Below are 111,972 nucleotides of genomic sequence, written 5' to 3' on the forward strand. Positions count from 1 at the left end.
CGCCGCGGGAGGCGTCGGCCACGTCGCCGTACAGATCGCCAAGTCCCGCGGCGCGTACGTCATCGGCACCGCGAGCGCCGCCAAGCACGACTTCCTGCGCGGCCTCGGCGCCGACGAACTGATCGACTACCGCACGGCCGACTACGCCGAGGCCGTCCGCGACGTGGACGTCGTCCTCGACCCCCTCGGCGGTGCCGAGTCCCTCCGCTCCCTGCTCACCCTGCGCGAGGGCGGGCTGCTCGTCACCATCCTCCCGATCGGCCTGTCCGAACTCCTTGCGGAGGCCGGCCGCCTGGGCGTGCGTGCCACCGGCATGATCGTCGAGGCCGACCACGCCGGCATGACCGCGATCGCCCGCCTGGTCGAGGAGGGCGCCCTGCGCGTCACGGTCGCCGACACCTTCCCCCTGTCCGAGGCCGCGAAGGCCCACGCCGCCCTGGAGACGGGACGTACGACCGGGAAGCTGGTCCTCACGGTGCGCTGACGTTCCCGGGCCCGCGAGCCGTACGGGCACCGGGGCAGGGCTCGAACCTGCGTCCACCCGGTCCCGAGCCGGGCGCTCCACCGCTGAGCTTCCCGGTGCCCGTACGGCCCCCGACGAGGGCAGGGCTCGAACCTGCGTCCAACCGGTTAAGAGCCGGCCGCTCCACCGCTGAGCTTCCCCGTCGGTGCCCCGATCCTGGCCGCCACGGCGGCCGGGCGTCAACGCAATTGGGCGTCGAGGTCCGCCGCCGCCGGGCGGAGCGGACGTCCGGAGAAGAAGCCCGCCGACCGCAGCACGCCGGCCAGTACCGGGTCGCCGATCTCCACCCCGTGCACGAGCTCCGGCGTGGGCCGGAAGGGCACCGGGGCGGCCGCCGGCCGCGGTTGCGTCCAGCCGCCCGCGACGGGATCGACGCCGTGCCGCCGGCACACCTCCTCCACCAGCGACCGCGGGCACTCCGCCTCGCCGCGCAGCACCTGCCAGGGCAGCGGCAGTTCGGCCCACACGCCGGTGTCCGGGTGCAGTCCCCCACCGGTCTGCCGGTGCCAGGCGGCCACGTCGGCGGCGACCAGGAGCAGGACCTTGCCGGGGCAGAACCGGTCGGCGACCTCCTCGGCGGCCATGGCCCGCAGGAGCGAGAACCAGTGGGCCCGGGCCTTGGTCCAGGCCCGGGCGGTCTGGTTCCAGGTGGTCGAGTCGTCGCCGCGGCGCACGACCATCGTCGTCCGGTCCAGGGGCTGCCGCCGCCATGCGGCCTCGAGCAGCTCGGCCACGTCCAGCAGGAAGCGGTACCAGATCCCGAGCAGCCGTCCCCGCTGCCCGTCGTCGAGGTGGCCGAGCACCTCTGCGGTGGGGTGGACGTGCGCGACGGCGTACCAGTTGGTGCGGTGCGGCCGTCGGCGCAGCTCCTCGAACAGGGCGTCCGCCACCTCGTCGTACGGGGGCTGCTGGCCCGAGACCGTGAACTCGCTGCGCAGGTTGGCGCGGGCGGTGAGGTAGGCCACGAAGGCCGCGGTCGGGGTGTCGGCCGCGAACTCCTCGTAGCCCAGCCGGGAGGCGAGTCCGCTCCTGCCGACCAGCGTCACCTCCCGCTTGCGCTGCTCGACCAGGATGCGCGCCAGCTTGGCCTCCATACGGCGCAGCAGCCGGAACCGCTTGTTGTACTGCCGCTTTGACATCTCCCCGAGCCCCGCGTCCGCGCGCCCGGCCCGGTCGAGGCGGTCGGTGAGGAAGTCGTTCGCCCCGAACCGCTTGGCGATCCGCTGGCCGGCCGCCCGGATCGCCGTCTCCACCTGCGCCGGATCGTCCCCGGACGCCCCGGCCGGCTCCGGCAGCCCCGGGAACAGCTCCGCGGCACGGGCCAGCTGGCGCTGGGCCCCGACGGGCCGGGCGAAGTCCTCCAGCATCGAGGTGTAGCCGTGCCACAACGTGTTCAGCGAGCCGCTCGCCGCCTTCTCCAGCGCGCGCCGGGTACGGCGAGCGGGCCGTCGGCCGTCGCCGTCGAGCAGCCGGAGGGCGAGATGGGCGATGTCCTCGGGGCGCTTGCGCCGGTCGAGGGACGCATACAACTCCCGCAGGACCGAGGTGTTCTGGGACATGTGCCCAGGCTGGCGCACGCGGCGGGGAGGGCACCACCGGTTAATGCCGACGATCGTCAACTTTCGGTTGACGATGAACCATCGTCAACCTATCGTTGACGCATGACGCAGCAGATCCGGCTCGACGATCTGATCGCAGCCATCAAGAAGACCCACCCCGACGCCCTCGACCAGCTCTCGGACGCCGTCATCGCCGCCGAGCACCTGGGGGAGGTCGCCGACCACCTCATCGGGCACTTCGTCGACCAGGCCCGGCGGTCCGGCGCCTCCTGGACCGACATCGGCAAGAGCATGGGCGTGACCAAGCAGGCCGCCCAGAAGCGCTTCGTCCCCAAGGACCTCGGCTTCCCCGACCTGGACCCCTCGCAGGGCTTCTCGCGCTTCACCCCGCGCGCCCGCAAGGTCGTCATGGCCGCCCACACCGAGGCCAAGACCGCCCACAACCCCGAGGTCCGCCCCGAGCACCTCGCCCTCGGGCTGCTGAGCGAGCCCCAGGCCCTCGCCGCACTCGCCATGGCGGCCCAGGGGGTCACCCCCGACGCCGCCCGCACCACCCTCACCGCGGCCCTCCCCCCGGCCGTGGACGAGGTCCCCGAGCTCGTCCCGTACGACCTCGCCTCCCGCAAGGTCCTCGAACTCACCTTCCGCGAGGCCCTCCGCCTGGGCCACAACTACATCGGCACCGAGCACCTCCTGCTCGCCCTCCTCGAACTCGAGGCGGGCGACGGCCCGCTGACCTCCCTCGGCCTCGACAAGGCCACCACCGAGCGCCACGTCGTCGCGGCACTGGCCGAGATCGTGGGCGGCACGCAGCAGGAGGGCTGAGCGGTGTCCCGGGCGGGGCGTGGTTCCATGAGGGGCCATCACGGTCCCACCCGGGAGGAACGGAACCCTGAACACCACGATCGCGGAGGCGCTGTCCGTCGCGCTGCTGCTCCTCGTGCTCGCCGGGGCGGTGATCCGGCCGTTCGGTCTTCCGGAGGCGGTGATCGCCGTCCCGGCCGCGGCGGTGGCCGTGGGGAGCGGGGCGATCCCGCTGGAGCACGCGCGGGAGGAGGCGGCGCGGCTGGGGCCGGTGATCGGGTTCCTGGCGGCGGTGCTGGTGCTGGCGAGGCTCTGCGACGAGGAGGGGCTGTTCCGGGCCGGCGGGGCGTGGATGGCCCGGGTGGCCGCGGGGCGGCCGCGGCGGTTGCTCGGGGCGGTGTTCGCGCTGGCGTCGGCGGTGACGGCGGCGCTGAGCCTGGACGCCACCGTGGTGCTGCTGACCCCGGTGGTGTTCGCGACCGCCGCCCGGCTGGAGGTACGGCCGAAGCCGCACGTGTACGCGTGCACCCACCTGTCCAACACCGCCTCGCTGCTGCTGCCGGTCTCGAACCTGACGAACCTGCTGGCGTTCGCGGCCAGCGGGCTGAGCTTCACCCGCTTCGCCGCGCTGATGGTGCTGCCGTGGCTGGTGGCGATCGCCGTGGAGTACGTCGTCTTCCGTCGCTGGTTCCGCGCCGACCTGGAGGCCGCCGTCGCGGTCCCGGACGGCGCCGAGGTGCCTCCGCTGCCGGTGTTCGCGCTGGTCACGGTGGTCTGCACACTGGCGGGGTTCGTGATCACCCCGGCGCTCGGCATCGATCCGGCGTGGGCGGCCGCGGCCGGGGCGCTGGTGCTGGCCGTACGGGCGGTGGCGCGGCGGCGGATGACGGTGCGCGCCGTGGCGGGGGCGGCCGGGGTGCCGTTCCTGGCGTTCGTGCTGGCGCTGGGCGTGGTGGTGCGGGCGGTGGTCGACAACGGGCTCGCCGGCGCGCTGGGCCGGATCGTGCCCGGGGGCACCGGGCTGGCGGCCCTGCTCGGCGTCGCGGCGCTGGCCGCCGTCCTGGCCAACGTGATCAACAACCTGCCCGCCGTGCTGGTCCTGCTGCCGCTGACCGCGCCCGCCGGGCCCGGCGCGGTCCTCGCCGTCCTGCTCGGGGTGAACATCGGCCCCAACCTGACCTATGCGGGATCCCTGGCGACCCTGCTGTGGCGGCGTATCGTGCACCAGCACGAACATGACGTGGACCTGAAGGAGTTCACCGTCCTCGGCCTGCTCACCGTGCCTGCGGCGCTGGGCCTTGCGGTGGTGGCACTGTGGGGTTCGCTGCACGTCCTCGGAGGCTGATGTCCGTGATCGTGACCGCCTGGATCGCCGAAGGAACCTGGCCCGCCTGCGTCGACGCCGTCCGCGTCCACGCGCCGGAGGCCGCCGACGTCGTCCTGCTGCACGTCAGCGGCCCCGACGTCCCCGGTCTGGCGCATGCCGCCTACGCCGGGCTGCTGGGCCGCGGGCACCCGGAGAACGATCCGGGCACCCGGCTGGAGGGCCTCGGCGCCGACTCCGCGGGACGGCTGCTGGACGCCGCCGCCCGGCGCCTGGGCCGTCCGTGCCGCCGGGAGGAGCGGTCGGGGCGGGTGGAGCGGGAGGTGGTCGCCGCCGCGGCCGGGACCGATCTGCTGGTGATGGCCCGTGACGGCGACCTCGTACGGCTCGGGCCGCGGAGCCTGGGCCCGGCGGCGCGCTTCGTTGTGGACCACGCGCCCTGCCCGGTCCTGCTGGTGTGGCCCGCGGCCGCGCCGGACGTGGCGACCCTTCCCCCGCCCCCGCCCCACTGACCCGGGCTCAGCCCGTGGCGCCGGGCAGCTGCTTGATGCCGTCGACGACGGAGCGGGTCAGCACCGCGGTGGTGAAGACGACCGTGCCGCGCGGCATGACCGCGTCCGGGTCCCGCTCGGCCTGGACGGTGCGCTCGCCGAGGAAGACGTGGGTCTTCGGGTCGAAGATCCACTCGGTGCGCTGGCCGCTGGTCTCGTCCAGCCGGGCCACCGCGACCCCGTGCCGCCCGGTGGCGTCCACGGCGTCGTCCACGGCGACCACGCCGGGGATCTTGGCGGCGGCCTTGTAGAGCGCGGTGGTCAGCCCGGCCGGCGGGTAGCTCTCGCCCAGCAGGTCGCCGATGGTGGTGAAGGCCTCCTGGTCGGGGCCGTTGCCCATGCCCTTCGTCTCCTTGTAGATCTTGGCCAGGAGCACGTCGGGGTCGGTGGGCAGGGTGGTGAGGTAGTCGTAGCTCGGCGCGTTCAGGGTCGGCTCGGGCACGTTGCCCTGCTCGTCGGTGCCCGCCAGGGTGATGCCCTCCGGGCCGGTGGTGCCGGGCTCGATCAGCCAGCCGTCCCGGCCGTCGCGGGACTCCCAGACCTGGCGCTGGTGCAGCGGGGTGCCGGCCAGGCTCGTCGTGCCGTGCACGTGCCGCACGACGGTGCCGGCCGACTTCGACTCGATGTAGACGTACTGGCCGTCCCCCACCGGCGCGGCGGGCGACTCGGCGGCGGCCAGCGAGACGGTGTCCAGCAGGCGGGCGGCGCCCTCGGGGTCCGCGGCGCCGAGGCGGGTGGTCAGGGCGGGGCCCGCGGCGGAGGTGCCGGAGCCGCCGCCCGGGCCGCTGCCCTCAGCACCGCCGAACACGAACAGGCCGGTCGCCAGGGCCCCGGCCAGCACGCCGGCGGTCAGCGGGACGAGGACCATGCGGCGCAGGAAGGGGTTGCGGCGCGCGGCCGGACGGGCGGCGGTGGCGGTGTCGGCGGTCGTGGCGGTGGACGGCTCGGTGCCCGTGCCGAGGTCCTCGTGGATCCGGGTCATCAGACGCTCCTTGTGCAACTGGTGACGGTCCGCCGGCAGGTCCCGCTCCACGCGCGGCAGGAGACGGGCGGTCTCCTCCCATTCCGAGGGATGGGCGTTCATCGGATTCCTTCCTGTGCGGGCCGGACCGCGTTCGCGCGGTCCCCTTCTGTCTGTCTGCGGCGGGCGGCGGGTTCCATCTCCGCGTCGGCGAGCTTGCGCAGTCTCGTGCGGGCCCGGGACAGCCGGGACCGCACGGTGCCGACCGGGATGCCGAGGGCCTCGGCGGCCTCGGCGTACTCCAGGCCCTCCCACAGGCACAGCGTCAGCACCTCGCGCTCGGGACGGCGCAGCCGGGCGAGGGCGGTGAGGACGGCGGAGATGCGGCGCCGGTCGTCGACCCGGCCTGCCACGAGGTCGGCGTGGTCGGGCACTTCGAGCGCGGCGGTCCCGGCCTGGGCGCCGGCGGCGACCACGGCCCGGTAACGGCGGTTGCTGCGGCAGTGGTTGCGCGCGACGTTCGTGGCGACGCCCAGCAGCCACGGCCGCAGCGAATCCCCTTCGGGGTCGACGCGCCCACGCAGCCGCCAGGCCTCCAGGAAGGTGGCCGACATCACGTCCTCGGCGACCGACCAGTCGGCGGTCAGCCGGAAGGCGTGGTTGTAGACGGTACGGGCGTACGCGTCGAACAGTTCCGCGAAGGCGGCGGGGTCCCCGTCCCGTACCCGGGTCCGTACATGAGTGGTCACTTCTGTCGGCTGTCCGTCCGTCCGCCGCGGGTTCCCGTGACCTGCGTCACGCGGCGACGCCGTCGGGTGCCGCGGGCGCGAAGGGCATGAGCTCGTCCTGGCCGGGCCGCACCACCCCGAAGGTGCTCTCGGGGACCTCGTGCCACGCGTCCGGCACGTCGCCCAGGGGCTCGGACACCACGAGCCGGGTCTGCGCCGACACGCCCTGCAGGAACCACAGGTCCGGGTGGAGCTCCCGCAGCGTGTCCACCTTGCTGCTGTAGAACAGCGAACGCGACGCGTGCTCGCTGGAGTAGCGGAAGGCCCACAGGCTCTCCCCGTCGCTGACCGCCAGCGTCATCTGGACGGGGAACTCGACCCCGTGCTCATGACCGGTCCGCTCCACCAGCCCGGCCATCCGCGACACGGCGCCGGGCACGTCCTGGTCGAGACCGAAGGTGAGCGCGAGGAAGAACATCACCTCGGAGTCCGTCGAGCCCTCGATGGAGGAGAACAGCGCCGGGTCGACGGCGAGCGAGAGGTCGCGGCGCAGCCGGTGGAAGTCGGTGATCGCGCCGTTGTGCATCCACAGCCAGCGGCCGTGCCGGAAGGGGTGGCAGTTGGTCTGCTGGATCGCGGTGCCGGTGGAGGCCCGTACGTGGGCGAAGAACAGCGGCGAGGTGACGTGGCGCGAGATCTCCCGCAGGTTGCGGTTGTTCCACGCGGGCCCGATGTCCCGGATGACCGCCGGGGTCTCCAGGTCCGTGGCGTACCAGCCGATGCCGAAGCCGTCCCCGTTGGTCGTCTCGACCCCCATCCGGGAGTGCAGGCTCTGGTCGATCAGCGAGTGCCGCGGTTTGTAGAGGATGTTGTCGAGCAGCATGGGCGTGCCCGAGTAGGCGAGCCACCGGCACATGGTGCACCCTTCCCTTCCTCGTCTCCTCGTCCGCCGTCCCCGGGCCTCCGCCGTCCCCGGGCGTCCGGCCGTCCTCAGGCGTCGGCCAGGGCGACCTCCGCCCAGATCGTCTTGCCCTCCTGGGTGTGACGCGTCCCCCAGCGTTCGGTGACCTGCGCCACCAGCAGCAGTCCGCGGCCGCCCTCGTCGAAGACCCGGGCCCGGCGCAGGTGCGGCGCGGTGCCGCTGCCGTCGGAGACCTCGACGATGAGCGTGGAGTTGTGGATGACGCGCAGCCCGATGGGCGGGGTTCCGTACCGGATGGCGTTGGTGACGAGTTCGCTGACCACCAGCTCCGCGGTGTACGTGATGTCCTCCATCCCCCACTCGGCCAGCCGGCGGGTGACCTCGGCGCGGACGCCGGCCACCGCAGCGGGCTCGGCGGGCACCTCCCAGCTGACGACCTGGGAGGCGTCCAGCACCTTGGTGCGGGCGACGACCAGGGCGACGTCGTCGTCCGGGGGTTCGGGGACGAGGGTCACCAGGCTCTCGCAGACGGACTCCAGGGAGCGGGCGGGCCGGGTGAGCGCGTGGCGGAGCCCGGCCATGCCCGTGTCGACGTCCCGGTCGGCGGTGGCGATGAGGCCGTTGGTGTAGAGCACGAGGAGGCTGTCCGGGTCGAGTGCGCACTCGACGGTCTCGAAGGGCAGCCCGCCCAGCCCGAGCGGTGGTCCGGGCGGCAGGTCGAGGAAGTGCGCGCCGCCGTCCGGCGCGGTCAGCACCGGCGGGGGGTGGCCCGCGCTGGCGGCGGTGCACATCCGTGAGACCGGGTCGTAGACCAGGTACAGGCAGGTGGCGACGAGGTCGGTGACGAGGTTCTCGCCGTCGCCCTCGGTGACCTCCTCCCCGGCGAGGTGGGCGACCAGGTCGTCGAGGTGCACGAGCAGCTCGTCGGGCGGCAGGTCGACGTCGGCGAGGGTCCGCACGGCCGTCCGCAGCCGTCCCATGGTGGCGGAGGCGCGCAGCCCGTGGCCGACCACGTCGCCCACCACGAGCGCGACCCGGGCCCCGGACAGCGGGATCACGTCGAACCAGTCGCCGCCCACGCCCGCGCCGCTGCCCGCGGGCAGGTAGCGCGAGGCGACCTCCACCGCCTCCTGCCGGCCGAGCCGCTGCGGCAGCAGGCTGCGCTGGAGGGCCAGGGCGGTGGTGCGTTCGCGGGTGTAGCGGCGGGCGTTGTCGACGGCGACCGCCGCCCGGGCGCCGATCTCCTCGGCGACCTGCAGGTCGTCCTCGTCGAAGGGGTCGGGTCTGCGGTGCCGGGCGAGCACGGCGACACCGAGCGTGATGCCGCGGGCCCGCAGCGGGATGACCATCACCGAGTGGATCCCGTGCCGCCGCAGCATCCGGGCGCGCCCCGGATCGCCCGCGGCCCAGACGTCGATGGCCCGGTCCACGGTGCCGTGCAGCGAGGCGCGGCCGGTGACGAGGGAGCGGGCGGGCGGGGAGTCCGCAGGGTAGTGGTCCAGTTCCCCGGTCGCGGTCACCGACTCGGGCATGCCGGGCAGGACGGACTGCTGGGCGGCGCGGCGGAGGGCGACGCCGGGGTCGCCGGCCTTCGGCTCCACCCCGTGGAACAGCGGGTCGAGCAGGTCGACGGTCGCGAAGTCGGCGAGGTTGCCCACCACGACGTCGGCCATCTCCTGGGCGGTGCGGCCCACGTCCAGCGTGCTGCCGATCCGGGTGCTGACCTCGTTGAGCAGGGCCAGCCGCTCCCGCGCCAGGTACTGCTCGGTGGTGTCGACGCCGGTGAGCTGGACGCGGGGGGTGCGCCGCAGTGGATCGGCGAGCGGGGAGAGCGTGACCGACCAGGTGCGCGGCGCCGGTGCCGTCCGTGAGCGGATGCGCAGGTGCAGGTCGTGGGACTCACCGGTGGCCAGGACGTGCCGCACGCCCTCCTCGACGGCCTCGCCCGCGCTGCCGGGCAGGAACTCCGAGGGGCGTCTGCCCCGCATCTGCTCCTCGGTGCGTCCGGTCTCGCGCTGCATGCCCTTGCTGGTGCGCAGGGTCCGCAGCTCGTTGTCGAAGATCGCCATGGGCAGGGTGGACTGGTCGAAGGCCTCCTCGACCACGCTGTCCACCACTCCCCAGTGCCGCCGGTCCACCGGGGAGACCACGACGAGCCGCTGCGGCCGGCCGCGCCCGTCCAGCGACGGGTAGACCCGCACGGAAACGTCCAGGTGGCGCCCGTCCCGGCGGCGCAGCACCGATCTGCCGCCCCAGCCGAAGGGCATCGCGAGGAACCACTCGGTGGACCGGGCGGCGTCCGAGCCGAGCAGCCGGGCCGCGGGCTGCCCCACGACCTCGTCGTGTCCGTACCCGAGCAGCCGCTCGGCCTCGCTGCTCCAGCCGGTGACGATGCCGTGGGCGTCCACGACGGCCGTGGCGGGTACGGCCGGTTCGGGCCGGGGAGGGAGGCCGCCGTCGAAGTCGTCGTCGAGGCTGGAATCTCGCATCGCCATCCGTCGCCGTTCTCGCCCGTCCTCTCCCGGCCCCCTCCGGGAGGCGGCTGCCTGGGCCCTCCTCCACTTCTACCGCTCCTGGGGCGTGCCCGCAGGTCGGCGCCGGCCGGGTTCAGCGCGAGGCCGCGCCGGGCACGACGCCGCCGCAGCGTACGGGCGGGAGGGCGCCGTCGCCGCCGGCGAGGACGACCTCGGCGGTGCCCTCGTGGCCCTCGGCGTAGACGGCGGTGCAGACCACCTGGCGCACGGCGCCGTCCTTCAGGCGCCGCACGGGGAACGGCAGCGTGACCCGGACGGTGCCCCGGGACGACGTGACGTCCACCGGCCCGGCGGAGGCGGGCAGCCCGGTGCCGAGTCCCGCCGCGCGCTCCTCGGGGGCGGGGCCGTCCAGCAGCACCGTGAGGACCTTCGCGGCCGCCACCGGCGGGGCCTGCGCGTCGTCCTCGGTCGCGCGCAGGACGGGCGTCAGGTGTCCCTCGGGGGACAGGAAGAAGAGCGTCAGCCGGTCCGGTGTCCCGGGGAAGGCGTCGACGGTGGCCGGGCCTCCCGCCTCGACGACCCCGGACCCCGGGACCCCGCAGCCGGCCAGCAGGGCCGCCGCGGTGAGGAGCAGGACCGGGACGGGCCGGCGTCTCACGGTGCCGCCTCCGCGGCCGTACGGGGAGTGCCCAGCGGCATCCGCACGGTGAGGACGGCGCCGCCGTGCGGGCCGTTGGCGGCGCGGACCGTGCCGCCGTGCAGGCGGACGTTCTCCAGGGTGATGGCCAGGCCCAGTCCGCTGCCCGAGGAGCGGGTGCGGGCCGCGTCGGCCTTGTAGAAGCGGTCGAAGATGTGCGGCAGGACGTCCGGGGCGATGCCGGGACCGCTGTCGGAGACCTCGACGGCGAACCGCGCCTGCCCGCCGTCGGGTGCCTCGGTGTGCAGCCGCACCTGGACGGGGGCGCCGCCGTGGCGCAGCGCGTTCCCGACGAGGTTGGCGACCACGACGTCGAAGCGCCGCGGGTCGAGCCGGGCCCGGATGCCCGGGGGCAGTTCGGTGGCGACCTGCGCGGGATCCGTCCAGTGCCGGGTCGCCAGGGTCTTGCGGATGGTCTCGGCGACGTCGACCTCGTCGGCGTTGAGCTCGGCGGCCTTCGCGTCGAAGCGGGAGATCTCGATCAGGTCCTCGACCAGGGCGGCGAGCTTGCCGGTCTCGGCGCTGACGAGGCGGACGGCGGCGGCGGTGTCCGGCGCGAGCCGGTCGGCGTCCTCGTCGAGCACCTCGGTGACGGCGAGCATCCCGGCCAGCGGGGTGCGCAGTTCGTGCGAGACGTCGGAGGCGAAACGGCGGGCCCGGGCCTCGGCGCGGCGCAACTCGTCCACCGTCCGCTCCAGTTGCAGCGCCGAGTCGTTGAAGGTGTACGCGAGGTCGGCGAGTTCGTCGCTGCCCTTGACGGGGATGCGGGTGTCGAGCTCGCCGCGGCCCATGCGCTGCGCCGCCGTGCGCAGGTCGCGGACCGGGCGGAGCACGCTGCGGGCGGCGAGCAGGGCGGGGACGAGGGCGATGAGCAGCGCGGGCAGGGATCCGTCGCGGGCGGCGGTGAGCATCGCCCGGATGTCGTCCTCCTCCGTGGTCAGCGGCATCACGGCGTAGAGCACGAGCCCGCTGGCGCGGGCGGACAGCCCGGTCTTGAAGACGGTCGGCACGGCCATCGTCAGCCAGGGGGTGCCGTCCTTGTCGACCCGCTGGAAGACGCCCCGGGGACTGGCCAGCGCGGCGCGGCGCAGCTCGGGCGTGATGACGGTGGAGACGGGGCTGGTGCCGGAGGAGACCCGCATCGAGCCGTACTCGGCGAACACCACCCAGGTGTGCGGCTTGCCCTTGCGGGCGATGTCGCGCAGCACCTCCTGGAGGGCCAGGCGGTCCATCGGGAGGGTGGTGCCGACGGTGCCCGCCTGCTCGCGGAAGGAGGAGACGGCGGTGTCCTGGGCCTGTTCGAGGATGGCGTTGCGCGCCTCGCGGTACGTGAGGGCGGCGGTGGTGCCCGCGCTGACGGCCGCGACGAGCAGGAAGGCCAGCACCAGCCGGGTGCGCAGCCCGATCCGGGCCCTCCAGCGGATCACCGGCGGCTCACAGCGGCCCGAAGCGGTAGCCGAAGCCGCGCAGCGTCTGTATGTAGCGGGGGTCGCCGGGCACGTCCTCGATCTTGTTGCGCAGCCGCCGGACGCAGGCGTCGACCAGCCGGGCGTCCGCGTGGTAGCTGTGCTCCCACACGTGCTCCAGCAACTGCTGTCGGCTGAAGACCTGTTCGGGCGCGGCGGTCAGGAACAGCAGCAGCTTCAGCTCGGAGGGTGCGAGCGCCAGCCGCTGCCCGGACTTGGCGACGCCGAGTCCGGCCCGGTCGACGGCGAGGTCGCCGTGGAACTCGACGGCCGGGCGGCCCCCCGGCTCCTCGATGCGGCGCAGCACGGCGCGGATGCGGGCCTCGATCACCTCGGTGCGGGCGGGTTTGACGATGTAGTCGTCGGCCCCGGCCTCCAGCCCGACGACGACGTCGAAGTCGTCGCCGCGGGCGGTGAGCATGATGATCGGCAACTGGCTCGTCTCGCGCACCTGGCGGCAGACCTGGACGCCGTTCATGCCGGGCAGCATCAGGTCCAGCAGCAGCAGATCGGGCTGGAACTCGCCGACGGCGGCGAGCCCGGCCTCGCCGGTCGCGGCCGTCCGTACCTCGTGACCGCGACGGCGCAGGCCCAGTTCGACGCCTTCGCGCACGGAGGGGTCGTCTTCGATCAGAAGAACGCGTGGCATGACCGGAGTATCGCAACTCATCGTGCACCGCGCCGCAGTTTGCCGAGCAGGGTCCGCCGGGCGGCCTCGACCTCGGTCAGCCGCAGCGGGCGGGCCGCGGCCGCGAAGACCAGCACGACGGCGGCCGTGCCGGCCGCCACGGCGGCGAGCGGCCCCGGTGGCGCGGCGAGGCCGGCCGCGAGCCGGCCCAGGGCGGCGGCGGGCACCGCGACGAGCAGCAGCCGGGCCAGCGAGCCCGCGGTCGGCGACCGCCACGGCCCTGGGCCGCCCTCCGGCGCCGCCAGCCTGCGGTCCAGCACGGACGCGGTGACCGCCCATCCCGCGAAGAGCGCCACCGAGTACGCCGCCGCCATGCCGGTGACCGCCCAGCGCGCGGGCAGCAGCAGGTAGGCGGTGACGGACAGCCCCGCGTTGAGCCCGGAGATCACCAGGTTGAGCAGGAAGGGGGTACGGGTGTCGCCGAGCGCGTAGAAGGTGCGCGACAGCACGTACTGCCCGGAGAAGGCGACGAGGCCGGGGGCGAAGGCCACCAGCGCGTTCGCCATGACCGCGACGTCGGCGGCGTCGGTCCTGCCGTGCTCGAAGACCAGGGCCATCGCCGGTCCCGCGAGCGCCAGCAGCGCGCATGCGGCGGGCACCACCATCGCGGAGCTGCTGCGCAGCGCGTACGCGACGTCGCGGCGCACCCGCGCCGGGTCGCCGTCGGCCGCCGCCGCGCTCATCCGCGGCAGCAGGGCGGTGACCAGCGAGACCGTCACGATGCCGTGCGGCACGGCCCACAGCAGGTAGGCGTTGTTGTACGCGGTGAAGCCGGCGCCGCCGTCGATGCCGAGGGCCGCGGCGCGCTGTCCCGCGGACGTGGCGAGCCGGGTCACCACCCAGTAGGCGACCTGGTTGGTGAGCACCAGCAGCACCAGCCACCCGGCGGAACGCAGCGGCCGGGCCAGCCCGCTGCCCCGCCAGTCGAACCGCGGCCGCCAGCGGAAGCGTGCCGCCCGCAGCGAGGGCACCAGCGCCAGCGCCTGCACCGCGATGCCGGCCGTGGTGCCCCAGCCGAGCAGCGCGGTCTCACCGGCGGTCAGCCCGCCGCCGGTGCCGGCGGTGACCAGGTAGAGGCCGAAGACGGCGATGACGACGAGGTTGTTGAGGACGGGCGTCCACATCATCGCGCCGAACCGGCCCCGGGCGTTGAGCACTTGGCCGAGCAGCGTGAACAGGCCGAGGAAGAGGATCTGCGGCAGGCAGGAGCGCGCGAAGGCCACCGTGGTCGCCGCCTGCGCCCCGGTGTAGCCGGTGTACGCGGCCACGATCGCGGGCGCGGCGAGCACGGCCGCCGTCGTGATCAGCAGGAGTGCGACGGTGCACACGGTCAGCAGCCGGTCGGTGTAGGCGGCCCCGCCGTCCTCGTGTTCCTTGGCGGCCCTGACCAGTTCGGGCACGAACACCGCGTTGAGGGCGCCGCCCAGCAGCAGCATGTAGACGATCGTGGGCACCGAGTTGCCGACGGAGTAGCCGTCGGCGGCCAGGCCGACGCCGAGCGCCGCGGCGACGGTCGCGGACCGTACGAAGCCGGTCGCCCGCGAGACCACCGAACCCGCCGCCATGACGGCGCCGCTGCGCAGGACCGAGCCGGCGGCGGGAGCACCGGCCGGGGCGGCCGGCCCGTCGGCCGGGCGGGCCGCCGCGGGGGCGCTCACCGGCGCGCCATGTAGGCCTGGAACGCCCGGTAGAGCGTGTGGTTGGCGGTGCCGTCCAAGGCCGTCTCCCATTCCCCCAGGGTCTCGACGACCTGCCCGCCGGTGCCGAGCTTCCATCGGGTGAGGCCGAACGCCCGGTCCTCCGGGTCGAGTGTGGAGGGTACCCCGCGCATGTCGTACTCCAGTGCGCCCTGTTCGTGGGCGTCCCGCAGCATCCGCCACTGCAGGGCGTTGGAGGGGCGGACCTCGCGGCGGTGGTCCGCCGAGGCCCCCGTCTGGTACCAGACCCGCCGGCCCACGGTGATCATGGTGTGGGCGGCGAGCACCTCGCCCTGGTGGCGGGCGAGGTAGAGCTTCATCCGGCCCGGCTGCTCGGCGTTGAGGGCCGCGTACTGGCGCTGGTAGTACTCCAGCGAGCGGCCCAGCCGGAAGCCGTCGCGCTCCTCGGTGATCCGCAGCAGCCGGAAGAACTCGGGGAGGTCCGCCGCGCCGCCCACGGTCACCTCGACGCCCGACCTCCCCGCCCGCCGTATGTTGCGGCGCCACTCCTGGTTGAGTCCCGACCACAGGTCGTCGGCGCTGCGGCCGGCCAGCGGGACCCGGAAGACGTGGCGGGGCTGGGCGTCCGCGTCCCCGCCGCCGTCCGGGCCGTCGCCGCCGCAGCGCCGCCAGCCGCGGGCCCGCAGCCGCTCGGCCACGACCGTGCCGAGCGGGTCGACCTCGCACGCCAGGACGTCGGACAGGCGGCGGCCGAGGCCGGTCGCGGCCTTCAGCGCGGCGGCGTCCCAGCGGCGGTGGGCGGGCGAGGGGCCGATGCGCACGGCGAAGGCCCCGAGTCCGCGCAGGTGGCGCAGGAGCGGCGTCAGCCAGGCGTCGACGTCCGGGTCGGCCCAGTCGGCGACCGGCCCCTCGGGCAGGTAGGCGAAGGACTTCCGCGTCCCGGGTAACTGCCGCAGCAGCACCAGCGCGCCCCCGCGCAGTTCGCCGCGCCCGGCGCCGTCCCCGGCGCCCCAGCCGAGGAACCGGGGCCGCCATCCCGGCTTCACCAGCGCCCACGACGGGTACTGGAGGAAGCTCGGACCGAGCGCCGACCCGGTCCGGGACGCCAGGAACGAGCGGTACGTCTCCGCGCTGACCGGTCCGAGCCAGGCCTGCCGGGGGCCGCAGCCCGCCGTCACGAGCAGTGCCGACACTGCGCCTCCCTGAGGTGTGGTCGGGTGGGAACACAGGAAGGCTCACAGCCCTTCGTGACCGCCCCGAGCGGCGAATGTGACCGGACCATGACCGTTTCTCACCAGCTGCCGTCATACGGCTCCCAGGCGCTCCACCAGTGCTTTCCGCGGCCTAGAGTCCCCGGGGTCCGGCCGTTTCCCGGCCGTGCTCTCCCCGTCCTTCCCGGAGGTCTCCGTTGTCCCGGAAACGTGTGGGCCCGATACGCCGGCCCCGCCTGCGCACCGCCGCCGTCGCGGCCGCCCTGCTGTCCGCCGTGCTGACCGCCTGTTCGGGCAGTGCCCCGGCGGTGACTCACGCGGCCGGCGACGCGGGGCCGCCGAAGGAACGGGCGGCGACCGTCACCGTCACCCCGCACGGGGGGCGGGTCCGGGCCGGCGAGCCCGTCCGGGTCACCGCCGAGGGCGGCACCCTCACGACGGTCACCGTCGCCGGGCCGCACGGCAAGGGCGTGACCGGCACCCTGTCCGCGGACCACCGCACCTGGACCTCGGACCGCAACGTCGTGCCCGGCGCCTCGTACACCGTCGAGGCCGTGACCCGCACCCCGGGCGGGACCACCGGCACCAGCGAGTCCAGCTTCACCACGGCCGCCGCGGGAAAGGTCAACAAGGTGGACTGGCGGCCCGGCGACGGCACCACGGTCGGCGTGGCCCAGCCGGTCTCCCTCGTCTTCGACAACCCGGTGACCGACAAGGCCGCCGTGGAGAAGCAGCTCAAGGTGACCACCTCCGACGGCACCGAGGGCTCCTGGGGCTGGCTGAAGGACTACTCCGGCCGGGACCGCGTGGACTGGCGGCCCAGGCAGTACTGGCGGCCGGGCACCGAGGTCACCCTGGACGCCCGCCTGGACGGCACCGACTCCGGACCGGGCGGCGGCTGGTTCGTCCGCGACTACCGGGCCTCCTTCACCGTCGGCGCCCGGCAGGTGGTCAAGGTCGACCTCGACCGCAAGCGGCTCACCCTGCAGCGCGACGGCCGGACGGTCCGCACGGTCCCGGTCTCCGGCGGTACCCCCGGCCCGGACACGGGTTCGTGGCGCGGTACGGCGGTGGTGCTGGCGAAGGAGGGCACGGTCCGGATGAACTCCGAGACCGTCGGCCTCGGCGACGCCTACGACGAGACGGTCGAGGACTCGATCCGGCTGACCTGGTCCGGGATGTACGCGCACGCCGCCCCCTGGAACGCCGCGTTCTTCGGCCGGGCCAACCGCAGCCACGGCTGCGTCGGGATGAGCGACGCCGACGCGGACTGGCTGTACTCCCAGGTCCGGGTCGGCGACCCCTTCGAGATCACGGGGTCGGAGGCCAAGGGCACGGTCGCGCCGAACAACGGCTTCGGCGACTGGAACGTGGACTGGGAGCGGTGGCAGGAGAAGAGCGCGCTGCACTGACCCGCGTCCGGGGGCGCCGGGGACGGCCCGCGGTGGTTGCCTGGAAGGGGTGGCACCACCGCACCGCCGAGAGGAAGGCAGCGCCATGACCGGCTCCGGCTTCACCGCACAGTCCACCGCCGCCGAGGTCGCCGGCGGCATCGACCTCACCGGCCGCCGCGCCGTCGTCACCGGCGCGGCCTCCGGCATCGGCCTGGAGACCGCCCGTGCCCTGGCCGGCGCCGGTGCCGAGGTCACCCTCGCGGTACGGGACACCGCCGCCGGCGAACGGGCGGCCGCGGAGGTCGCGGGCGGCGGCGGGCGGGTCCTGGTCGCCCCCCTCGACCTCGCGGACCAGCGCTCGGTGGCGGCCTTCGCCGCCGCCTGGCACGGCCCCCTGGACGTCCTCGTCAACAACGCCGGGGTGATGATGACCCCGCAGACGCGCACGCCCGAGGGCTGGGAGCTGCAGTTCGCGACCAACCACCTCGGGCACTTCGCGCTCACCGTCCGCCTGCGCCCTGCCCTGGCCGCCGCGGGCCGCGCCCGCGTGGTCTCCCTCAGTTCGGTCGCCCACCTGCGCAGCCCCGTGCACTTCGACGACCTCCACTTCCGGGTCCGCCCGTACGACGCCGGCCTCGCCTACGCCCAGTCCAAGACGGCCAACGTCCTCTTCGCGGTGGAGGCCAGCCGGCGCTGGGCCGCGGACGGTGTGACCGTCAACGCCGTCCACCCGGGGGCGGTCCTGGGCACCAACCTGTCGCGGCACCTCACCCGCGAGGCCCTGGACGCCGCCGCCGCGTCCGGCGGTCACACCTTCAAGACCCCGCAACAGGGGGCCGCAACCGTCGTGTTCGTCGCCACCGCGCCCCGGCTGGAGTGCGTCGGGGGGCGTTACTTCGAGGACTGCGCCGAGGCGCACCGCCACATCCCCGGGACCTCGGGCGGAGTCGCCGACCACGCGCTGGACCCGGACGCGGCCGCGCTGCTGTGGCAGGTGTCCCTGGACGCCCTCGCGGCGGACGTGCGCGGCTGACCGCCACCGGCGAGGCGGGGACGGTCAGTGCGGGAAGGTCCGCGGCGGCCGTTGGCGCGGCAGTTCGTCGCGGAACTCCTCGACGACCGAGCTGATCTGCCGGGTGAGCTGCGTCCCCTCCAGCCGGTCGAGGTAGAGGTTGCGGGCGGCCAGGCCGACCGCGTCCACGCAGAAGTAGACCGCCATCAGCGGGTTGACGAACAGTTCGCTGTGCCGGGTGCGCTCGGTGAACCGCACGTTCCCGAAGTCGCCGCGCACCGCGGCCGCGACCGAACCGTGGACGATGCTCGGGTGGTCCGGGGGCGCCTCCTGGGCGTGCGCGACCGCCGCGAGGTAGAGCCGCCCCTCACGGCTGTCGCGGGGCAGTGAGAACGCGCCGAGGTACGCCCCGTCCCGCTCCAGGGCCGCCAGGTTCTCCAGCACCAGGGAGTGGTTCACCCCGTGGTACGCGTCGACGCCGAAGCCGAGGCAGGCCACCAGCCGCTGCGGGACGCCGGTGAGCCCGCCCACCGCGGCGGGGCTGGCCATGTCCTCCTCCGGCGTGCCGAGTCCGCTCTCGTCGCCGCGCATGAGGATGTCGGTGCCGCCGTCCACCAGCACGATCGCGTCGACCCCGCCGAGGTGGCCGATCAGCGCCCGGTACGCGGCGCGCAGCGGTTCGACGCCCGCGCGGCACAGCGCGTACACGGTCGAGGGCAGGCCCTGCGACTCCAGCCAGCGGGCGAGGGTCCGTTCGGGGAAGTAGTCGCCGCGCGCGGCCGTCGAGGGGCGCACGGCGGCGACGTCGTGGTCCAGCCAGACGCCCGGGTCCAGGCCGTACAGGTCCGCGAAGGAGAGGTTGGCCAGGTGCACCTCCTTGCCCGCCTCGCGCAGCGCGAGCGCGATCGGCAGCCCGGCGTAGACGTCGAAGCCGCCGCCGGCCCCGGCGACGAGGACCCGCCGCGCGTCGCGCAGCCGGGTGAACAGGGCGGGTTCGAGGAGGGAGAACACCGGGGGTGGTAGCAGCGGGCCGTGCGCCGGGACAGTGGGTTTCCGCTCCCGGGGCGGGCGTTGGCCCGCCGATCCCGGGGCCGTGTCGGTGCCCGCCCCTAGACTCGGCCGGATGGTGACGGAGACGGATATCGCACTCGCCGACGGGCGGACGCTGCACGTGTACGACACCGGGCCGGTCGGACCGGGCGGCGGGGAGGACGGCGCGGAGCTCGCCGTCCTGTGGCATCACGGCACGCCCAACATCGGCACGCCCCCCGAGCCGCTCTTCGCGGCGGCCGCCGGGCACGGCATCCGGTGGGTGGGCTACGACCGCCCGGGATACGGAGGTTCGACGCGCCGCCCGGGCCGGGACGTCGCCTCGGGCGCCGGTGACGCGGCGACCGTCGCCGACGCCCTGGGCATCGGCCGCTTCGCGGTCATGGGCCACTCCGGCGGCGGCCCGCACGCGCTGGCCTGCGCGGCCCTGCTGCCGGACCGCGTCCTGGCGGTGGTCAGCGGGTCCGGCCTGGCGCCGTTCGGTGCGGAGGGGCTCGACTGGTTCGCCGGGATGGGGCCGTCCGGCGCGGCGGAACTCGGCGCGGCGGTCCGGGGGCGGGCGGCGCTCGAGGCGCAGCTGGCCTCCGGCGACTTCGACCCCGAGCTGTTCACCCCCGGGGACCACGCCGCGCTGGCGGGTGCGTGGGGATGGCTGGGTGACGTCGCGGGCAAGGGGATCGAGAGCGACCAGGGCGGCATGGTCGACGACGACCTCGCCTATGTGGCGCCGTGGGGCTTCGACCCGGCGCGGGCCGCCGCGCCCGTCCTGGTCCTGCACGGCGAGGCGGACCGCATGGTGCCCGCCGGGCACGGCGTGTGGCTGTCCCGGCGGTGCCCGGACGCGGAGCTGTGGCTGCGGCCCGGCGAGGGGCACATCTCGGTGCTCGGCTCCGCCGCCGCCGCGCTGGACTGGCTCGCCGAGCGGTCCCGGCGCGGCTGAGCGCGCACCGGCGCCGTCCACAGGCTGTGGACGGCGCCGGGTGCGTACGGGAGGGCGGTCAGGGGGAGGGCCGGGACCCGTACGCGGTGAGGAAGCGGTCGCGGAAGGTGTCCATCCGCCAGACCGGGGCGTCGCGCGCGGGCTGCAGCCCGTCGGACCAGCCCCAGCCGTCCGTCCGGTCCAGCACGGCCTTGTCGTGCGCGACGATCGCGACGGGAACGTCGCTGGTCGCGTCGCTGCCGGTGACGACGGGGGAGGGCTGGTGGTCGCCGAGGAAGACGAGCACGGTGTCCTTGGTGCCGTACTTCGCCACGTACTGGACCAGGCTGTTCACGGAGTACTGGATGGAGTTGCCGTACTCGGTGCGGATGCTGGAGCGGTCCTTCCACACCTCGGCCGGGTCCTTGCCCTGCTCGCTGATCCCGTCGTAGACCGAGCCGTCGCCCACCCGGTCCCAGTCGATCATCTCGGGGATGGGCGCCCAGGGGCGGTGGCTCGACACCAGGATGATCTCCGTCATCAGCGGCTTGTCGTGCGGCTCGCCGTGCTCCAGCCGCTGGAAGGCCGACAGGCTGTACTGGTCGGGTACCGGCGCCCAGCTGAACTTCGGGCCCTGGTAGCCGAGGTCCCGGGAGTCGTAGACGTGGTCCAGGCCGTAGAACGCCCCCTCCGGCCAGGAGGCCGTGACCCCCGGCATGATGCCGACCGTGCGCCAGGCGCCGGTGCGCTTGAAGGCGTCCGTCAGCGTCAGCCGGTCGCTCGTGACGACCGAGCGGTAGCGCTGCTGGTTGGGCACCCACAGGCCGGACAGGAAGGTGGAGTGGGCGAACCAGCTCCCGCCGCCGTACGTGGGTGAGGTCAGCCAGCCGCTCCGGGAGGAGAACCCGGCGGCCTGCAGCCTGCGGGTCCCGTCCGCCAGCGCCGCGTCGACCCCGGGCGCGATCCTGGGGTCCTCGACAGCGCTGCGGCCGTAGCTCTCGACGAAGGCGAAGATGACGTCCTTGCCGCGGAGCGCGGTCAGCATCCGGTCACCGGGGGTGCCGGCGAAGGCGTCGTGCGCCGCCGCCTCGGCGAACTCCTCGCGGTCCCGCAGCGAGGCCCGGACGTCGTCCGCGCGTTCCCGGACGAAGGCCGACGACTCCCGCGAGGCGACCGGCGCGTCGCCCGTCTCCAGCCCCAGCGCCGCGCAGAGCACCCAGACGGTGCCGAGCACGAGGGCGGCCCGGGCCGCCCCCCGGCCGTCGCGGTCCACGAGCCGGCCCAGCCGGACCGCCGACAGGATCGTCAGGGCCGGTACCAGGAGGACGAGGAACGCCACCCCGACCGCCGCTGCGACGGCGTACGCCCGGCCGGAGGTGGCCGTCAGGTACCCCTCGCCGTCGGCGAGCAGGCTCCAGTCGAAGACCGGGTCGAAGCGCCGGGCGAACACCTCGTAGAAGCCCATGTCGAGGAACTTCAGCAGGAGCAGCAGGCCCAGGCCCAGGCCGATGAGCACGGCCACCGGTCTTCGGGCGCGTCGCGGCAGGGCGATCAGCAGCACCGCCCCGAGCAGCCCCTCCACGGGCAGCCGGACGAAGTGGCCCGGGCCCATGGAGGAGAGCCGGTCCGGCAGGACGAGCGCGGCCAGGACGACCACCGCGGCCAGCGCCGTCGTCCCCGCGCGCAGCGCCCGGGCCGCCGCGGGACGTCGCTCCCGCCATCCGGTGCGCGCGGGGGTGCCGCCGCCGGGGGCGCCGCCCCCGTCCGCGGGTGGTCCGTCGTCCGGCGGGTCGCCCTCCACCGCCGGTCCGTCGTCCGTCGTGCCCGGCCGGTGAGAGCGCGTGAAGAGCGACACCCCGAAGGTCCTTCCCTGTGAAGTGCGGTGACGGCACGGCGGGCCAGGCGCGGGTGTCGGGACCGCCGCCACTGGTACGGCCCGGCGGCGGCACGGGTTCAACCCCCACGGAAGTCCCTTGGTCCCCCGTCCCGCAGCGGGAGTTGACCGCCCCGGGGGCAACCATGTGCGGCATTCGTATGTCTGAACGGATGCCCCGGGCCGGCCGGGGTGTGGACGGAGGCCCCGTACGACCGTGGACAGGCACGACGGCAGCGACATCGACCCCGCGGACCAGTGGGTCCTCGACCCGGAGACCGGTTCCTACCGGCTGCGGCTGGATTCCGACGCCCCACCGGCGCCCACGGTGCCCCGGCAGGGCGGGCGGCGGGCACGCCGCGAGGAGCAGCGGCCCGTCCCGGCACCGCGCGGCGGCCGCCGCGCGGGGACCGCGACGTCCCGCAAGGCCAAGCGGTCCACGAAGCGCAAGGTGCTGATGTGGACCGCGGGCACGCTCGGTTTCCTGGTGCTCGCGGGCAGCGCGGGGGCCTACCTCCTGTACCGGCATCTCGACGGCAACATCGCCACCGTGGACGTCGGCACGGCGGGCAGCAAGCAAGCGACCAGCAAGGACGCGGTGAACATCCTGGTCATCGGCACCGACAGCCGCGAAGGCCTGGGCGCGAAGTACGGGGACGCCGGCAGCGTCGGCCACGCGGACACCACGATCCTCTTCCACGTGGCGAAGGACCGGTCGAACGCGACCGCGATGAGCATCCCGCGCGACATGGTCACCGGCATCCCGGACTGCCCGACCAAGCAGAAGGACGGCTCCACCAAGACCATCCCCGGCACCCCCAAGGCCGGGACCAAGCCGCGCTTCAACCAGAGCCTGGGCCAGGACGGCCGCGACCCGGGCTGCACCATGCGGACCGTCACGAAGATCACCGGCCTGCCGATCGACCACTTCGTGCTGGTCAACTTCGAGGCCGTGAAGACCCTGTCCACCGCGGTCGGCGGGGTGCCGGTCTGTCTCACCCACCCCATCCACGACACGACCGACGAGGGGGAGGGCTCGCACCTGAACCTGTCCGCGGGACCGCACAAGGTCCAGGGCGAGCAGGCCCTGGCCTTCGTCAGGACCCGGCACTCGCTGAAGAACGGCAGCGACCTGGACCGCATCGACCTGCAGAAGCAGTTCCTGGCGTCGATGATCCGTCAGATGAAGTCCGGTGACACCCTCACCGACCCCGGCAAGCTCTTCCAGCTGGCGAACGCCGCCACCAAGTCGCTCACGGTGGACACCGGCATCGGCGGCGTCGGGAAGCTCACCGACCTCGCCAAGGACCTCAACCGGGTCGACCCCGAACACATCACCTTCACCACGCTCCCGGTCGTCGACAACCCGGCCGAGGTGGGTTTCCACGCGACGGTCGTCGTGGACGACACGAAGGCGCCCGCGCTCTTCAAGGCGATCAAGAACGACGTCTCGCTGACCGCCGCGAAGAAGAAGCCCGCGGCCGCCGACTCCAAACTCCGCGGCGCCAAGGCGGACCCGTCGCAGGTCCGCGTCGTCGTCTACAACGCGGGCGGCCCCCAGGGCGCGGCGCAGGACACCCTGGAGTGGCTGCAGAACACCGAGGGCGTCTCCCACTCCACCAACGGCGGCAACGCGCCCGGGGGGAAGCAGGACCGCACGACCCTGGCCTACGGTCCCGACCAGGCGGACCAGGCCCGGGCCCTGGCCGCGATGATGGGCCTGCCGTCCGGCGCCCTGCACCCCGCGACGGCCGACGCCGGACCCCGCGCGGACATGACCCTCACCCTCGGCGGTGACTACCTGGGCGCCGGGAAACCGCTCGCCGACCCGGACGCGGTCCCGGACGACATCCCGCAGTCGCACGCCGACAAGAAGGCGTGCGTCGGCTGATCCGCGGCGGTGCCGGCGGCCTGCCGGCACCGCCGGCAGGCCGCCCGGGCGGGCCGCGCCTACGGTGGAAGGAAGGGGCGCCCCGGCGCCCGAGATCGCGACCGCAAGGAGCGCGGCATGTCCCGCAGCGACAACCTCTCCGTCCTGGAGGGCTTCGGCACGGCGGTGAACAGCGGCCACCTCGGCGAGATCGGCGAGTACGTCGCGTCCGCCTCGGTGGACCACGACCCCGCTCCGGGGCAGGGCCCCGGGCCGGAGGGGTACGAGGAGATGTTCGGCGCGATGCGGCGGGCCTTCCCCGATCTGCACGTCGAGGTCGAGCACGTCATGGCCACCGACGACGAGATCGCCTTCGCGTACACCATCACCGGCACGCACCTCGGTGAGCTGATGGGCCACGCCCCCACGGGGCGGACCGTCAGCTACCGGGGCATGCAGATCAGCCGGTTCGAGGACGGGAAGATGGTCGAGCGCTGGGGGAGCAGCGACGAACTCGGCATGCTGCGCCAGCTCGGCGTCGTCACCTGACCCCTCGCCCGGCGCAAGCCCCGCCCCTCCCGGAGCCGGTCAGTCCGCGGCCGCCGCCGGCAGGCGGAGTTCGAAGAGGGCACCGCCCGCCGGGGCGGTGCCGACGGTGAGTGAGCCGTCGTGGCGGTGGGCGACGTCGCGGGCGATGGCCAGGCCGAGACCCGCACCGCCCTCGTCGCGGCTGCGGGCGTCGTCGAGCCGGACGAAGCGCTCGAAGATCCGCTCGCGCTCGGCGGGCGGGACGCCGTCGCCGTCGTCGCCCACCGCGAGGACGACCAGGCCGTCCCGCAGGCGTACGGTCACGGTCACCTCGGCGCGCGCGTGGCGCTGGGCGTTGTCCACGAGGTTGCCGACGACCCGGGCCAACTGGCCGCGCGAGCCCGCCACGTCCCGCCGCGGTTCGACGTCGACGGTCACCGGGACCCGGTCGGCGGGCCGCCTGCGGACCTCCTCGCCGACGAGTTCGCCCAGGTCGACCCGCCGCCGCGCGGGCCGTTCGCCCGCGTCGAGCCGGGCGAGCAGCAGCAGGTCCCCCGCCAGTTGCTGCAGCCGCTCGGTGTCCTTGACGGCGCCCGGTACGTCGAGCAGGTGCGGATGGGCCGAGCCGACCTCCAGCTGCGTGCGCAACGAGGCGATCGGGCTGCGCAGTTCGTGCGAGGCGTCGGCGACGAAGCGGCGCTGCCGCTCGACCGCGGCCTCCAGCGCGGTGAGGGTCTCGTTGGTGGTGCGCGCCAGCCGGGCCACCTCGTCGCGGGCGGCCGGCTCCGGCACACGCCGCGAGAGGTCCTCGGAGGCCGTGATCGCGGCCATCTCGCGCCGGATGCCCTCCACCGGAGCGAGCGCGCGGCGGGTGACCCGCCAGGTCGCGCCGCCGACCACCAGCAGCAGCAGGGGCAGTCCCGCCAGCATGGCCGCCGCCGCGGTGTTCACGGCGCTCTCGCGGGCCGCCAGCGAGGTGCCCGCGTGGATGAGGACGGTCTGCCCGGCGAGGTCGGTGGCCTTGATCGTCGCGAACCGGTAGCCGGCGGTCCGGCCGTCCAGCGTGGCCCGTCCCGTGCCGTGCACGACCGTCCGGCCGATGTGGCCGACCACCGGGTCGTCGCCCGCGGCGGGCGAGGGTGTGGCGCTGCCGCCGTGCCGGTCGTCGTCCTCGCCGCCGCGCGTCGCGTCGTCCCGGCCGCCCCGGCCCCGGCCGCGCCCGTGGCCGCCGTCGTCCTCGCCGCCGCCCCCGTGGTCGTCGCCGCTCTCCGCGGTGCGGTTCGGCACCGCGGAAGGGGTGGGCGCGGGGGTGGGCGAGGGTGTGGGTGTGGCGGCGGCCCCGCGGATGGCCCGGACGGCGCCGACCCCGGTGCCGCTGATCCGCTCCAGGCCCCTGCTCACCGCCAGCAGCCGCCCGTCCTCGGTGGTCACCTGCACCGGCACGCCCTCGGGGAGCTGGAGCCGGGCGTAGCGGTCCGTGCCCGCCCCGCGGCTGGCGACGTCGAGGGCGATCCTGCGGGCCGTGTCGTCGGCCTGGCTCTGCGCCTGGCCCGTGAGGTTGGCGCGCAGCGAGAGCAGCACGGCCACCCCGGCGGCCACCAGCGCGACCGCGACCACGAGCGTGGCACCGAGCGACATCTTGGCCTGGACGGTGCCGAGGGGGCGGGGGCGTCTCATGCCGAGGCCAGCCGGTAACCGGCGCCGCGCACCGTCTGGATGAGGTCCGCGCCGAGCTTGCGGCGCAGGGTGCTGATGTACACCTCGACGATGTTGGGGTCGCCGTCGTACGCGAAGTCCCAGACGTGCTCCAGGATGCGGGACTTGCCGACCACCTGCCCGGCCCGCACCGCGAGCTGCTCCAGCACGGCGAACTCCTTCGCGGTCAGCGTCACTTCGCTGTCGTTGCGGAAGACCCGGCGGGCGGCGGTGTCCAGCACGAGGGTGCCCAGCCGCAGCACGGGCGAGGCCCCCGCCGAACCTCGGCGCCGCAGCAGCGCCTTGACCCGGGCCACCAGCACGACGTACGAGAACGGCTTGGTCAGGTAGTCGTCGGCGCCGGTGTCGAGGCCCTCCGCCTCGTCGTACTCGCCGTCCTTGGCCGTGAGCATCAGGATGGGGACCTCGTTGCCCGCCTCGCGCAGTGCGGCGCAGACGCGGTAGCCGTTCATGCCGGGCAGCATGATGTCCAGCACGACGAGGTCGTGGACGCCCTCCCCCGCCCGGTGCAGGCCTTCGAGCCCGTCGTGCACGACGTCCACGGCGAAGCCCTCGGCCGTCAGCCCCCTGGCCAGCGAGACCGCGAGCCGTCTCTCGTCCTCCACGATGAGCACACGCATGGGGTCCAGCCTCCCAAATCAACCTGAAGAGATCTTCAGGTGGTTTCAGGCTGCCTTCAGCCTGTACCGCCGACATTGAGGTCACGGAACAGACCTGACACAGACCGGGTACGGCCCGGTCGGAAGGGCTCCTCATGAAGCGCAACACGACCGTCGCGGCCATCGCGGCCGCGGTCCTCGTCGCCGGGGGCTACACGGCGTTCGCCACCGGCGGCCACGACGGCGGGCGCGACGACGCGCGCGGCACGGTGTCCTCGACCGCCACGCCCGGGGCGACCCCGGGACACGACGCGGGCGACGACCACGGCTCCCCGGGCATCACGGCGAGCCGGGCCGCGGCCGCCGCGGTCGCCCACACGCCGGGCACCGTCACGAAGATCGAGCCGGACGACCGTCACCGCGGCTACTGGGAGGTGTACGTGACGGACGCGGCCGGGGTCGTGCACGAGCTGCACGTGGACGCGCAGACGGGCCGGGTCACGGAGGACGACCGTCACCGCGGCCGGACACGCTCCGGTGACGCGTCCCGCACCGCCTCGCCCGCACCGGCGACGACGCGGCCCGGGTACGACGACCACGGTGGCGACCGCGCCGGCAGCGACGACCCCCCGGGAGACGACCACGGCGGCGACCGCGTGCGGGACGGCGACCGCTCCGGTGACGACCACGGCGGGGGCCACGGCCGGGGCCGCGGCCGCGGCGGCGACGACCACTGACGTCCCCCGCGTGGCCGGGCCCCCCGCGCCCGGCCACAGGCGCCCCCCGGACCCCTCAGAGCCGCCCGACGTCCACCACGGCCTGGGCGAAGGCCGCGGGTGCCTCCTGCGGCACGTTGTGCCCGATGCCCTGCAGCGTGCGGTGCGCGTACTTCCCGGTGAACTTGGCCCGGTAGGAGGCGCCGTTGCCCGGCGGCGTGAACGGATCGACCGCCCCGTCGAGGGTGATCGTGGGCACGGTGACGACGGGCCCGCGGGCGAGCCGCGCCTCGATGTCGTCGTACCGCGGGTCGCCCTCGGTCAGCCCGAGCCGCCAGCGGTAGTTGCCGATGACGATGGGGACGTAGTCCGGGTTGTCGAAGGCCGCCGCGGTGCGGTCGAACGTGGCGTCGTCGAAGCCCCAGGTCGGGGAGTTGAACTTCCAGACGAGCCGGCCCAGGTCGTGCCGGTAGCGCTCCAGCCCCTTACGGCCCCGCTCCGTGGCGAAGTAGTACTGGTACCACCAGGCCCATTCCGACTTCGGCGGCAGCGGCTGCTTGTTCGCCTCGCGGTTGGTGATCAGGTAGCCGGTCACCGAGACCAGCCCCTCGACCCGCTCCGGCCACAGCGCCGCGATGATGTCCGCGGTCCGCGACCCCCAGTCGAAGCCGGCCAGGACCGCCTTCTTGATCCCCAGCGCGTCCATGAGCGCCACGATGTCCAGGGCGAACACCGCCTGCTGGGCGTCCCGCGGGGTCGAGCGGGACAGGAAGCGGGTCGTCCCGTGGCCGCGCAGGTAGGGGACGACCACCCGGTAGCCCTTCGCCGCCAGCAGCGGTGCGACGGCGACGTAGCTGTGGATGTCGTACGGCCAGCCGTGGAGCAGGATCACGGGGGGACCGTCGGCCGGTCCCGCCTCGGCGTAGCCGACGTCCAGCACCCCGGCCTCCACCTGCTTCAGCGGGCCGAACGCCGGGGCGTCGCCGGGCCGTTCCTTGCCGGGGGCCCTGGGCGGCGCCGGCTTGTTCTCGTCCGGTCCGGTCGTCGCGCACCCCGAGGCGAGCCCGGCCAGTGTGGCCGCGACCGCTCCCGTGCCGACGATCGTGCCGAAGGTCCGCCTGTCGATCATCCGAGGCCTTCCGTGGGATGCGGGCGCGGGCACTGAGGTAGCCCATGCCCCGTGCGCCGCCGTCCGCGTCACCGGACCGGCAAATGTCATCCCCATGGCACAGGTCCCGGCGGCCGCGGTGAGGGCCGGACGGGTGAAGTCGGGGGCAGGGCGCAACCGGTGGGGGGAGCGGGGCTGTCCTGCACGGCGAGTCCGGTCGACACCGTCCGAGATCCGAGAGGAAACACCATGAACCTTCTCGATACTCCGCAGCAGTCACTGGGTGGCGTCCCGGTGGGGGCCCACCTGGCCGCCGTCGACGCGCGCTGGGTCGAGCTCCACGCCGCGCTCATCGCGGCCGGGGTGCCCCCGCTCCCGGGCGACAGCGACGCGGTGCACACCCTCGCCCGGCAGCTCGACGACGCCACGGTCAGCGCCGTCGTCGCCTGGATCGACAGCGCCGCCTCCCGCTGAGCCCGGCCCGGGCACCGCGCCTTGTGACGGTCGTGTGACGGGAATTGTGGCCTGCGCCATGGCCGGGAGCGGCAGGGTCCTGATGGGGTCGCCGGATGCGCACCCCCGCCCTCCTCCTCCCGGCCGTGCTCGCCGGTGCCCTGCTCCTGGTCACGGCCTGCGACGTCCCGCACCGGGACGACCGTGCCTCCTGCGCCGCCTCTGCCGTCCCGGTCGCCCCGGCGCCCGCGGGCGGTGCCGCCGGTGTCGAGGGGGACGGCGACGTCGAGATCACCGCCGTGAGCGCACCGCCCGCCCACTGCTCCGGCGTCCGCTTCCACGTCGCGTTCCGCGTCACCAACCACGCCGACGAACCCCTCACCTACACCGTCACGTTCGGGCTCACCTCAGGTGCCGGAGAGGCCCTGGGGAACGTGCCGCACACGGTGTCCGCGGTCCCGCCCGGCCGGACCGTGGAGGGCGAGGCCGACCTCGGCGCACCCCTCGCGCCGCGGTACGCCGCGGAACGGGTGCGCATCGTCAAGGTCAGGAGCGTCCCGGCGGACGAGGTGCCCGCTGCGGGAGGCGCCTGCCCGCCCTCCGGCCTGCGCCTCACCGCCGACGACGGCGACGCCGCCATGGGGCTGCGCCTGGTGGGACTCCGCCTGGAGAACTGCTCCTCCCGCGTCCGGCGCGTCGAGGGCTATCCGTCGGTCCAGCTCCTCGACGAGCAGCGCAAGCCCGTCACGGGGGTCGAGGTCTCCCGGGGCAGCGGGGGCGTCGCCCTCGTGCCCGGCTTCGACGACCCGCCCCGTCCGGTCACCCTGGAGCCGGGCGGGAGCGCGACCGCGGGCCTGATGTGGCGCAACACCGTCACCGACGGCACGTCCGTCAACGCGCCCTACGCGAGGGTGCGGGCGACACCCGGCGCTCCTGCGGTGACGGTGACCCCCGAACTCGACCTCGGCACGACGGGGAAGCTCGGCGTCAGCGCATGGAAGGCCGACCCGGCGGCCGCGGCCCGGCCGTGACACCTGGGGCACGCTCCCCGTCGAACCCGGTCCTCGACGTCCTCCCCCCCATCCGCACGAAGGCCCCGGGCTGCCCGCCCGGGGCCTTCGTGCTGCGCGGGCCACGCCGTTCCTCGCCTCACGAATGTCACGGTTGTGTCCCGAGGGGTGCCGGTGAGGCCGCTTCGTTTGACACGGCTCAGCTCCCCCTCTCATCATCATTCCACTAATCGAGTAGCTAAAGGGTGTTGAAGCACGTGGACTTCCGCATCGACCGGCGGAGCGGGATCGCCGCCTACCAGCAGATCGTGCAGCAGACCAAGCAGGCCCTACGGCTGGGCGTCCTGATGCCGGGGGACCGGCTGCCCACCGCCAAGGAGGTCGCGGAGACCAGCGCCGTCAACCCGAACACCACGCTCAAGGCCTACCGCGAGCTGGAACGCGAGGGGCTGGTCGAGCCGAGGCCCGGCCTCGGCACCTTCATCCGCCGCTCACTGGCCCGTCCTCAGGCGGGTGCCGACTCCCCGTTGCGCGGGGAACTGGAGGCGTGGATGACCCGGGCCCACGAGGCGGGCCTGGAGCGCGAGGACGTGGCCGCGCTGGTCGCGGCGGTCCTGGAGGAGCGGTACGCCGGGACCACGGCGGCCGACGGAACACCGGAGGACGGGGAAATGAGGATGACCAGTGCGTGACGCCATGAATGCCATGGACATGGGTGGCCCGGTGGAGGAGTCGGCGATGGAGGCCCGCGGGGTCGGCCGGAAGTACCGCCGGGGCTGGGCCCTGCGGGACTGCTCGTTCCGCCTGCCGGCCGGCCGGATCTGCGGGCTGGTGGGCCCCAACGGCGCGGGCAAGACGACGCTGATGTCCATCGCCGCCAACCTGCTGGAGCCGTCGGAGGGCACCCTCACGGTGTTCGGCGCGGCGCCCCAGTCCGCGGAGGCCGGACGCCGTACGGCGTTCCTCGCCCAGGAGAAGCCGCTGTTCCGCCGCTTCACCGTGGCCGAGACGCTGCGCATGGGCCGCGAGCTCAACCCCGGCTGGGACCAGCAGGCCGCCGAGCAGATCGTCCGCGCGGGCAACGTGCCCCTGCACGCGAAGGTCGGCACCCTCTCCGGCGGACAGCGCACCCGCGTCGCCTTCGCCCTCGCCTTCGGCAAGCGGCCCGACCTGCTGCTGCTCGACGAGCCGATGTCCGACCTCGACCCGCTGGTGCGCCACGAACTCATGGGCACCCTGCTGGCCGAGGCCGCCGAGCACGGCACCACGGTGCTGATGTCCTCCCACATGCTCAGCGAGCTGGAGAGCGTCTGCGACTTCCTCCTGGTCATCTCCACGGGCGGTCTGCGCATCGCCGGTGACGTGGACGAGATCCGCAGCGCCCACGTGCTGCTGCAGGGCGTGGCCGGCGACGAGGGCCCGGGCGTCCCCGCGGAACTCGCCCGCCACACCGTCGTCGAGTACCGCACCAGCGGGCGCCAGGCCACCGCCCTCATCCGCCCCGACGGCCCGGTGAGCGGCCAGTGGCAGTCCCACACCCCGCAACTGGAGGAACTCCTGCTCGCCTACCTGCGCTCCCCCGAAGCGCCACCACTGATCAGTCCCGTGGCCCAGGTCCCGGGGCAGCCGTACGGCGTGAACGGCCCGCGGGGGGCGGCGGCATGAGCAACCTGACCGCGAACCCGTCCGCGCCGTCCGCGGCCCCGGTCGCCGACAGCGGCGTCCGCCGCCCCAGGCTCAGCGGCATGACCTGGCTCATCTGGCGCCAGCACCGCGCCGCCTACTGGACCATCCTGGCCGCGACGGCCCTGTCCGTGGGGTGGATGCTCTACCAGCGCGCCGGCCTGCTGGATTACCTCACCGCCCACGGCTGGCCCGAGGCGAGCTCCGACAAGTGGACGGAGGACATCAACCCGCACAGCGCCCCGCTTCTGAAGGCCGCCTTCGGCCTCGGCTTCGTCCCCATACTCCTCGGCGTCTTCCTCGGCGCCCCGCTGCTCGCCGGCGACCTGGAGAGCGGCACGGCCAAGCTGGTCACCTCCCAGGCCGCCGGCCCCGCCCGCTGGCTCGCCGCCAAGCTCGGCATCAGCGCGCTGGTGGTCGTGGTCTGCACCGTGGCCCTCTCCTTCACCTTCGGCCGGTGGTGGGCACCGGTCAGCAAGGAGAACACGGTCATGGACTGGACCTCCGGCCAGGCCTTCGACAACACCGGGCCCGTGCCCGTCGCGCTCACGCTCTTCACCGTGGTGGGCGGCATCGCGATCGGCATGCTCCTGCGCCGCACCCTGCTCGCGATGGTCGTGACCTTCTTCTTCGCGGCGGCCGTCCAGGTGGTCTGGGCGTACAGCCGGCTCGACCTCGGCAACGTCATCAGGCTCACCACCGACTCGGGGGTGACCCCCGGCAGCAGCCCCCGTCTTCCCACCGCCGCCTACGAGGTCGACCAGTCGTTCATCACCTCGTCCGGGCACACCATCGGCTGGAGCACCTGCACGGACGCGGGGTCGGAACAGGCGGTCGACGCCTGCCTGAAGCAGAAGGGCGTCGTGGGCTGGGCGCTGGACTACATCCCCATGTCCCAGATGAGCGGCATGCAGTGGCTCGGCGCCTCGATCCTGTTCGCCCTTGCCGCCGCCATCACGGCCTTCGTCTTCCTCTGGGGCCGCAAGCGCGTCGTCTGACATGACGCCGTCGGGCCACGACGACACGACCCCGGGGAGACGCGCCGAGCGTCACCCGGGGTCGTGTCGTCGGTGCCGGCGGTCCCCGGCTGATGGGCCCGCAGGCCACCGGGAGCACATCCGGCGCTCGGTGGAAGCGGCGCTCGGCGCCCGCGCCGGGACCACGGACCGCCGGCGCGCGACACGCGACGTCTGGCAGCTCCTGCTCGACCTGGCCACCGCCGACCTCCCCGGGCACCGGGCCGCGCGGGGCGCGGCGCTGCGGTCCGAACTCGCCGCCGTCGAACCGCCCGCCGGGCGCCGCAGGTTCGCCCTCGGCGGGGTGTGGACGACGGCCACGGCCGGCGGCGCCGCCCTCGGCGCGGTGCTCCGGCCCCCGCGGGGCGTCAACTGACGTGCATTCGGGGCCGTATGCCGTCGACGCTCATGCCACGGGTGCGGGGCTGTGAGCTCCGGTAGCGCCCCGGGTGAGTGCCTCCTCCGCCTGTGCGAGTCCGCGGACCGCCTGGGTCAGCCGACTCGGAGGAAGCGTGTACGGCAGCCGGATGTTGCGTTCGAACGCGCCTCCGATCCCGAACCGCGGTCCGGCTGCGATGGTCACTCCGTAGTCGGGCGCGATCGCGGCCAGCCGCGAGCTGATGGGCTGGGGGAACGTCGCCCAGAGCGTCATGCCGCCGGCGGGTCGCGGGGTGTGGAGGCCGGGCAGGTGCTCGCTGAGCGCTCGGAGCAGTACGTCGCGTTGCGACCTCAGTTGCCCGAGCGTGCCGGGGCGCCGGGTCCGGTCCTCGTTCAGGAGGACGGCCGTGGCGAGTTGTTCGACGACGGGGGTGCCGAGATCCGTGGCGTGACGGGTCTGCTGGACGCGTTCCAGGAGAGCGGGCGTCGCGCGGATCCAGCCGATGCGCAGGCCGCCCCAGATGCTCTTGGAGACCGAGCCGATGCTGATGGCGGTCGGCATGTGGAGCGCGAAGGGTTCCGGGCTTTCCCCGTCCAGGGCCAGGTCGGTCATGGTCTCGTCGATGACCGTGGGACACGCGAGCCCAAGGCCTTGGCGGACGCTCGTGGGCATGCACAGCCCTGTCGGATTGTGGAAGTCGGGGATCAGGTAGGCCAGGTTCGCGATGCGGCCCGCCGCCTGGAGCTGCGCGGTGTCCCAGCCCGAGGACGCCACGGCCACGGGGAGGAGCCGAGCCCGCACCTCGGTGAACGTGGTGATCGCGTGCGGGTAGGTCGGGTGGTCGATCAGGACCTGGTCGCGTGGCGCCAGGAGCGTTCGCGCCAGGAGGGCAAGCGCGTGCTGCGCGCCGTTGGTGATCAGGATGTGATCGGGCGGCGTCGGCAGTCCGCGCCGCTCGTACCAGTGGGCCACCGCTTCGCGCAGCTCCGCGGTGCCGCTGCGGTCGTAGCCGTGCCGCTCGTAGTGCCGTGGCAGCTGTTCGAGGGCGGCCGCGAACGCGGCGTGGAGGATCTCGACGGGCGCGGGGGGCGCGGCGAAGGACAGGTCGATGGCCGCCGCGTTCGTGCCGGCCCGGCGCTCGGGTGGCGTGTCGTCGGGGAGCCGCACGGTCGCCCTGGCGCGCGCCCGTGTGGCGAGGTATCCGTGCTCGACCAGAGTGCGGTAGGCGGCGCCGACGGTGGTCCTGCTGGTGGACAGTGCGGTGGCCAGGTCACGCTCGCTCGGCAGGGTGGAGCCGAGCGAGAGACGCCCGTCCAGGACCAGCAGCCGCAGCCTGTCGGAGAGGCGCTGATGCGCCGGCCCGGGCCCCTCCTGCCAGGTCCCCAGCATGCCTGCGACCACGTGCGACGTAACTTTCACCCGGCCAGCCTAACCAATCTGGCTATGGAATCCAGGTCCAGATGCCTCGCAGGCTTGCGGCATGGCACCTCCTGTTACCGCTGCACGCACGTCCGTCCCGCCCGGCCACGACCAGCCCGCCCTGACCCGTGTGAACGCCTTCGCCCAAGTCCGAGCGGGCCGAAAGGCGCGCCGCATCCCCCAGCTCCTGCTCGGCTTGGTGGGGTACGGGGCCGCCGTGATGACGCTCGTCCAGTCCGGGCTGGGAGCAGCCAGCTGGAACGTGCTCACCGAGGGCACCGCCAAGGTCCTCGGCATCTCTTTCGGCTGGACGACGAACCTGATCTCGCTGCTGGTGCTCCTCCTGTGGATTCCCCTGCGGGAACTGCCCGGCCTCGGCACACTCCTCAACGTCGCCATCGTCGGCTTCGCCGCGGACGCCACCGCCACCGTCCTCCCCCACCCCCAGGGGACACCTGCCGCGATCGGGTACCTCGTCGTCGGCCTGGTCGCCCTGGCCTTCTTCGACGCGCTCTACCTCGGTGCCCAGTTCGGATCGGGCCCCCGCGACGGCATCATGACCGGACTCGTCCGGCTCACCCGCCTACCCATCGCCGCGGTGCGCACCGGCATCGAAATCACCGTCGCCACCGCCGGCTGGCTCCTGGGCGGAACCGTCGGCCCCGGAACCGTGCTCATCGCCCTGTGCATGGGGCCCCTCGTCGGCTACTTCCTGCCACGCGTGGCAGTTCGCCTCCCCGCCGTCGTCGCGGACGAACGGCACGACCGGTGAGCACGAATGCCGTGATCGGGCGGGCGACTTCGAAGGCGCGCCATGCGGAGGCCAGGTCTGCAGCGCCGAGCCGACGTGTGAGGCCGTGGTGGCGCAGTCGTTCCCGACGACGGCTTCTCGGCCACGCAACGGGCACGCGAGGGATGGACAGGTCCGGACGACGAAGAAGCCCCGGGCGGCTTGCCTGGGGCTTTCTGCCGGCGCTTGCCGGGCAATAGCCGAGACCTGTCGATCAAGGATGTCCGTCGAGGCCGAGCTTCCTCTTGCCATAGGGGGAGAAGATCGCCCCCCAGCCGGTCCAGCCGGCGTGAACCTGGGCGATCTGCGAGGGCAGGGGCATGACCGGCAGCAGGTTTCTGCCCTTCGCCCAGTTGGTGAGGAGGCCCTCGGTCGTGTCCACGGCGGAGACGACCATGGTGACCTTCGCGTTGCCGTCGACCCAGGTGTCCCACAGCGCCCACCCTTCGGGTCGTGCCTCGACTCCCAGTCGGGCACAGGCGCGTGGGTAGGTCTCATTGCTGCCGATGGGCATGGCCTCGGGGCGGATGATGGCAACGGCAGCGAGAGGTACTTGCGGGCGCTCTGCCTCTTCCTCCAGGCACCCGTCCAAGGGGAAGTGGTACTGCAACAGTGCCCGGCCCAGGGCGTTGACAGTGCGTTGGACCGGGCCGTCATCCTCGGCGTCGCCAGGATGCGACCGCTCGCCGGCGGCTGCGGAGACGACCGCCTTGGCGAGCCGTTCGATCTCCCGCAGATAGTCGAGTTCGGAGAGCTCCGGGCTGGTCATGGGGGCAGTGTCGCATCGCACCGCCGGATGTATGCACCCGTTTTTCACGTGGTCAGGCGGCCAATGTGGGATATGGGGAGGCACACATGCCTGCGACTGACCTCAATGGCCCCGGATCCGAGAGGAGAGGCTCGCTGTTCCGTGGCGTCCGCCGCCGTTGCCGCCAGACGGCATGGCAGCCACTGGAGCGGGTGACGGGAATCGAACCCGCGCTCTGAGCTTGGGAATCACCGGTCCCTGCGGCCCCGGTCATGCTCTGACCAGCGTCAACGGCGGTCTGGGCGAACCAACGAGCTCGCCCCAGCACCCGCCATTGACCGTGGTTTACCGACCTGTCGGGCACGGATCGGGCACGAGTGTGCGCCCAGGGATTCAGGCACCTTCCTCGCGGTCGGCCCGCTTCAACGCCGCGTTCTGAGCGTGCGCCTCGCGTCGCAAACGGCGCTCGTAGTCGGCGATCTGTTGGCGGACGGGTCGGCTGGTAGCTATCCGGTACAGCCGCTGGTTCTCACGGTCTACGAGGAACGGGCCGTTGCCGCCGAGACGAGCGGGTTGACCGTTCGACAATGGACTGACGGCACCCCAGTAGACGACCCAGCCGAACGACACCGCCTGGACGCGAAGGATTCCCAGCTCGCAGTCGACGTCGCCGCGCGAGTCTTCGATCTCGGCCAGCACGAGTCGGCGGGCATCGTCTTCAGTCAGCATCGCCCGATGATGACACGCAAGCGGACCACCGCTTTAGGAGCGAGGTGGGGCAATCACCGGCCTGACCTTTTGATTCCCGGCCTTGGACGGAGTGGGTGGCGCCTCCCCCTGCGTACCGGGAGTCCCCCAGACTCCCCGCCTGTTCTGGCACGGTTGTGGCACGGAAGGGCGGGGCCGGTCTGCCGCCGAATAGGCGTGACAGTATGCGGTCATGCCTATCCCGCACCCCGACGGTGTATATGCGATCACCACGATGTACTCCGTACCCGATGACGCCTGGTACTTGGAACTTGACCTCGTCGCCGGTCAACGAGCCCTTGTGACTGCGATCGTCCCCGACGAAGATCCGGCGCGGGAGCCGACAGTGTGTTTCAACCCCCACGCGGGGCATCTGGACATCCCGTACGGAGTCATGCACTGGTTCATGGGCCAGGTCGAGGAGGATATCCGCACGTCTCGCGCCTGGATGCGCCTGCGGCCCGACCTTGTCGAGGCCATTCACCAACTGCGCCAGGAGCATCTGGGCGTTATCGGTGATGACGACTTTCCCCATGTCCTGGCGGAGGTGCGTTCCATAGTCCCCGAGGCCGACCTCCCCGCCGTTCTTGCAGCCGCTTTCGGGCGGAAGCCTGATGGCACCACCATGGACCACGTGCAAACGCTCCGACCCGCAGACGACCCGTAGGTTGGTGTAGCGGCTTTGGGCTGGAGCTGGCATGGGGCGAGAGATCGGGGCCCTTAAGCTTGCGGCGACTCGGGCGGTCTGTGGACCTGCCCGCAATGGCCCGATGTGGGCCCCGATCTTCGAGGCTCGCCCCATGGTGGCTGCGTAAAGCCGCGGAGCCGACCGCCCCAGCCACAACGGGTTTCCCCTCAGCTGACCCCTCGCCGTCTGGCGGGCGGCCGGCGGCCGGGCCGGAGCGGGGCGCAGACAGGAGCGGCGGCCCGAGGCGCCGGGCCGCGCGCCGCCGCGCTCTGCGCGGCGGGAGCGCCTTGATGAGGTAGAGAAACCTGTAACAGCTCGCTTCACAGGCATCGGACAAGTGGGTATGTAAGTGACTTCGGAGAGTGTCTATCCCTCGTATCAAGCACTGGCTGTCCTCTAGCGAGAAACAGCAGACGAGGTGCAGGGGGCGGTTGGAGGGTTCTCGGAGGCAGCTGGCAGCCTGGGGCGGTGCTGATCGACGGATTTGAGGACGCCCCGCTGGTTGCCGGGGAAGAGCTGCTTTCCCTGCCGGGATTCTGGGCTGCCTACCTGATGTGGCTATGCGAAACGGAGGAGGACGAGCCAGACCCAGCCTGGTTCGGCGTGGACGAGGCCGACGTTGATGCGGCGTATGAGGCACTGGCCGATGCGGAGCGATGGCCGGTCTTCCGGATTCCGTTCGGCGAAGACCACACCGCCGTCGTGCTGGCGCGTAATCTCGCCGACGACGCGGGGACCGAGTACCTAGTGACGCATCCCTCCTGGGGCCGCCTCGGACATCTGGCCACGCTCGACGGACACCAGGCCGGCCCCGGCCTGTCGTGGCGCGAGCTGATCCACATTGCCCGTACGCCCGATCAAACCACCGCAGGAGTCCACGCCCCGAACGCCCGCCTGCTCCTCCTTTTGCCCGCGCTGGGCGACAGCGATCTCCCCGCCGACGCAGCCGATGTCCTCCGCGGCGCCCTGATGTGGATTGGAGTACCAGAGACGGAAACTCACCGGGTGACCGAAGCCCTGCTCCTTGACCATCCGTACTGGGAGCCTGCCCGATGGTCACTGCCGTCCGTGTCACCGTTGTCCGGCAGCAGCAATGAATCCTTCACCGGCATCCTCTGCTGCGACGAACCGGGAAGCCCTCGGTGCGGAACACGCATAGCTCAGGGCATCACTCGGGAGCAGAGCGACCGCCTGGCCTATGCGCTCGGTACGTGGCCCACCACCTGAACCCAGCCGCGTAGCGCGAGGTGGCCACGCGCAAGTACCGACGTGCTTCCCAAACTCGGTGACAAAACCAGGACGAGTGACTGCGAAGTGCGTTAGGTGGAGGTCGTGTCGGTAGCGATGAGCCGACTCGTGAAGCCGTGCTGGCGCAGTCGTTCGTAGGCGGCCATCACGTCGTCCGGCACCGACTGGCTAATCATGAAGCCCTGCTCCGGGTAGATCAGCAGCCGCTGAAGCGCACCGACAAGCATGTCGATCACCAGACGAGCGTCGCCGATGGAGTCGACGTACTCGCCCAAGGTCATCGGCGTGGAAGCGCTGATGATGTCGACTTCGGGCCACAGCTTGCGTGCCGTGGCGTACGCGCGCCTCTCCTCGTACGGCTTGCTGATCAGTAGGACCGAAGACACGTCGACGCCGGCCTCTTCGAGCAAGTCTCGGGTGAAGCGGATGTTTTCGCCCGTGTTGCGGGCGCGGGGCTCTACAAGCATGGCTGAGCTGGGGACACCGAGCTCTAGTGCTCGCTCCCGGTAGTGGATGGCCTCACCGCGGGGCATACGTTCCCGGGTCGTGGGGCTGGTGGCCCCGGTGAACACGAGCAGTGGCGCCATGCCGTGCTTGTACAGGTCTACCGCCGTGTCGGCCACGCTCAGGTCGTGGCTGCCGAGGCCGACGGCAACCGAGCATGGGCGGGGTGTATGGCCCATCTGGTGGTAGTCCCACAGGCGCCGTGTGTCTGCCCAATCCTGTGCTGAGATCACTGCTGGCCTCCAAAGCCATCCTGGAAACCGCCGTTGAGGACGAGTTGATCCGCCGGAATCCCTGCCGGATCCGTGGTGCGGGCAAAGAGTCCGCGCCGGAGCGACCGGTGGCCACTGTGGACCAGGTCGACGCGCTCGCCGATGCGATCGGCCCGCGCTGGCGGCTGATGGTCTACCTCGCGGCTTACGGCCCCGCCCGCCCCGAGGAGCAAGCGGAGCTCCGGCGGCCGGACGTGAGCCTGGAACCTCTCGGCGTATGGGTCCGCCGTGCCGCTCCCGAGCTGACCACCGGCCGGCGGGCCGTGGGGGAGACGAAGTCCGAAGCGGGGAAGCGGTTCATCGTGCTGCCGGAGTTTATGCACAGGGATGTGGATCGCCACGTGAAGTGGTTCGCGGAGAAGGGCCCGAACGGGCTGCTGTTCGTCGGCGAAAAGGGCGCCCCGTTCCGGCGTTCGTCCTTCGGACGGAAATGGCGGAAAGCCCGTGCCAAGGTCGGCCTGCCGGAGAACTTCCGTTTCTACGATCTGCGCCACACGGGCCACACGCTGGCGACGCAATCGGGTGCCACGCTCAAGGACGCCATGGTCCGAGCGGGTCAGTCCTCCGAGCGCGCTGCGCTGATCTACCAGCACTCGACGCTGGAGCGGCAGAAGGAGATCGCCGCCGCGCTCGATGCTCGGGTGCGGGCTGACCGCAAATCGATCGACGGGCACGCCGACGGCCCATCGGGCACGCAACGGGCACGGGAGGGATGAAGAGGTCTGGACAACAAAGAAGCCCCGGGCTGCTTGCCTGGGGCTTTCTGCTGGAGCGGGTGACGGGAATCGAACCCGCGCTCTGAGCTTGGGAAGCTCATGTTCTACCATTAAACTACACCCGCGTAAGACACCTGTTGAGGCATCTGACCTCGCACACTGTACCCCATGCCCGGCCCCGGACGCATACCTCCGGGGTCTTCGTGTTGCCTCCGGAATGGCGTGCGCGGGGAGGCGCGGGAGGCGTACGGTGAGGGGGACCCGGGGTGCCTGAGTGGGCGGAGTGCCGCGTGAGGCGGGGGTGGGTTCATCCCCTAATGTGGCTTTCGTCGTTGAGGTACCGGGGAGAAGGGGAGCGATGGATCGCACCGTCGTTCGTTGTGCCGAAGGGCACGTTTTCAGCACCGCCACGTTCCCGATGCAGAACCTGGGCGCCGGAAGGCTCGGCCCCGGGCGCTTGATCAGGTGTCCGCGGTGCGCGCGGCTGCGGAGCGCCGTCCCCGTGGCGGCTGACAGCGGCAAGTAGCCGCGCAGGTCCGGACACGCAGGTCGGACGTGACGCGGGGGCTCCGGGCCGGGTCGGCTCGATTCGGCCCGGAGCCCGGTCCCCGCGTAACCTGCTTGCGTGCTTCTCTCTGACAAGGACATCCGGACCGAGATCGACAACGGGCGGGTCGGGATCGACCCGTACGAGCCGTCGATGGTGCAGCCGTCGAGCATCGACGTCCGGCTGGACCGCTTCTTCCGGGTGTTCGAGAACCACCGGTACCCGCACATCGACCCGGCCGTCGAGCAGCCGGACCTGACGCGGCTGGTGGAGCCGGAGGGGGACGACGCGTTCATCCTCCACCCCGGGGAGTTCGTGCTGGCCTCGACGTACGAGGTGATCTCCCTGCCGGACGACATCGCCTCGCGCCTGGAGGGCAAGTCGAGCCTCGGCCGGCTGGGGCTGCTGACGCACTCGACGGCGGGCTTCATCGACCCCGGTTTCTCGGGGCACGTGACGCTGGAGCTGTCGAACGTCGCCACCCTGCCGATCAAGCTCTGGCCGGGCATGAAGATCGGGCAGCTGTGCCTCTTCCGCCTGACCTCGTCGGCGGAGTTCCCGTACGGCTCGGACAAGTACGGTTCGCGGTACCAGGGGCAGCGGGGGCCGACGCCGTCGCGTTCCTACCTCAACTTCCACCGGACGAAGGTCTGAGCGCATGAGCGGGCCGGCGCGGGAGAACCTGACGTACGAGGCCTTCGGGCAGGCGGTGCGGGACCTGGCGCAGACGATCGCCGACGACGGCTTCGAGCCGGACCTCGTGCTGTCGATCGCCCGCGGCGGGGTGTTCGTGGCGGGCGGGCTCGCGTACGCGCTCGACTGCAAGAACATCCACCTGGTGAACGTCGAGTTCTACACCGGGGTCGGGACGACGCTGGAGATGCCGGTGATGCTGGCCCCGGTGCCGAACGCGATCGACTTCTCCGACAAGAAGGTGCTGATCGCGGACGACGTCGCCGACACGGGCAAGACGCTCAAGCTCGTCCGCGACTTCTGCGCCGACCACGTCGCCGAGGTGCGCAGCGCGGTGATCTACGAGAAGTCGCACTCGCTCGTGAAGTGCGACTACGTCTGGCGGCGCACCGAGGACTGGATCAACTTCCCCTGGAGCGTCCTGCCTCCGGTGCGCGGGGCGGGGGAGCCGATCACCCCGTCGAGGGACGCGCTCTGATCCATGCCGCGCCGCAGCTGCACTTCGTGGCCGGGTCCTTCGTGAACTTCCGGGACCACGCGTTCCAGGACGCCGGCGGGCACGCGTTCCGCTGGGTCTCCCACAAGGTGTTCCGTTTCCCGCCCGGGGCGGGTGGCCGGGAGTTGCCGGGGCGCTGATCGTCTACGAGCAGTTCCGCTACGACTGCGCGGGGGAGGCGACGTCGAGCCGGACGGCACGCGCCACGGCTCGTACCGGCTCGAGCGCATCGGCCCGGACGCGTACCGACCGGTGGCCCCCGCTGACGCGATCCGGACGCTTCGGGGCCGGGTCGCCCGGTACGACAGGGTCCCCGCGTCCCCGGAAGCTGTGCTCGAGGAGCGGGTGTACCGCGTGATCGGCCCCGGGACCGGCTGCCACCGCCTGGCCGACCCGGGCAGGGACGCGTTCCACGACTGGGGCGGTGTGCACTGTGACTTCCACGCTTACGCGTAAGGGGCGCCACTCCTGGAGTGGCGCCCCTTACCCGTGGTTCCGGTTCCGCGTGCCGGGGTGGCGGGCGGACCTCAGATCACCGGGAGCTTGAAGAGCACCAGCAGCGCGATCAGCTGGATCGACGCCGCGCCCAGGGCCTTGGGCCACGGGAGGTCGTGGGACTTGGAGACCATGGAGGTCAGCAGGGCGGCGCAGCCGATCCAGGTGGCCCAGCCGAGGAACTGGACGAAGCTGTTGGCGCTGCCCAGGAAGACGGCGAAGACCAGGCGCGGGGCGTCGGTCAGCGAGGTGACGAGCATCGCCAGGCCGATGGTGGGCGCCCAGGCGCCGTCGCCGCCGAGCTGGCGGGCGAGGGCGTTGGTGACGGCGCCGAGCATCAGGCCGCAGAGGATGACGGCGATGGCCGTGCACACCACCCAGGGGACGCTGTTGGACAGGGTGGCGTCGAGCACGTCCTCGCGGGCGGTGTCGAAGCCGAAGACGGCGAGCAGCCCGTAGAGGAAGGTGACGATCAGGGCGGGGCCCCACACCTGGTAGTCGCGCATCTGCCAGAAGGTGGCGGACGGGCGCATGACGATCCCGCTCAGCAGCTGCTTCCAGCCGAGCCGGGGGCCGGCCGGGGGCGCCATGGTGTGGCCCGCGCGGTAGGTGGACACCTGGTCCGGGTGCTGCGGGGACTGCGCTTCGTAGGGGTCGTAGGCGTCGGGCGCGTCGCCGATGGAGAAGGCGCGGGTGTGCCCGGGGTTGTTGTCGTACGAGGGCGCCGGCGCCGCGGAGCCGCCGAAGTACTCGGGCTCACCCTCGGCGGCCGGTGTGAAGCCGTGGTGGGGCTGCTGCCCGCCCGGCGAGGTGTTCTGCTGCGGGTAGCCGCCGTACTGCTGATGCGGGTGCTGCACGTCCCCGTCCCGTCCGCGTCCGTTCCTGAATCCAGCCACGCCTCGAACGTACCCGTTCGCGGGGGCGGAGGGCGGTGCCCCCCGCCCCCGGAGGGGCATTGCTGCCAAGCTGTGACAGATTCCAGGCCCGTGCGGGCGGCCCGTGCGGGCGGCCGGGATCGGCCCCGGATCGGCCCCGGATCAGCCCAGGACGTCGCCCAGGTTGGGGGCGCCGCTGGTGGAGACGCCGAGGGAGGTGGGGCTGAAGGTGCCCACCGTGGAGGTGCTGATGCCGCCGGAGGTGCCGCGCAGCTGCCACAGGGCGCCGTTGCCCGTGTTCTTGCCGGGGGCGGCGACGGTGAGGTCGGCGTGCCGGTCGCCGTCGACGTCCTTGAGGAGGACGGTCCAGCCGAAGCGGTCGACGGCCTCACTGGAGCCGGGGACGCCGGGGGTGCCCTGGTTGAGCGAGAGCGCGCCCGAGGTCATGACCCCGCCCGGCGCTCCGCGCAGGACGAGGGCGGCGCCGGCCGCGGTGACCTTGCCGATCGTCTCGTCGCTGACGCCGACGACCAGGTCGGCGCGTCCGTCGCCGTCGACGTCGCCGGTGGCCACGGACTCCCCGAAGGCGTCCCCGTACTCGTCCTCGCCCGGTATCCCCGGAGTGGCCTGGGTGAGGGTCTGGGAGGGCTGTACGGAGACGCCCTCCGGGCCGCCGAGGTGGATGTGGACCGCGCCGCCGCCGAAGGCGTCGTTGATGTTGCCGGGGTCGCCGACGACGAGGTCGTCGCGGCCGTCGCCGTTGAGGTCGCCGGTGGCCACGGGCCGCCCGAAGGCGTCCCCGCCGGCCAGGGTGACGGGATGGCCGAGCCCGGAGGCTGCACCGCGGTAGGTGACCACGGTGGGCCGTGCGGTCGTGGTGCCGATGCCGTGGACGACGAGGTCGGCGACACGGTCCCCGTCCAGGTCCCCGGAGGTCAGGGTGATGGGCAGGTAGCCATCCTTCTTGAGCGGGACCTTCAGCGCGTAGCGGGCCGTGGCCGTGGATGCCTTGGAGAAGCCGCCCTTCAGGACCCAGACGTCGGTGCCCTTGCCGGACACCGCCAGGTCGGGCTTGCCGTCGCCGCTGAAGTCCGCGACGGCGAGCGACCACCCGAAGCGGTCGTGGGCCGTGGGCGCCGGGTCGGCGACCGTGGTGGCCCCGGACAGGCCGGAGCGGCTGCCCCAGACGACGGTCACGGAGCCTGCGTCGGTGTCGCTGCCGACGTCCTCCCCGGGGCTGCCGACGACGAGGTCGGCGTAACCGTCGCCGTTGAGGTCGCCGGATGCCACCGAGTCCCCGAAGGCGTCGCCCTTCTCGGCCGTGCCCGGGACGCCGGCGGAGTTCTGGGTGACGACGGTCCGGCGGCCGGCGGACAGGCCCTTGGCGGAGCCGTACACGACGACGACGGCCCCGGCGCCCGTGTGGCCGCCGACGTGGGCCTGGTCGGCGGCGGCGACGACGTCGCGGTAGCCGTCGCCGTTGAAGTCGTCGGAGTACCGGGCGGGGGCGGCGTACGCCTGGGGCGCGCCGGCGGTGAGGGGGACGAGACCGCCGGCGAGCAGGAGCGCGGCGGCCGCGGCGAGGCGGGGGTGGTTCATGAGTGGGGGTTCCTTCGCGCCGGGCGACCGCCTCCCGGGCGGGGAGGCGGCCGCCGGTGGTGGGTCAGTTGCCGAAGTTGGCGCCGAACAGGGGGCTTCCGGAGGTGGAGACGCCCACGGTGCTGGGGGCGATCGACAGCGCCCCGCTGGTGCTGATCTTGGTGCCGTCGGAACGCAGGGCGGTGACGGCGCCGTTGCCGCCGTTCTCGCCGTAGGTGGTGACGGTCAGGTCGGCCTTGCCGTCGCCGTTGACGTCGTCGAGGTGGAGCTCGCCGCCGAACTGGTCGTACTTCTCGTCCGAGCCCGGCACGCCCGCGGTGTTCTGCGTGAAGTACTGGTAGCCGGCCGTGGTGTTGAGCCCGGTCGGCGAGCCGTACAGGAGGGTGACCGAGCCGGCGTCGACGACCCCGTTCAGGTCCTCGCCCGCGGAACCGACGGCGAGGTCCTGGAAGCCGTCGCCGTTGACGTCGCCGAGGTGGAGCTCGCTGCCGAAGGCGTCGCCCTTCTCGGAGCCGCCGGGGATGTTGCCGCTGTCCTGGGTGATGGACGTGGCGGTGCCGGGGCCGGTGGCGGTGCCGTAGACGACCTTGACGGTGCCGCCCTTGACTGCGCCGGGGACGCTGGGCTCGCCGCCCGTGCCCGGGTCCCAGCTGACGCCGATGACGATGTCGCCGTGGCCGTCGCCGTTGACGTCGCCGATGCCGGTGATGACGCCGCCCTGGAGCTTGACGGCGCGCGAGGCGACGAGGCCGGAGGCGGAGCCGGGGAGGTAGTAGTTGGCGTTCCAGCCGTAGTCGCTGGTGGTCTCGTAGCCGTCGACGATCAGGTCGCTCATGCCGTCGCCGTTGACCTCGCCCGCGGTGAGGTTGAGCGGTCCGGTGTCGCCGCCGGACTGGATCGGGGGCTTGACCGTGTAGCGGCCGCCGGAGGTGCCGCTCTTGGTGATGCCGCCCTTGTAGACGTAGACGGTGCTGGCGGAGGAGCCGACCGCGAGGTCGTCCTTGCCGTCGCCGTCGAAGTCGGCGGCCGCGAGGGAGCGGCCCCAGCGGTCGTGGCTGCTGGGCGCGGGGTCGGCGAGGGTGGTGCCCCCGGTGAGGCCCTTGGAGGAGCCCCACAGGATGGTGACCATGCCGCCGTCGACGTCGCTGCCGAGGTCCTCGGAGGCGGCGGCGACGGCCAGGTCGCTGAAGCCGTCGCTGTTGAAGTCGCCGACGGCGGTCATCCAGCCGAAGCCGTCGCCCTTCTCGGCGCCGCCGGGGACGCCGGAGGTGTTCTGGCTGATGACGCTGCGCCGGGCGGCGGTGAGGCCGTTGGAGGAGCCGTAGAGGGCGACGACCTGGCCGGCGCCCTTCAGGCCGCTCACGTAGGCGTTGCCGGCGGAGAAGGCGACGTCGGCGTAGCCGTCGCCGTTGAAGTCCGCCTTGTGGCCGGTGCCGGTGGCGGAGGCGGGGCTCGCCGCGAGGGCGAGGAGGCCGCTGGTGAGCGCGGCGGCTGCGGTCGCCGCGAGGGCGACCCGGGTGCGCTTGTGCATGCGGGTGTACTCCTGTGCATGCGGGGATGCCCGTGGGCATCCGCAGTCTGTGGAGGGGCCACCGCGCCCGTTCACCCGGTGTTCAGCCGGATGGCGGACGCGGTTGGCACAACTCAGACCCGCGACCACCCCAAACAGTTGCGTGAGAGGCGTAAATTTTTTCGAGTGACCTGTGGGGCGTCCGCGCACCGGCTTCAGGAGCAGAGCGTCGCCCCGAAGGCCAGGCCGCCGGTCGGCCGGGGCAGCCCGAGAGCGGCCGCGGTGAAGGTGGCCGAACCGGTGGCGGTGATGCCGGAGGCGGTGCCGCGGAAGGTCCACACGCGGCCGCTGCCCGCGTCCTCGCCGGGGGCGGCGACGGAGAGGTCGGCGCGGCCGTCGCGGTTCAGGTCGCGCAGCAGGAGCCCGCATCCGGAGGTGCCGCCGAAACCGTCGCCGCGCTCGTTGCCCCCGGGCACGCCCGCCGAGTCCTGGTGGAGGGCCCGGGCCCCGGTGGCGGTCAGGCCGGAGGGGGAGCCGGGCAGGACGGTCACGCTGCCCGCGTCGGCCACCGTGCCGACGTCCTCGCCAGGCACGCCGACCGCGAGGTCCGCGCGGCCGTCACCGGTGAGGTCCGCCGCCGCCAGGGCCGCCCCGAAGCGGTCGCCGGCCTCGTCGCTGCCGGGTACGCCCACCGTGTCCTGGGCGAGGTCCACCGGGGGCCGCGTGGCGGCCGGGCCCTGGGCGCTGCCGTACAGGACGCGGACGATGCCGCCGGCACGGGTGGGCAGCGGGTGCTCGGGCACCCACGGCTCCTCGGTGTCGTGGATGCCGAAGCCCGCGCCGCCGACGGCGACGTCCGCGCGGCCGTCCCCGTCGAAGTCGCCGACCGCCAGGGCCTCGCCCGTGGTCTCGCCGTACCAGGACGGCGCCCGGACGAGGCCGGCCGCGGTGCCGCGCAGATAGGCGGTGCCGCCGCCGTCGAGGCCGTTGTACGCCACGGCCGCGTCCGTCCTGCCGTCGCCGTCGATGTCGCCGACCGCGAGGCGGATGCGCCCGACGAAGTGCGGGATGCCGTCGTCGGTGACGGTGGTGAGGGCGGCCGGTGCCCGGCCGGGGGCGAACGGGCCGAGGGCGACGGAGAGGCCCCCGCTCTCGTCGCCCCGGTTGCCGGTGACGATGTCGAGCCGCCCGTCGCCGTTGACGTCCGCCGCGGCCAGGCCGGCGAAGCCCGTGCCCTTGTAGGCGCCCGAGCCGGGCAGGGACGTGCCGCGCGTGAAGCCGGAGGAGCCGCCCCACAGGATGGTGATGCGGCCGGTGTCCTCCAGGGCGGACGCGTTCTCGCCCGGTGCGACGACGATCAGGTCCGCGTACCCGTTCCCGTCGAGGTCGCCGCTGGCCAGGCGGGCCCCGAACCGGTCGCCGGTCTCGGAGGAACCGGGGATGCCCGCGGTGGACTGGCTCACGGTGCGGCGGGCGGAGGTGCGGGGGCCGGCGGCCGACCCGGGGACCACGGCGACGTACCCGGCGGCCGTCTTGCCGCCCGCGGTCCCTCCCGGCACGCCGATCGCCAGGTCGGGGTAGCCGTCGCCGTTGAAGTCGTACGGCTTGGCGGGCGTGGCGGCCCCGGCCGTCTGGGAGGGCAGGGCGAGGCAGGCTGCCGTCGCGGTGAGGGCGAGGGCGAGGACGCGAACGCGCACGGTGGCTCCCATCGGTGCGGAACAGGTGACTGTGTGACGGGCCGGGTGGACGAAAGGTTGTGTCCGGGTGCACTCGGGGCGAACACCCGCGCGGGGGGATGCCGGCGGACCGTTCGCGCGGTTGGGCATACGGGCCGGTGAAGCCCTACCGTTCGGGGCGGAACGGATCCGAAGGGACGGAAGTGCCGATGGTTGTCAGGGCCGTACGGAATGCCGCGCGCGGGACCGCGCGCACCTCAGCGCGTGCCGCGGTGGGCGCGGCGGTTGCGGGGTTGCTGACCCTCGCGGTGACGGGGTGCGGGCTGCTGACGACCGACTCCGGTTCGCCGGACGCGCCGGCCGCGGCGAGCTCCCCCGCCGCCTCGTCCGCCGTGGGCGGCGTGCCGGTGAAGCCGGACCCCGCGGTGCTGGCCGCCCTGCCGGCCCGTCTGGAGGCGGACGGGACGACGATCACGGTGGGCGACCCGGGGGCGCCGAAGACCGTCCACATCTACGAGGACCCGCGCTGCCCGATCTGCAAGGCGTTCGAGACGGCCGCCGGGCCGCAGTTGGCGGCGCTGGCGAAAGCCGGTGAGGTCAAACTGCAGTACACCCTGGCCTCGTTCCTGGACGAGAACCTCAAGGGCAGCGGCTCGAAGAAGGCCGCGGGCGCCCTGCGCGCGTCCGTCGAGGCGGGTACCGGGGCCTTCGCGACCTACCACGAGCTGCTCTACGCCAACCAGCCGCAGGAGCAGGTGGACGGGTTCACCGACGCGTACCTGCTGGAGCTCGCCGGCCGGGTGGAGGGGCTGCGCGGCGCGGCCTTCGACACGGCGGTGCGCAAGCAGTCGTACGGGGACTTCGTGACCGCCTCCGAGGAGGCCTTCGTCAAGAGCGGGGCCACGGGCACCCCGTACGTGAAGATCGACGGCACGGCGGTGTCCCAGGCCGACCTGCAGAAGCTGTTCGACCCCGCGTCCTTCGCCGCGCTGCTGCGGCAGTCCGGCATCGGCGGCTGAGCGCGCCGGGGGAGCGGGAAGAGCGCACGAACGCCGGTGGGCGCGTACGGGATCCGTACGCGCCCACCGGCGTTCCCAGGCCGGTCCGCGGACCGGCCTGCTCCACGTGCTACTTCGCGGGCTCCGGCTGCGGCTCGCTCGCCGTCTCCTGCTCGCCGTCGGGGTCGAGCGGGGTCCTGACCGAGTCCAGCAGCAGCTGGGAGACGTCGACGACCTGCAGCGACTCCTTGGCCTTGCCCTCGTTCTTCCTGCCGTTGACGGAGTCGGAGAGCATCACCAGGCAGAACGGGCAGGCGGTGGAGACGATGTCGGGGTTGAGGGACAGCGCCTCGTCCACGCGCTCGTTGTTGATGCGCTTGCCGATCCGCTCCTCCATCCACATGCGGGCGCCGCCGGCGCCGCAGCAGAAGCCGCGCTCCTTGTGGCGGTGCATCTCCTCGTTCCGCAGGCCCGGCACCTTGGCGATGATCTCGCGCGGCGGCGTGTAGACCTTGTTGTGGCGGCCCAGGTAGCAGGGGTCGTGGTAGGTGATGATGCCCTCGACCGGGGTGACGGGGACGAGCTTGCCCTCGTCGACCAGGTGCTGCAGCAGCTGGGTGTGGTGGATGACCTCGTACTCGCCGCCGAGCTGCGGGTACTCGTTCGCCAGGGTGTTGAAGCAGTGCGGGCAGGTGGCGACGATCTTCTTCTGCGCCTTCGGCTTCCTGGTCGACTCGTCCTCGTCGTCCTCGCCGAAGGCCATGTTCAGCATGGCGACGTTCTCGGCGCCGAGCTGCTGGAAGAGGAACTCGTTGCCCAGGCGGCGGGCGGAGTCACCGGTGCAGTTCTCCTCGCCGCCCATGATCGCGAACTTGACGCCCGCGATGTTCAGCAGCTCGGCGAAGGCCTTGGTGGTCTTCTTGGCTCGGTCCTCCAGGGAGCCGGCGCAGCCGACCCAGTACAGGTACTCCACCTCGGTGAGGTCCTCGATGTCCTCGCCCACGACGGGGACCTCGAAGTCGACCTCCTTGACCCAGGCGAGCCGCTGCTTCTTGGGCAGGCCCCAGGGGTTGCCCTTCTTCTCCAGGTTCTTGAGCATCGTGCCCGCCTCGGACGGGAACGAGGACTCGATCATGACCTGGTAGCGGCGCATGTCGACGATGTGGTCGATGTGCTCGATGTCCACCGGGCACTGCTCGACGCAGGCGCCGCAGGTGGTGCAGGACCACAGCACGTCCGGGTCGATGACGCCGTTCTCCTCGGCGGTGCCGATCAGCGGGCGCTCGGCCTCCGCGAGGGCCGCCGCGGGGACGTCCTTCAGCTGCTCCTCGGAGGCCTTCTCCTCGCCCTCCACGGTCTTGCCGCCGCCGGCGAGCAGGTACGGCGCCTTGGCGTGCGCGTGGTCGCGCAGCGACATGATCAGCAGCTTCGGGGAGAGCGGCTTGCCGGTGTTCCAGGCGGGGCACTGCGACTGGCAGCGGCCGCACTCGGTGCAGGTGGAGAAGTCGAGGATGCCCTTCCAGGAGAACTGCTCCACCTGGCTGACGCCGAAGACGTCGTCCTCGCCCGGGTCCTCGAAGTCGATCGGCTTGCCGCCGGAGGCCATGGGCAGCAGGGCGCCGAGCGCCACGGCGCCGTCGGCGTTCCGCTTGAACCAGATGTTCGGGAAGGCCAGGAAGCGGTGCCAGGCGACGCCCATGTCGGTCTTGAGGGCGACCGTGATCATCCAGATGAAGGAGGTCCCGATCTTGATCATCGCGGTCAGGTAGACCAGGTTCTGCAGCGTGCCGACGCTCAGCCCCTTGAAGGCCGCGACCAGCGGGTACGAGGCGAAGTAGGCGGCCTCGTAGCCGTGCACCTCCGCCAGGGCGCCCTCCAGGCCGCGCAGCGTCATGATCGCGAGGCCGATGATGAGGATGACGGACTCGACGAAGTAGGCCTGGCCGGTGTTGGAGCCCGCGAAGCGGGACTTGCGGCCCGCCCGGCCCGGCCGGGACAGCTGGCGGATCACGATGAGCGTGAGGATGCCGAGCGTGGTCATCAGGCCGATGAACTCGACGAACACCTCGTACGGCAGCCAGTGGCCGATGACCGGCAGCATCCAGTCGGCCTGGAAGAGCTGGCCGAAGGCGTTCACCAGGGTGAGCACGAGGGAGAAGAAGCCGACGGCGACGAACCAGTGGGCGACGCCGACGACGCCCCAGCGGTTCATCCGGGTGTGGCCGAGGAACTCCCGGACCACCGTGACGGTGCGTGCGCGCCAGTCGTCCGTACGGGTGTCCGCGGGGACGTCCTGGCCCAGTCGTACGAACCGGTAGATCTGGGCGATGGCGCGGCTGAACAGCGCAACGCCGACCACGGCGAGTACCAGCGACACGATGATCGCGGCGAGTTGCATGAGGGGGCTCCTCGGACCTGCGAGAGCGGAGGCTCGGGGCTGATGCCCGGCTGCCTACTAAGCAGTAACTTATTCGGTTCTCCTGAGACTACCCAGTATCGGCGCACGTGCGCAGCCGTGCCGCCGGTGATCTGTGTCGCTGAGGCGTGCCTTCCCTTGACGCCGGGGCGGTCCGGCGGCCGCGCGGTCGCTGCTCGTGGCCGTCCGTGCGCGGAGGGCTGGCCCATAAGTTGAGTCGCCACGACTCAGGTCTGTTGACAGGGTGAGAGCTGTGAGGCACCCTTGAGCCAGTTCCACTCAAGTAGGCAGCTGGAGGATTCCACCATGGCACGTGCGGTCGGCATCGACCTGGGCACGACTAACTCCGTCGTCAGCGTTCTCGAAGGCGGCGAGCCCACCGTCATCACCAACGCCGAGGGTGCCAGGACCACGCCGTCCGTCGTCGCCTTCGCCAAGAACGGCGAGGTGCTCGTCGGCGAGGTCGCCAAGCGCCAGGCCGTGACCAACGTCGACAGGACCGTCCGGTCGGTCAAGCGCCACATGGGCACCGACTGGAAGATCAACCTGGACGGCAAGGACTTCAACCCGCAGCAGATGAGCGCCTTCATCCTGCAGAAGCTGAAGCGGGACGCGGAGGCCTACCTCGGCGAGAAGGTCACCGACGCGGTCATCACGGTCCCGGCGTACTTCAACGACTCCGAGCGCCAGGCGACCAAGGAGGCCGGCGAGATCGCGGGCCTGAACGTCCTGCGCATCGTCAACGAGCCCACGGCCGCCGCCCTGGCGTACGGCCTGGACAAGGACGACCAGACCATCCTCGTCTTCGACCTCGGTGGCGGCACCTTCGACGTCTCGCTGCTGGAGATCGGCGACGGCGTCGTCGAGGTGAAGGCCACCAACGGCGACAACCACCTCGGTGGTGACGACTGGGACCAGCGCATCGTCGACTACCTGGTGAAGCAGTTCGCCTCGGGTCACGGCGTGGACCTGTCCAAGGACAAGATGGCGCTGCAGCGTCTGCGCGAGGCCGCCGAGAAGGCGAAGATCGAGCTGTCCTCGTCCACCGAGACCTCGATCAACCTGCCCTACATCACGGCCTCCGCCGAGGGCCCGCTGCACCTGGACGAGAAGCTCACCCGCGCCCAGTTCCAGCAGCTGTCCCAGGACCTGCTGGAGCGCTGCAAGATCCCGTTCCACAACGTGATCAAGGACGCGGGCATCCAGCTCTCCGAGATCGACCACGTCGTCCTCGTCGGCGGCTCGACCCGCATGCCCGCCGTCGCCGAGCTCGTCAAGGAGCTGACCGGCGGTCAGGACGCCAACAAGGGTGTCAACCCGGACGAGGTCGTCGCCATCGGCGCCGCCCTCCAGGCCGGTGTCCTCAAGGGCGAGGTCAAGGACGTCCTGCTCCTCGACGTCACCCCGCTGTCCCTCGGCATCGAGACCAAGGGCGGCATCATGACCAAGCTGATCGAGCGCAACACCACGATCCCGACCAAGCGCTCGGAGATCTTCACCACGGCCGAGGACAACCAGCCGTCGGTGCAGATCCAGGTCTACCAGGGCGAGCGCGAGATCGCGGCGTACAACAAGAAGCTCGGCATGTTCGAGCTGACCGGTCTGCCGCCGGCCCCGCGCGGCATCCCGCAGATCGAGGTCGCCTTCGACATCGACGCCAACGGCATCATGCACGTCTCCGCCAAGGACCTCGGTACCGGCAAGGAGCAGCGCATGACCGTCACCGGTGGCTCCGCGCTGCCGAAGGACGACATCGACCGCATGATGCGCGAGGCCGAGCAGTACGCGGAGGAGGACCACAAGCGCCGCGAGTCCGCCGAGACCCGCAACCAGGCCGAGCAGCTGGTCTACCAGACCGAGAAGTTCCTCAAGGACAACGAGGACAAGGTCCCCGGTGACGTCAAGACCGAGGTCGAGGCCGCCGTCGCGGACCTGAAGGAGAAGCTGAAGGGCGAGGACTCCGCCGCCATCCGCGAGGCGACCGAGAAGGTCGCCGCCACCTCGCAGAAGCTGGGCCAGGCGCTGTACGCCAACGCCCAGGCCGAGGGCGGTGCGGCCGGTGCCGCGGGCGGTGCCCAGCCCCAGGCCGACGACGACGTCGTCGACGCAGAGATCGTCGACGAGGACAAGAAGGACGGTGCCGCGTGACGGAGGAGACCCCGGGCTTCGAGCAGGAGCCTGACGTCCCCTCTGCCGAGGCCGGTTCCACCTCGCCGGGGGACTCCCCCGGCGAGGCGGGGCCCGGCGCCGGGTCCGCCGACCAGGCGGGCCCGGCGGCCCCGGCCGGGGACGCGAACGCCAACGTCGCTCTGCAGGCGCAGCTGGACCAGGTGCGCACGGCGCTCGGTGAGCGCACGGCGGACCTCCAGCGGCTCCAGGCGGAGTACCAGAACTACCGCCGCCGGGTGGAGCGGGACCGGATCGCGGTCCGCGAGATCGCGATCGCGAACCTGCTGACCGAGCTGCTCCCGGTGCTCGACGACATCGGCCGCGCCCGGGACCACAAGGAGCTGGTCGGCGGGTTCAAGTCGGTCGGCGAGTCCCTGGAGACGGTCGTCGCCAAGATGGGGCTGCAGCAGTTCGGCAAGGAGGGCGAGCCCTTCGACCCGCTGGTGCACGAGGCCCTGATGCACAGTTACTCGCCGGACGTCACGCAGACGACCTGCGTGCAGATCCTGCAGCCCGGGTATCGCATCGGTGAACGCACCATCCGCCCCGCGCGGGTGGCCGTCGCCGAGCCCCAGCCGGGCTCGCAGGGCACGCAGAAGAACGACGACACGGCGGACGAGGAGAACGGTGGCCCCGAACAGGGCTGACGTGGGTAGCGCACGGAAGGAGGGACGCCGGGGATGAGCATCAGCAGGGACTTGTTCGAGAAGGATCTCTACAAGGTCCTCGGCGTCCCGAAGGACGCCACCGAGGCGGAGATCAAGAAGGCGTACCGGAAGCTCGCCCGCGAGTTCCATCCGGACGCCAACAAGGGCGACGCCAAGGCCGAGGAGCGCTTCAAGGAGATCTCCGAGGCCAACGACGTCCTGTCGGACCCCAAGCGCCGCAAGGAGTACGACGAGGGCCGCGCCCTCTTCGGCAACGGCGGCTTCCGCACTGGCCCGGCCGGCCCGGGCGGGTTCGGCTTCGACCTCGGTGACCTCTTCGGCGGCGGCCCCGGCGGCACCACCACCCAGGGCGGCGGTTTCGGCGGCGGCCTCGGGGACGTGTTCGGCGGTCTGTTCAACCGCGGCGCCGGTACGACCCGTACGCAGCCGCGGCGCGGCCAGGACATCGAGACCGAGGTGACGCTGAAGTTCACCGAGGCGGTGGACGGCGCCACCGTGCCGCTGAAGATGACCAGCCAGGCCCCCTGCAAGGCCTGCTCCGGCACCGGCGACAAGAACGGCACGCCCCGGGTGTGCCCGACCTGCGTCGGCACCGGCCAGGTCTCGCGCGGCGGCAGCGGCAGCTTCTCGCTCACCGACCCGTGCACGGACTGCAAGGGCCGCGGCCTGATCGCGCAGGACCCCTGCGAGGTCTGCAGCGGCAGCGGCCGGGCCCGTTCGGCGCGCACCATGCAGGTGCGCATCCCGGCGGGTGTCACCGACGGGCAGCGCATCCGGCTGCGCGGCAAGGGCGCGCCCGGCGAGCGCGGCGGCCCGGGCGGCGACCTGTACGTCACCGTGCACGTCGACGCGCACCCGGTGTTCGGACGCAAGGGCGACAACCTCACCGTCACCGTGCCCGTCACCTTCGTGGAGGCGGCGCTGGGCGGGGAGATCAAGGTGCCGACGCTCGGCGGTCCCGCCGTGACCCTCAAGCTGCCCCCCGGCACGCCCAACGGGCGTACGCTGCGGGCCCGCGGCAAGGGCGCGGTCCGCAAGGACGGCACCCGCGGGGACCTGCTGGTCACGATCGAGGTCGCGGTCCCGGCGACCACCGAGGGCAAGGCGCTGGACGCCCTGGAGGCCTACCGGGAGGCGACCGCGGACGACGACCCGCGGGCAGAGCTGTTCGATGCCGCGAAGGGAGTCTGAGCCGATGAACACGAGCGGCGGCATGCGTGGCGGTCGGGGCCGCAACCCGTACGAGCTGACCGACGAGTCCCCCGTCTACGTCATCTCGGTGGCGGCCCAGCTCTCCGGGCTGCACCCGCAGACCCTGCGCCAGTACGACCGCCTCGGCCTGGTCTCGCCCGACCGTACGGCCGGGCGAGGCCGCCGCTATTCGGCTCGTGACATCGAACTCCTGCGCGAGGTCCAGCGCCTCTCCCAGGACGAGGGCATCAACCTGGCCGGGATCAAGCGCATCATCGAACTGGAGAACCAGGTGGCGGCCCTGCAGTCGCGGGTCGCCGAGCTCTCCGCGGCCCTGGAGGGCGCGGCGGCCGCAATGCAGCAGCGTGAGGCCGCCGTCCACGCCTCGTACCGGCGTGACCTGGTGCCCTACCAGGACGTCCAGCAGACCTCCGCGCTGGTGGTGTGGCGGCCCAAGCGGCCGGAGTGACCGGCCGCCGCTCATGTGACGACCCGGCCTAGGCCAGCAGGTCCGCGGGGCCGCGCGAGACGCGGTGCAGATGGCGCCCCGAGGCGACCATCGCCTCCAGCAGCCGGTGGCCCTCCGCGGCGGGGATGAGCCCCCCGGCGCACGCCTCCCGTACGAGGTCGAAGGTCTCCTTGGTGGTGACGCCCCGCCGGCGCGCGAAGTCGCGGGCCGAGCGGTCGTCGGTGATCCAGACCGAGCCCCGGAACTCACGGCGCCGGGTGATCAGCACGCACGTCTCGGCCTCGCCGAGGTGCTTGGTCGGCAGGTGGGACGAGCCGCCGAAGACCGCCCGGCGCAGCCGGTCGACCTCCCGCAGTTCGGCGCCGTCGCTGATCTCCACGGGCTCGCCGAGCCACCCGGCCTCCGCCAGTCCGGCCAGCCGCGGCAGGAACCGCGCGGAACGGCCCGCCTCCCAGGCCACGGCCTGGGTCCAGCGGCCGCGGCCGTCCAGCACCTTCTCCAGCAGGAGCAGCCGGTCGACGGCCGCGAAGTTGCACAGGACGGTGTTGTCGGGGAACCACCACGTGGTCATGGCTGGAAGACCGGATCCCCTTCTTCCGCGTCCTGTTGCTCGATGCCGTTGCCCGGGGGCGGTTCGGGCGCGAGGAGGTCGTGCAGCCGCTCCACGTCGGTGCCCAGCAGCGCGGCCAGCGGACGCAGGGTCGTCTCCCCCGCCAGGTAGGCCTTGTACAACTCCGAGGCGACACGGGGCGGGAAGCGCTCCGCCGAGGCCCGCGAGGCCTGCTTCTGGTAGTCGTCGCCGGCGCCCGCGAGCAGGTGGCAGGCCTCCGTGGTGAGGGCGCGCAGCTGTTTGCGGCGTGCCGCGTCGATGAGTCCCAGCTGGTGCAGCCTGGCCGCCAGCGCGCTCGGCGACACCCGGAAGCGCACGACGAGCCGCTCGAAGCCGGCGTCCGAGAGCCCGCCCTCCGCCGTCGCGGCCTGCGTCAACTCCCGTGTGGGCATCAGCAGATGCGACGCGAAGACGTTGGCCCTGACCTCGGCCAGGTCCTTCTGCCGGCCGGGGGCGACCCGGGACTCCACGACCACGCTCCGCGCGTCCCTGGCGAGGATGTGGCAGAGCTCGTGGGCCAGGGTGAAGCGCTGCCGCGTCCACAGGTCGGTGGGCGCGAGGAGGACGAGGCGGAAGGAGTCGGCCTGCCACGCCAGGCCGTCCACACCCTGGGGAAGCCCGGTGATGGCGACGTCCACCCCGAAGCGGTCCTCCATCGCCGCGATCAGCTCGTCCGTGCCCGTCCCCGCGGCCGGCAGCAGCTCCAGCACCTCGGTCGCCAGCCGCTCGCCCTGCGCCGCGTACCGCTCCGGCGCCGGGTCGACCTCGGGCACGGCGGGCAACTCCTTTGTGCGGCCCAGCAGCTCCAGCACCTCGAAGGCGTCGGCGAACCGCGCCGCGACCTCCTGCGCCCCCACCGGGTCGGCGGTGGTGTCGCCCCGCGTACGGGCCGCGAGCGCGGGGCGCAGCGGCTCGTTGCCGGTCAGCAGCCAGTCCACGCTCGTGCCGCCCGCCTCCGCGATCAGCGCCAGGTCGAGCGAGGTGAAACGGCGGACCCCGCTCAGCGACTTCGACAGCTTGTCGGGCGTGAGCCCGACCGACCGGGCGAAGGCGGCCTGGGTCATCGCCGCCGCGTCCATCACGGTGCGTACGCGCTCGATGACATACGGGTCCATGCGTACAGAATAAGGCGGGCCTTGCGATAATCGCAAGGCCCGCCCTTTTCCTGCTTGTCCTAGGAATTCATGGCGTCCGGATCGCGTAGCCCCCGCCGGGCAGCGACTCCGTTCCGTCCGCGTACACGGCGCGCACCCAGTAGAAGTGGGTGGTGCCGCGGGCGGCGGTGGTGTCGGTCCAGGCGGTGGCGGTGACCGGCTCCGAGGTGAGGCTCTCGTAGCGGCCGGTGTCGCGGTCCCAGCGGTAGACGAGGTAACCGACGGCGTCGGCCACGTCCTCCCATCCCAGCCGCACGCCGTCGCCGACGCCGGCGGCGGTCAAGCGGACCGGGGAGCCCTCGGGGGTCTCCACGGACGGGGTGAGGTCGAGCTCCGTGAACTCCACCACGTTGGCGTCGTGGTCCCGGAGGAAGAAGGAGTTGCCCGAGATGTCCTGGGCGTCGACGAAGTAGCAGCCCTTCTCGCCGTCGGGCAGTCGCTCGGCGAGGTACTCGGTGGTGCCCGGGCTCAGCCACTCGACCGCGTGGACGTCGTAGCAGACCCGCTCCTCCTCGTCCTCGTACAGCTCACCGCGGTAGACCGCGTAACGGGCCAGGTCCGGTTCGGTGTTGGGGTCCCAGTGCAGGCGCACCCCGTACTCGGTCGGCACGACGGTCAGGCCGGTGACCTTGGCCGGGGGCTCCTCGTCGCCGGGGAGGGTGACAGCGGCCTCGCCGGAGAGGGGTGACTCGAGCCCGTCGGCGGTCTGGGTGACGGCGTAGTGGTACGTCACGCCGCGCCGCAGGGATTCCTTGTCGGTGCAGCTGAACCGGGCGGTGACCCCGCCGAGTTCGCCCTCCCCGCTGATGGCGCAGTCCAGGGCGGTCGCGGTGGACGGGTCCACCGGCGAGGTGGTCGAGCGGTACACCGTGTACGACCCGACGGCCTGCTCCCTGGGCAGGCTCCAGGTCACCTTGATGCCGATGATGCTCTCGGAGGGGACCGCTGCCACGTCGCGGGGCGCGTCCGGCCGGATCGCCAGCGGGGCCGCGCTCGCGGCCGCCGACCTGCCGGAGAAGTTCGTGGCGGCGTCCATCGCGATGACCGTGTAGAAGTACTGCGTCCTGGTGGCGACCTTGGTGTCCGTGTACGACGGGGCGGCAACGGTGTCGAGGAGCGCCCACGGGCCGGCCGCCGACGTGCCCCGGTACACCTGGTACGCCGACGTGTCCGCGTTCGGGCTCCAGGTGAGCGCGTAGCCCCTGCCGTCGGCGGTCACCGCGGCCTTCAGGCCGGTCGGCGTGGCCGGGGCCTGTTCGTCGATCGACGTGACGGTGACCGCGGCCGACATCGCGGAGGCGTTGCCCGCCTTGTCGACCGAGGTGACCGCGTAGGAGTACTTCGCCCCCGTGGCGGCCGGCAGGTCGCGGTAGGACGGCGTGGTCACGAGCGCGCTGCCGCCGATCCGTGCCCAGGCGCCGGTGCCGGTGCGCCGGTAGACCCGGTAACCGGCCAGGTCCATCTCGGCGTTCCTGGTCCATGCGAGCGTGAAAGCGTGGCCGCTGGCCGGGGCCTTGAGGCCGGTGGGTGCCAGCGGCTTCGTCTTGTCCACCGACGCCGACGTGCGCGGCGCGTACGTGAACTTGACGTTGGCGCTGCCCTTGAAGGCGGCGAAGTCGACGCGGAGGGTGTGCCTGCCCTTGGGGACGGTGAGGTTGAGCGTCTTGCTCCGGGTGGTGGAGACGTCCTTCCAGAGGTCGATCTTGCGGGTGCCGTCGAGGTAGACGCGGATGCCGTCGCGGGCGGCGGCGGTGAACGTGAAGGGGCCGCCGGAGCCGAAGTCGCGGGTCAGGCTCCAGCGGACGCCGAAGTTGTCCTTCGGCAGGGTGACGCCGGCGGGATCGCCGGTGCCGTAGTTCTCGTTGATCGAGGTGTCGCAGGCGGTCTTCTTCGGGGTGCCCTTGAACGTGGTGTTCGCGTAGTACGACGCGACCCACACCCCGGTGGAGCAGGTGGTCGCCGCGTGGGCGGCGCCGACCGGCAGCGCGAGGCCCGCGGCGGTCGTTGTGAGCGCGAGCGCGGTGGCGCGGGCGCGTATGGATTTGGTCAAAGATCCCTCCCTGAGGAGTGAGATCCTGGCAGGCCCCGAACACCCGTGCCAAGTCGGTTCGGTTGCTCGTGATCAGGCCGTGCCGTCCCGGTCCCGCGTCCGCCGAAGGGGTGGCCTCCCGTGGCGGGGCGGGCGTGTGGGGCGCGTGGTGGGGAAGACGGTCCCTATGCCGCACAAGGGCGTCGGAGCAGGGATCGTGGTGGGGCTGGCCGTGGGGATGGTGGCCGGTGCGATGCCGCTCGGGACGAACTGGGGCGCCGAGGGGCTGGACGTGGGGCTGGCGACCGTGGCGATGTGGGCCGGGCTGCGGCTGGCGGCGCGGCGCGAGGGGCCGTGGTGGATCGCCGGGCTCATGGCACTGGTCCTGGTGAGCGTGGGCGTGGCGGCGTACGGGGACGTGGGCGTGCCGCGGTACGCGGGGCTGGTGCCGGTCCCGGTGGTGGCGGCTCTGCTGGTGGTGGGCGGCGCCGGTTCCGTGTGGGCCCGGCGCCGGGGGATGGGCGTGGTGGGTGCGGCGGCCGGGGCCGGCGCGCTGGTGGCCGCCGTGTGGCTGCCGGTGTGGGCGGCGGCCGCGGTGTGGGCGGCGGCTCAGGCCGGTTCGACGTCACGGACCTCGCTGCCGACGAGGTAGTCCTCGGGCTGCAGCGGCATCCGTACGCGTTCGGGGCTGTCCCAGTAGCGGGCGTTGGCCGCGGCGAAGCCGTCCTCGCCGTCGTAGGCGATCAGCCAGACGAACTGGCTGCGCTGGCGGTCCACCCAGGCCAGGCCGATCTCGAAGCCGTGGGCCCGGCGCAGCGGCACGATCTCGGCGTGCCACAGGCCGAGCCAGGCGTCGAGCATCTCCGGCTTGATGGTGTACGTCCGCAGCTGTGTGGTCCTGGGCAATCCGGGGCTCCCTGGGTTCCTCGGGTCCGTGGCTTCCTTGGCTTCCTTGGCTTCCTCCGGTCACGCGGGCGCGTGCACGCGGACCTGCTGGGGGCGTACGACGCGGTCCCCCATGCGGTAGCCGTGCCGTACGACCTCCGCGACGTCGCCGGCGAGCTCCGGCCGGGGCGCGGGGACGGTGCCCACGGCCTCCTGGAGGGCGGGGTCGAAGCGCCCGGCGGTGACCGGGATGCGGGTCATGCCGTACTTCTCCAGGAGGGTCAGCAGCTCTGCGCCGACCGAGTCGCCGAAGCCGCCGTCGACGCCGAGGTGGCGGTCGATGCGGTCCAGGAGGAGGACGAGGTCGTACAGGAGCGGCTGCACCAGCCGGCCCTCGGCGGCCCTGCGGGTGTGGTCGAGCTCGGCGCGCAGTTCGTCCAGACCGCGCCGTCCCTCACGGTCGTTGAGCAGCCGGCGGCGGAACTGGTCGCCGAGCGCGGCCATTTCCTCGCGCAGGCCGTCGACGGCGTCGGCCACCACGGCCAGGGGGTCGGGCGCGGGCTCCTCCGCGGTCTGCGGGGCGGGGCCCTCCGGCGGCACCTGCGGCACCTGCGGCGGCGCGGGGGGCTGCGGGGGCACCTCCGGCAGGGGTGCCGGTGGTACCACCGGCACGGGCGGGACCTGCGGAGGCTGCGGAGGCAGCGGTGGCGGGGTGCTCATGCGCGGCTCCAGTACTGCTGCGGCGGCGGGTTGAGGAGGTGCCGGGGGAGGGACGCGCGGGTGTGCCACCAGCGCGGTCGGAAGCCGATCCACGCGATGAGCGCGAGGGCGGCGAGCGCCACGAACCAGGCGTAGGGCCTGGCCGGCGTGAGCGGCACCACGACGGCCGGGACGAGGACCCAGAGCATGCTCTTGTGCCACCGCCAGGTCTTGCCCAGGGACTCGGCGGCGAGCCCCCGGTAGAATTCCAGCCGCCCCAGCAGGTCCGGATCGGCCGGGCGGACGGCCAGGCCCTGGTCGACGCAGTGCAGGATGCGCCGGGCGGCCTCCTCGGAGGCGACGACCAGCCTCCGGGTGACCGGGTGCGTGATCATCGAGCCCTCGGCACGCAGCGACCAGATGCGGCTGATCTGGTTCCGCAGCCCGGTGTGGCCGGGACTGTGCGCCAGGGCCTTCTCGTACCAGGTCAGCGCCTCGTCGAAGCGCGAGGAGGCGTACAGGCCGTCGCCGACGGCGAGTTCGGTCCCGAGGTCGCCCGGCGCCAGGTCGTCGGCCTTCATGTACCAGGTCAGGGCCGTGTGGTGGTCGCCGAGCGCGGTGTGGACGTTGCCGATCTGGAAGTGGTTCGCGGCGTCGTCCGGGTCCAGCTGCAGCGCCCTGCGGTGCTCCTGCAGGGCGTCCTGGTAGGCGCCGAGGTCTTGGTGGACGGCGCCCAGCAGCCGCCAGGCATAGGCGTTGCGGTCGTCGTGGTGCACGGCCTGGCGGAGCTCGTACTCGGCGGCCTGCAGGTCGCCGTCCTCGATGTTCCGCTCGGCGTTGCCCACCCAGTCGCGTACGGTGCCGCCGAGGGTCGGCTGTACGGCCTCCGGCTCCCGGGGCCCCGGCCCCTTCTTCCGGGACCGGGCCAGCCGCTGGTCGTACAGGGCGCGGGCGGAGGGGTCGGTGAGCGCCTTGCGGGCCTCCAGCACGCGCCGCACCTTGTCCTCGGCCTCGCGGCGCTTGTCGGCCGTGGGGGCCTTGCTCGCCTTCCCCGCCCAGCTGCGGTGCTCGCGGTCGAGCTTCCTGCCGATCTCCTCGGCGCTGTCGGCGGTGCCGATCCCGAACTCGGCGTAGTAGTCGGGCACGTCCGTCGTGGTCATGGGGCGTCGGCTCCCGCTCCGGTCAGAGGGCCGCGGTGCGGGACACGCGGTCGCTGAGTTCCTCGAGCTCCTCGGTGCCCAGGTTGTCCGGGCGCTCGACCTCGAACTCGCCGAGCCACTCGCCCGAGGTCAGGTCCTTGACCTCGACGTGGATGATGCCGTCCACGTCGTAGGCGTAGTACACCTCGAAGGGCGCGCCCTTGGGGTACGGCGGGATCTTCAGGGTGCTCTCGCCGACGACCTTCACGTAGTCCAGGTCCTCGCCTTCGCCCTCGGTGACCTGCACCCGCAGCGCGGACTGGCGCTCCCGGACCGTGTAGAAGGTGTCGCTCTCCTTCGCGGGGACCGTGGTGTTGTGCGGGATGATCACCGCGTTGTACTCCGGTGAGCGGGGGGCGTCGTCGTGGACGGCGACCATGCCGAGCGACTGCGAGGTGACGTCCTTGATGGACTTCACCCTGCCCTTGGTGAGCCGGGCCAGGCCGTCGCCGGGGGCGGACTCCACGTGGGCGCCGCTGCCGATGTACTTCTTGCGCTCGGCGGCCTGTTCGGCGCGGACCTCGGCGTCCAGGGCGATCAGCGCGGCCCCCAGGGCCACCACCTCGTCCTGGCTGACGCCGCGTTCCGCGGCCCGCCCGGACAGCCGCTCCACCAGGGCCGGGACCTGTGGCATCCGCGTGGAACCGCCGACGAGCAGCACCTTGTCGACGTCGTCCCAGGTGAGTCCGGACTCCTCCAGGACGCCCTCGGTGAGGATGCGGGTGCGGTCCAGCAGTTCGGCGGTGAGCTCGTCGAACTTCTCGCGGGTGACGCGGATCTGCTCGTGCCGGCCGCCGGCCGAGAGCATGACGACGGCCTGCGGGGCGTTGGACAGGGTGCGCTTGGCGATCTCCGCCTTGTCGCGCAGTTCGGCGAGGGCGGCGGTGTCGTCGGTGAGGTCGGGGCCGCCGGCCGCCATGAAGGCGCCGTTGAGGTGCTCCATCAGCGCCCCGTCCCAGTCGAAGCCGCCGAGGTTGCGGTCCCCGTCGGTGGCGATGACGTCGTACTCGCCGTCCTCGACCTTCATCACGGTGACGTCGAAGGTGCCGCCGCCGAGGTCGTAGACGAGGACGGTGCCGACCCGCTCGTCCTCGTCCTGGTCGAGCCCGTACGCGAGGGCGGCCGCGGTCGGCTCGTTGACGATCCGCAGCACCTCCAGGCCGGCGATCCGGCCGGCGTCCTGGGTGGCCTTGCGGCGGGCGTCGTCGAAGTAGGCGGGGACGGTGATCACGGCGCGCTCGACGGGCTCGCCGAGCATCATCTCGGCGTCCTCCTTGAGCCGCTTGAGGATCAGCGCGGAGATCTCCTCGGGGCGGAAGGGGGTGCCGGACTCCGAGGTGTAGACGGGCGTGGGCTCGCCCATGTAGCGCTTGACGAACTGCACCACGTGGTCCGGGGCGGTGGCCGCGGAGCGTTTGGCCTGCGAGCCGACGACGACGACGTCGCCCTGGAACATCACCACGGACGGGGTGATGTTCTCGCCCTCGCGGTTGCGGACGATGGACGCGGTGCCGGTCCGGTCCGCCACCGCGACAGCGCAGTACGTCGTGCCCAGATCGATTCCCACAACCCGTGCCACAGCCGGGCACCTCCCCGTAGCCGTACGCCAACCGAATCTGCCGGAGCGTCAATCATGCAGCATGCAGGGGTGTTTCGGGGGCGGGATCGACAGGGCCGCGGGGCCGGGCCGAGGGTCAGGCGCGGCCCATGGCGCGGGTCAGCGCGATCTCGACGACGACCCGGTCCGGGTTGGGGGCGGGGGTGCGGCCGTAGCGCTCGGCGTAGCGCCGTACCGCGTCGGCGACGGCGTCCGGGTCGGTGTTGATCCGGGCCACGCCCTCCAGCGTCGCCCACCGCCCCTTGTCGACCTGGCACACCGCGACCCGGGCCCCTTCGGGCCCGGCCGCCAGCACGTGGGCGACCTTCCGGCTCGCCTTGTTGGTGATCACGCGCGCCAGCCCCGCCTCGGGGTCGTACGTCACGCCCACCGGCACGACGTGCGGGGAGCCGTCGGGCCGGTGGGTCGTGAGCGTGCTCATCAGGTACTCCCGCCAGAAGGCGAGGTAGGCGGGATCCGGTTCGCGTGGGTTGACCGTCATACCGGGAAGGATGTCACCCCATCGGCGCCAGGGCGACGGAGCCCCACGCCGGGAAGGACTCCGTCCCGTCGTCGAGGGCGGCGGCCACCCGGTAGACGTGGGTCGTGCCCCTGGCCGGCGCGGTGTCGGTCCAGCTCGACGGCACGGTGGGCAGGGGTACGGCGTTGAGCTTGACGAAGGCGCGGGTGGTGTAGTCGAAGTCGTACACGTTGTAGCCGGTGATCCGGTCGCACACGGAAGCGTTCGAGCAGTGCCAGTCCAGGAGCACCCTGCCCGCGGTCGTCTCCGAAACGCTGTCCATCCGCACCGCGAGGGTGCCCGGCGCCGGGTAGGGGGTGTCCACCATGTCGATCGGCGTGACGTCCAAGGTGGCGGCCACGGTGTCCGCGGTGGCGTTGCCCGAGGTGTCGACGGCCACGACCAGGAAGCTCACGGGCTGGCTGCCGAGCGGCTTGACCAGGCGGTAGTGCGTGGTGCCGGCGGGGACCACGGCCGTGGTGTCCTTCTGGAAGTACCACTGGCTGGTGTAGGCGTTCAACTGCCAGGAGCCGGTGTGGACCTCGTAATGGTCGAGGTCGGCCGCCGTGCTGTCGTCCCAGTCGAGTTCGATGCCGTACTTCTCGGCCGTGCCGGTGAGGCCGGTGACGGCGGCCGGCGGGCCCGAGACCGCGGTCAGGGTGACCGAGGGCGCCTGGGATCTGGCGGACTCGTTGCCGGAGGCGTCGACCGCGGTGACCGCGTAGGAGTACGTCCCGGCCGTGCCGCCGGGCATCTGGTCGTTCAGGTACAGCTCGGTGGACGGGGCGCTGTCCGGGGCGAGCCGGACCCAGGCGCCGTCGGCGCCGGTGCGGCGGTACACGCGGTAGGACCGCAGGTCGCCGTCCTTGCCGGCGGCCCAGGTCACCTTCACGGCGCCGGTGGACTCGGAGTACGTCGCCAGGACCCCGGTCGGTACGGCCGGAGCGGTCCTGTCGCTGCTGGCGACCGTGACCATGGTGGAATCGGCCGAGGCGTGGCCCGCCTTGTCGACTGCCGTGACCGTGTAGACGTACTTCGCACCCGTGGGCGGCGGGGTGTCGCCGAAGCGGGGCGAGGTCACCAGGCCTGTCCCGCTGATCCTGGTCCAGACGGTCGCGGTCGCGAGCCTGCGGTAGACGCGGTAGTCGGCCAGGTCCATCTCGGCGTTCGGGGACCAGGTCAGGCCGGCCTTGGCCGTGCTGCCGGAGTACGTGGCGCGCAGGCCGGCCGGGGCCAGTGGCTTGACCTTGTCGACGGAGGCCGACGTGCGGGGCGCGTAGCCGAACGTCACGTTGGCCTTGCCCTTGAAGGCGGCGAAGTCGACGCGGATGGTGTGCCTGCCCTTGGGGACGGTGAGGTTGACCGTCTTCTTCCGGGTCTTGCTCACGTCCTTCCAGAGGCTGATCTTGCGGTTGCCGTCGAGGTAGACGCGGATGCCGTCCTGTGCGGTGGTGCTGAAACCGAAGGGGCCGCCCGATCCGAAGTTCCTCGTCACCGTCCAGCGGACACCGAAGTTGTCCTTGGGCAGTGAGACGCCGGCCGGGTCGGCCGAGCCGTAGTTCTCGCTGATCTTCGTGTCGCAGACGGTCTTCTTGGGGGTGCCCTTGAAGGTCGTGCCGGCGAAGTAGGACGCCTTCCACACGTTGGTGCCGCAGCTGACGGCGGTGGTGGCGTGTGCCGGAACGGCGCCGGCGGTGGTGGCCCATGCGAGGGCGGCAGCGGCGACCACGGCCGCTGAGTGGCGTATGGACATGTCAGTGGATCCCCTCCCCTGGGGATCGATCGTGGCAGAGATGCGGAGAACTGCAAGGGCTTTCTGCGCCCGTCGCTGGCATTCACAGACTTGAGTGGAATAGACTCAACTTGTCTCACGCTGGACTAAGCAGGTCCGAAACGGTTCCGGAAGGACCCAGAAGGAGGAGTACGCGGACGTGGACGCCGAGCTGACCAACAAGAGCCGCGAGGCCCTGAACGCCGCCAACACCAAGGCGGTCTCGGCCGGGCATGCGGACCTGACCCCCGTGCACCTGCTGCTGGCGCTGCTGGAGCAGCCGGAGAACGACAGCGTGCTGGACGTCCTCGCGGCCACCGGCGCGGACGCCGCCGCGGTGCGTTCCGGCGCCGAGCGGCTGCTGGGCGGACTGCCCAGCGTCCAGGGCAGCACGGTGGCGCCGCCGCAGGCGAACCGCGAACTGCTCGCCGTGATCGCCGACGCGGCGGGGCGGGCGAAGGAACTCGGGGACGCGTACGTGTCCACCGAGCACCTGCTCATCGGCATCGCCCTCAAGGGCGGAGCGGCCGGTGGGCTGCTGAAGGAGTACGGTGCGACCGGCAGCAGGCTGCAGGACGCCTTCGAGCAGATCAGGGGAGGTCAGCGCGTGACGACACCCGACCCCGAGGGCACGTACAAGGCGCTGGAGAAGTACGGCACGGACTTCACCGCGGCGGCCCGCGAGGGCAAGCTCGACCCGGTGATCGGCCGGGACAACGAGATCCGGCGCGTGGTGCAGGTGCTCTCCCGGCGCACCAAGAACAACCCGGTGCTCATCGGCGAGCCCGGCGTCGGCAAGACGGCCGTCGTCGAGGGCCTGGCCCAGCGCATCGTCAAGGGCGACGTGCCCGAGAGCCTGCGCAACAAGCGGCTGGTCGCCCTGGACCTGGGCGCGATGGTCGCGGGCGCCAAGTACCGCGGCGAGTTCGAGGAGCGGCTGAAGGCCGTGCTGGCGGAGATCAAGGCCAGCGACGGCCGGATCATCACCTTCATCGACGAGCTGCACACCGTCGTCGGCGCGGGTGCCGGCGGGGACTCCGCGATGGACGCGGGCAACATGCTCAAGCCGATGCTGGCCCGCGGCGAGCTGCGCATGGTCGGCGCGACCACCCTCGACGAGTACCGCGAGCGGATCGAGAAGGACCCGGCCCTGGAGCGCCGCTTCCAGCAGGTGCTGGTGGCCGAGCCCAGCGTCGAGGACACCATCGCGATCCTGCGCGGTCTCAAGGGACGCTACGAGGCGCACCACAAGGTGCAGATCGCCGACGCCGCCCTGGTCGCGGCCGCGACCCTCTCCGACCGCTACATCACCGCCCGCTTCCTGCCCGACAAGGCCATCGACCTGGTCGACGAGGCCGCCTCGCGGCTGCGCATGGAGATCGACTCCTCGCCGGTCGAGATCGACGAGCTGCAGCGCTCCGTCGACCGCCTCCGCATGGAGGAGATGGCGCTGGAGAAGGAGACCGACGAGGCCTCCAAGCAGCGTCTGGAGAAGCTGCGCAAAGACCTCGCCGACAAGGACGAGGAACTGCGCGGCCTCACCGCCCGCTGGCAGAAGGAGAAGGAGGGCCTGAACCGGGTCGGCGAGCTCAAGGAGCGTCTGGACGACCTGACCACCCGGATCGAGCGCGCCCAGCGCGACGGCGACTTCGAGGCCGCGTCCAAGCTGCTGTACGGCGAGAAGCCGAAGCTGGAGGCGGAGCTCGCCGAGGCCACCGAGGCCGAGGAGGTGGCCAAGCGGGGCACCATGGTCAAGGAGGAGGTCGGCCCGGACGACGTCGCCGACGTGGTCGCCGCCTGGACCGGCATCCCGGCCGGCCGCCTGATGGAGGGCGAGACGCAGAAGCTGCTGCGCATGGAGGAGGAGCTCGGCAAGCGCCTGATCGGCCAGGGCGAGGCCGTGCGCGCGGTGTCCGACGCGGTGCGCCGCTCCCGCTCCGGCATCGCCGACCCCGACCGCCCGACCGGTTCCTTCCTCTTCCTCGGCCCGACCGGTGTCGGCAAGACCGAGCTGGCCAAGGCGCTGGCGGACTTCCTCTTCGACGACGAGCGGGCCATGGTCCGCATCGACATGAGCGAGTACGGAGAGAAGCACTCCGTCGCCCGCCTGGTCGGTGCCCCTCCCGGCTACGTCGGCTACGAAGAGGGCGGTCAGCTGACCGAGGCGGTGCGCCGCCGCCCGTACTCCGTGGTGCTGCTGGACGAGGTGGAGAAGGCCCACCCCGAGGTCTTCGACGTCCTGCTCCAGGTGCTCGACGACGGCCGGCTCACCGACGGCCAGGGCCGTACCGTCGACTTCCGCAACACCATCCTCGTCCTCACCTCCAACCTCGGCAGCCAGTACCTGGTCGACCCGGTGCTCGGCGACGAGCAGAAGCGGGAGAGCGTGCTGGAGACGGTGCGGGCTTCGTTCAAGCCCGAGTTCCTCAACCGGCTCGACGACATTGTGGTCTTCAGCGCCCTGAACAAGGACGAGCTGCGCCGCATCGCCCGGCTGCAGACCGACCGCCTGGCGGCCCGGCTGCGCGACCGGCGGATCGCCCTCGACGTCACCGACGAGGCCCTGGACTGGCTCGCCGAGGAGGGCAACGACCCCGCCTACGGCGCCCGTCCGCTGCGCCGGCTGGTGCAGACCGCCATCGGCGACCAGCTGGCCAGGGAGATCCTGGCCGGCGAGGTCAGGGACGGCGACACGGTGCGGGTCGAGCGGGTCGGCGACCGGCTGCTGGTGGGCGCGACCACCGGCAAGACCCTCTGAGGCACCCCGGGAACGGCACGCGAAGAGGGCACGGCGGGCCGCGCTTGCACGGCGCGGCCCGCGGTGAGGGAGGATGGGTGTATCCGTACGAAGGGAACTGCAAGGTGAGCATCGACCCGTCCTCGATTCCGAATTTCGGGGGCCAGCCGGACCCCCAGCCCGGCCCTGCCGGGAACGTGGTCATTCCTGACCAGGATCTGGTCAAGCAGCTGCTGGAGCAGATGGAGCTCAAGTACGTCGTCGACGAGGAGGGCGACCTCGCCGCGCCGTGGGAGGAGTTCCGCACCTACTTCATGTTCCGCGGGGAGGAGGACCAGCAGATCTTCGCGGTCCGCACCTTCTACGACCGGCCGTACAGCATCGAGGACAAGCCTCAGCTGCACGAGGCGCTCGACGACTGGAACCGCCGCACCCTGTGGCCGAAGGTCTACACCCACACGCACGACGACGGCACGGTCCGTCTGATCGGCGAGGCCCAGATGCTGATCGGCCTCGGCGTCGGCCTGGAGCACTTCGTCTCCAGCACCGTCAGCTGGGTCCGGGCCTCCATCGAGTTCGAGAAGTGGATCCTCGAGGCCCTCGGCCTGGAGAAGGACGCGGAGTCCACGGACGACGACGGCGACGGCGAGGACTGAGCGCGCCCCCAAGGGCGTACACGGACCGCACGAGGGCAGCCCGTCCGCCACGCGACCGCCGGTGAGCGGGCGTGCGCGGGCGGGCTGTCCTGCTCCGGTCCGGGCCGGACGCGCGCCCCGACCGGCCCCGACCCGCCCACGGCCTCAGAGCCGGCGCAGCCGCTCCACGCTCTCGCGCAGCACGTCCTCGCGCTTGCAGAAGGCGAAGCGCACCAGGCTGCGGCCCTCCTCCGCGTCGTCGTAGAAGATCACGTTGGGCACCGCCACCACCCCGCAGCGCTCGGGCAGCGCCCGGCAGAACGCCAGGCCGTCCTTCTCGTCGAGTGGCTGGATGTCGGTGGTCACGAAGTACGTGCCCTCCGGGCGGAAGACGCGGAACCCGGCCGCCTCCAGGCCGTCGGAGAGCAGGTCCCGCTTGCGCCGCAGGTCCTCGCGGAAGCCCCGGTAGTAGGCGTCCGGCAGCCGGAGCGCCTCGGCCACGGCGTACTGGAACGGCCCCGCGCTCACGTACGTCAGGTACTGCTTGGCCGCGCGCACCGCGTCGACCAGGACGGGGGCGGCGGTCACCCAGCCGACCTTCCAGCCCGTGAACGAGAACGTCTTGCCCGCGCTCGAGATGGTGACCGTGCGGTCGCGCATCCCCGGGAAGGACGCGAGCGGCACATGCTCCGTGCCGTACGTCAGGTGCTCGTAGACCTCGTCGGTGACCACGATCAGGTCGCGCTCGACGGCCAGCTCCGCGATCGCCGCCAGCTCCTCCCGGGTGAGGACCATGCCGGTCGGGTTGTGCGGGCTGTTGAGCAGCAGCAGCCGGGTCCGCGGGGTGACCGCCGCGCGCAGGGCGTCCAGGTCCGGGCGGAAGGACGGCGCGCGCAGGGTGAGCGGGACGCGGCGGGCGCCGGCCATGGCGATGCAGGCGGCGTACGAGTCGTAGAAGGGCTCGAAGGCGATCACCTCGTCGCCCGGTTCCAGCAGCCCGAGCATGGCGGCCGCGATGGCCTCGGTGGCGCCCGCGGTGACCAGCACCTCGGTGTCGGGGTCGAAGCCGAGCCCGTGGAAGCGCAACTGGTGCTCGGCGACGGCCCGGCGCAGTTCGGGCACACCGGGCCCGGGCGGGTACTGGTTGCCGCGGCCGTCGCGCAGCGCGCGCACGGCGGCCTCGCGCACCTCCTCGGGGCCGTCGGTGTCCGGGAAGCCCTGGCCGAGGTTGATCGCACCGGTGCGGACGGCGAGGGCGGACATCTCGGCGAAGATCGTGGTCCCGAACTCGGCGAGTGCGCGGTTGAGCGGGGGTCGCGAGGAGGTCATGCCCGCCATCCTCCGCCGAACCTCTGGACTTCCTCAACTTTGCTTTCGGCCGCGGACGGCGGGGGCATCACCGTCGCACAACGGAAAGCACGGAAAGCGGGGGTGGGAACGATGGGCGCGTTGGTCGTATTGCTCGTCTTCGGCGCGATAGTGGGGCTCGTCGTCCTGGCGGCGAGGAAGGGCGGCCGGCGGAGGGGCCGGCGGCACTCGTACAGCTCCTCCGCCGGGGGCGCCGGGGCCGGCTGGTGGGCGGGGGACGCGGGCTCCTCCGACGGGGGAGGCGGTGGCCACCACGGGGGAGGCCACCACTCCTGCGGCGGCGGGAGCTCGTGCGGCGGGGGCGGCGGTGGCTGTGGCGGCGGGGGCTGCGGCGGCGGAAGCTGACGATACGAAATTGCGCATTGCCCCGTGCCGAATCGCATATGCGCCCGGTGGGTTACTCACCCGTCGGGCGCATTTGTAGTGAACACCTGAACCCGTCCGGGCCCTTGCGGATGTAAAGGGGGTGGAGATGGGTAAAAACGCTGAAGGCGACGCGCCATTCATGATTGCGTATTCACCGACCCCTCGTGGGCACGAGCCGACGGACGTTCTCCCCCACAGGCGCGGGTCGGCGCGTCCTCTCCCACCATGCCCGTGACCTCCCCTCGCTTGCTCGCGATGTGCCTGCGGAGCCGACTTCATGCTCACCATGCTTCAGACCGCCTACACCGACACCCGCGCCGGCGACCTGGCCTGGTGTCTGGGGAAGGACGAGCTGCCGGCGCTCGCCGTGCTCGACCGCGAGCTCCCGGGCGCCGGTTCCGGCGCGCCCGCGGCGCCCGCGGCCCCCCGCGTCCAGGTCCAGTTGCGGCTGCTCGGCGCCTCGCACCAGGTCATCCTGGACTCGGCCCGCGGCCGCTGCTCGGAGACCGTCGCCTGCCTGCCGGGCACCAGCGCGCCGCTGCCGTTCGGTGTGGCGCGGCGGATCGCCGGCTGGGACTACGAGTTCGCGGCGCGGATCGAGACGCTCTCCCGGGGAGGCTTCGCGGGGCGGGCGCAGGAGCTGCTCGCGCTGGTGGCCGATCACCCCAATGGCCTCGCGGGGACGTTCCCGGGTGATCCGCACGCCTTCACCGCGATGCTGGTGCAGTACCGCGGCGGCAGCGTCCTGTGGCGCACCTGGCACGCGTACCCCCAGGAAGGACGCCTGGTGGCGACCCGTTCGACCCTCAGCGCGCAGCCGTGAGCGCGGTGGTACGCCCGTGGCCGGCACGGCGTCAACGCGCCGCCAAGTGCCACGAATTGCACCCCTGTGGGTGACGTGGACCGCCATATACCTGACATAGCGTGCAAGCATGATCGACCAGTCCACCTCCCGTACGGCCCGGGCCGCCCCGCGTGTCTGCAGGCTGCGGCTCCCCGTCCCGGTGGCCGCGGCCAGGGCGCTGGTCCTGGCCGCGGTCTTCGTCTGCGCCGCCTGCGGCCTGGTGTACGAGCTCGAACTGGTCGCCCTCGCCTCGTACCTGGTCGGCGACTCCGTGACGCAGGCGTCGATCGTGCTGTCCGTGATGGTCTTCGCCATGGGCGTCGGCTCCCTGCTGGCCAAGCGGCTCAGCTGCGCGCCGGCGATCGGCTTCGCGGCCGTCGAGATCGTGCTGGCGCTGGTCGGTGGGCTCTCGGTGATGGCGCTGTACGCCAGCTTCGCCTGGTTCGGCCAGTCCCGGCCCGCGATGGCGGTCTTCGCCTTCGCGATCGGCGTGCTCATCGGCGCCGAGATACCGCTGCTGATGACGCTGATCCAGCGGGTCCGGCGGCAGGACGCGGGCGGTGCGGTCGCCGACCTCTTCGCCGCGGACTACGTGGGCGCGCTGGTCGGCGGGTTGGCCTTCCCCTTCCTCCTGCTGCCCTGTTACGGCCAGCTGACCGGGGCGCTCGTCACGGGCGCGGTCAACGCCGTGGCGGGCGGCGCCATCGTGCTCTGGCTCTTCCGCAGTGACGTCACGCCACGTGCCAGGGCCCGGCTGATCGCCGCCAACCTCGTGGTCCTCGCGGTGCTGGCGGCGGCGGCCTGGGCCGCCGGGCCGTTCGAGCGGGCGGCCCGGCAGGCCGTGTACGGCGGCGACGTGCGGTTCGCCGAGCAGACCGCCGTCCAGGAGGTCGTGCTCACCTCGGCTCCGTTGCAGCTCTTCCTCGACGGCCGGCTGCGGGTCCGCGACCGGGACGAGTACCGCTACCACGAGGCGCTGGTGCACCCCGCCATGGCGGGCCGGCACCGCCGGGTGCTGATCCTCGGCGGCGGCGACGGGCTCGCGCTGCGCGAGGTGCTGCGCTACCGGGGGGTCGGCTCGGTGACCCTGGTCGACCCCGACGCCCGGCTCGTCACCCTGGCGCGGGACGACCCGGCGCTGGCCCGCCTCAACCGGCACGCCTACCGCGACCCCCGGGTCGAGGTGGCCGCCGCGGACGTCTTCGACTGGCTGCGGCAGCAGGGCCCGCCGCGATCGCCGGGCGGGTACGACGTCGTGCTCGCCGACCTCCCCGACCCGGGGATCTCGCGCAGCGCCAAGCTGTACTCGCAGGAGTTCTACGGGCTGGCCGGGCGCGTGCTCGCCCCGGGCGGGCGGCTCGCGGTGCACGCGGGAGCGCCCGGCGCCGCCCGGCGCGGCTTCTGGACCGTCGACGCGACGGTACGGGCGTCCGGGCTGCGCACCGCCGACTACTGGATCGGCACCGGCCGCGGGGACGAGGACTGGGGCTTCGTCCTCGCCGCCCGGCACCGCGCCCCGGCCCCGCGGCTGCCCGCGGACGCGCCGCGGCTGCGGTCGCTGTCCTCCGCCGCGCTCGCCTCGGCGGTCCGGCGGGCCGCGCGGTCCCCGCTGCGCGACCTGCCCCCGTCGACGCTGATGCATCCGCGCTCCGGGTGAGGGCGAACCGGCGGTGAATCGGCACCGAAGCGCCGCCCGGCGGATTAGGCTCGCGGCATGGAGCCGCATGAGGTGTTCGTTCCGTTTCCGGCCGAAACCATTCGCCGGTCCCTCGCCGACCTGGAGCGCGTGGCGCGCTGCGTGCCCGGCCTCCAGCGTGACGCCGGCGCCGAGGAGGGGCTCGCCGGCCGGCTGAGGCTCCGGATCGGCGGCTCGACCATCACCTACCGCGGCACGCTGCGACTGGTCCCGCGCGGCGGCGGGCTGGCCGTCGAGGGCGAGGCGGTGGAGTCGCGCGGCGCGGGCACGGTCAAGCTGGCGCTGGAGCTCGGCGTGGACGCCGTGTCGGGCGGTGCCCTGCTGACCTTCACCGGCACCGTGCAGGCCGACGGGCGGCTCGGCGAGTACGAGGAGGCGACGGTCACCTCCACCGGCCACCGCCTGCTGGACCGTTTCGTCGCCGCGCTCACCTCCGACCTGGAGGAGCAGGCACCGGCCGGGGCGCCCGAGCCGGCCGTGGAGGACGCCGGTGTCGAGGACCTCGCCGACGACCTGCCCGCGCAGCTCGACGAGTTCGCCGGGCACGACGCCCAGGAGCTGCGTGAGCTGGAGGAGCTCCCCGAGCTGGAGGACGCGGACGGCGCGGAGGCCGTCGGCGAGGTGCTGCCCGGAGCGGAGGCGGTGGCCAGGGTCCCCGAGGACCCGGCCGGGATCGACCTGCCCGCGGAGGCCGCGCACGCCCGCCGCACCCTGATCGGCCGCAGCGCCGAGGAGGTCGACCACGCCCCGCCGCGCGGCCGCTACGCCCCGGTGCCCGCACCGCAGAGCGGCGCCGCGGCCGCCTCGCTGCGCCGTTACGCGCCGGCCGCGGCGGCGCTGCTGCTGTCGGCCGTGGTCGCGGGGCGGGTGCTGCGGCGGCGCAGGCGCTCGTTCCCGTAGGGTCTGTGCCGTGGCCACGGATGAGACCCCTGACGGGCGAGACGACGAGCACGCAGTCCAACTCGAAGCCGGACCGGCGCGGCTGACGATCCTTCCGGATCTCGGCTGCCGTGTCGGCTCGCTGACCGTCGGCGGCGTCGAGCTGCTGCGGCAGGGCCCCAACTTCGGGTCCTTCCCGATGGTCCCGTGGTGCGGCCGCACCCGGGACGGGCAGTTCCGCAACGGCGGGGTGCTGCACCAGATGCCGCGGGACGCGGGCCCGCACGCCATCCACGGCACCGGCCGGCACGTTGCCTGGCAGGAGGCGCCGGGCGCCACCGGCACCAGCGTCTGCTTCTACTACGACCTGGCCGAGCCCTGGCCGTACAAGGGCCGGGTCAGCCAGCGCTTCGAGCTGTCCGAGGACCGCCTGGACCTCACGATGAGCGTGGAGACCACGGACGACTCCTTCCCGGCCCAGGCCGGCTGGCACCCCTGGTTCCTGCGCAACCTCGGCCGGGGCGGGCAGGACGCCCTGATCGACTTCACCCCCGGCTGGATGGAGGAGCGCGGCGAGGACCACCTGCCCACCGGCCGCCGGGTGGAGCCGGGGCCCCGCCCCTGGGACGACTGCTTCGGCATGCCGGACGGTGTGGACGTCACCCTGACGTGGCCGGGCGAGCTGCGGCTGCGGATCACCAGCCCCGCCGAGTGGGTCGTCGTCTACGACGAACAGCCCCCGGCCATCTGCGTGGAACCGCAGTCGGGCCCCCCGAACGGGCTGAACACCGCGCCGCGTCTGGTCACCCCGATCGACCCGCTGGAGATGCGCGCCACCTGGGCCTGGGAGCCGCTGGGCTAGGCTCGTGGCCATGAGCGACGCGCGTGATGCCCTGCTGCAGCAGATCAAGGACAAGGCCGTGGTGCACGGCAAGGTGACCCTCTCCTCGGGTCTCGAGGCCGACTACTACATCGACCTGCGCCGGATCACGCTGGACGCCGAAGCCGCTCCGCTGGTGGGTCAGGTGATGCTCGACGCCACCGCCGACCTGGACTTCGACGCCGTCGGCGGGCTCACCCTCGGCGCCGACCCGGTCGCCACCTCGATGCTGCACGCCGCCGCGGCCCGCGGCCGGCGGCTGGACGCCTTCGTGGTGCGCAAGGCGCAGAAGGCGCACGGCATGCAGCGCCGCATCGAGGGGCCGGACATCACGGGCCGCCGGGTGCTGGTGGTCGAGGACACCTCGACCACCGGCGGCTCGCCGCTGACCGCGGTGGAGGCCGCGCGCGAGGCCGGCGCCGAGGTCGTGGCCGTCGCCGTGATCGTCGAGCGGGGCGCCGCCGGGGCCATCGCGGAGGCGGGTCTCCCGTACGTCCGCGCCTTCGGTCTGGACGATCTCGGTCTGGGCTGATTGGCCGTCTGACCTGGGCTTTCCCTCAGGGGTGAAGGGTTTCACGTGAAACCCTTCACCCCTGAGGTATGTCCGTGCTGCGCAGTGTGTGGAGCTCTCGCGCAAGTCTGCCAAGATGGGGGCGACGATGACGTCGATCCCAGGTCAGGGTCACTCACCGAACAACCCGCACATCACAAGGAGCGGACAGATGCCCATCGCAACCCCCGAGATCTACAACGAGATGCTCGACCGGGCGAAGGCCGGCAAGTTCGCCTACCCGGCCATCAACGTGACCTCGACCCAGACCCTGCACGCCGCGCTGCGCGGCTTCGCGGAGGCGGAGAGCGACGGCATCGTCCAGATCTCGACGGGCGGCGCCGAGTTCCTCGGTGGCCAGTACAAGAAGGACATGGTCACCGGTTCGGTGGCGCTGGCCGAGTTCGCGCACGTCGTCGCCGAGAAGTACCCCGTCAACATCGCGCTGCACACCGACCACTGCCCGAAGGACAAGCTGGACGGCTACGTGCGCCCGCTGCTGGCGATCTCCCAGGAGCGCGTGGCGGCCGGCCGCAACCCGCTGTTCCAGTCGCACATGTGGGACGGCTCCGCCGAGACCCTCGACCACAACCTCGCCATCGCCCAGGAGCTGCTGGCCGAGGCCGCCAAGGCGAAGATCATCCTCGAGGTGGAGATCACCCCCACCGGCGGCGAGGAGGACGGCGTCACCCACGAGATCAACGACAAGCTGTACACCACGGTCGAGGACGCCATCCGCACCGCCGAGGCGCTGGGCCTGGGCGAGAAGGGCCGGTACCTGCTCGCCGCCTCCTTCGGCAACGTCCACGGCGTCTACAAGCCGGGCAACGTCGTGCTCCGTCCCGAGCTGCTGAAGGAGCTCGCGGAGGGCGTGGCCGCCAAGTTCGGCAAGCAGGACCCGTTCAACTTCGTCTTCCACGGCGGCTCCGGCTCCACCAAGGAGGAGATCGCCACCGCGCTGGAGAACGGCGTGGTCAAGATGAACATCGACACCGACACGCAGTACGCCTTCACCCGTCCGGTCGCGGACCACGTGCTCCGCAACTACGACGGTGTGCTGAAGATCGACGGCGAGGTCGGCGACAAGAAGACCTACGACCCGCGCAGCTGGGGCAAGCTGGCCGAGGCCGGCATGGCCGCCCGCGTCCTCGAGGCCTGCCAGGACCTGCGCTCCGCCGGCACCAAGCTCAAGTAGCCGCCCCGCACGGCGGTACGCACCGGGCCCGGCCCTTCCACGCGGAGGGCCGGGCCCCGGCCATACTGGAACCCATGGCCATTCACGAGAACCTGCTCGGGGGACCGCCCCCGACGAACCTGCCCGACGACCCCGAGCCGCGCGAGCTGCTCGCCTCCGGAGCGGCCCCCTCCGAGGTCGCCGCCAAGTACCCGGTGTCCTCCCTGGCCTGGGCGCAGCTCGCGGACGACGCCTTCGAGGGCGGCCGGGTCGTCGAGTCGTACGCCTACGCGCGCACCGGTTACCACCGCGGCCTGGACGCGCTGCGCCGCAACGGCTGGAAGGGCCACGGCCCGGTGCCCTGGGAGCACGAGCCCAACCGCGGCTTCCTGCGGGCCCTGCACGCCCTGGCGCGCGCCGCCCAGGCGATCGGCGAGCAGGAGGAGTACGAGCGCTGCAGCACCTTCCTGCGGGACTCCTCCCAGACCGCCGCCGACACCCTCGGCTGAGCCACCGCCCCGCCGCTGACCACGGCATCCACCCCCGACCTGTCCGGCGCGCGCGCCGGGCAGGTCTTGCCGTAGCGTGCTCTGACCACGCATGATGCCCGTTGGGCCCGGCGCCGGTAGGGCGCGGGCCCGAGGGGACCGGGGTCCCGCCGCGACGGCGCGCGGGACAGACCGCTACCCGGTAGCTCGTATCCACGGAGACACCGATGTCCCACCGCCCCGACGTTTCCCAGGCGGCCCCCGAGGCCCCGAACCTGGACTTCGAAGGGACCACCCCGTACGAGGACTACGTCCAGGCCGACGTCCTCACCCATCTGCAGCACCCCCGCTCGGACGACCCCGGCGAGATGGTCTTCCTGGTGACCACCCAGGTCATGGAGCTGTGGTTCACCGTCATCGTGCACGAGTGGGAGACCGCCTCCCGTGCGCTCGCGGCCGACGACCTGCCCACCGCGCTGGCCGCGCTCAAGCGCAGCACCTACGAACTGCAGTCGCTCAACGCCTCGTGGGAGCCGATCGCCCACCTCACCCCGGCGCAGTTCAACGCCTACCGCGCCGCCCTCGGCGAGGGCTCGGGCTTCCAGTCGGCGATGTACCGGCGCATGGAGTTCCTGCTCGGCGAGAAGTCCGCGTCGATGCTGGTCCCGCACCGCGGCGCGCCGCGGGTGCACGACGAGCTGCAGAAGGCGCTGCACGAACCCAGCCTCTACGACGAGGTGCTGCGGCTGCTGGCCCGCCGCGGCCACGACGTCCCGCAGCGCGACGACCTCTCGCAGCGCTACGAGGCCGACCCGGCGGTCGAGCGGGCCTGGCAGGCCGTCTACTCCGGTGACCAGGAGGACGAACTCGTCCGGCTGGGCGAGGCGCTGACCGAGGTGGCCGAGCTGGTGTGGCGCTGGCGCAACGACCACCTGGTGGCGACCCGCCGCGCGATGGGCGCCAAGACCGGCACCGGAGGCTCCGCCGGGGTCTCCTGGCTGGAGAAGCGCGCGACCAAGAACGTGTTCCCCGAGCTCTGGACGGCCCGCAGCCATGTCTGACGCGATGAAGCCCACCGAGTCCCCGGCGGCGCGGGCCGCCCGCCTCGACACCGCCGACGAGCTGGCCAAGCTCCGCGGACGCTTCGTGCTGGACGACGTGATCTACCTGGACGGCAACTCGCTGGGCGCGCTGCCCGCCGGGGTGCAGGACCGGATGGCGGACGTGGTCGCGCGCGAGTGGGGGCAGTTGCGCATCCGCTCCTGGACCGAGAGCGGCTGGTGGACGGCGCCGGAGCGGATCGGCGACCGCATCGGCGCGCTCATAGGCGCCGGACCCGGCCAGGTCGTGGCCGGGGACTCCACCAGCGTCAACGTCTTCAAGGCCGTCGTCGGCGCCGTCCGGATGGCCCGGCAGACCGATCCGGCCCGTGACGAGGTGCTGGTCGACGCCGCCACCTTCCCCACGGACGGGTACATCGCGGAGTCCGCCGCCCGTATGACCGGGTGCGCGATCCGCGCGGTCGACGCCGCGGAGGTCGCCGCCGCGGCGGGCCCGCGCACCGCCGTCGCGCTGGTCAACCACGTGGACTACCGCACCGGCCGGCTGCACGACCTGCCGGCCACCACCGCCGCCGTGCACGCGGCCGGCGCCCTGGTGGTCTGGGACCTCTGCCACACGGCCGGGGCCCTGCCGGTCGGCCTGGACGAGCACGGCGTGGACCTGGCCGTCGGCTGCACGTACAAGTACCTCAACGGCGGCCCCGGCGCGCCCGCGTACCTGTACGTCCGCCGTGACCTGCAGCCGCGCTTCGACTCCCCGCTCCCCGGCTGGAACTCCCACCGCGACCCGTTCGCGATGGAGGCCGCCTACCGGCCCGCCGACGGCAGCGTCCGCGGTCGGGTCGGCACCCCGGAGATCCTGTCGCTGCTGGCGCTGGACACGGCCCTCGACGTCTGGGACGGCGTGTCCCTGGACGCCGTTCGGGCCAAGAGCCTCGCCCTCACCGACTTCTTCCTGGAGTGCGTCGCGGCGTACGTGCCGGACGGCGCCGTACGGTCGGTCACCCCGGCCGCGCACGCCGAGCGGGGCAGCCAGGTCGCGCTGCGCTGCCCCGGGGCGGGCGCGGTGATGGGGGAGCTGATCGCCAGGGGCGTCGTCGGCGACTTCCGCGAGCCGGATATCCTCCGCTTCGGATTCACCCCGCTGTACACGCGCTTCGCGGACGCGGAGCGGGCGGCGCGGGTGCTGGCCCAGGTCCTGGAAGGGACGCGGTAACGCATGTCCGATCCCACCTCGTCGAGCGACACCATTCCGGCAGGCGCCGACGGCCGCGCCGACGCGGTGGGGCCCCGGTCCGCTCCGCGGGACCCCGCGGAGCGGGCCGCGGCCGAGGAGGCGTCCGCGTTCTCGCACGCCCCCGTCCCCCCGGACGCCACGGCCGCCTACGGCGACCACCCGGACCAGGTCGTGGACTTCTACCGTCCACGGCCCGGGGCGGGCGGCACACGGCCGGGGCCGCTGGTCGTGCTGCTGCACGGCGGCGCCTGGCGGGCGCCGTACGACAGGACGCACGTCTCACCGCTCGCGGACCTGCTCGCCCGGCACGGCTTCGCGGTGGCCTCGGTGGAGTACCGCCGGGGCAACGGCGGTACGGTCGCGGGCCGCTGGCCGGACACCTTCGACGACGTGGCGGCCGCCACCGACGCCGTCGCGGCGCTGGCCGTGGCCGCCCTGGGCGAGGACACCGTCGACGTCCGGCGGATCGTGCTCACCGGTCACTCGGCCGGCGGCCACCTCGCGCTGTGGGCGGCCGCCCGGCACGTGCTGCCCGCCGGGTCGCGCTGGCACCGCCCCGGCGCGCCCACGCTGCGCGGGGTGGTGGCGCTCGCGCCCATCGCCGACTTCGAGGCCGCCGTCGAGCGCGACGTGTGCTCCGGGGCGGTCGCCGAACTGCTGGGCGGGCCCGAACTGCTCGCCGAGCGCCGCGCCGAGACCGACCCGGCGGCGCTGCTGCCCACCGGCATCCCCGTGACCGTCGTGCACGGCGACCGCGACGAGGTCGTACCGCCGCAGGTCGCGGAGGCCTTCGCGGCGGCATCGGCGAAGGCGGGGGAGGAGGTCCAGCTGACCCTGCTGGCGGGCGTGGGCCACTTCCCGGTGATCGACCCGGCGGCGGACGCGGCGGCCGTGGTCGCCGAGGAGATCGCCCAGCTCGCCTGGTGAGGCGTCCTCCTGCGGGAGGTCCTACTTGAGGATGACGCCGCCACATCGTCTTCGCAGGTGACGACGGCGACACGCGGATTGCCTACCGTGAGAGCGTGACCGAGACAAGCCAGACCTCGCTGCGGACCGAGCTCCGCATGGCCCGCGGCGCCCTCAGCGGGCTGCGGCACGACCTGATCACCGACGGTTTCGCCTTCCGGCCGATGGCACCGCTGCGCGACGGGCACCCGCTGTTCGCGGTGGTGCCGCGCAGGCTCCGGGGGTACGCGCGCTGGATGCCGCACGCGGCGCTGACCTGCTTCACGGTCTTCCTGATGTTCGTCTCGACGGAGAGCGTGGGCGGGCCGGGCGGCTTCGTGCTGGCGCTGCTGGCCGGTGTGCCCCTGCTCACCACGATGTTCCGGCCGATCGGCGCGTGGTGGCTGTCCGTCGGTGCCGCGGTGCTCACCGGGGTGTTCAGCTCCGGCTGGTCCTCCACGTATCCGTGGACGGACGCCGGCTTCGTCTCGCACCTGACGGTGCTGGGCGTGGTGGCGGCGCGCACCCGGGCGCGGGTGGCCGCCGAGATGTGGCTGCTGACCGCCGCTCTGGCGCTGGCCTTCCAGGGGCTGTCGAGCGAGTACGGCTCGGACCCGTTCATCATGATCTTCCTCTCCGCCGTCGTGCTGTCCGTCGTGTCGGCGGTGCGCGGGCTGCGCCAGTCCCGGCAGGAGGTCGCCGCCCAGGTCGCGGTGACCGAGGTCGAGCGGACCCGGCGCACGCTGCTGGAGGAGCGCACGACCATCGCCCGTGAGCTGCACGACGTCGTCGCCCACCACATGTCCGTGATCGCGATCCAGGCGGAGGCCGCGCCGTACCGGGTGGAGGACCCGCCCGAGGAACTGACCAAGAGCTTCTCGATCATCCGCGAGAACGCCGTCATCGCCCTGACCGAGCTGCGCCGCGTCCTCGGGGTCGTACGTGCCGAGGACTACCAGGCCCCCGACGCGCCGCAGCCGACCCTCGCCGACCTGGACCGGCTCGTGGCCAACGTGCGCGAGGCGGGGCTGGAGGTGGAGCGGACGGTGACCGGCGCGGTGCGCGAGCTGCCGCAGGGAGTGGAGCTGTCGGCGTACCGGATCATCCAGGAGGCGCTGAGCAACAGCCTGCGGCACGCGCCGGGCGCCGCCGCCCGGGTCGAGGTCAGTTACGTCCTCGGCGGGCTCGGGCTGCGCGTCGTCAACGGCCCGCCGCGCGGCCTGGTGAAACCGTCACCCGGAGCGGGACACGGCATAGCAGGCATGCGGGAGCGGGTGGCGATGCTGAGCGGCGAGATGACCGACGGGCCCACCGAGGACGGCGGCTACGAGGTCTCCGTGTTCATCCCGGTCCCCGGGGAGCGTGCATGACCGGGAACACCATCCGGGTGCTGATCGCGGACGACCAGATGATGGTCCGCGAGGGCTTCTCGGTGCTGCTGGGCGCCCAGCCCGACATCGAGGTCGTCGGCGAGGCCGTCGACGGGCGGCAGGCGATCGAGCAGGTGGCGGCGTTGCGGCCGGACGTCGTGCTGATGGACATCCGCATGCCCGAGCTCAACGGCCTGGAGGCCACCCGCGAGATCGTCGCCGCGGACGCCGACGCGAAGGTGCTCGTGCTGACCACCTTCGACCTGGACGAGTACGTCTACCAGGCGCTGCGCGCGGGCGCCTCCGGCTTCCTGCTCAAGGACGCCTCGGCCCGTCAGCTCGCGGACGGGGTGCGGATCGTGGCGGCCGGCGACGCGCTGCTCGCCCCGGCGATCACCAAGCGGCTGATCACCGAGTTCAACCGGCTGGGCACCCCCCGGCCGCCCGCCCAGGACCGGGTCGGGGAGCTCACCGAGCGCGAGACCGAGGTGCTCGTGCTGGTCGCCCAGGGACTGTCGAACGCGGAGATCGCCGACCATCTGGTGGTCGCCGAGTCGACGGTCAAGACCCATGTGAGCCGGGTCCTGGTGAAGCTGGGGCTGCGCGACCGGACCCAGGCGGCGGTCTTCGCCTACGAGGCGCGGCTGGTCACCCCGGGCGGCTGAACGGGCGGAGGGTAGTCTCCGCACATGAGCAGCACTGCCACCGCCTTCGATCCCTGGTCGCCGCAGTTCGTCGCCGACCCCTACCCCGCGTACGCCCGGCTGCGCGCGGAGGGGCGCGCCCACTGGTTCGAGCCGAGCCGGCAGTGGCTCATCCCGCACTTCGCGGACGTCAGCGCGCTGCTGCGGGACCGGCGCCTCGGGCGGACGTACCTGCACCGCTTCACCCACGAGGAGTTCGGCCGCACCGCGCCGCCGCCGGAGCACGAGCCCTTCACCACGCTCAACGGCAACGGCCTGCTCGACCTGGAGGCCCCCGACCACACCCGCATCCGGCGGCTGGTCTCCAAGGCGTTCACCCCGCGTACGGTCGAGCGGCTCACGCCGACCGTGCAGCGGCTCGCCGGGGAACTGGTGGAGCGGCTGGTCGCGGAGGGCGGCGGCGACCTCATCGCCACGGTCGCGGAACCGCTGCCGGTGGCCGTCATCGCCGAGATGCTGGGGATACCGGCCGCGGACCGGCACCTGCTGCGGCCCTGGTCGGCCGACATCGTGGGGATGTTCGAGCTCAACCCCTCCGAGGAGGCCGCGCGCCGGGCGGTCCGCGCGAGCGAGGAGTTCTCCGCCTACCTGCGCGAGCTGATCGCCGAACGCCGCAAGGCGCCCGGCGAGGACCTGATCAGCGCGCTGATCGCCGCGCACGACGAGGGCGACCGGCTCACCGAGCAGGAGATGGTCTCCACCTGCGTGCTGCTGCTGAACGCGGGCCACGAGGCGACCGTCAACACCACCGGCAATGGCTGGTGGACGCTCTTCCGGCACCCCGAGCAGCTGGCGGAGCTGCGCGCGGCACCGGAGGAGCTGCTGCCGACGGCGATCGAGGAGCTGCTGCGCTTCGACACCCCGCTGCAGATGTTCGAGCGCTGGGTGCTGGACGACATCGAGGTGGGCGGCACGGTGATCCCGCGCGGCAGCGAGGTGGCGCTGCTCTTCGGCTCCGCCAACCGCGACCCGGAGCGCTTCCCCGACCCCGACCGGCTGGACCTCTCCCGCGCCGACAACCCGCACATCACCTTCGGCGCCGGCATCCACTACTGCCTCGGCGCGCCGCTGGCCCGCATCGAACTCGCCGCGTCCTTCACGGCGCTGCTGCGCCGCGCCCCCCGGCTGGAGCTCGCGGCGGAGCCCGCCTGGAACGAGGGCTACGTCATCCGCGGTCTGCGCGAACTGCGCGTCACCTGTTAGGTCCTGTCCTCCGGATCGCTGCGGGACCCGGCCCGGTGGCCGGGTCCCGCAGCTCACGCGGTGATGTCGCGGCGGCGCAGCGCCGCGAGCCCGAGGGCCGCGAGCGCGAGGGCCAGCACGGTGAGCACCGCCAGCGGGGTCACGGTGACGTCCGCCGACGGCACCTTCGGCAGGTGCGTGAAGACGGACAGGTCCATCACCCAGGGCGAGAGCTTGAGCGCCGGCCCGTAGAGCCCGATGGCGAGCGTCAGCGACGCCACCCCCCAGCTCGCCCGCGCCGCCTTCGGTGCCGCGCCGTACAGCAGCAGCGCCACCGCGGCCACGCACCAGACCGCGGGCAGCTGCACCAGGCCCGCCCCCGCCAGCCGCCACATCTGGCCGCCCGTGTCGCCGGCCGTCGCCCCGTAACCGATTCCCATGGTGAGGCCGGAGACGGCCATGAGGAGCACGGAACCGGCGAAGGCGAGCAGTGCGTGGCCCGCGGCCCAGCGCACCCGCCCCACGGGCGTGGCGAGGACGGGCTCGGCGCGGCCGGAGCTCTCCTCGCCCTGGAGCCGGAGGACGGCCTGGACGGCGTAGATCGCGGCGATCATCCCCATCACCCCGGTCATGGAGGCGAGGTAGGAGTCGACCAGCCCGGAGGCACCGCCCATGTCGCGCATGACATCGGCCAGCTGCTCGTTGTCCCGGACGAGGTCGGCCGCTCCGTTGGCGAGGCCGCCGAGCGCGCCGCCGCCCACGGCGAAGCCCGCCGTCCACCCCCACAAGGAGCCGCGCTGCAGCCGCCAGGCCAGGGCCTGGGCGGAACGCAGACGGGGACCGGCGGTGGCCGGGCCGGGGCGGGACGGCAGCAGGGAGGCGTCGATGTCACGCCGGGCCACCAGGGCGTAGGCGATGGCGACGAGACCGGCGGCCCAGGCCGCGAACAGGGCCGCCACCCACCAGCGTTCGTCCGCGTAGGGGCGTATGTTCTCGGCCCAGCCCAGCGGCGAGAGCCAGGTCAGGGTGCCGCTGCCGGCGTCGCCGACGGCACGTATCAGGAAGGCGAGGCCCAGGACCGCGCCCGCGATGCCCCGCGCCGCACGCGCGCTTTCCGTCAGCTGCGCCGCGACGGCCGCGACCGCGGCGAAGGAGCATCCCGCGCCGGCGAAGGCGATCCCGAAGGCCACCGCGCCCCGCGCGCCCTGCCCGAGCAGGGCCGCGGTGACGAGCAGTCCGAGGAGCAGCGAGGCCCCGGTGCCGGTGACCAGGGCGGCGGCCAGCGGCGCCCGTCGTCCGACGGCACCCGCGCCGACCAGCTCCAGCCGGCCGGCCTCCTCTTCCTCCCGGGTGTGCCGGACGACCAGCAGCAGCGCCATCAGTCCGGCCAGCGCCGCACCGAAGGCCATCATGCGCCAGGCCGTCAGGCCGCCGATGCTCGTGTCGAACACCGGCCCGTACAGGGCGCGCAGCGAGCTGTTGCCCGCCGTGCTCGCCGCGACCCCGGCGCGTTCCGCCGGGGTGTCGTAGAGGCCGCCGAAGGCCGAGGCGGTGGACGCGACCAGCAGGGCGATCGGCACGACCCACGCCGGGATCATGACGCGGTCCCTGCGCAGCGCGAGCCGGGTGAGCGTGCCCGTCCCGGTGAGCGCGTTCATCGTCGGGCCTCCGCGTCGGCCGCGACGGCGCCGGTGGTGCCGGCAGGGTCGGCAGGGCTGTCTTCGTAGTGCCGCAGGAACAGCTCCTGCAGCGTGGGCGGCGTGCTGGTCAGGCTGCGCACGCCCGTCTCGCTCAACTGCCTCAGCACGGCGTCGAGCTTGTCGGTGTCGACCTGGAGCCGGACGTGGTTGCCGCGCACGTCGAGGTCGTGCACGCCCGGCAGTTGGCCGAGGCCGTTCGGCCGGCCGGCCAGCTCCGCGGTGACCGAGGTACGGGTGAGGTGCCGCAGCTCGGTCAGGCTCCCGGTCTCCACCGTGCGCCCGCCCCGGATGATGCTGACCCGGTCGCACAGGGCCTCGACCTCGCTGAGGATGTGACTGGACAGCAGCACCGTCCGGCCGCGGTCTCGTTCCTCGCGGACGCACTCGCGGAAGACCTCCTCCATCAGCGGGTCGAGGCCGGAGGTGGGCTCGTCGAGTATCAGCAGGTCCACGTCGGAGGCGAACGCGGCGACGAGCGCGACCTTCTGCCGGTTGCCCTTGGAGTACGCGCGGCCCTTCTTCGTCGGGTCCAGCTCGAAGCGCTCCAGCATCTGCCGCCTGCGGACCTCGTCCAGCCCGCCGCGCAGCCGACCCAGCAGGTCGATGACCTCGCCCCCGCTGAGGTTGCGCCAGAGGGTGACGTCACCCGGGACGTACGCCAGGCGCCGGTGCAGGGCGACGGCGTCGCGCCACGGGTCGCCGCCGAGCAGCTGGGCGGCACCCCGGTCCGCGCGCAGCAGGCCGAGCAGGATGCGGATGGTGGTGGACTTGCCGGCGCCGTTGGGCCCCAGGAAGCCGTGCACCTCCCCCTCCTCGACGGTCAGGTCGAGGCCCTCCAGTGCGCGCGTGCGGCCGAAGGACTTGTGCAGTCCGGCCACACTGATTGCCTTCGTCATGATTCTGAATGTACAGTAGATTCACAAATTTGTGAAGTTAAGGAAGTGTATAAACTTCGGGACGGGAGGTGATGGCGGTGGCCGAAGAGTCCTCGGAGCCGATGACGTTCGTCGAACGCTTCGCGGCGGAGCTGGTCGAGGCGGGCATGCAGCGCATGGCGGCGCGGGTGTTCGCCGCGCTCCTCGCCTCGGAGACCGGCGTGCTGAGCGCCGCCGAGCTGTCCGGCCGGCTGCAGGCCAGCCCGGCCGCCGTGTCCGGCGCGGTCCGTTACCTGGCGCAGGTCGGCATGCTCACCCGCGAACGGGAGCCGGGCTCACGGCGGGAGCGCTACCGGGTGCACAGCGACCAGTGGTACGAGACCTTCACCCGCCGCGACCGCGTCCTCGCCCGCTGGGAGAACACCCTGCGGTCCGGCATCGACGCGCTCGGCCCGGACACCGCGGCCGGACAGCGGCTCGCGGAGACCGCGGCCTTCTTCGACTTCCTGCAGGAGGAGCTCGTGGACATGATGGACCGCTGGCGCGACCGCAAGGCGGAGCTGCGCAAACAGGGCGTCCTGTGACCCTCTAGTAGGCGGACCGCGGGACCGTCAGCCGCCAGGCCGCGGGCATCACCGTCCAGGTACGGCGCCGGACGGGGCCGGCCGGCGCGGTGTCGGCCGTGTAGCGGAAGTCCCGTCCGGAGACGGTGACGCTCCGGGCGTGCACCGGCCCCGCGGGCGCCCCGCCCTCCCTGCGGACCAGCACTTCGGCGAGGCCGGGCACCGCCGTGGAGACCGAGACCTCCTCGACGCAGTCGTCCAGGTCGGCCAGGACCACCCCGTCCGCCTCGATCCGCAGCCGCTGCCCGCCGCGCATCCCCAGCCCCAGGTGCGCGGTGTGGCCGTTCAGGCTCAGCGTGCGGGCCAGCGAGCGGGCCCGGCGCTCCACCGGCGTCCACCAGGCGGGTGCCGCCGAGCCGATGCGCAGCGCGCCCAGCACGATGCCGCCGCTGTCGTCGAGCAGCAGGTCGAGTTCGCGCTCCGCCCCGTCCAGCACCGCGCGCGCCGCGCTCACCGCCCCGCCCGGTACGCCGAGCGCCCGCGCCAGGCCGGTCCGCCGCCCCACCGGCACCAGACCGACGACCGCCTCGCCCAGTCCCCGGGCCGAGTGCAGCGCCCGTACCGTGCGCAGCAGCGCCGCATCGTCACCCACGACCACCGGACGCCGCCGGCCCCGGTGCTCCAGCACCCGGACGGCCTCCTCCTCGGACTCCGGAAGGGCGATCTTCACGGAGGGGGCTCCCCCGCACAGCACGTCCTTCGCGATGCGTACGGATTCGCCGTCCATGACGCGGGCAGCGGGGTCGATGACCACGAGCAGGGGCTGCCCGGACGGTCGCTGAGCCGACACCTTGGTCCTTCCTCAGGTAACATCTCGGTGCAAGAGCCCCTTGCGCTGCCTTGCGCCAGGGGCTTCGTCTATTTCCGGGGCACCGGTCCGACGGCTCTCCCCGCCATGGGGAGCCACGTTGGACATGCCCCGCCCGGAAGGGGTGTACGCCTGTGCCCGCACTTGTGCTGCTCGGTGCTCAGTGGGGTGACGAGGGCAAGGGAAAGGCCACCGACCTGCTCGGTGGCTCCGTGGACTACGTGGTGCGCTACCAGGGCGGCAACAACGCCGGCCACACGGTCGTCGTCGGCGACCAGAAGTACGCGCTCCACCTCCTGCCTTCCGGGATCCTGTCACCTGGGTGCACCCCGGTCATCGGCAACGGAGTCGTCGTCGACCCGGCGGTCCTGCTCTCCGAGCTGAGCGGGCTGAACGAGCGCGGCGTCGATACGTCCAAGCTCCTCATCAGCGGTAACGCGCACCTGATCACGCCGTACCACCAGACGCTCGACAAGGTGACGGAACGCTTCCTCGGCAAGCGCAAGATCGGCACCACCGGCCGCGGCATCGGCCCCGCCTACGCCGACAAGATCAACCGCGTGGGCATCCGGGTCCAGGACCTCTTCGACGAGTCGATCCTCCGTCAGAAGGTCGAGGCGGCGCTCCACGACAAGAACCAGGTCCTGATCAAGATCTTCAACCGCCGCGCCATCAGCATCGACCAGGTCGTCGAGGAGTACCTGGGCTACGCGGAGCAGATCAGGGACTACGTCGCGGACACGACGCTGGTCCTCACCACCGCGCTCGACGAGGGCAAGGTCGTCCTCCTCGAGGGCGGTCAGGGCACCCTGCTGGACGTCGACCACGGCACGTACCCCTTCGTGACCTCGTCCAACCCGACGGCGGGCGGCGCCTGCACCGGTTCCGGCATCGGCCCCACCAAGATCAACCGGGTGATCGGCATCCTCAAGGCCTACACCACCCGCGTGGGCGCCGGCCCGTTCCCGACCGAGCTGTTCGACGCCGACGGCGAGGCGCTGCGCCGCATCGGCGGCGAGCGCGGCGTCACCACGGGCCGGGACCGCCGCTGCGGCTGGTTCGACGCGGTGATCGCCCGCTACGCGACCCGGGTCAACGGCCTCACAGACTTCTTCCTCACCAAGCTCGACGTCCTCACCGGCTGGGAGCAGATCCCGGTCTGCGTCGCCTACGAGATCGACGGCAGGCGCGTCGAGGAACTGCCTTACAGCCAGACGGACTTCCACCACGCCAAGCCGGTCTACGAGACCCTGCCCGGCTGGAGCGAGGACATCAGCAAGGCGAAGACCTTCGCCGACCTGCCGAAGAACGCCCAGGCGTACGTCAAGGCGCTGGAGGAGATGTCCGGCGCCCCGATCTCGGCCATCGGCGTGGGCCCCGGCCGCACCGAGACCATCGAGATCAACTCGTTCCTCTGAGTGACGGCGGCGCGCGGGCCCTACAACCTGTCGGCGCGCGCGCCCACCGTCATACAGGGTGCCAATGTCGTGCGCCCGGGCCGTTTCCTTAGCCTGGGCGCATGACCCCTCCCTTCGCCGACCCCGGGACCGGCGCCGCCGTCAAGGCCGCCGACCGCGCCCACGTCTTCCACTCCTGGTCCGCGCAAGGCCTGATCGACCCGCTGCCGGTCGCCGGGGCCGAGGGCGCGTACTTCTGGGACTACGACGGCAACCGCTACCTGGACTTCACCAGCGGCCTGGTGTTCACCAACATCGGTTACCAGCACCCCACGGTCGTCGCCGCCATCCAGGAGCAGGCCGCGAAGCTCGTCACCTTCGCGCCCGCCTTCGCCGTGGAGCCGCGCTCCGAGGCCGCCCGGCTGATCGCCGAGCGCACGCCCGGCGACCTGAACAAGATCTTCTTCACCAACGGCGGCGCCGAGGCCGTCGAGAACGCGGTACGGCTCGCCCGGCTGCACACCGGCCGACCCAAGGTGCTGTCCGCGTACCGCTCGTACCACGGCGCCACCTCGGCCGCGATCAACCTGACCGGCGACCCGCGCCGCTGGCCCTCCGACAACGGCTCGTCCGGCGTCGTCCACTTCTGGGCGCCGTTCCTCTACCGTTCGCCGTTCCATTCGGAGACCGAGGAGCAGGAGCGCGACCGCGCGCTGCAGCACCTCGAGGACACCATCGTCTTCGAGGGCCCGCAGACCGTCGCGGCGATCGTCCTGGAGACGGTGCCCGGCACGGCGGGCATCATGGTGCCGCCGCCCGGCTACCTCGCCGGGGTGCGCGAGATCTGCGACCGGTACGGGATCGTCTTCGTCCTCGACGAGGTCATGGCCGGCTTCGGCCGCACCGGAAGCTGGTTCGCCGCCGACCGGTTCGACGTCACCCCTGACCTGCTCACCTTCGCCAAGGGCGTCAACTCCGGCTACGTGCCGCTCGGCGGTGTCGCGATCAGCGAGGAGATCGCCGCGACCTTCGCCACCCGCCCCTACCCGGGCGGCCTCACCTACTCCGGCCACCCGCTGGCCTGCGCCGCCGCCGTCGCCACGATCCAGGTGATGGAGGACGAGGGTGTCGTCGCGCACGCCGCCGCGCTCGGCGAGAACGTGCTCGGCCCGGGCCTGCGGGAGCTCGCCGGGCGCCACCCGTCGGTGGGCGAGGTGCGGGGCCTGGGCGCCTTCTGGGCGCTGGAGCTGGTGCGCGACCGGGAGACCCGGGAGCCGCTCGTCCCCTACAACGCGGCGGGCGAGGCCAACGCCCCCATGGCGGCCTTCGCGGCGGCCTGCAAGAAGAGCGGCCTGTGGCCGTTCGTCAACATGAACCGCACCCATGTGGTGCCCGCCTGCAACATCACCGAGGCCGAGGCCAAGGAGGGCCTGGCACTCCTCGACGCGGCGCTGTCCGTCGCCGACGAGCACACGCGCTGAGCGCTCCCGGGGGCGTCCGCGGACCGCGGGTGGTCCGCACCACAGGTGTGGACCACCCGCGGCCCGGCCTCGCATAAGGTGTGGCGGAGCCGTAAGTGCACCGCCACACCTGTAGGGAGGCACCGGCATGCCGGAAGGCCCAGCGGGCGGACCCGTCCGACGGAGCAGTCTGCGGCAGCAGATAGCCGACGCGCTCCGCGACGAGGTGCTCACCGGGCGCATGACGGCCGGGCGGCACTTCACGGTCAAGGAGATCGCGGATCTGTACGGCGTGTCCGCCACCCCGGTCCGCGAGGCCCTGGTGGACCTGGCGGCGCAGGGGCTGCTCGACGTCGAGCACCACCGCGGCTTCCAGGTGCGGCGCTTCACGGACGCCGAGTTCCGCTCCATGGTCGAGGCGCGCACCCTCGTCGTCGAGGGGATCTTCCGCCGCATCGCCGCGCGCGGCATGCGCGAGGTCGACCCCATGGAGCTGGCCTCCGTACGGCGCCGGGCCGAAGCCGCGGCGCGTGCCTCCCGGGCCGGCGAGCTGGACGTCCTCATCGGCTACGACATCCGCTTCTGGCGCGAGCTGACGGCGCTGGCCGGGAACAACCACGTCGGGGAGTTCCTCGATCGGATCCGCACCCAGACCTGGGTGTACGCGGTGCCCTTCCTGCGCGGCCGGCCGGACCTGGCGGGCCTGTGCTGGTCCGACCACGTCGCCCTGGTCACCGCGATCGAGAAGCGGGACACGGAGACGGCCCAGCGCGTCGTCGAGGAGTTCGACGACCATTCCCTCGCGCTGATGCGGCGACTGGCCGCGGGCCGGTAGGAACGGCCGCCGCCCACTACGCTGGTCCGACCACGCACGGAAGGACTTGGAGCGCCTGTGGCCTGCGACTTGTGGCTGGTTCCCCTGGTGGACGTGCTCTGCCACAGCCCCGACAACCCGTTCGCCGAGGAGATCGCCCGCTATGACAAGGCGTTGAGCGACGCCGGTCTCCCGCCGGTGCCCGTCTACTCCTACATGCCGGGCCTGTCCGGCGACGTGGCCCCGGTCGCGGGCTTCGACTACGACGCGCTGCACTTCCTGCGCCGCGCGTACCTGCTCCACATCCAGGGCCTCGCGGTCACCCCGGTCGACGAACTCGGTGGTGACTACGAACAGTTGCTGGAGATGTTCGAGACCACCGCCCAGCAGTCGCACCTCGTCTGGCACTACGACCACGCGGGCGGCTACGTCCCCCTCGACTTCCCCCATCCGCTGGTCAACGACGAACTCCTGGACGCCGGCGGCCCCCTGGGTTCCGCCCACGGGCTGCTGCGCGAGCTCGAGTTCGTCGCCCCGGTGATCGGCATCGACCCGCACAACCCGCCGCCCGCCCCGGCGCCGCCGGCCGGTCCCACTGAGCTGGAGGAGCCGGCGGCCCCGCCGGCGCACCACGACGGCAGCCCCTTCGCGCGGGAGCGCCACGTGTGGCTGGGGTTGCACGCGGCGGCGACGCGTGCGCTGGGACAGGGCTCGATGATCGTCTTCAGTTAGCACCGGGCGGCGGGCGCCCCCCGGCGGCGGTCAGCTCGCGCGGGGGCCCTCCGGGGGGCGCTGGCGCGGCATGCTCGGCCGGCCGCCGGGCAGCAGCGGGAACCTGCCGCCGGTGCCGGTCGCGGCGCCCTCGGTGCCCCGGGTGCTCCCCGCCCAGGTCAGGGACTGGGTCCGCAGCGGGGCGGCGCCGGCCCGGAAGTCCACCATCCAGTCGGCCGTCTCGCAGCGCACGAGCTCCGAGACGTCCTCGCTGAAGCGGCGCAGCACGGTCAGGCACCGCTCGGCGGCCTCGGCCGCGGTGCCCTCCGTCGGGCCCAGGACCTCGCGGACCGACTCCGACGCCCAGTCGAAGCGCAGCGCCTCCAGCCGGCGCTGCACGGCCTGGGCGGTGGCCATGTCCCGCATCCAGCCGGCCGTGAGGCCGAGGTAGCGGTCCAGGCCCACGCACACGACGGCCAGCACCAAGGCGGCGTACGCCCAGCGGATGTGCCCGCCCGCCCCCGTGACGGCGAGGACGGCGCCGGTCGTCGCGCACAGGGCCGCGCCGACCCGCAGCGACCGGGCCCAGCGGCGCTTGCGCAGACGGTCGGCGAGGTACCACTCGACGGTCCGCAGGGCGTCCGCCTCCACCCAGCGGTAGAGCTCCTCCAGCCGCCCGGCCGGTTCCCCCCAGTCGCCGAGCGGGAAGGGCGGCGTCCGCAGGTCCTCCTGCCGGTGCAGCGCGCGCCGCTTCGGCTTCTCCCGGGGGACCTCCTCGGGATACATGTCCGGCTGGCTCACCTGCACGCTCCCTCGCGACTTCCGATGACGAGGCACCTTCTTACCGCCGAACGGCTGACCGTGCGAGGGTCATCGGGCCATTTCCGCCCTTACGGGTTCCTTGATCAGGTATGGGGCCCGGCTCCGGGCCACCCGAAAGAGTGAGCCGGAGGTCGTGGCGACCGGCCCACGGGGAGGGTGCCGCCAGCCGATACCCTGGGCACGTGAACGTGCTTGTGATCGGCGGCGGAGCCCGCGAACACGCCCTGTGCCGTGCCCTCTCCCTCGACCTCGACGTGGAGTCGCTGCACTGCGCGCCCGGGAACGCCGGCATCGCCGAGGTGGCGGAGCTGCACGCGGTCGACGCCCTCGACGGCGCGGCGGTGGCCGACCTCGCGGAGCGGCTCGGCGCCGACCTCGTCGTGGTGGGCCCGGAGGCCCCCCTCGTGGCGGGCGTGGCCGACGCCGTGCGCGCCCGCGGCATCGACTGCTTCGGCCCGTCCGGGCAGGCCGCGGCCCTGGAGGGCTCGAAGGCGTTCGCCAAGGACGTGATGGCCTCGGCCGGCGTGCCCACCGCACGCTCCTACGTGTGCACCACCCCCGCCGAGGTGGACCACGCGCTGGACGCCTTCGGCGCCCCGTACGTCGTGAAGGACGACGGCCTGGCCGCGGGCAAGGGCGTCGTGGTGACCGACGACCTGGAGGCCGCCCGGGCGCACGCCAACTCCTGCGAGCGGGTGGTCATCGAGGAGTACCTGGACGGCCCCGAGGTCTCCTTGTTCGCCGTCACCGACGGCGAGACGGTGGTCCCGCTGCAGCCCGCGCAGGACTTCAAGCGCGCCCACGACGCCGACGAGGGCCCCAACACCGGTGGCATGGGCGCGTACAGCCCGCTGCCGTGGGCCGATCCCCGGCTGGTCGAGGAGGTGGAGCGCACGGTGCTCCAGCCGACCGTCGACGAGCTGCGCCGCCGCGGCACCCCGTTCGCCGGGCTGCTGTACGCGGGGCTGGCGATCACCTCGCGCGGTGTGCGGGTGATCGAGTTCAACGCGCGCTTCGGCGACCCGGAGACCCAGGTCGTGCTGGCCCGGCTGAGGACCCCGCTGGCGGGCCTGCTGCGCGCCGCGGCGACCGGCCGGCTGGCCGCCTTCCCGCCGCTGCGCTGGAGCGACGGCGCCGCGGTGACCGTGGTCATCGCCTCCGAGAACTACCCCGGCACCCCGCGCACCGGCGACCCGATCACGGGCCTGGACGAGGTCGCGGAGCAGGACGAGCACGCCTACGTGCTGCACGCGGGCACCAAGGCGGACGCCGAAGGCCGTGTGGTGAGCGCGGGCGGCCGCGTACTGTCCGTCACCGCCACCGGTGGCGATCTGGCCAAGGCCAGGGAGCGCGCCTACCGGGCGGTGGGACGGATCGGGCTGAAGGGCTCGCACCACCGTTCGGATATCGCAGAGAAGGCCGCCCAAGCCTGAATCGGCGGGCAAGGCCACTCCAAGGGGTGATGCCTTCGCCATCCTGCTGACGTGAGCCCCGAGCCCAACTACTGTGCCCGGCAAGCGCACTGTGGAACCCCGCGCGCACTGCACTATCGGCCCTACCGGCATTGCGGTGTCGGTGGGCGGTGCGACAGTGGGGGCATGCAGTCGCGTCAGCAGCTTGGGGGTGAGCACACCGTTGGCCGGGGAAGCAGGTGAGGGACACGCGCGGTCACGCGCGCTCGCCGTCCTGCGCATCCGCAGCGCCGCGCTCACGGTCGCGCTGCTGCCCGCCGCGCTGGCGGTCGTGCTGCTGGTCGGCGGCGCGACGGGCCGCATCGTCGGCGACGCGTCCGAGGTGCTGCGCTGGGCGGTGGTCGCGGGCGCGCTGCTCGTGCTGCTGCTCGCGGCCGGTGTCGCGGCGGTGATCGTACGGGCCAGGCCGGCCGAGAGCCCGACCGTGGCCGTCTCCGAGGCGTCGGCCCCCGACCTGTACCGCATGGTGCGTGACCTGGCCGTCCGCCTGCAGGTGCCCGCCCCCTCGGCGATAGAACTGACTCCGGACTGCGACAGCTGGCTGGAGGACCGCACCCACCGGCAGCGGCGCCGCGCGGTGTCCGAGGCCCCCACGCTGGTGATCGGCTCGCCGTTCATGTGGTGGATGCGCGTCGCCGAGCTGCGCGCCCTGCTCGCCCCGGTCGTGGCGGGCACGGGCCCGGCCGCCGATCCGGACATCGCGGCCGCCCGCCGCTTCGTGCGCGGCCTGGACGCCGCCGTCGGCGTGGCCACCGCCCCGCAGGAGCCCTCGGTCGTCGGGTTCCTGCGCCGTCCCGCGTACGGGTTCCTGGGCTGGGTCGCCAAGCTGCTGCTGCGCGGCTGCCGGGCGCACGCGGCGGAGATGGAGCGCGCGGTGGCCGCCTCCGCCTCCGAGCGGGCCCAGGCGGTCGACTACGGGCTGCGCATCGTCGCCCAGGAGCAGGTGGGTCTGGCCTACGCGGGCTGGGACCGGCTGCTGACCCGGGTGGCGCTGCCGGCCTGGCGCATGGGCCGCTGGCCCTCCCGGCTCGACGCGGGCGTGGTGGCGGCCCTGACCGAGCTGTCCCGGCGGGACCGGCTGGCCGAGGGCTTCGAGTCCCGGCTGGGCGAGCGCCCGGCGTGCGACCTGCTGGAGGAGCCCGGCACGATGGACGAGGCGGCCTCGCTGCTCGCCGCCCGGCTGTTCCACGGCGGTCCGCAGCGACCCGGCCCCGAATGGTCCCCGGTCGGCTGGGACACCTACCCGCAGGAGGTCGTGGACCGCATCTGGCGCAGCGACGCCTCCCGCCTGGTGACCGTCCTGGACGAGGTGCACGAGCCCGCGGGGGTCGCCGGGAGCCGGCGCATATCCGTGGCCTCCGGCGGTTCGCGGAGCACGGTGGACGACTGCGCCGAGCCGGGGCGCGCGACCCTGGCCCGGGTGCTGGAGCGGCTCTCCGCGGGCGGCAGCGAGGAGCTGGCGGCCCGCATCACCCGGCACGTCGCCCGTGAGGAGGCCGTGCGCGAGGCGGCCGCGCGGGAGGAGTCCGCCGACCAGGTCCCGTCCGGCGGCGTCCTCACGCCCGTCTACCAGCTGCTCCCGCCGCGGACCGGCCGCGAGCTGCTCACCGACCATGTGACCGCGATGATCTGCTGTGCCGCGGTGGACACCGCCGGTGCCACCCCGGGCCTGGACTGGCTGGACGGGCCGGCCCTGCTGGTCGGCGGGGTGCGCCGGGGGGACCTGGCCTGGCCCGTGCTCCGGCTCGTGGAGAACGGCGACGCCGCCCCGCTGCGTTCCTGGCTCAGTGCCGTGGGCGTACGCCCCGAGAAGCCGATACGGCTCATCTGACGGAAAAATGGCGGGGTTTGTCCGCCCCGGCGTGAATTCCTGGCGATAATGCACCACGAACAGTAACCAAGGCAGCGCATTGTGTGATGTGCTGGATGTGCGCACACGCACACCACCTCGGGGGACGACGAGGAGGGGACCATCGTGGTGAAGGAGCAGGTCCGCCGCTGGCAGTCCGGGGCACTGGCGCACGGGGTCACCGACCCCTTCGGGCAGGGCCCGGTGCCGTGGCTGCGTGGCGCGGTGCAGTATCTGGACGACACCGGCCAGGTCGTGCCGTGGTACGTCGACCTGGCCGCCAGCCGCGGGGAGCCCGGGGGTCTGCCGGGCGACGCCGTGGGGCGCACGCCCCGCGTGCCAGGCCCGCGCGCCGCGGACGACGTGCGGTGCCAGATCAAGGGCTTCGCGCCGGGCGCCTCCGTGGCCCCCGGCGACGCCATCGACTTCCGCATCACCGTCGACCCGCCGCAGAGCTACGGCATCGACGTCTACCGGATCGGGCACTACGGCGGCGACGGCGCCGCCCAGTTCACCTCGAGCCCCCGGCTGTCGGGGATCGTGCAGCCGACGCCGCTCGCCGCCGGGCGCACCGTCTCCTGTCACCACTGGTGGCAGTCCTGGCGGCTGCAGGTGCCCTCGTACTGGAAGTCCGGCGCCTACGTCGCCGTCCTCACCACGCAGGACGGCTACCGCAGCCACATCCCGTTCACCGTGCGCGACGACCGGCCGGCCGATCTGCTCCTGCTGCTGCCCGACGTCACCTGGCAGGCGTACAACCTCTACCCCGAGGACGGCCGCACGGGTGCCAGCCTCTACCACGCCTGGGACGAGAAGGGCCGCCTGCTGGGCGAGGAGGAGGCCGCGGTCACCGTCTCCTTCGACCGCCCGTACGCGGGCGCCGGGCTCCCGCTGCACGTCGGCCACGCCTACGACTTCATCCGCTGGGCCGAGCGCTACGGCTACGACCTGGCCTACGCCGACGCGCGCGACCTGCACGCGGGGCGGATCGATCCTTCGCGCTACCGGGGCATGGTCTTCCCCGGTCACGACGAGTACTGGACGGTCCCCATGCGGCGCGCCGTCGAGGCGGCCCGGGACGGCGGCACCTCGCTGGTCTTCCTGTCGGCCAACACCATGTACTGGCAGACCGAGCTGGGCCCCTCCCCGTCCGGCGACCCGGACCGGCTGCTCAGCTGCCGCAAGCGCCGCGGCCACCCGCCGGGCCGCAGCGCCCTGTGGCGTGACATGGGCGAGCCCGAACAGCTGCTGATCGGCGTGCAGTACTCCGGCCGGGTGCCCGAACCGTCCCCGCTGGTGGTGCGGAACGCCGGCCACTGGCTGTGGGAGGCCACCGGCGCCGAGGAGGGCGACGAGATCCCCGGCCTGGTCGCGGGCGAGGCGGACCGTTACTTCCCGCGCACGCCGCTGCCCGACTACATGGAGCGGATCCTGCTCGCCCACTCCCCGTACGAGGACTCGGCGGGCCGCAGAGCGCACCAGGAGACCTCGCTGTACCGGGCGCCCGGCGGGGCCCTGGTCTTCGCCTCCGGCACCTTCGCCTGGTCCCCGGCGCTGGACCGTCCGGGCCACGTCGACCCCCGTGTCCAGCGCGCCACCGCCAACCTCCTGGACCACATCTGCAAGCACGGCTGACCCCCGCGTCGCGCCCGCCGGGCGCACGTACGGGAGAATCGGGAACCGAACCGCCGATCGGGGAGGACCCATGTCCGGATTCGTCCACAAGCCCGAGCCCGCGCAAGTGCCGGGCCTGGTGCACCTGCACACCGGCAAGGTGCGCGAGCTGTACCAGAACGAGGCAGGGGAGCTGGTGATGGTGGCCAGCGACCGGATGTCCGCGTACGACTGGGTGCTGCCCACCGAGATCCCGGACAAGGGCCGCGTCCTGACCCGGTTGTCGCTGTGGTGGTTCGACCAGATCGCGGACCTGGTGCCGCACCACGTGCTGTCCACCGAGCTCCCCGAGGGCGCCCCCGCCGACTGGGAGGGGCGGACGACGGTCTGCAAGCCGCTGGACATGATCCCCGTCGAGTGCGTGGCGCGCGGCTACCTGGCCGGATCCGGCCTGCTCGAGTACGACACCGACCGCACGGTGTGCGGGGTGACCCTGCCCGAGGGCCTGGTGGACGGCTCCGAGCTGCCCGCGCCGATCTTCACCCCGGCCACCAAGGCCGAGGTCGGCGAGCACGACGAGAACGTCAGCTACGAGGAGGTCGCCCGCCGGGTCGGTGCCGACACCGCGGCGCAGCTGCGCCAGAGCACCCTCGCGGTCTACGGCCGGGCCCGGGACATCGCCCGCGAGCGCGGCATCCTCCTGGCGGACACCAAGTTCGAGTTCGGCTTCGACGGCGAGGTGCTGACCATCGCCGACGAGGTGCTGACCCCGGACTCGTCGCGCTTCTGGCCCGCCGAGCTGTGGGAGCCGGGCCACGCCCAGCCCTCCTACGACAAGCAGTTCGTCCGCGACTGGCTGACCTCCGCCGCGTCCGGCTGGGACCGCCGCAGCGAGCAGCCCCCGCCGCCCCTGCCGGAGCACGTGGTCGAGCAGACCCGCGCCAAGTACATCGAGGCGTACGAGCGGCTCACCGGCCTCAGCTGGTAGTCCGCCACGGCCCGCACTGCCCGCCGGTCCTCCGTCCGGCGGGCAGTGCGGCAGCCGCGGCGACGGCGGACGGCCCAGCCGTCCCAGGAACACCGAAGGCCCCGGTCGTCACGACCGGAGCCTTCTCTTGAGCGGACGACGAGGCTCGAACTCGCGACCTCAACCTTGGCAAGGTTGCGCTCTACCAACTGAGCTACGTCCGCCTGCTCCGCGCGTTCCCGTGCGGTGCGTCATCCACTATAGCCAACGCCGGGGGCCTTGGGCACACACCCTGGCGCGGCGGGTTCCCCGCGTCGTGTCCCGCGGCGCACGCGACGGGGGCACGGCAGCGACGAGGGCCTGGTCAGGGACCTCCGGGCGGTCCCCGCCGGCGTTCCCGGCCGGCCGGCCAACTCCGGTTCCACGGCGTGCCCCAGAGCCGTCGCGGCCCCCGTGGGCGCCCGGTGCGGGCGGGTCCCGGGGCGCGGGAGGGGCGGCGGGCGGGGGCGATCGCCGCCCGCGGTCAGGGGAGTTCGGGCGTTCCGCCCTGTGGCCACCGTCACACCGACCGGTGCCGGGAGCACGAAGAAGGCCCCGGTCGGTGATCCGACCGGGGCCTTCCCTCAAGAGCGGACGACGAGATTCGAACTCGCGACCCTCACCTTGGCAAGGTGATGCTCTACCAACTGAGCCACGTCCGCACGGCGACTACCCTACCCGATCCTCAGGACCGGTCGAGCAATCAGAGCGGGTGACAGGAATCGCACACTGCGCCTTCCCCCTGGAAGAGGGATGTTCTGCTACTGAACTACACCCGCGTGGCCCGGGGGTCTCGGCCTTTCGGCCCGCCCTCGGCGTGCTCCAGACTCTAGCGGATCAACGGGGGTGGCTGTCCAATCGCTTCTTCCGGGTGATTCCCGGGCGGGGCCCCGGCCCGTCCGGCAGGGGCCCGGCGGCGGATCAGCTGGCCTCGGCGTACGCCTCGTAGAGCTTCTTGGGGATACGGCCGCGCGGCGGCACGTCGAAGCCCCGGGAGAGCGCCCAGGCGCGCACGGCGGCCGGGTCGGGGGCGAGCGAGGTGTGCTTGTAGGCCTTGCCGAGCCGGTTGCGGCGGCGCCCTGCTTCGACGTACGGCGCGAGGGCCTCCCGCAGCTTCTCGGCGTTGCCGGCGGACAGGTCGATCTCGTACGACTTCCCGTCGAGGCCGAAAGTGACCGTTTCCGCCGCTTCACCGCCGTCGAGGTCGTCGGAGAGCGTGACCACTACGCGCTGCGCCATGGATGCCGGTCCTTTCAATGGAGAAGGCCTGGGGACTGCGTTGGCCCCGTTGTTGTATCGAAGCCCCAGGGTCGGGGTCAATGCTTTTCCATTTACCGGTCCGCATTTTTTCGCCGCAACCGATCGGCCAATTCCTCCGGGTGTCCCGAGGGCAATCCGGCGGGGGGATATTCCGTGACCATTCTGGAATATCTACCCGCGTAGATTTTTCGGCGGGGTACGGTGGGGACATCTCACCGCAGCACACCACCGGGAGTGACCGTGGCACGCGTCGTAGTCGACGTCATGCTCAAGCCGGAGATCCTCGACCCCCAGGGCCAGGCGGTGCAGCGAGCGCTGCCGCGCCTCGGGTTCGAGGGAATCGCCGACGTCCGCCAGGGCAAGCGTTTTGAGCTCGAACTGGAGGGGCCGGTCGACGACGCCGCCCTCGCCCGTATCCGCAAGATGGCCGAGACCTTCCTCGCCAACACAGTGATCGAGGACTTCACCGTGAAGGTGGAGTCGTGACCGCACGCATCGGTGTCGTCACCTTCCCCGGGACGCTCGACGACCGGGACACCCAGCGCGCGGTCCGCGTCGCCGGCGCCGAGCCGGTGCCGCTGTGGCACCGTGACAAGGATCTCCACCAGGTGGACGCCGTCGTCCTGCCCGGTGGATTCAGTTACGGCGACTATCTCCGGGCCGGGGCGATTTCCCGCTTCTCGCCCGTGATGGAGTCGATCATCGCCGGCGCCAAGGACGGTCTTCCGGTCCTGGGTATCTGCAACGGCTTCCAGGTGCTCACCGAGACGCATCTGCTGCCGGGTGCCATGCTGCGCAACAATCACCTGCACTTCATCTGCAGGGACCAGAAGCTGCGTGTCGAGAACAACTCGACGTCCTGGACGGCCGATTACGAGCAGGGCCAGGAGATCAGCATCCCGCTGAAGAACATCGACGGCCGCTACGTGGCCGACGAGCACGTCCTCGACGAGCTGGAGGCCGAGGGCCGTGTGGTGTTCCGCTACGCGGACTGGAACCCCAATGGCTCGCTCCGGGACATCGCCGGCATCACCAACGCCGCGGGCAATGTCGTCGGCCTCATGCCGCACCCCGAGCACGCGGTCGAGTCGCTGATCGGGACCGGCCGCACCGACGGCCTCGGATTCTTCACCTCGATCCTCAAGAAGCTGGTTCACGCGTCATGACACTCGATTCCGTCAAGCACGCCACCGGGACTCCTGACACCGAGCAGCCGTGGGCCGAACTCGGCCTGAAGCAGGACGAGTACGAGCGCATCCGGGAGATCCTCGGCCGCCGGCCCACCGGTGCCGAGCTCGCCATGTACTCCGTCATGTGGTCCGAGCACTGCTCGTACAAGAGCAGCAAGATCCACCTGCGCCAGTTCGGCGAGAAGGCCCCCGCCAACGACGCCCTGCTGGTCGGCATCGGCGAGAACGCCGGCGTCGTGGACGTCGGCCAGGGCTACGCGGTCACCTTCAAGGTCGAGTCGCACAACCACCCCTCGTACATCGAGCCCTACCAGGGCGCGGCCACCGGCGTCGGCGGCATCGTCCGCGACATCCTCGCCATGGGCGCCCGCCCGGTCGCCGTCATGGACCCGCTGCGCTTCGGCGCGCCGGACCACCCCGACACCAAGCGCGTCCTGCCGGGCGTCGTCGCGGGCGTCGGCGGCTACGGCAACTGCCTGGGCCTGCCCAACATCGGCGGCGAGGTCGTCTTCGACCCCTGCTACCAGGGAAACCCGCTGGTCAACGCCCTGTGCGTCGGCGTGATGAAGCACGAGGACATCCACCTGGCCAAGGCCTCCGGCGCCGGCAACAAGGTCATCCTCTACGGCGCCCGCACCGGTGGCGACGGCATCGGCGGCGTCTCCGTGCTCGCCTCGGAGACCTTCTCCGACTCCGGACCGGCCAAGCGCCCCGCCGTCCAGGTCGGCGACCCCTTCCAGGAGAAGCTGCTCATCGAGTGCACCCTGGAGATCTTCAAGGAGAAGCTGGTCGCCGGCATCCAGGACCTCGGCGGCGCCGGCCTGTCCTGCGCCACCTCCGAGCTGGCCTCGGCCGGCTCCGGCGGCATGCGGGTGGAGCTGGACACCGTGCCGCTGCGCGACGCGACGCTCTCGCCGGAGGAGATCCTCATGAGCGAGTCGCAGGAGCGCATGTGCGCCATCGTCGAGCCGCGGTACGTCGACCGCTTCCTGGAGATCTGCGAGAAGTGGGACGTGATCGCCACCGTCATCGGTGAGGTCACCGACGGCGACCGGCTGGAGATCTTCTGGCACGGCGAGCAGATCGTCGACGTCCCGCCGCGCACCGTCGCCCACGAGGGCCCGGTGTACGAGCGCCCCTACGCCCGCCCCGCGTGGCAGGACGCGCTCCAGGCCGACGACGCCAACAAGCTGCCGCGCCCGGCGGGCGGCGAGGAGCTGCGCGCCCAGGTCCTGACGATGGTCGCGCACCCGAACCAGGCGTCCAAGGCGTGGATCACCGACCAGTACGACCGCTTCGTGCAGGGCAACACCGTGCTGGCGCAGCCGGAGGACTCCGGCATGATCCGCATCGACGAGGACACCAACCTCGGCGTCGCGGTGGCCACCGACGGCAACGGCCGCTACGCCAAGCTCGACCCGTACACGGGCGCGCAGCTCGCGCTCGCCGAGGCGTACCGCAACGTCGCCACCACCGGCGCCAAGCCCCTGGCGGTCTCCGACTGCCTCAACTTCGGCTCGCCCGAGGACCCGGCCGCGATGTGGCAGTTCGCCGAGGCCTGCCGCGGTCTGGCCGACGGCTGCCTGGAGCTGGGCACGCCGGTCACCGGCGGCAACGTCTCGCTCTACAACCAGACCGGTGACGTCGCCATCCACCCGACGCCCGTCGTGGCGGTGCTGGGCGTGATCGACGACGTCACGCGCCGCACGCCGGTCGCCTTCAAGGACCAGGGCCAGCTGCTCTACCTGCTGGGCGATACCAAGGAGGAGCTGGGCGGCTCCGCCTGGTCCCAGGCGATCCACGACCACCTCGGCGGACTGCCGCCGGCGGTGGACCTGGAGCGGGAGAAGCTGCTCGGCGAGATCCTCATCTCGGCCTCCCGGGACGGCATGGTCGACGCGGCCCACGACCTTTCGGACGGCGGGCTCGTCCAGGCCGTCGTCGAGTCCTGCCTGCGCGGCGGCAACGGCGCGCGCCTGGTCGTGCCGGACGGCCTCGACCCGTTCGTGCTCCTCTTCTCGGAGTCGGCGGGCCGGGCGGTCGTCTCGGTGCCGCGCAGCGAGGAGCTCCGCTTCACCGACATGTGCGGTGCGCGCGGTCTGCCCGCGACGCGGATCGGTGTCGTCGACGGCGACGCGGTCGAGCTCCAGGGCGAGTTCAGCATCCCGCTGGACGAGCTCCGTACGGCTCACGAGGGCACGATCCCGGCCCTCCTGGCCTGATCCGTCCGCCCTTCCGACGCGCCCTTCCGACGCGCCCTTCGGGCGCGCCCTCCCGAAGCGCCCCCGTGCCGCCAGGCGCGGGGGCGCTTCGCCGGGGGCCGGTGACCGGCTCCGTTGGGGACGGCCTCATACTCCAGACGTGAGCGAGCGCGACACCCCCGGCGAACCGCCCCCGTGGCGCGGCCTTGACGCAGCGCGCTGGGCGGCCTGCCGCCCCGCCGTGTGGGCCCGCCCGCGCTGGGGCGCCCTGGCGCTGGCCGCGGCCGTCGCCTTCGGGGCCGCGGTGGCCCCGGGGGCGTTCGGGACGGTGCACTACGGGCTGGTCGCCGTCCAGGTGTACTGGCTCTTCAGACTGCCCGGGCTGACCCTCGTGTCGGCGCCGGTGCTCGCCGCGCTCCTGGTCTGGCGGGTGGAACCGCAGGCCGCGCTCCCCGCGGTCGCCGCGCTGCTGCTGTGCTGGGCCGGCGCCCGGCACCGTAAGGGCGTCCACCGCCGGCAGCGGCTGCTCGCCGCGAACGCCGCCCAGGACGTACGGCTTCCGCTCCCCGGGCCCCTCCCGCCGCTGCGCCGCGGGCCGGCCATGATCGCGTTCGGGGTGCTGTGCGCGGCCGCGATCCCACCGCAGACCCGCCTGCTGTCACTGGCCGGCGGCGCACTGCTCGCCGTGGGCCTGGTGGCCCGGGTGCGGGCGGGCGCCCTGCGGCGCGGCGCGCAGCCGGTGCTGCGCGTGCTGACCCGGGTGGACGAGGACGCCCGGACGTGGGTGTTCGCGGCCGACGACCACGCGGGCCGCACGGCGCTCTTCTCCTGTCCGGTCGACCCCGAGCCCGAGCCGCCGTCCGGGTCCCGGGAGGACGCGCTGCGCCCCGCCCTGCTGTTCGGGGCGCCGTACGAGGGCGCCGAACTGGTGCTGCTGTCCGCCGAGACCGAGGGCGGCACCCTCGTCTGCCGGGCGGCGGGACCGGTCCGCCCCGCGTAGCCCGCGACCGGCGGTACTACTGTGCGTCCCGCAACCACCGGTACGACAAGGGGTGTCAACGATGTACGAGTACAAGGTCGTCAGCTTCCGCGAATCGCTGATAGGCGACGCCATCGACGACGACAAGCTGGAGAAGACGCTCAACAAGCAGGCCGAGGACGGCTGGCAGCTCAAGGCGATCACCTCCGCCGACGTCAAGGGCCGCATCGGCCCCGGTGCCGTGCAGGGGCTGCTGCTCACCTTCGAGCGCCCGCGCCAGGCCTGACCCCCGGGGTCGGGGTGCGGGCCGGGCACCGCGCGTAGGCTGCAGGCATGCCGTCCACCGCCCGCAAGGCCCGCACCTACGACCCCGCCAGGACCCGCGCGGCGCTCACCGCCCAGCTCGCCCATGTCCTGGGGGTCGCACGGGGACTGACGGCGGATCAACTGGCCGCGCCCGCCGGGCTGCCGGGGTGGGACGTGCACACGCTGGTGGTGCACATCGCCCGGCAGGTGGAGGCCGTCGCCCGGGTGGTGACCGCGCCCGCCCCGGCCAAGGCGGACCTCGACCTCACCGCGTGGGCGCGCTCCACGGCGCGCATCGCCGGCCCGCTGGACGCCGACACCCGTGAGGCCGCCGCGGAGACCGGCGACGCCGCCGCCCGCCTCGAGGAGGCCGCCCGCGGCCTGGCCGGGGTGCTGGACGAGGCGGTGGCGCCCGAGCGCCTGGTGGCGATCACGCTCGGCGCGATGCGGTCCACGGACTTCCTGGTGACCCGGCTCGTCGAGCTGGTCGTCCACAGCGACGACCTCGCCGCGGCGACGGGTGTGCCCGTCCCCCTGGAGCGGCAGGCCGTCGCCGCAGTCGTACGGCTCCTCGCGGACACCCTCGCGGTCTCGGTGCCCGGCAACTCCGTCGAGGTCCGCGTACCGCCGTACGCGGCCGTGCAGTGCGTGCCCGGGCCCCGCCACACCCGGGGCACCCCGCCCAACGTCGTCGAGACGGACCCGCTCACCTGGATCCGTCTCGCCACCGGGCGCACGTCCTGGGCCGCCGCCCTGGACTCCGCCGCGGTCTCCGCGAGCGGTGAGCGCGCCGACCTCGCCCCGTACCTCCCCCTGCTGGGCTGAGGCGGTCCCGGCGTCCGCATAATGCGCCGGTGACCTCGACGAACGCCCCGGCCGGCACACCGGCCCGCCCCTGGCTCTCCACCGACGCCCACCGCTGGGCCGCGGTACGGCTTCCCGGCTGGGCGCGCCCGCCGTGGTGCGCCCCGGTGCTGGTGGCGGCGGTGATCGCGGCGATCGCCCTCGCGGCGGACGACGGCTGCACGGTGGCCGCGCCCTGCGGGCCGATGTGGTTTGACGCGGTCGGCACCGTCGGCTTCTTCGTCCACACCCTGTGGTTGTTCGTCCTGCCCGAAGCTGCGGCGCTGTCGGCGCCGCTGTTGCTGCTGTGGATGACCCGGCCGGACCTGTGGACCGGCGGCGCCGCGGAGCGCGGCGTGGACGTCGTGGTCGTGGCCGCGCTGTGCTGGAGCTGGGCCGCGGTCCTCGCGCGGCTGCGGGTGCGCCGCCGCCAGCGGGCCCTGGCCCTGGAGGCGGCGGGGGCAGTCGCCCTCCCGGTGCCGCAGCGGGCCGGGCCGGTGCGGCGTGGCGTGCTCCGGATCGCCGTCGGCGTGGCGGCCATGGTGGTCGCGGCGGTGACCGCGGCGACCGCCGTGTCCGGGGACCGGGCGGACCGGGCGCACGCGGCGGCGGCCGTCCGCGCCGCGGCGGTCGTTGTCGGCAACGGTGCCGAGGACCACATCGTCGTCCGCTTCGGCGACGGCACGCGGCACCGCGTCGCGGTGACGTTCCCGGAGGACCACGACCGGGGCACCGAGGTGCCCGTGCTCGTCGACGGGGAGTGGCTGCGGCTCGCCGCGGAGCCGTACGAGGACCGCACGGGCCTGCAGCTCCTGACGCTCACGGCGGGCGGCCTCGGCCTCTCCCTGCTGCTGTCGGGGGCGCTGTCGGCGCTGCGGGCCCGCTCGGTGCGCCGAGGACCCGTTCCCGTGCTCCGGGTGCTGGCGGGGCGCGAGGACGGCAGGACCGTCATCCGGCCGGTGGACGATGCCGCCGGGGCACCGGTGCTGGCCTACCGCGCGGCCGGACCCGGTGCGTGGGCCAGCGGCGAGGGCGTGCTCTTCGGCCTCCCGGCGGAAGGCGCGGAACTGGTGCTGGCGGCCGTCACGGCTTCCGGCGACCTCCTGGTCGGTGCCACGGAGTCGCCGGCGCGGCGGTGGGTGGCGCCGTCGTCCGGGAGCGGGTCGCCCGACCACGCTGAGCACCGCCGGGAAGCGGAAGCCAGGGTCGCCGAGGCGGCCGCGGCCCTGAAGCCCGGCGCGGGCCCCGTCCATTGGCACGCCGGTGCGGGCGACCGCACGGCGGGCGCGCTGCTCCTGGTGGGCACGGTGGTGTTCCTGGGCTCCGGATTCTCCGGCGGGTCCTGGTGGCGCGCGTTGCTGCCGGTCCTGGGCGGCCTGTGGCTGGTCGACAAGGCGCTGTCCATGATCACCTGGCGGATCACCGCCGACGCCACCGGTCTGCGGGTCCGTCGCCATCTGCGCACCCGGCACGTGGCCTGGGCGGAGGTCACCCGTGTCGTCCGCACCGCGGACGGGGAACTGATCGTCCGCCGCGTCGCGGGTCTGGACGACCTCCGGCTCGGCGCGGTCGCCGTTCCGGGATGGGAGCGGGTGCGGCACCGCCCGTCGGCCGCGACGCGTGCCGCGGCCGAGCTCACCGCCATGGTCCGTGACCCCGGACTGCGCCCCTGAGCAGGCTTCGACCGGGAGCACGACCAAGGTCACACGGCCAAGCGCCCCATGGGTTTACGCGCATAGAACGCACTTTTGTCGGGTTCCCTCGTTCGGACGACACCGGAACCTGCCCTAGACTCGGTGCCGTGCCACGTGGTGACGGACGACTCAACCACGACCTGCTCCCCGGCGAGAAGGGCCCCCAGGACGCTTGCGGCGTCTTCGGTGTCTGGGCCCCCGGCGAAGAGGTCGCCAAACTCACCTATTTCGGGCTGTACGCCCTGCAGCACCGCGGACAGGAGTCCGCGGGCATCGCAGTGAGCAACGGCTCCCAAATCCTGGTCTTCAAGGACATGGGCCTGGTGTCCCAGGTCTTCGACGAGACCTCCCTCGGCTCCTTGCAGGGCCACATCGCGGTCGGGCATGCCCGTTACTCGACCACCGGCGCCTCGGTCTGGGAGAACGCCCAGCCCACCTTCCGCGCCACCGCCAACGGCTCCATCGCCCTCGGCCACAACGGGAACCTGGTCAACACCGTCGAGCTGGCCGAGATGGTCGCCGCGCTGCCCCAGGGCAACGGCCGGGCCACCAGGGTCGCCGCGACCAACGACACCGACCTGGTCACGGCGCTGCTCGCCGGGCAGGTGGACGAGGACGGCAAGCCGCTGTCCGTCGAGGACGCCGCCCGTCAGGTGCTGCCCGAGGTCAAGGGCGCCTTCAGCCTGGTCTTCATGGACGAGCACACGCTCTACGCCGCCCGTGACCCGCAGGGCATCCGCCCGCTGGTGCTGGGCCGCCTGGAGCGCGGCTGGGTCGTCGCCTCGGAGACCGCCGCGCTGGACATCGTGGGCGCGAGCTTCATCCGCGAGATCGAGCCCGGCGAGCTGATCGCCGTCGACGAGAACGGGCTGCGCGCCTCCCGCTTCGCCGACGCCCGCCCCAAGGGCTGCGTCTTCGAGTACGTGTACCTCGCCCGCCCCGACACCGACATCGCGGGCCGCAACGTCTACCTCTCCCGGGTCGAGATGGGCCGCCGGCTGGCCAAGGAGGCCCCGGTCGAGGCCGATCTGGTGATACCGACCCCGGAGTCCGGCACGCCGGCCGCGGTCGGCTACGCCGAGGCGAGCGGCATCCCGTACGGCTCGGGCCTGGTGAAGAACTCGTACGTGGGCCGGACCTTCATCCAGCCCTCGCAGACCATCCGGCAGCTGGGCATCCGCCTGAAGCTCAACCCGCTCAAGGAGGTCATCCGGGGCAAGCGCCTGGTGGTCGTGGACGACTCGATCGTCCGCGGCAACACCCAGCGCGCGCTGGTCCGGATGCTCCGCGAGGCCGGCGCCGCCGAGGTCCACATCCGGATCTCCTCGCCGCCGATCAAGTGGCCGTGCTTCTTCGGCATCGACTTCGCCACCCGCGCCGAGCTGATCGCCAACGGCCTGTCGGTCGACGAGATCTGCAAGTCCCTGGACGCGGACTCGCTGTCGTACATCTCGCTGGACGCGATGGTCGAGGCGACCACGATCGCCAAGCCCAACCTCTGCCGGGCCTGCTTCGACGGCGAGTACCCGATGGAGCTGCCGGACCCCGAGCTGCTCGGCAAGCACCTTCTGGAGACCGAGCTGGCCGGCGGCCCCGACGCCGCCGACGCGCTCCGTCGCCCGTAAGCATTCGACGCAAGGACACAACACAGCCATGTCCGAGAACACCGGTGCCAGCTACGCCGCGGCGGGAGTCGACATCGAGGCGGGCGACCGCGCGGTCGAGCTGATGAAGGAATGGGTGAAGAAGGCCACCCGCCCGGAGGTCGTGGGCGGTCTCGGCGGCTTCGCCGGGCTCTTCGACGCCTCCGCGCTCAAGCGTTACGAGCGGCCCCTGCTGGCCTCCGCCACCGACGGCGTGGGCACCAAGGTCGACGTCGCCCGCCGCATGGGCGTCTACGACACCATCGGCCACGACCTGGTCGGCATGGTCGTCGACGACCTGGTCGTGTGCGGTGCCGAGCCGCTCTTCATGACCGACTACATCTGCGTCGGCAAGGTCTTCCCGGACCGCGTCGCGGCCATCGTCAAGGGCATCGCCGAGGGCTGCGTGCTCGCCGGCTGCGCCCTGGTCGGCGGCGAGACGGCCGAGCACCCGGGCCTGCTGGGCGAGGACGAGTTCGACGTCGCCGGCGCCGGTACGGGCGTGGTCGAGGCCGACCGGCTGCTGGGCGCGGATCGCATCCGTAAGGGTGACGTTGTGATCGCCATGGCGTCCTCCGGTCTTCACTCCAACGGGTACTCGCTCGTCCGGCACGTGCTGTTCGAGCGGGCCGGCTGGGCGCTGGACCGGGAGGTCCCGGAGTTCGGCCGGACCCTCGGCGAGGAGCTGCTGGAGCCGACCCGGATCTACTCGCTGGACTGCCTGGCGCTGACCCGTACCACCGAGGTGCACGGCTTCTCGCACGTCACCGGCGGCGGGCTGGCCAGCAACCTGGCCCGGGTCGTCCCGGACCACCTGCACGCCACGGTGGACCGCTCGACGTGGACGCCCGGCGCGGTGTTCGGCACGGTCGGCGAGCTCGGCGGCGTGGAGCGGCTGGAGCTGGAGAAGACCCTGAACATGGGCGTCGGCATGGTCGCCGTGGTGCCCGAGGGCTCGGTGGACGCGGCGCTGACCACGCTGGCCGACCGGGGCCTGGACGCCTGGGTGGCCGGCGAGGTCGTGGAGCGCGGCGAGCACGCCGAGGCCGTCGAGCTCACCGGGGACTACGCGGGCTGACCGGCGCGGGGCAGCACGAAGCCCGGTCCGGGCGGCGCCCGGACCGGGTCAGTGGTCAAGCTGGAACGGAATGTGTTGCGTCAAGCACGACGGCGTTGTGAGGAGGACTGGGACTCGTCGTCCTCGTCGTCGTCCTCGTCGTCGCCGTAGAGATCCGCGTACCGTGCGTACGGGTCGTCTTCCAGCTCGTCGTCATCGTCGTCTTCCTGTACCTCCGGATTGACCGGCAGTGTCGACGATGCGCCCAGCTCTTCGGCCAGACGTGAAAGGTCCGTTCCGCCGCTGTTGTACTTCAGCTGGCGGGCGACCTTCGTCTGCTTGGCCTTGGCCCGGCCGCGCCCCATTGGCTCGACCCCCTCAACGGTGGGGCTCGACGGCCCCGAGTCTTGACACGCGTTCACGATGTGGAACGGGCCCTCACATGAGAGTCCCGGTCCGTAGGACTTCAACGGTACCTGCTTCCGAGGCCGCACGGTACGTCGCCCGCACGACGCGCGTCGGAGCAGGGGCCCGCGATGGCCCCGTCCTGGCTGGTCAATCGCGATTTTACCTTCTTCCGCCGCGGTCTGGCTGCCGGGGCGTGGTAACGGTCGGATGTCCAGCCTGCGGCCCTCGTCACGGAGGCCCGTAGGGAGCCGCCCCGACTCGTGAGGACGCGCGGACACCGTACGTCGGCGGCACCCCGCGGGTGTCCGCTTTGTGATGGACGACACGCCCCCGTCCACAGGCGGACGGGGGCGTGCCGGAGGGGCCGCGGCACCGCCGCGGCCCCATGGCTCACGGGCGCAGCCAGCTCTCCGCCGGGGTGCGCTCGGCCATGCGCTGCTCGGCCAGGCGGTCGGCGGCGGCGGCCGGCGGGATGCCGTCGGCCGCGGCGCGCTCGAAGATCGCGAGCGTGGTGTCGAAGATCTTCGTCGCCTTGGCGCGGGCCCGCTCGAAGTCGAAGCCGTGCAGCTCGTCCGCGACCTGGATCACGCCGCCCGCGTTCACGACGTAGTCGGGCGCGTAGAGGATCCCGCGGTCGGCCAGGTCCTTCTCGACGCCGGGGTGGGCGAGTTGGTTGTTGGCCGCGCCGCAGACGATGGAGGCGGTGAGGGCCGGCACCGAGTCGTCGTCGAGGGCGCCGCCGAGCGCGCAGGGGGCGTACACGTCCAGCGGTGTCCGGACCAGGACGTCAGCGTCGGAGACGGCGGTTACCTGCGGGTGACGGGAGGTGATCCG

General features: G+C 72.9%; 101 protein-coding genes, 6 tRNA genes and 1 pseudogene (2 of these 108 cut by a window edge). 61 read left to right on the forward strand and 47 right to left on the reverse strand.

What is annotated here, in order from left to right; genetic code table 11:
• Positions 1–484, forward strand: partial view of an NADP-dependent oxidoreductase gene (locus ACFYYN_RS01325; RefSeq protein ID WP_500544259.1) — the 3' portion only. Its footprint begins 470 nt before the window's first position; the window shows 484 of its 954 coding nt (coding positions 471–954); the start codon falls outside the window, past its left edge; the stop codon is at positions 482–484.
• A 25-nt stretch (positions 485–509) separates the two neighbouring features.
• Here the strand turns inward: ACFYYN_RS01325 and ACFYYN_RS01330 are convergent.
• From ACFYYN_RS01330 to ACFYYN_RS01340, 3 genes are all read right to left on the reverse strand, one after another.
• Positions 510–583: transfer RNA gene (locus ACFYYN_RS01330), tRNA-Pro, on the reverse strand.
• Between the two features lie 12 nt (positions 584–595).
• Positions 596–667 (reverse strand) — tRNA-Lys (locus ACFYYN_RS01335).
• Between the two features lie 35 nt (positions 668–702).
• On the reverse strand, positions 703–2,082 hold the full coding sequence (locus ACFYYN_RS01340) for a hypothetical protein (RefSeq protein ID WP_500544260.1): 1,380 nt from the start codon (positions 2,080–2,082) through the stop codon (positions 703–705).
• Positions 2,083–2,184: 102 nt separating this feature from the next.
• Here ACFYYN_RS01340 and ACFYYN_RS01345 point away from each other — a divergent pair, with 102 nt between their 5' ends.
• The 3 genes from ACFYYN_RS01345 (at position 2,185) to ACFYYN_RS01355 (ending at position 4,722) form a co-directional block, all read left to right on the forward strand.
• A complete protein-coding gene (locus tag ACFYYN_RS01345; protein WP_500544261.1) occupies positions 2,185–2,907 on the forward strand; it encodes a Clp protease N-terminal domain-containing protein in 723 nt (240 codons plus the stop codon).
• A gap of 67 nt (positions 2,908–2,974) precedes the next feature.
• Positions 2,975–4,231: an SLC13 family permease gene (locus ACFYYN_RS01350; protein ID WP_500544479.1), complete on the forward strand. Its 1,257-nt coding sequence runs from the start codon at positions 2,975–2,977 to the stop codon at positions 4,229–4,231.
• A 5-nt stretch (positions 4,232–4,236) separates the two neighbouring features.
• Positions 4,237–4,722: a universal stress protein gene (locus ACFYYN_RS01355; protein ID WP_499516884.1), complete on the forward strand. Its 486-nt coding sequence runs from the start codon at positions 4,237–4,239 to the stop codon at positions 4,720–4,722.
• Between the two features lie 7 nt (positions 4,723–4,729).
• Here ACFYYN_RS01355 and ACFYYN_RS01360 read toward each other — a convergent pair whose 3' ends face one another.
• From ACFYYN_RS01360 to ACFYYN_RS01400, 9 genes are all read right to left on the reverse strand, one after another.
• Complete coding sequence (locus tag ACFYYN_RS01360) at positions 4,730–5,845, reverse strand: CU044_5270 family protein (RefSeq protein ID WP_500544262.1); 1,116 nt, start codon at positions 5,843–5,845, stop codon at positions 4,730–4,732.
• Complete coding sequence (locus tag ACFYYN_RS01365) at positions 5,842–6,471, reverse strand: RNA polymerase sigma factor (protein ID WP_500544263.1); 630 nt, start codon at positions 6,469–6,471, stop codon at positions 5,842–5,844. The genes ACFYYN_RS01360 and ACFYYN_RS01365 overlap by 4 nt, the downstream gene beginning before the upstream one ends.
• 46 nt (positions 6,472–6,517) lie before the next feature.
• Positions 6,518–7,366, reverse strand: coding sequence for a class II glutamine amidotransferase (locus ACFYYN_RS01370; RefSeq protein ID WP_500322496.1), 849 nt, complete (start codon positions 7,364–7,366; stop codon positions 6,518–6,520).
• Between the two features lie 74 nt (positions 7,367–7,440).
• Positions 7,441–9,867 carry a SpoIIE family protein phosphatase gene (locus tag ACFYYN_RS01375; protein ID WP_500544264.1) on the reverse strand — a complete coding sequence of 809 codons (2,427 nt, stop codon included), beginning with the start codon at positions 9,865–9,867 and terminating at the stop codon, positions 7,441–7,443.
• 112 nt (positions 9,868–9,979) lie between these two features.
• A complete protein-coding gene (locus ACFYYN_RS01380; protein WP_500544265.1) occupies positions 9,980–10,504 on the reverse strand; it encodes a hypothetical protein in 525 nt (174 codons plus the stop codon).
• Positions 10,501–11,970: an ATP-binding protein gene (locus ACFYYN_RS01385; protein WP_500544266.1), complete on the reverse strand. Its 1,470-nt coding sequence runs from the start codon at positions 11,968–11,970 to the stop codon at positions 10,501–10,503. Before ACFYYN_RS01385 ends, ACFYYN_RS01380 begins: the two co-directional genes overlap by 4 nt.
• A 7-nt stretch (positions 11,971–11,977) precedes the next feature.
• Complete coding sequence (locus tag ACFYYN_RS01390; RefSeq protein ID WP_499512737.1) at positions 11,978–12,658, reverse strand: MtrA family response regulator transcription factor; 681 nt, start codon at positions 12,656–12,658, stop codon at positions 11,978–11,980.
• A gap of 17 nt (positions 12,659–12,675) precedes the next feature.
• Complete coding sequence (gene murJ, locus ACFYYN_RS01395) at positions 12,676–14,355, reverse strand: murein biosynthesis integral membrane protein MurJ (RefSeq protein WP_500544267.1); 1,680 nt, start codon at positions 14,353–14,355, stop codon at positions 12,676–12,678.
• Entirely contained in the window at positions 14,352–15,548 is a 1,197-nt protein-coding gene (locus ACFYYN_RS01400) for a lipid II:glycine glycyltransferase FemX (protein ID WP_500544268.1), read from the reverse strand. The genes murJ and ACFYYN_RS01400 overlap by 4 nt, the downstream gene beginning before the upstream one ends.
• 215 nt (positions 15,549–15,763) lie before the next feature.
• Here ACFYYN_RS01400 and ACFYYN_RS01405 point away from each other — a divergent pair, with 215 nt between their 5' ends.
• Both ACFYYN_RS01405 and ACFYYN_RS01410 read left to right on the forward strand, forming a co-directional pair.
• Positions 15,764–16,978: a L,D-transpeptidase gene (locus tag ACFYYN_RS01405; protein ID WP_500544269.1), complete on the forward strand. Its 1,215-nt coding sequence runs from the start codon at positions 15,764–15,766 to the stop codon at positions 16,976–16,978.
• Positions 16,979–17,063: 85 nt separating this feature from the next.
• Positions 17,064–17,993: an SDR family NAD(P)-dependent oxidoreductase gene (locus ACFYYN_RS01410; protein ID WP_500544270.1), complete on the forward strand. Its 930-nt coding sequence runs from the start codon at positions 17,064–17,066 to the stop codon at positions 17,991–17,993.
• A 24-nt stretch (positions 17,994–18,017) separates the two neighbouring features.
• Here the strand turns inward: ACFYYN_RS01410 and ACFYYN_RS01415 are convergent, their stop codons facing one another.
• On the reverse strand, positions 18,018–18,983 hold the full coding sequence (locus ACFYYN_RS01415) for a DUF1152 domain-containing protein (RefSeq protein WP_500544271.1): 966 nt from the start codon (positions 18,981–18,983) through the stop codon (positions 18,018–18,020).
• 112 nt (positions 18,984–19,095) lie between these two features.
• Between ACFYYN_RS01415 and ACFYYN_RS01420 the strand changes: the two genes are divergently transcribed.
• Entirely contained in the window at positions 19,096–19,962 is an 867-nt protein-coding gene (locus ACFYYN_RS01420; RefSeq protein ID WP_500544272.1) for an alpha/beta fold hydrolase, read from the forward strand.
• A gap of 58 nt (positions 19,963–20,020) precedes the next feature.
• Here ACFYYN_RS01420 and ACFYYN_RS01425 read toward each other — a convergent pair whose 3' ends face one another.
• Positions 20,021–21,796 (reverse strand): alkaline phosphatase family protein, encoded by a 1,776-nt coding sequence (locus ACFYYN_RS01425; protein WP_500544273.1) that lies wholly within the window; start codon positions 21,794–21,796, stop codon positions 20,021–20,023.
• A gap of 235 nt (positions 21,797–22,031) precedes the next feature.
• On the opposite strand from ACFYYN_RS01425, the gene ACFYYN_RS01430 reads away from it, so the two are divergent.
• Positions 22,032–23,705: an LCP family protein gene (locus tag ACFYYN_RS01430; RefSeq protein ID WP_500544274.1), complete on the forward strand. Its 1,674-nt coding sequence runs from the start codon at positions 22,032–22,034 to the stop codon at positions 23,703–23,705.
• A gap of 117 nt (positions 23,706–23,822) precedes the next feature.
• Positions 23,823–24,233: an ester cyclase gene (locus tag ACFYYN_RS01435; protein ID WP_500544275.1), complete on the forward strand. Its 411-nt coding sequence runs from the start codon at positions 23,823–23,825 to the stop codon at positions 24,231–24,233.
• A gap of 39 nt (positions 24,234–24,272) precedes the next feature.
• Here ACFYYN_RS01435 and ACFYYN_RS01440 read toward each other — a convergent pair whose 3' ends face one another.
• Both ACFYYN_RS01440 and ACFYYN_RS01445 read right to left on the reverse strand, forming a co-directional pair.
• Positions 24,273–25,889 carry a sensor histidine kinase gene (locus tag ACFYYN_RS01440; RefSeq protein WP_500544276.1) on the reverse strand — a complete coding sequence of 539 codons (1,617 nt, stop codon included), beginning with the start codon at positions 25,887–25,889 and terminating at the stop codon, positions 24,273–24,275.
• Entirely contained in the window at positions 25,886–26,548 is a 663-nt protein-coding gene (locus tag ACFYYN_RS01445; RefSeq protein ID WP_499512726.1) for a response regulator transcription factor, read from the reverse strand. The genes ACFYYN_RS01440 and ACFYYN_RS01445 overlap by 4 nt, the downstream gene beginning before the upstream one ends.
• A 134-nt stretch (positions 26,549–26,682) precedes the next feature.
• On the opposite strand from ACFYYN_RS01445, the gene ACFYYN_RS01450 reads away from it, so the two are divergent.
• Positions 26,683–27,264 (forward strand): PepSY domain-containing protein, encoded by a 582-nt coding sequence (locus tag ACFYYN_RS01450; RefSeq protein ID WP_500544277.1) that lies wholly within the window; start codon positions 26,683–26,685, stop codon positions 27,262–27,264.
• 55 nt (positions 27,265–27,319) lie between these two features.
• Here ACFYYN_RS01450 and ACFYYN_RS01455 read toward each other — a convergent pair whose 3' ends face one another.
• The gene (locus ACFYYN_RS01455; RefSeq protein WP_500544278.1) at positions 27,320–28,372 is read right to left on the reverse strand and encodes an alpha/beta fold hydrolase; all 1,053 of its coding nucleotides are present in this window, start codon (positions 28,370–28,372) and stop codon (positions 27,320–27,322) included.
• Positions 28,373–28,600: 228 nt separating this feature from the next.
• On the opposite strand from ACFYYN_RS01455, the gene ACFYYN_RS01460 reads away from it, so the two are divergent.
• From ACFYYN_RS01460 to ACFYYN_RS01485, 6 genes are all read left to right on the forward strand, one after another.
• Entirely contained in the window at positions 28,601–28,825 is a 225-nt protein-coding gene (locus tag ACFYYN_RS01460) for a hypothetical protein (protein WP_499512723.1), read from the forward strand.
• 95 nt (positions 28,826–28,920) lie between these two features.
• Complete coding sequence (locus ACFYYN_RS01465; RefSeq protein WP_500544279.1) at positions 28,921–29,835, forward strand: DUF4232 domain-containing protein; 915 nt, start codon at positions 28,921–28,923, stop codon at positions 29,833–29,835.
• Between the two features lie 236 nt (positions 29,836–30,071).
• Complete coding sequence (locus tag ACFYYN_RS01470) at positions 30,072–30,506, forward strand: GntR family transcriptional regulator (protein ID WP_500322518.1); 435 nt, start codon at positions 30,072–30,074, stop codon at positions 30,504–30,506.
• Between the two features lie 4 nt (positions 30,507–30,510).
• A complete protein-coding gene (locus ACFYYN_RS01475; protein WP_499516883.1) occupies positions 30,511–31,479 on the forward strand; it encodes an ABC transporter ATP-binding protein in 969 nt (322 codons plus the stop codon).
• Positions 31,476–32,495, forward strand: a complete 1,020-nt coding sequence (locus ACFYYN_RS01480) for an ABC-2 membrane transporter-related protein (protein WP_500358504.1) — start codon at positions 31,476–31,478, stop codon at positions 32,493–32,495. The genes ACFYYN_RS01475 and ACFYYN_RS01480 overlap by 4 nt, the downstream gene beginning before the upstream one ends.
• A gap of 130 nt (positions 32,496–32,625) precedes the next feature.
• Complete coding sequence (locus ACFYYN_RS01485) at positions 32,626–32,889, forward strand: hypothetical protein (RefSeq protein ID WP_500544280.1); 264 nt, start codon at positions 32,626–32,628, stop codon at positions 32,887–32,889.
• A gap of 30 nt (positions 32,890–32,919) precedes the next feature.
• On the opposite strand, the gene yczR is transcribed toward ACFYYN_RS01485, so the two are convergent.
• A complete protein-coding gene (gene yczR, locus ACFYYN_RS01490) occupies positions 32,920–34,311 on the reverse strand; it encodes a MocR-like transcription factor YczR (RefSeq protein ID WP_500544281.1) in 1,392 nt (463 codons plus the stop codon).
• Positions 34,312–34,372: 61 nt separating this feature from the next.
• Between yczR and yczE the strand changes: the two genes are divergently transcribed.
• Positions 34,373–35,083 (forward strand): membrane protein YczE, encoded by a 711-nt coding sequence (gene yczE, locus ACFYYN_RS01495; protein WP_500544282.1) that lies wholly within the window; start codon positions 34,373–34,375, stop codon positions 35,081–35,083.
• A gap of 232 nt (positions 35,084–35,315) precedes the next feature.
• Here the strand turns inward: yczE and ACFYYN_RS01500 are convergent, their stop codons facing one another.
• On the reverse strand, positions 35,316–35,870 hold the full coding sequence (locus tag ACFYYN_RS01500) for a hypothetical protein (protein WP_500544283.1): 555 nt from the start codon (positions 35,868–35,870) through the stop codon (positions 35,316–35,318).
• A 372-nt stretch (positions 35,871–36,242) separates the two neighbouring features.
• Positions 36,243–36,578, reverse strand: coding sequence for a hypothetical protein (locus ACFYYN_RS01505; protein WP_500544284.1), 336 nt, complete (start codon positions 36,576–36,578; stop codon positions 36,243–36,245).
• A gap of 211 nt (positions 36,579–36,789) precedes the next feature.
• Between ACFYYN_RS01505 and ACFYYN_RS01510 the strand changes: the two genes are divergently transcribed.
• Complete coding sequence (locus ACFYYN_RS01510) at positions 36,790–37,263, forward strand: hypothetical protein (RefSeq protein ID WP_500544285.1); 474 nt, start codon at positions 36,790–36,792, stop codon at positions 37,261–37,263.
• Between the two features lie 489 nt (positions 37,264–37,752).
• The gene (locus tag ACFYYN_RS01515; RefSeq protein ID WP_500544286.1) at positions 37,753–38,511 is read left to right on the forward strand and encodes a hypothetical protein; all 759 of its coding nucleotides are present in this window, start codon (positions 37,753–37,755) and stop codon (positions 38,509–38,511) included.
• Positions 38,512–38,603: 92 nt separating this feature from the next.
• Here ACFYYN_RS01515 and ACFYYN_RS01520 read toward each other — a convergent pair whose 3' ends face one another.
• A complete protein-coding gene (locus tag ACFYYN_RS01520) occupies positions 38,604–39,269 on the reverse strand; it encodes a YdcF family protein (protein ID WP_500544287.1) in 666 nt (221 codons plus the stop codon).
• Positions 39,270–39,277: 8 nt separating this feature from the next.
• On the opposite strand from ACFYYN_RS01520, the pseudogene ACFYYN_RS01525 reads away from it, so the two are divergent.
• Positions 39,278–40,024: pseudogene (locus ACFYYN_RS01525) on the forward strand (tyrosine-type recombinase/integrase); the annotation flags it as partial.
• Between the two features lie 51 nt (positions 40,025–40,075).
• On the opposite strand, the gene ACFYYN_RS01530 reads toward ACFYYN_RS01525, so the two are convergent.
• Positions 40,076–40,149: transfer RNA gene (locus ACFYYN_RS01530), tRNA-Gly, on the reverse strand.
• A gap of 500 nt (positions 40,150–40,649) precedes the next feature.
• Between ACFYYN_RS01530 and dcd the strand changes: the two genes are divergently transcribed.
• Both dcd and ACFYYN_RS01540 read left to right on the forward strand, forming a co-directional pair.
• Entirely contained in the window at positions 40,650–41,225 is a 576-nt protein-coding gene (gene dcd / locus ACFYYN_RS01535) for a dCTP deaminase (RefSeq protein WP_499512697.1), read from the forward strand.
• Between the two features lie 4 nt (positions 41,226–41,229).
• Positions 41,230–41,742 carry a phosphoribosyltransferase gene (locus tag ACFYYN_RS01540; RefSeq protein WP_500358494.1) on the forward strand — a complete coding sequence of 171 codons (513 nt, stop codon included), beginning with the start codon at positions 41,230–41,232 and terminating at the stop codon, positions 41,740–41,742.
• Positions 41,743–42,287: 545 nt separating this feature from the next.
• On the opposite strand, the gene ACFYYN_RS01545 is transcribed toward ACFYYN_RS01540, so the two are convergent.
• The 4 genes from ACFYYN_RS01545 to ACFYYN_RS01560 all read right to left on the reverse strand — a co-directional run bounded on the left by ACFYYN_RS01545 (position 42,288) and on the right by ACFYYN_RS01560 (position 47,936).
• Entirely contained in the window at positions 42,288–43,151 is an 864-nt protein-coding gene (locus tag ACFYYN_RS01545) for a Yip1 family protein (RefSeq protein ID WP_500322537.1), read from the reverse strand.
• A 141-nt stretch (positions 43,152–43,292) separates the two neighbouring features.
• On the reverse strand, positions 43,293–44,729 hold the full coding sequence (locus ACFYYN_RS01550) for an FG-GAP-like repeat-containing protein (RefSeq protein WP_500544288.1): 1,437 nt from the start codon (positions 44,727–44,729) through the stop codon (positions 43,293–43,295).
• A 64-nt stretch (positions 44,730–44,793) separates the two neighbouring features.
• Positions 44,794–46,260 (reverse strand): FG-GAP and VCBS repeat-containing protein, encoded by a 1,467-nt coding sequence (locus ACFYYN_RS01555; protein ID WP_500544289.1) that lies wholly within the window; start codon positions 46,258–46,260, stop codon positions 44,794–44,796.
• A gap of 194 nt (positions 46,261–46,454) precedes the next feature.
• Positions 46,455–47,936 carry an FG-GAP-like repeat-containing protein gene (locus ACFYYN_RS01560; RefSeq protein ID WP_500544290.1) on the reverse strand — a complete coding sequence of 494 codons (1,482 nt, stop codon included), beginning with the start codon at positions 47,934–47,936 and terminating at the stop codon, positions 46,455–46,457.
• Positions 47,937–48,208: 272 nt separating this feature from the next.
• Here ACFYYN_RS01560 and ACFYYN_RS01565 point away from each other — a divergent pair, with 272 nt between their 5' ends.
• A complete protein-coding gene (locus tag ACFYYN_RS01565) occupies positions 48,209–48,934 on the forward strand; it encodes a thioredoxin domain-containing protein (protein WP_500544291.1) in 726 nt (241 codons plus the stop codon).
• 109 nt (positions 48,935–49,043) lie between these two features.
• Here ACFYYN_RS01565 and ACFYYN_RS01570 read toward each other — a convergent pair whose 3' ends face one another.
• Positions 49,044–51,311, reverse strand: coding sequence for a (Fe-S)-binding protein (locus ACFYYN_RS01570; protein ID WP_500544292.1), 2,268 nt, complete (start codon positions 51,309–51,311; stop codon positions 49,044–49,046).
• Positions 51,312–51,635: 324 nt separating this feature from the next.
• Here ACFYYN_RS01570 and dnaK point away from each other — a divergent pair, with 324 nt between their 5' ends.
• From dnaK to ACFYYN_RS01590, 4 genes are read left to right on the forward strand one after another with little or no spacing between them, the layout of a single operon-like run.
• Positions 51,636–53,477: a molecular chaperone DnaK gene (gene dnaK, locus ACFYYN_RS01575; protein ID WP_500322545.1), complete on the forward strand. Its 1,842-nt coding sequence runs from the start codon at positions 51,636–51,638 to the stop codon at positions 53,475–53,477.
• Positions 53,474–54,145: a nucleotide exchange factor GrpE gene (grpE, locus tag ACFYYN_RS01580; protein ID WP_499512673.1), complete on the forward strand. Its 672-nt coding sequence runs from the start codon at positions 53,474–53,476 to the stop codon at positions 54,143–54,145. The genes dnaK and grpE (ACFYYN_RS01580) overlap by 4 nt, the downstream gene beginning before the upstream one ends.
• A 33-nt stretch (positions 54,146–54,178) precedes the next feature.
• On the forward strand, positions 54,179–55,357 hold the full coding sequence (dnaJ, locus tag ACFYYN_RS01585) for a molecular chaperone DnaJ (RefSeq protein ID WP_499512672.1): 1,179 nt from the start codon (positions 54,179–54,181) through the stop codon (positions 55,355–55,357).
• A gap of 4 nt (positions 55,358–55,361) precedes the next feature.
• Positions 55,362–55,826, forward strand: coding sequence for a heat shock protein transcriptional repressor HspR (locus ACFYYN_RS01590; protein ID WP_361789985.1), 465 nt, complete (start codon positions 55,362–55,364; stop codon positions 55,824–55,826).
• A gap of 28 nt (positions 55,827–55,854) precedes the next feature.
• Here the strand turns inward: ACFYYN_RS01590 and ACFYYN_RS01595 are convergent, their stop codons facing one another.
• The 3 genes from ACFYYN_RS01595 to ACFYYN_RS01605 form a co-directional block, all read right to left on the reverse strand.
• Complete coding sequence (locus ACFYYN_RS01595) at positions 55,855–56,397, reverse strand: PIN domain-containing protein (protein WP_500544293.1); 543 nt, start codon at positions 56,395–56,397, stop codon at positions 55,855–55,857.
• The gene (locus ACFYYN_RS01600; protein ID WP_500544294.1) at positions 56,394–57,551 is read right to left on the reverse strand and encodes an ImmA/IrrE family metallo-endopeptidase; all 1,158 of its coding nucleotides are present in this window, start codon (positions 57,549–57,551) and stop codon (positions 56,394–56,396) included. Before ACFYYN_RS01600 ends, ACFYYN_RS01595 begins: the two co-directional genes overlap by 4 nt.
• Before the next feature lie 67 nt (positions 57,552–57,618).
• The gene (locus tag ACFYYN_RS01605) at positions 57,619–59,640 is read right to left on the reverse strand and encodes a PA14 domain-containing protein (protein WP_500544295.1); all 2,022 of its coding nucleotides are present in this window, start codon (positions 59,638–59,640) and stop codon (positions 57,619–57,621) included.
• Positions 59,641–59,806: 166 nt separating this feature from the next.
• Between ACFYYN_RS01605 and ACFYYN_RS01610 the strand changes: the two genes are divergently transcribed.
• Positions 59,807–60,271, forward strand: coding sequence for a hypothetical protein (locus tag ACFYYN_RS01610; protein WP_500544296.1), 465 nt, complete (start codon positions 59,807–59,809; stop codon positions 60,269–60,271).
• On the opposite strand, the gene ACFYYN_RS01615 is transcribed toward ACFYYN_RS01610, so the two are convergent.
• The 6 genes from ACFYYN_RS01615 to ACFYYN_RS01640 form a co-directional block, all read right to left on the reverse strand.
• Positions 60,229–60,525: an NIPSNAP family protein gene (locus ACFYYN_RS01615; protein WP_500544297.1), complete on the reverse strand. Its 297-nt coding sequence runs from the start codon at positions 60,523–60,525 to the stop codon at positions 60,229–60,231. The genes ACFYYN_RS01610 and ACFYYN_RS01615 overlap by 43 nt on opposite strands.
• Before the next feature lie 60 nt (positions 60,526–60,585).
• Positions 60,586–61,224 carry a nucleotide exchange factor GrpE gene (grpE, locus tag ACFYYN_RS01620; protein WP_500544298.1) on the reverse strand — a complete coding sequence of 213 codons (639 nt, stop codon included), beginning with the start codon at positions 61,222–61,224 and terminating at the stop codon, positions 60,586–60,588.
• A complete protein-coding gene (locus ACFYYN_RS01625) occupies positions 61,221–62,363 on the reverse strand; it encodes a tetratricopeptide repeat protein (protein WP_500544299.1) in 1,143 nt (380 codons plus the stop codon). The genes grpE (ACFYYN_RS01620) and ACFYYN_RS01625 overlap by 4 nt, the downstream gene beginning before the upstream one ends.
• Before the next feature lie 22 nt (positions 62,364–62,385).
• Entirely contained in the window at positions 62,386–63,981 is a 1,596-nt protein-coding gene (locus ACFYYN_RS01630) for an Hsp70 family protein (protein ID WP_500544300.1), read from the reverse strand.
• A 115-nt stretch (positions 63,982–64,096) separates the two neighbouring features.
• Positions 64,097–64,501, reverse strand: a complete 405-nt coding sequence (locus ACFYYN_RS01635) for a pyridoxamine 5'-phosphate oxidase family protein (RefSeq protein ID WP_500322562.1) — start codon at positions 64,499–64,501, stop codon at positions 64,097–64,099.
• A 13-nt stretch (positions 64,502–64,514) separates the two neighbouring features.
• Positions 64,515–66,272, reverse strand: a complete 1,758-nt coding sequence (locus tag ACFYYN_RS01640; RefSeq protein ID WP_500544301.1) for a PA14 domain-containing protein — start codon at positions 66,270–66,272, stop codon at positions 64,515–64,517.
• 178 nt (positions 66,273–66,450) lie between these two features.
• Between ACFYYN_RS01640 and clpB the strand changes: the two genes are divergently transcribed.
• Positions 66,451–69,048 (forward strand): ATP-dependent chaperone ClpB, encoded by a 2,598-nt coding sequence (gene clpB / locus ACFYYN_RS01645; RefSeq protein ID WP_500544302.1) that lies wholly within the window; start codon positions 66,451–66,453, stop codon positions 69,046–69,048.
• A gap of 104 nt (positions 69,049–69,152) precedes the next feature.
• Positions 69,153–69,683 carry a type III secretion system chaperone family protein gene (locus ACFYYN_RS01650; RefSeq protein WP_499512661.1) on the forward strand — a complete coding sequence of 177 codons (531 nt, stop codon included), beginning with the start codon at positions 69,153–69,155 and terminating at the stop codon, positions 69,681–69,683.
• A gap of 144 nt (positions 69,684–69,827) precedes the next feature.
• On the opposite strand, the gene ACFYYN_RS01655 is transcribed toward ACFYYN_RS01650, so the two are convergent.
• Positions 69,828–70,991 (reverse strand): pyridoxal phosphate-dependent aminotransferase, encoded by a 1,164-nt coding sequence (locus ACFYYN_RS01655; RefSeq protein WP_500544303.1) that lies wholly within the window; start codon positions 70,989–70,991, stop codon positions 69,828–69,830.
• A gap of 682 nt (positions 70,992–71,673) precedes the next feature.
• Here ACFYYN_RS01655 and ACFYYN_RS01660 point away from each other — a divergent pair.
• The 13 genes from ACFYYN_RS01660 (at position 71,674) to ACFYYN_RS01720 (ending at position 84,427) form a co-directional block, all read left to right on the forward strand.
• A complete protein-coding gene (locus ACFYYN_RS01660) occupies positions 71,674–72,219 on the forward strand; it encodes a DUF2617 family protein (RefSeq protein WP_499512652.1) in 546 nt (181 codons plus the stop codon).
• 109 nt (positions 72,220–72,328) lie between these two features.
• Positions 72,329–73,897, forward strand: coding sequence for a polyamine aminopropyltransferase (locus ACFYYN_RS01665; RefSeq protein ID WP_500544304.1), 1,569 nt, complete (start codon positions 72,329–72,331; stop codon positions 73,895–73,897).
• A 57-nt stretch (positions 73,898–73,954) separates the two neighbouring features.
• A complete protein-coding gene (locus ACFYYN_RS01670; protein WP_500544305.1) occupies positions 73,955–74,836 on the forward strand; it encodes an SRPBCC domain-containing protein in 882 nt (293 codons plus the stop codon).
• A 10-nt stretch (positions 74,837–74,846) separates the two neighbouring features.
• Positions 74,847–75,677, forward strand: a complete 831-nt coding sequence (locus tag ACFYYN_RS01675) for an aldose epimerase family protein (RefSeq protein WP_500544306.1) — start codon at positions 74,847–74,849, stop codon at positions 75,675–75,677.
• 10 nt (positions 75,678–75,687) lie between these two features.
• The gene (pyrE, locus tag ACFYYN_RS01680) at positions 75,688–76,227 is read left to right on the forward strand and encodes an orotate phosphoribosyltransferase (protein WP_500322582.1); all 540 of its coding nucleotides are present in this window, start codon (positions 75,688–75,690) and stop codon (positions 76,225–76,227) included.
• Positions 76,228–76,417: 190 nt separating this feature from the next.
• Positions 76,418–77,440: a class II fructose-bisphosphate aldolase gene (gene fbaA / locus ACFYYN_RS01685; RefSeq protein WP_499512647.1), complete on the forward strand. Its 1,023-nt coding sequence runs from the start codon at positions 76,418–76,420 to the stop codon at positions 77,438–77,440.
• Between the two features lie 74 nt (positions 77,441–77,514).
• Positions 77,515–77,928 carry a DUF3151 domain-containing protein gene (locus tag ACFYYN_RS01690; RefSeq protein WP_499512646.1) on the forward strand — a complete coding sequence of 138 codons (414 nt, stop codon included), beginning with the start codon at positions 77,515–77,517 and terminating at the stop codon, positions 77,926–77,928.
• Positions 77,929–78,134: 206 nt separating this feature from the next.
• A complete protein-coding gene (locus tag ACFYYN_RS01695; RefSeq protein WP_499512645.1) occupies positions 78,135–78,968 on the forward strand; it encodes a tryptophan 2,3-dioxygenase family protein in 834 nt (277 codons plus the stop codon).
• Positions 78,961–80,184: a kynureninase gene (gene kynU, locus ACFYYN_RS01700; protein ID WP_500544307.1), complete on the forward strand. Its 1,224-nt coding sequence runs from the start codon at positions 78,961–78,963 to the stop codon at positions 80,182–80,184. The genes ACFYYN_RS01695 and kynU overlap by 8 nt, the downstream gene beginning before the upstream one ends.
• A gap of 3 nt (positions 80,185–80,187) precedes the next feature.
• Complete coding sequence (locus ACFYYN_RS01705) at positions 80,188–81,132, forward strand: alpha/beta hydrolase family protein (RefSeq protein WP_500544308.1); 945 nt, start codon at positions 80,188–80,190, stop codon at positions 81,130–81,132.
• 95 nt (positions 81,133–81,227) lie between these two features.
• A complete protein-coding gene (locus ACFYYN_RS01710) occupies positions 81,228–82,520 on the forward strand; it encodes a sensor histidine kinase (protein ID WP_500544309.1) in 1,293 nt (430 codons plus the stop codon).
• Positions 82,517–83,185, forward strand: coding sequence for a response regulator (locus ACFYYN_RS01715; protein WP_500322588.1), 669 nt, complete (start codon positions 82,517–82,519; stop codon positions 83,183–83,185). Before ACFYYN_RS01710 ends, ACFYYN_RS01715 begins: the two co-directional genes overlap by 4 nt.
• Before the next feature lie 24 nt (positions 83,186–83,209).
• Positions 83,210–84,427 (forward strand): cytochrome P450, encoded by a 1,218-nt coding sequence (locus tag ACFYYN_RS01720; RefSeq protein WP_499512640.1) that lies wholly within the window; start codon positions 83,210–83,212, stop codon positions 84,425–84,427.
• A gap of 53 nt (positions 84,428–84,480) precedes the next feature.
• Here the strand turns inward: ACFYYN_RS01720 and ACFYYN_RS01725 are convergent, their stop codons facing one another.
• Positions 84,481–86,064 carry an ABC transporter permease gene (locus tag ACFYYN_RS01725; protein ID WP_500544310.1) on the reverse strand — a complete coding sequence of 528 codons (1,584 nt, stop codon included), beginning with the start codon at positions 86,062–86,064 and terminating at the stop codon, positions 84,481–84,483.
• Positions 86,061–87,002 (reverse strand): ABC transporter ATP-binding protein, encoded by a 942-nt coding sequence (locus tag ACFYYN_RS01730; RefSeq protein ID WP_500544311.1) that lies wholly within the window; start codon positions 87,000–87,002, stop codon positions 86,061–86,063. Before ACFYYN_RS01730 ends, ACFYYN_RS01725 begins: the two co-directional genes overlap by 4 nt.
• Positions 87,003–87,073: 71 nt before the next feature.
• Between ACFYYN_RS01730 and ACFYYN_RS01735 the strand changes: the two genes are divergently transcribed.
• The gene (locus tag ACFYYN_RS01735) at positions 87,074–87,565 is read left to right on the forward strand and encodes a GbsR/MarR family transcriptional regulator (protein ID WP_500544312.1); all 492 of its coding nucleotides are present in this window, start codon (positions 87,074–87,076) and stop codon (positions 87,563–87,565) included.
• A gap of 4 nt (positions 87,566–87,569) precedes the next feature.
• Here the strand turns inward: ACFYYN_RS01735 and ACFYYN_RS01740 are convergent, their stop codons facing one another.
• Positions 87,570–88,358, reverse strand: coding sequence for a diacylglycerol kinase family protein (locus ACFYYN_RS01740; protein ID WP_500372705.1), 789 nt, complete (start codon positions 88,356–88,358; stop codon positions 87,570–87,572).
• 188 nt (positions 88,359–88,546) lie between these two features.
• On the opposite strand from ACFYYN_RS01740, the gene ACFYYN_RS01745 reads away from it, so the two are divergent.
• The 4 genes from ACFYYN_RS01745 to ACFYYN_RS01760 all read left to right on the forward strand — a co-directional run bounded on the left by ACFYYN_RS01745 (position 88,547) and on the right by ACFYYN_RS01760 (position 92,815).
• Positions 88,547–89,830 carry an adenylosuccinate synthase gene (locus ACFYYN_RS01745; RefSeq protein ID WP_500544313.1) on the forward strand — a complete coding sequence of 428 codons (1,284 nt, stop codon included), beginning with the start codon at positions 88,547–88,549 and terminating at the stop codon, positions 89,828–89,830.
• Positions 89,831–89,931: 101 nt separating this feature from the next.
• Positions 89,932–91,290 carry an aspartate aminotransferase family protein gene (locus ACFYYN_RS01750; protein WP_500544314.1) on the forward strand — a complete coding sequence of 453 codons (1,359 nt, stop codon included), beginning with the start codon at positions 89,932–89,934 and terminating at the stop codon, positions 91,288–91,290.
• Between the two features lie 127 nt (positions 91,291–91,417).
• Positions 91,418–92,104: a GntR family transcriptional regulator gene (locus tag ACFYYN_RS01755; RefSeq protein WP_500544315.1), complete on the forward strand. Its 687-nt coding sequence runs from the start codon at positions 91,418–91,420 to the stop codon at positions 92,102–92,104.
• Between the two features lie 57 nt (positions 92,105–92,161).
• Positions 92,162–92,815 (forward strand): putative DNA-mimic protein, encoded by a 654-nt coding sequence (locus tag ACFYYN_RS01760; protein WP_499512633.1) that lies wholly within the window; start codon positions 92,162–92,164, stop codon positions 92,813–92,815.
• A 30-nt stretch (positions 92,816–92,845) separates the two neighbouring features.
• On the opposite strand, the gene ACFYYN_RS01765 is transcribed toward ACFYYN_RS01760, so the two are convergent.
• Positions 92,846–93,595 carry an SLATT domain-containing protein gene (locus tag ACFYYN_RS01765; protein WP_500544316.1) on the reverse strand — a complete coding sequence of 250 codons (750 nt, stop codon included), beginning with the start codon at positions 93,593–93,595 and terminating at the stop codon, positions 92,846–92,848.
• A gap of 203 nt (positions 93,596–93,798) precedes the next feature.
• Between ACFYYN_RS01765 and purD the strand changes: the two genes are divergently transcribed.
• The 4 genes from purD to ACFYYN_RS01785 all read left to right on the forward strand — a co-directional run bounded on the left by purD (position 93,799) and on the right by ACFYYN_RS01785 (position 99,539).
• Positions 93,799–95,049 (forward strand): phosphoribosylamine--glycine ligase, encoded by a 1,251-nt coding sequence (gene purD, locus ACFYYN_RS01770; protein ID WP_500322600.1) that lies wholly within the window; start codon positions 93,799–93,801, stop codon positions 95,047–95,049.
• A 190-nt stretch (positions 95,050–95,239) separates the two neighbouring features.
• Positions 95,240–96,919 carry a hypothetical protein gene (locus ACFYYN_RS01775; protein ID WP_500322601.1) on the forward strand — a complete coding sequence of 560 codons (1,680 nt, stop codon included), beginning with the start codon at positions 95,240–95,242 and terminating at the stop codon, positions 96,917–96,919.
• A gap of 144 nt (positions 96,920–97,063) precedes the next feature.
• Positions 97,064–98,572 (forward strand): N,N-dimethylformamidase beta subunit family domain-containing protein, encoded by a 1,509-nt coding sequence (locus ACFYYN_RS01780; RefSeq protein WP_500322602.1) that lies wholly within the window; start codon positions 97,064–97,066, stop codon positions 98,570–98,572.
• Positions 98,573–98,642: 70 nt separating this feature from the next.
• Positions 98,643–99,539 carry a phosphoribosylaminoimidazolesuccinocarboxamide synthase gene (locus ACFYYN_RS01785; protein WP_500544317.1) on the forward strand — a complete coding sequence of 299 codons (897 nt, stop codon included), beginning with the start codon at positions 98,643–98,645 and terminating at the stop codon, positions 99,537–99,539.
• Positions 99,540–99,669: 130 nt separating this feature from the next.
• Here the strand turns inward: ACFYYN_RS01785 and ACFYYN_RS01790 are convergent.
• The 4 genes from ACFYYN_RS01790 to ACFYYN_RS01805 form a co-directional block, all read right to left on the reverse strand.
• Positions 99,670–99,742: transfer RNA gene (locus tag ACFYYN_RS01790), tRNA-Gly, on the reverse strand.
• Positions 99,743–100,146: 404 nt separating this feature from the next.
• Positions 100,147–100,219 (reverse strand) — tRNA-Gly (locus tag ACFYYN_RS01795).
• Positions 100,220–100,264: 45 nt separating this feature from the next.
• Positions 100,265–100,336: transfer RNA gene (locus tag ACFYYN_RS01800), tRNA-Gly, on the reverse strand.
• A 142-nt stretch (positions 100,337–100,478) separates the two neighbouring features.
• Complete coding sequence (locus ACFYYN_RS01805) at positions 100,479–100,796, reverse strand: histone-like nucleoid-structuring protein Lsr2 (protein ID WP_500322604.1); 318 nt, start codon at positions 100,794–100,796, stop codon at positions 100,479–100,481.
• 261 nt (positions 100,797–101,057) lie between these two features.
• Here ACFYYN_RS01805 and purS point away from each other — a divergent pair, with 261 nt between their 5' ends.
• The 9 genes from purS (at position 101,058) to purM (ending at position 110,751) form a co-directional block, all read left to right on the forward strand.
• On the forward strand, positions 101,058–101,303 hold the full coding sequence (gene purS / locus ACFYYN_RS01810; protein WP_026250862.1) for a phosphoribosylformylglycinamidine synthase subunit PurS: 246 nt from the start codon (positions 101,058–101,060) through the stop codon (positions 101,301–101,303).
• Complete coding sequence (gene purQ, locus ACFYYN_RS01815) at positions 101,300–101,983, forward strand: phosphoribosylformylglycinamidine synthase subunit PurQ (protein WP_499512626.1); 684 nt, start codon at positions 101,300–101,302, stop codon at positions 101,981–101,983. Before purS ends, purQ begins: the two co-directional genes overlap by 4 nt.
• Positions 101,980–104,229, forward strand: a complete 2,250-nt coding sequence (purL, locus tag ACFYYN_RS01820; protein WP_500544318.1) for a phosphoribosylformylglycinamidine synthase subunit PurL — start codon at positions 101,980–101,982, stop codon at positions 104,227–104,229. Before purQ ends, purL begins: the two co-directional genes overlap by 4 nt.
• Before the next feature lie 139 nt (positions 104,230–104,368).
• Positions 104,369–105,208: a hypothetical protein gene (locus tag ACFYYN_RS01825; protein ID WP_500544319.1), complete on the forward strand. Its 840-nt coding sequence runs from the start codon at positions 104,369–104,371 to the stop codon at positions 105,206–105,208.
• A 61-nt stretch (positions 105,209–105,269) separates the two neighbouring features.
• The gene (locus ACFYYN_RS01830; RefSeq protein ID WP_500322608.1) at positions 105,270–105,473 is read left to right on the forward strand and encodes a DUF4177 domain-containing protein; all 204 of its coding nucleotides are present in this window, start codon (positions 105,270–105,272) and stop codon (positions 105,471–105,473) included.
• Positions 105,474–105,520: 47 nt separating this feature from the next.
• A complete protein-coding gene (locus tag ACFYYN_RS01835) occupies positions 105,521–106,318 on the forward strand; it encodes a maleylpyruvate isomerase family mycothiol-dependent enzyme (protein WP_500544320.1) in 798 nt (265 codons plus the stop codon).
• A gap of 29 nt (positions 106,319–106,347) precedes the next feature.
• Entirely contained in the window at positions 106,348–108,009 is a 1,662-nt protein-coding gene (locus ACFYYN_RS01840; RefSeq protein ID WP_500544321.1) for a hypothetical protein, read from the forward strand.
• Positions 108,010–108,137: 128 nt separating this feature from the next.
• Positions 108,138–109,655, forward strand: a complete 1,518-nt coding sequence (purF, locus tag ACFYYN_RS01845) for an amidophosphoribosyltransferase (RefSeq protein WP_499512621.1) — start codon at positions 108,138–108,140, stop codon at positions 109,653–109,655.
• Positions 109,656–109,683: 28 nt separating this feature from the next.
• A complete protein-coding gene (gene purM, locus ACFYYN_RS01850) occupies positions 109,684–110,751 on the forward strand; it encodes a phosphoribosylformylglycinamidine cyclo-ligase (RefSeq protein ID WP_500544322.1) in 1,068 nt (355 codons plus the stop codon).
• 80 nt (positions 110,752–110,831) lie between these two features.
• On the opposite strand, the gene ACFYYN_RS01855 is transcribed toward purM, so the two are convergent.
• Entirely contained in the window at positions 110,832–111,200 is a 369-nt protein-coding gene (locus ACFYYN_RS01855; protein ID WP_499512619.1) for a DUF3073 domain-containing protein, read from the reverse strand.
• Positions 111,201–111,528: 328 nt separating this feature from the next.
• Positions 111,529–111,972, reverse strand: the 3' end of a protein-coding gene (locus ACFYYN_RS01860; RefSeq protein ID WP_500322612.1) for a Leu/Phe/Val dehydrogenase. It continues 663 nt past the right edge of the window; the window shows 444 of its 1,107 coding nt (coding positions 664–1,107); its start codon lies beyond the right edge, outside the window; the stop codon is at positions 111,529–111,531.

The organism is Streptomyces sp. NPDC001902, from assembly GCF_042891295.1.
GTDB lineage: Bacteria > Actinomycetota > Actinomycetes > Streptomycetales > Streptomycetaceae > Actinacidiphila.

Excerpts from the sequence above, each read along its gene's own strand:
- ACFYYN_RS01340 (WP_500544260.1), bottom strand. The coding sequence starts at position 2,082 with ATGTCCCAGAACACCTCGGTCCTGCGGGAGTTGTATGCGTCCCTCGAC.
- ACFYYN_RS01345 (WP_500544261.1), top strand. The coding sequence starts at position 2,185 with ATGACGCAGCAGATCCGGCTCGACGATCTGATCGCAGCCATCAAGAAG.
- ACFYYN_RS01360 (WP_500544262.1), bottom strand. The coding sequence starts at position 5,845 with ATGAACGCCCATCCCTCGGAATGGGAGGAGACCGCCCGTCTCCTGCCG.
- ACFYYN_RS01370 (WP_500322496.1), bottom strand. The coding sequence starts at position 7,366 with ATGTGCCGGTGGCTCGCCTACTCGGGCACGCCCATGCTGCTCGACAAC.
- ACFYYN_RS01375 (WP_500544264.1), bottom strand. The coding sequence starts at position 9,867 with ATGGCGATGCGAGATTCCAGCCTCGACGACGACTTCGACGGCGGCCTC.
- ACFYYN_RS01390 (WP_499512737.1), bottom strand. The coding sequence starts at position 12,658 with ATGCCACGCGTTCTTCTGATCGAAGACGACCCCTCCGTGCGCGAAGGC.
- ACFYYN_RS01410 (WP_500544270.1), top strand. The coding sequence starts at position 17,064 with ATGACCGGCTCCGGCTTCACCGCACAGTCCACCGCCGCCGAGGTCGCC.
- ACFYYN_RS01420 (WP_500544272.1), top strand. The coding sequence starts at position 19,096 with ATGGTGACGGAGACGGATATCGCACTCGCCGACGGGCGGACGCTGCAC.
- ACFYYN_RS01435 (WP_500544275.1), top strand. The coding sequence starts at position 23,823 with ATGTCCCGCAGCGACAACCTCTCCGTCCTGGAGGGCTTCGGCACGGCG.
- ACFYYN_RS01440 (WP_500544276.1), bottom strand. The coding sequence starts at position 25,889 with ATGAGACGCCCCCGCCCCCTCGGCACCGTCCAGGCCAAGATGTCGCTC.
- ACFYYN_RS01445 (WP_499512726.1), bottom strand. The coding sequence starts at position 26,548 with ATGCGTGTGCTCATCGTGGAGGACGAGAGACGGCTCGCGGTCTCGCTG.
- ACFYYN_RS01450 (WP_500544277.1), top strand. The coding sequence starts at position 26,683 with ATGAAGCGCAACACGACCGTCGCGGCCATCGCGGCCGCGGTCCTCGTC.
- ACFYYN_RS01455 (WP_500544278.1), bottom strand. The coding sequence starts at position 28,372 with ATGATCGACAGGCGGACCTTCGGCACGATCGTCGGCACGGGAGCGGTC.
- ACFYYN_RS01460 (WP_499512723.1), top strand. The coding sequence starts at position 28,601 with ATGAACCTTCTCGATACTCCGCAGCAGTCACTGGGTGGCGTCCCGGTG.
- ACFYYN_RS01465 (WP_500544279.1), top strand. The coding sequence starts at position 28,921 with ATGCGCACCCCCGCCCTCCTCCTCCCGGCCGTGCTCGCCGGTGCCCTG.
- ACFYYN_RS01475 (WP_499516883.1), top strand. The coding sequence starts at position 30,511 with ATGAATGCCATGGACATGGGTGGCCCGGTGGAGGAGTCGGCGATGGAG.
- ACFYYN_RS01480 (WP_500358504.1), top strand. The coding sequence starts at position 31,476 with ATGAGCAACCTGACCGCGAACCCGTCCGCGCCGTCCGCGGCCCCGGTC.
- yczE (WP_500544282.1), top strand. The coding sequence starts at position 34,373 with ATGGCACCTCCTGTTACCGCTGCACGCACGTCCGTCCCGCCCGGCCAC.
- ACFYYN_RS01500 (WP_500544283.1), bottom strand. The coding sequence starts at position 35,870 with ATGACCAGCCCGGAGCTCTCCGAACTCGACTATCTGCGGGAGATCGAA.
- ACFYYN_RS01505 (WP_500544284.1), bottom strand. The coding sequence starts at position 36,578 with ATGCTGACTGAAGACGATGCCCGCCGACTCGTGCTGGCCGAGATCGAA.
- ACFYYN_RS01510 (WP_500544285.1), top strand. The coding sequence starts at position 36,790 with ATGCCTATCCCGCACCCCGACGGTGTATATGCGATCACCACGATGTAC.
- ACFYYN_RS01540 (WP_500358494.1), top strand. The coding sequence starts at position 41,230 with ATGAGCGGGCCGGCGCGGGAGAACCTGACGTACGAGGCCTTCGGGCAG.
- ACFYYN_RS01550 (WP_500544288.1), bottom strand. The coding sequence starts at position 44,729 with ATGAACCACCCCCGCCTCGCCGCGGCCGCCGCGCTCCTGCTCGCCGGC.
- ACFYYN_RS01555 (WP_500544289.1), bottom strand. The coding sequence starts at position 46,260 with ATGCACAAGCGCACCCGGGTCGCCCTCGCGGCGACCGCAGCCGCCGCG.
- ACFYYN_RS01570 (WP_500544292.1), bottom strand. The coding sequence starts at position 51,311 with ATGCAACTCGCCGCGATCATCGTGTCGCTGGTACTCGCCGTGGTCGGC.
- dnaK (WP_500322545.1), top strand. The coding sequence starts at position 51,636 with ATGGCACGTGCGGTCGGCATCGACCTGGGCACGACTAACTCCGTCGTC.
- dnaJ (WP_499512672.1), top strand. The coding sequence starts at position 54,179 with ATGAGCATCAGCAGGGACTTGTTCGAGAAGGATCTCTACAAGGTCCTC.
- ACFYYN_RS01590 (WP_361789985.1), top strand. The coding sequence starts at position 55,362 with ATGAACACGAGCGGCGGCATGCGTGGCGGTCGGGGCCGCAACCCGTAC.
- ACFYYN_RS01595 (WP_500544293.1), bottom strand. The coding sequence starts at position 56,397 with ATGACCACGTGGTGGTTCCCCGACAACACCGTCCTGTGCAACTTCGCG.
- ACFYYN_RS01600 (WP_500544294.1), bottom strand. The coding sequence starts at position 57,551 with ATGGACCCGTATGTCATCGAGCGCGTACGCACCGTGATGGACGCGGCG.
- ACFYYN_RS01610 (WP_500544296.1), top strand. The coding sequence starts at position 59,807 with ATGCCGCACAAGGGCGTCGGAGCAGGGATCGTGGTGGGGCTGGCCGTG.
- grpE (WP_500544298.1), bottom strand. The coding sequence starts at position 61,224 with ATGAGCACCCCGCCACCGCTGCCTCCGCAGCCTCCGCAGGTCCCGCCC.
- ACFYYN_RS01625 (WP_500544299.1), bottom strand. The coding sequence starts at position 62,363 with ATGACCACGACGGACGTGCCCGACTACTACGCCGAGTTCGGGATCGGC.
- ACFYYN_RS01635 (WP_500322562.1), bottom strand. The coding sequence starts at position 64,501 with ATGACGGTCAACCCACGCGAACCGGATCCCGCCTACCTCGCCTTCTGG.
- ACFYYN_RS01640 (WP_500544301.1), bottom strand. The coding sequence starts at position 66,272 with ATGTCCATACGCCACTCAGCGGCCGTGGTCGCCGCTGCCGCCCTCGCA.
- ACFYYN_RS01655 (WP_500544303.1), bottom strand. The coding sequence starts at position 70,991 with ATGACCTCCTCGCGACCCCCGCTCAACCGCGCACTCGCCGAGTTCGGG.
- ACFYYN_RS01660 (WP_499512652.1), top strand. The coding sequence starts at position 71,674 with ATGCTCACCATGCTTCAGACCGCCTACACCGACACCCGCGCCGGCGAC.
- ACFYYN_RS01665 (WP_500544304.1), top strand. The coding sequence starts at position 72,329 with ATGATCGACCAGTCCACCTCCCGTACGGCCCGGGCCGCCCCGCGTGTC.
- ACFYYN_RS01670 (WP_500544305.1), top strand. The coding sequence starts at position 73,955 with ATGGAGCCGCATGAGGTGTTCGTTCCGTTTCCGGCCGAAACCATTCGC.
- pyrE (WP_500322582.1), top strand. The coding sequence starts at position 75,688 with ATGAGCGACGCGCGTGATGCCCTGCTGCAGCAGATCAAGGACAAGGCC.
- fbaA (WP_499512647.1), top strand. The coding sequence starts at position 76,418 with ATGCCCATCGCAACCCCCGAGATCTACAACGAGATGCTCGACCGGGCG.
- ACFYYN_RS01690 (WP_499512646.1), top strand. The coding sequence starts at position 77,515 with ATGGCCATTCACGAGAACCTGCTCGGGGGACCGCCCCCGACGAACCTG.
- ACFYYN_RS01695 (WP_499512645.1), top strand. The coding sequence starts at position 78,135 with ATGTCCCACCGCCCCGACGTTTCCCAGGCGGCCCCCGAGGCCCCGAAC.
- kynU (WP_500544307.1), top strand. The coding sequence starts at position 78,961 with ATGTCTGACGCGATGAAGCCCACCGAGTCCCCGGCGGCGCGGGCCGCC.
- ACFYYN_RS01705 (WP_500544308.1), top strand. The coding sequence starts at position 80,188 with ATGTCCGATCCCACCTCGTCGAGCGACACCATTCCGGCAGGCGCCGAC.
- ACFYYN_RS01715 (WP_500322588.1), top strand. The coding sequence starts at position 82,517 with ATGACCGGGAACACCATCCGGGTGCTGATCGCGGACGACCAGATGATG.
- ACFYYN_RS01720 (WP_499512640.1), top strand. The coding sequence starts at position 83,210 with ATGAGCAGCACTGCCACCGCCTTCGATCCCTGGTCGCCGCAGTTCGTC.
- ACFYYN_RS01725 (WP_500544310.1), bottom strand. The coding sequence starts at position 86,064 with ATGAACGCGCTCACCGGGACGGGCACGCTCACCCGGCTCGCGCTGCGC.
- ACFYYN_RS01730 (WP_500544311.1), bottom strand. The coding sequence starts at position 87,002 with ATGACGAAGGCAATCAGTGTGGCCGGACTGCACAAGTCCTTCGGCCGC.
- ACFYYN_RS01735 (WP_500544312.1), top strand. The coding sequence starts at position 87,074 with ATGGCGGTGGCCGAAGAGTCCTCGGAGCCGATGACGTTCGTCGAACGC.
- ACFYYN_RS01750 (WP_500544314.1), top strand. The coding sequence starts at position 89,932 with ATGACCCCTCCCTTCGCCGACCCCGGGACCGGCGCCGCCGTCAAGGCC.
- ACFYYN_RS01755 (WP_500544315.1), top strand. The coding sequence starts at position 91,418 with ATGCCGGAAGGCCCAGCGGGCGGACCCGTCCGACGGAGCAGTCTGCGG.
- ACFYYN_RS01785 (WP_500544317.1), top strand. The coding sequence starts at position 98,643 with ATGTCCGGATTCGTCCACAAGCCCGAGCCCGCGCAAGTGCCGGGCCTG.
- ACFYYN_RS01805 (WP_500322604.1), bottom strand. The coding sequence starts at position 100,796 with ATGGCGCAGCGCGTAGTGGTCACGCTCTCCGACGACCTCGACGGCGGT.
- purL (WP_500544318.1), top strand. The coding sequence starts at position 101,980 with ATGACACTCGATTCCGTCAAGCACGCCACCGGGACTCCTGACACCGAG.
- ACFYYN_RS01830 (WP_500322608.1), top strand. The coding sequence starts at position 105,270 with ATGTACGAGTACAAGGTCGTCAGCTTCCGCGAATCGCTGATAGGCGAC.
- ACFYYN_RS01835 (WP_500544320.1), top strand. The coding sequence starts at position 105,521 with ATGCCGTCCACCGCCCGCAAGGCCCGCACCTACGACCCCGCCAGGACC.
- purM (WP_500544322.1), top strand. The coding sequence starts at position 109,684 with ATGTCCGAGAACACCGGTGCCAGCTACGCCGCGGCGGGAGTCGACATC.